Source organism: Lysobacter yananisis (genome assembly GCF_031199375.1).
Taxonomy (GTDB): domain Bacteria; phylum Pseudomonadota; class Gammaproteobacteria; order Xanthomonadales; family Xanthomonadaceae; genus Lysobacter; species Lysobacter yananisis.
Genome location: NZ_CP133568.1, coordinates 2,818,352 through 2,931,692, shown reverse-complemented (window position 1 = coordinate 2,931,692; position 113,341 = coordinate 2,818,352). Strand labels below are relative to the sequence as shown.

Genomic DNA, 113,341 nt, shown 5'->3' with positions numbered 1-113,341 from the left:
ACCACCTCCGCGCACGGCACCGGCCTGGGCCTGTACATCGCGCGCGAGCTGTGCCGCGCCAACCAGGCCTCGCTCGACTACGTGCCGGTACCCGGCGGCGGCGGCTGTTTCCGCATCCGCCTGGCCGGCGCCAGCGCGCTCGCGCCGGCCTGAGCGAACAGTGTGACTGCGCGCACGGCAAGCAGAAAACGTGCCACCAGCGTCTTGGCCGCGACAGGTTCGTTAAGTTATCGTGGGCGGTGGAGGGCGTAATGGCTGAAACCCGTAGTGCATTGGTAGTCGACGACGAACGCGATATCCGCGAGTTGCTCGTCATGACGTTGGGCCGCATGGGCCTGCGTTGCGATACCGCGTCGGGCCTCAACGAGGCCCGCAGCCAGCTGCTGCGCAATCGTTACGATCTGTGCCTGACCGACATGCGCCTGCCCGACGGCTCGGGCATGGACCTGGTCGCCGAGATCAGCCAGAAGCATCCCAACACTCCGGTGGCGATGATCACCGCCTTCGGCAACGTCGAGGCCGCGGTGGAAGCGCTCAAGGCCGGCGCGTTCGACTTCGTCGCCAAGCCGGTCGACTTGTCGGTGCTGCGCGACCTGGTGCGCCACGCGCTGGAGCTGCACGAGACCCGCCGCAGCGCCAGCGAGGCGGTCGGCTCGCGCCTGTACGGCGAATCGCCGGCGATGATCAAGCTGCGCCAGACCATCGGCAAGGTCGCGCGCAGCCAGGCGCCGGTGTACATCGCCGGCGAATCGGGCGTGGGCAAGGAACTGGTCGCGCGCACCATCCACTCCGAGGGCGGCCGCGCCGACGGCCCGTTCGTGCCGGTCAACTGCGGCGCGATCCCGGCCGAGCTGATGGAAAGCGAATTCTTCGGCCACAAGAAGGGCAGCTTCACCGGCGCCCACGCCGACAAGCCGGGCCTGTTCCAGGCCGCCGACGGCGGCACCTTGTTCCTCGACGAAGTCGCCGAGCTGCCGCTGGCGATGCAGGTCAAGCTGCTGCGCGCGATCCAGGAAAAATCGATCCGCCCGGTCGGCGCCCAAGCCGAGGTCACGGTGGACGTGCGCATCCTCTCGGCCACCCACAAGGACCTGGCCGCGCTGGTCGCCGAAGGCCGCTTCCGCCAGGACCTGTACTACCGCATCAACGTCATCGAGTTGCGCGTGCCGCCGCTGCGCGAGCGCCTGGACGACCTGCCCGGCCTGGCCGCGAAGATCCTCCACCGCCTGGCCGGCAACCAGGGCCGGCCGGTGCCGCGACTGGGCGACGACGCGCTCGAGGCGTTGCGCGCCTACAACTTCCCGGGCAACGTGCGCGAACTGGAGAACATCCTCGAACGCGCGCTGGCCCTGGCCGAAGGCGAAGTCCTCAGCGCCGGCGACCTGCGCCTGCCGCGCCTGGCCACCCAGGCCCCGCCGGGCGCCGTCGCCCCCGGCGCCGCCCCGCCGCCCGCCGGCCAGCCCGTGCCCCCGGGCGCGGTCGACCCGCGCACGCTCAACCCGCGCGACACCGCCACCAGCGCCCTGCCGTCCTACATCGAAGAGATCGAACGCGCCGCCATCCAACAGGCGCTGCAGGAGAACCGCTACAACAAGACCCGCACCGCGGCCGCGCTGGGCATTACGTTCCGGGCGCTGCGCTATAAGCTGAAGAAGCTCGGGATCGACTGAGCCGCAGCGTGCGCCGGCGATTACGGCCGGATCGAACTGAAGCAGCGACAAGACGCCGGCCCGCGAGGGCCGGCGTTTTTCGTTAGCGCGTTCCAACGGCAGAGCCGGCACGCCTGAGCGCGAAACCCTCGGCACCACGCAGCTGGACGATGCGGATCGGCCGCAGCGGCCGGGCCGGGCACCGCAGCCACGACCCTGCGCGTGGCCGACGCGGGTTCGAAGGTCGCCGACGGAGCATCGACGGCTGGGCGCGGGCGGGCGCCGCGCGACCAGCCAAGCGAGCCGACGCACGGCAGCAGGCGTCCGAGGCATTCGCTTGCGAGTGCCTTCGGTACGCGCTTATGGCGACAAATACCTCACTTCGCGCGCGCCCGGAAACACAGCGGCGCTTTCGCATCGCATGTCCCCATTCGTTGCTTCGGCAATAGACGTATGAAGTGCGCCCATATAAGTGCAATTTCTACACAGCAATTACACGCAACTTCTAATTGGCACGGAGCCTGCGTAACTCCCTACGCACCAGCAACTCGCACGACCGCCGGATACCCGCGGTTGCTGTACCTGCCGGCGCCCGCAACGTCCGACACCACTTAGGGGATACATATGAACAAGCAACACGGCTTCACCCTGATCGAATTGATGATCGTCATCGCGATCCTCGGCATCCTGATCGCCATCGCCCTGCCGGCTTACCAGGACTACTCGATCCGCACCAAGAATGCCGAGTGCCTGAATCTCGCCGCGGCCGCCAAGCTGGCCGTTTCGGAAACCGCCCAGGACCGCGGCGGCCTGGCCGCGATCACGGCCGACAACCACGGCTACGAGTTCACCGCCAGCAAGTACTGCAACAGCGTGGGAATCGAAGCGGGCACCGGCAAGATCGAGGCGGTCACGGTGGGCGGCGCCACCGGTACCGGCGGTACTTCGGTTACCTTCACCCTGACCCCCTCCGCAGACAGCGGCCGCATCGATTGGGATTGCTCGGTGAAGAGCGGCGCCAAGATGTCGCAGGTCCCGGGCGAGTGCCGGAAGAACACCCCCGCTGCGCCCACGAACTAATCATTCGCCTGCTGGCAACAGCGCGCCTTTGACCTTAAGGTAGTTGCCAGGAAATGCCGGCCCTGTGGGCCGGCATTTCTTTTTCTGCCGGCATTGCTTTCGATGCCGAAGACGTTGGAGCGGCGATAGATAGTCCCAGGCCCGGCGCCGGCCACAGGCGACGCCATAGGCTCACATCCGGCGAATCACCGTCCTCGAAGCCAGAGCCGCGCGCGCCAGCTCAAGGGCGGCTCCCGGCCATAGTCGATCGGCATCAAGCGCCGGCAGCCAGCCGCTTCGCGGCGCCCGAATCCGCCGCGCTGACATGCATCCCGGCAGCTCATCGAACCTCCGTCCAAGCCGCCGCTGCGGCCATTGCACGCCTGCTTCGCCAAGTCAGGTCAGGCCGGCGTACCTGTCCGTTGCCGACCCGTCGTGGCCTGCATCCGCTGACTTGATCGCGCCATACCACTGGCTCGTTACCGGCCAGCCACCATCCATCGGGCATCGCCTACTGTCACGCAGCCAGGCCGCGCATCGGCCGCGAGCCCGGCCGGCATGCCTGGCAACGACCAGCGCTTTTCGACTTCCTTCACATTTTCACTGCCAGGCCGATCAACATGACGCGTTTCGTCACCCCGGCCACCCTCGCACTGACCCAAAACGTCACCTTGCCCGGCCTGGAGACGACCCGATGCGTGACTGCCCTAGCAGTTTCGGAGCAGGTGCCACGGGAAGCCCTACTTGGCACGGGTTGTGCGTAGTCATTCCGTGCACGGACAGATCGCCAGGCACCTTCGATGGACCGAAAGCTGACGCGCTCTGGCACGTGAAAGCAACCACACTCCTAGGGGATACACCATGAAGAAGCAGCAAGGCTTTACCCTCATCGAACTGATGATCGTCATCGCGATCCTCGGCATCCTGATCGCCATCGCTCTGCCGGCCTACCAGGACTACCAGGTCCGCACCAAGGCCACCGAAGGCCTGAACGTCGCCGCCGCCGCCAAGCTGGCCGTCGCCGAAGCCGCCAACGACAATGGGGGCGTCGACAAGATCAAGACCGCCGACGTCTCGTACTCCTTCACCAAGGACAGCACCAAGTACATCGAGACCATCGCCATCGGCGACGCCGGCGTGATCACCGTGACCACCAAGGGCACCGGCGCGACCACCCCGATCGTGTTCACGCTGACCCCGACCGCCAACACCGACAAGACCGCGATCGACTGGGCCTGCAAGGGCACCGGCGGCGACAAGGTCTCGCAGCTGCCGTCCTCCTGCCGTCCGAAGGCCACCTAATCCGTCGATCGTCTGATCGATGCGCTTAGTGTTGGTGCAAGACCCGAAGCCCCGCCGCATGGCGGGGCTTTTTTATGGGCGGCTGCGCGATTTCGCGCTGGGCCTGCTGTTCCTGGCCTGCCTCGCCCCCGCGATCACCTTGCTGCTGTACTCCAACATCGCGTTGAACGCAGGCGAACGCGTCACGGTGATGGGCGCCAGCGCGCTCAGCCTGCTGGTGCTGTACGCCTTGCTGGAGCGCTTCCCGCGCGCGGCCTTGCTGCTGCTGGCCGGAACGAGCGCCATCGCCTTGCTGGAGATCCGCTTCATCACCGACTACGGCTGGCCGATCAACGCCAACAGCCTGTCGCTGATCGCCGAAACCAATACCGCCGAAGCGCGCGACTTGCTCGGATCCTTGCCGTCCGGCCTCATCGCAGGCTGGGCCGCGGTCGCCCTGCTGACGTTGGCCGCATGGCCGGGTGCGCCGCCGGCGATGCCGGTACGGCGACGCGGGCGGATTCTCGCCTACAGCCTCGCCGGCTCGGCCGCGCTGACCGCCCTGGCCTTCGTCAGCACCCCGGCGGCGGACGCCGAGGGCGACGACGCCATCTTTCCTGCGCAGATCTACGGCCAAGGATTAGCCCTGCGCGGCGCCTTCCCCGCGGGACTGCCCTTCGTGGTGACCGACTACTTCCGCGAAAGGCATGCCCTGAAGGTCGCCTACGAACGCAATCAACGCTTCCGCTTCGGCGCGACCGGCGCGAAATCGGACCATCCGCGGGTGTTCGTGCTGGTGATCGGCGAAACCTCGCGCGCCGACCGCTGGGGCCTCAATGGCTATGCGCGCGACACGACCCCGCGGCTGGGCGCGCGCCACGACCTGATCGCCTTCCGACACATGCTGTCGCCGTGGAGCTACAGCCGCCAGGCGGTCCCCACCATCGTCAGCAGAAAGCCGCCGAGCAACACCTCCGCCGTGTTCGACGAGGCGTCGATCGTCACCGCCTTCAAGGAAGCCGGCTTCCATACCACCTGGATCTCGCTGCAGGCGCCGGTCGGCTTCTTCGAATCGCCGATCTCGATCCATGCCTACGAGGCGGACCGGGTCCTGTTTCTCAATCCGGTCGACTACACCAGCCACGGCAAGCCCGACACCGCCGCGATCCCGGAACTGGAAAAGATCCTGCGCGCCCCGCAAGACAGGGACCGCTTCGTGGTCATCCACACCCTCGGCAGCCATTTCCAGTATTCCAACCGCTACCCGGCCGAGTTCGCCCGCTACTTGCCCGACCGCCCGCGCGACCGCCCCGCGCGCCTGTTCGACCCCGGCGATCGCGAAGTGCTGTCCAACGCCTACGACAATTCCATCGCGTTCACCGACCACTTCTTGAACCAGGCGATCCAGTCGCTCGAACGTCATCCGGACGTCGAGTCGTGGCTGTTCTACTCTTCCGACCACGGCGAGGCCCTGTTCGACGATTGCCGCCAATACAGCGGGCACGGGCAGTCGAGCCGGCAGAGCCATTCGGTGGCCTCGCTGTTCTGGGCGTCGCCGCTTTACGCGGCCGGGCATCCGCAGCACCTGCAGAACCTGCGCGGCTACCGCGAGCGCCTGGTGTCCACCGCGATGCTGTTCGAAACCTTGACCGACCTGGGCGGGCTCGCCGTGCCGGGTCGGCGCCAGAACAACAGCCTCGCCGCCGAAAACCTGCGCAAGGCCGAGGAAGTTGTGACCGTGTTCGACGATTCGGGCTGGAAATGCCCCACGCCGCAGGCGCCCTAGGCGATACTGGATGATGCCGGAACCCTTGGGGAGGGTTTGCGGTAGAGTTTGCAGGGGATAGAAGGGGAATCAGCACCATGTCCGTGGCAACGACAGCCAACCTGGTCGGCATCACCGGCATCGCCCGGCGCTTGGTGCTGGACGGCGCCCTGGATGACGCGCGGGCCCGCGAAGCCTTGGCCGCGGCGACCAGCGAGCGCAAGCCGATCGCCGCCTATCTCACCGAACACCGGCTGGTCACGCCGAACCAGCTCGCGGCCGCCCACTCGGTCGAGTTCGGCGTGCCGTTGTTCGATCCCAGCGCGATGGATCCGGGCCAGGCGGCCGTGCGCATGATCGGCGAAGACCTGATCCGCAAGCACAACGCCCTGCCGTTGTTCAAACGCGGCAACAAGATCTTCATCGGCCTGTCCGATCCGACCAACACCTCCGCGCTGGACGAGATCAAGTTCCAGACCAACGCCGCGGTCGAGGCGATCCTGGTCGACGAGGACCTGATCCGGCGCACGCTCGATCGCTGGCTGGAGACCTCCGACTCGCTCGGCGACACGGTCGGCGACGGCGAAGGCCTGGAAACGCTGGAAATCGGCAAGGACGACGACCTGTCGACCAAGGGCGACAGCGGCATCGACGCCAAGGGCGACGACACTCCCGTCGTCAAGTTCGTCAACAAGGTCCTGGTCGACGCGATCCGCCGCGGCGCGTCCGACATCCATTTCGAGCCTTACGAAACCGACTACCGCGTGCGCCTGCGCATCGACGGCCTGCTCAAGCAGGTCGCCAAGGTGCCCAACAAGCTGCACTCGCGCATCGCCGCGCGCCTGAAGGTCATGGCGCAGTTGGACATCGCCGAGAAGCGCGTGCCGCAGGACGGCCGCATCAAGCTCAACCTGTCCAAGACCAAGCAGATCGACTTCCGCATGAGCACCTTGCCGACCCTGTTCGGCGAGAAGATCGTGCTGCGTATCCTCGACGGCTCCGCCGCCCGCCTGGGCATCGAGAAGCTCGGCTACGAGGACGACCAGAAGGAGTTGTTCGTCGGCGCGGTGGTCAAGCCCTACGGCATGGTCCTGGTGACCGGCCCGACCGGCTCGGGCAAGACGGTGTCGCTGTACACCGCGCTCAACATCCTCAACGACGAGCAGCGCAACATCTCAACGGTCGAGGACCCGGTCGAAATCCGCGTGCCGGGCATCAACCAGGTGCAGATGAACGTCAAGCGCGGCATGACCTTCGCCGCCGCGCTGCGCAGCTTCCTGCGCCAGGACCCGGACGTGATCATGGTCGGCGAAATCCGCGACCTCGAGACCGCCGAAATCGCGATCAAGGCCGCGCAGACCGGCCACATGGTGCTGTCCACCCTGCACACCAACGACGCCCCGCAGACCATCGCGCGTCTCATGAACATGGGCGTGGCGCCGTACAACATCACCTCCTCGGTGACCCTGGTGATCGCCCAGCGACTGGCCCGGCGCCTGCACGACTGCAAGCGCGAAGTGCATCTGCCGGAACATGCGCTGCTGGCCGAAGGCTTCACCCACGAGGAAGTCGCCGCCGGCATCACCCTGTTCGAACCGGTCGGCTGCCCCGACTGCACCGAAGGCTACAAGGGACGTACCGGCATCTACCAGGTCATGCCGATGACCGACGAAATCCAGGCGATCGTGCTCGAAGGCGGCAACGCGATGCAGATCGCCGCCGCCGCCACGAGGTCGGGCGTGCGCGACCTGCGCCGTTCGGCGCTGGTCAAGGTGCTCAACGGCGTCACCAGCCTGGCCGAAATCAACCGCGTAACCAAGGACTAACCCATGTCCGCGACCCGTTCCGCCACTCGCGCCGCCAGCAAGACCGCCCCCCAGGTCCGCCGCGAAAATCCCCTGGCCCTGTTCGTCTGGCAGGGCACCGACAAGCGCGGCATCAAGATGAAGGGCGAGCAGGCGGCCAAGAACGCCAACCTGCTGCGCGCCGAGCTGCGCCGCCAGGGCATCACCCCGACCGTGGTCAAGCCCAAGGCCAAGCCGCTGTTCGGCGCCTCCGGCAAGCGCATCACCGCGACCGACATCGCCATCTTCAGCCGCCAGATCGCAACCATGCTGAAGTCCGGCGTGCCGATCGTGACCTCGCTGGAGATCATCGGCGAGGGCCACAAGAACCCGCGCATGAAGACCCTGCTCAACGCGGTGCGCTCCGATCTGGAAAGCGGCTTGTCGCTGTACGAGGCGATGTCCCGGCATCCGGTGCAGTTCGACGAGCTCTACCGCAACCTGGTCAAGGCCGGCGAATCGGCGGGCGTGCTCGAAACCGTGCTGGACACGGTGGCCACGTACAAGGAAAACATCGAAACCCTCAAGGGCAAGATCAAGAAGGCCTTGTACTACCCGGCCACGGTCATCGCGGTGGCGATCCTGGTCAGCGCGATCCTGCTGGTGTTCGTGGTGCCGCAGTTCAAGGCGACGTTCCAGAGCTTCGGCGCGGATCTGCCGGCCTTCACCTTGATGGTGATCGGCATGAGCGAATTCATGATCCAGTGGTGGTGGGCCGTCCTGCTGCTGGTGGTCGGCGCCGGCGTCGCCTTCGTCATGGCCAAGAACCGCTCGCTGGCGTTCTCCCACTTCATCGACCGGATGATGCTCAAGCTGCCGATCGTGGGCCAGATCCTGCACAACGCGGCCATCGCCCGCTTCGCCCGCACCCTGGCCGTCAGCTTCCGCGCCGGCGTGCCGCTGGTGGAAGCGCTCGACACCGTCGCCGGCGCGACCGGCAACGTCGTCTACGAGAAGGCCGTGCTGCGCATCCGCGACGACGTCTCGGTCGGCTACCAGGTCAACATGGCGATGAAACAGGTCAACCTGTTCCCGCACATGGTGATCCAGATGACCGCGATCGGCGAAGAGGCCGGCGCGCTCGACACCATGCTGGTCAAGGTCGCGGAGTTCTACGAGCAGGAGGTCAACAACGCCGTCGACGCGCTGTCGAGCCTGCTCGAACCGCTGATCATGATCATCCTGGGCGTCATCGTCGGCGGCATGGTCATCGCGATGTATCTGCCGATCTTCAAGCTGGCCGCCACGATCTGATCGGCGATATCCTGCGCACATGGCATTCCTAGACCAGAACCCCGGCCTCGGGTACCCGCTCGCGGCCGGCCTCGGGCTGCTGCTCGGCAGTTTCTACAACGTCGTCATCCTGCGCCTGCCCAAGCGGCTGGAATGGCAGTGGAAGAAGGACGCGCGCGAAATCCTGGAGCTGCCGGAGGTCTACGACCCGCCGCCGCCCGGGATCGTGGTCGAGCGCTCGCATTGCCCGCACTGCAAGCACCAGCTGGCCTGGTTCGAGAACATTCCGCTGTTCAGCTATCTCGCGCTGCGCGGTCGCTGCCGGCACTGCAAGACGCCGATCTCGATGCAGTACCCGGCGGTCGAGTTCATCACCATGCTGCTGATGGTGGCTTGCGTCGCCCGCTTCGGCTTCGGCTGGCAGGGCTTCGGGGCGATGGTGTTCACCAGCTTCCTGATCATCCTGTCCGGGATCGACCTGCGCACCCAGTACCTGCCCGACAGCCTCACCCTGCCGTTGATGTGGCTGGGCATCGTCGCCGCCAGCGACAACCTGTATTTCCCGGTGAAACCGGCAGTGCTCGGCGCGATCGCCGGCTTCGGCAGCCTGTGGCTGGTCAACTGGATCTACAAGCAGTACCAGGTGGTGGTCAGACGGGTCAAAGATCCGCGCGACGGCATGGGCGGCGGCGATTTCAAGCTGCTCGCCGCGATCGGCGCCTGGGTCGGGCTCAAGGGCGTGCTGCCGACGATCCTGATGTCCTCGCTGGTCGGCGCTGTGATCGGTTCGATCTGGCTGGCGATCAAGGGCCGCGACATGGGCGTGCCGATCCCGTTCGGGCCGTATCTGGCCATCGCCGGCTGGATCGTGTTCTTCTGGGGCGAGAGTCTGCTGCAGGCCTACCTGTCCTACTCCGGACTGCGCTGAACCCATGGCCGCGTTCTGCGTCGGCGTCACCGGCGGCGTGGCCTCGGGCAAGAGCGAGGTCACCCGGCGTTTCGAGGCGCTGGGCGTAACAGTCGCCGATGCCGACCTCGCCGCGCGCGCCGCGGTCGCGCCCGGCAGCGACGGGCTGGCCGAAGTCGCGGCCGCGTTCGGGCCGCAGGTGCTCGACGCCGACGGCGGCATGGACCGCGCCGCGATGCGGCGCCTGGTGTTCAACGACGACGCCGCGCGCAAGCGCCTGGAAGCCATCGTCCACCCGCGCGTGCGGGCGATGCTGCAGGCGCAGTGCGCGCAGGCGCCGGGCGCTTACGCGATCGCGGCGATTCCGCTGCTCGCCGAGGGCGGCCGCGAGGCCTATCCATGGCTGGAGCGGGTGCTGGTGGTCGACGTGCCGGTCGCCGTGCAGCAGGCGCGGGTCATGCAGCGCGACCGCATCGATGCCGAACTGGCCGCGCGCATGATCGCCGCGCAGGCCACGCGCGAGGCGCGGCTGGCGATCGCCGACGACATCGTGGTCAACGACGGGTCGCTGGACGCGCTGCAGGCGCAGGTCGAGGCGCTCGATCGGCGCTATCGGGCGATGGCGGCCGCGGCGGATTGAGCGCGGCGAGCTGAAACACGAGCGTCGGGCCTGAAGGCCCTCCCACAAAAGCCGCGGGCTCTGTCGCGACGCGGCGACAGGGGTTCGGCTGTTGTGGGAGGGCCTTCAGGCCCGACGCTTTCCGATCCGACCCCAGCGCCGGTCCGGACCTTGCGAACAAACAGCGCTTTCGCCGACGGCCTTGCGCGCACCGCTGGTCCGTCCTTGCCGCTTGATCCTCAACCCGGCCACAAGCTGCGGATCGCCGCCACGCCCTGCGCGCCATGCCGGCGCGCCTCGGCGAGGTCGTCCGGCCCCAGCCCGCCGATCGCATAGATCGGCAACGACACCGACTCGCGCAGCGCCGCGAACGCTTCCCAGCCGATCCCGAGCACGCTCGGATGGCTCGGCGTCGGCTTGACCGAGCCGACCACGGCGAAGTCGCAGCCCAGCGCCTGCGCCGCGCGCAACTCGTCGGCATCGTGGCAGGACGCCGCCAACGGCAGGCCGGCGGCGAGCGGGCGCTCGCCCAGCTCGCGCAGTTGCGCGGCGCGCAAATGCAGGCCCAGGCCCAGCTCAAGCGCCAGTTCGAGATCGGCATTGACCAGCAGCTCGGCCTTGGCCGCGCGGCAGCGCTTGGCCGCGGCAGCGGCGAGCTGCCGCCACCGCGCGCGGTCGCCGGCGGCCAGCGCCGGCGCGCGCAGTTGCACGCGCCTGACGCCGGCGGCCAGGGCCGTGGACAGGCCCGCCAGCCAGACGCCGTCGTCTTCGGGTTCCGGCGTCACCAGATAACGCTCGGGCTGCTCCAGCGCCGCCACCACCGGACGGTCGGCCGGCGGCATCGCATAGCTGGCCAGTTTGTGCGGCGGCACCCAGGCCAGGGCCTGGCCCTCGCGGCCGCGCGCGCTGCCGCGCCAGGCGCGCACGTGGCGCACGTCCAGCACCAGGCGCTTGTCGGGATAGATCTGCGGCACCCGGATCACCTCGGCGCCGATCTCGGCGTCGATGCCGAGCTCTTCGTGCAGCTCGCGGCTCAGCGCCGCCTCGGGCGTCTCGCCCGGCTCGCGCTTGCCGCCCGGGAATTCCCACAGGCCGGCCAGATCGCGGCCTTCGGTGCGGCGGGTCAGCAGGACCCGGCCGCGCGCGTCGCGGATCACGCCGGCGACGACTTCTATCCGGCGGGCCGAGGATCTCGGGGCCGGGGATTCGGCAACAGCGCTCGCGACCGCCGCGGGCGGCTCGGGATCGGCATCGGCGCTCTCGCCGACCCCGAATCCCGAATCCCGGGTCGCGGCCGTATCAGCCCAACTGCCCATGGCAATGCTTGTACTTCTTGCCGCTGCCGCAGGGGCAGGGATCGTTGCGGCCGACATTGGCGAACGCGTCTTCCGCCAGCTGCACCTGCTCGGCTTCCTCGTCGGCGCCGTAGCCGCCGGCGCTGGCGTGCTGGAACTGCATCTGGCGCAGCTGCGACTCGGCCTGGGCGCGTTCCTGCTGTTCCAGCGCGGCGATCTCTTCCTCGCTCTGGATGCGCACGCGCGCCAGGATCGTCACCACCTCGCGCTTGACCTTGTCGAGCATCTCCGAGAACAGCTCGAAGGCTTCCTTCTTGTATTCCTGCTTGGGCTGCTTCTGCGCGTAACCGCGCAGGTGGATGCCCTGGCGCAGGTAGTCCATGCGCGCCAGGTGCTCCTTCCAGTTCTGGTCGAGCACGTTGAGCATGATGTGCTTTTCCAGCATGCGCATGGTCTCGGTGCCGAGCTGCTGCTCGCGCGCGGCGAAATGGCCGTCCACCGCCTCCTGCACCTGGCGCGCGACGCCTTCGGCGTCGAGCTCCTCGGCCTTGGCCGCGGTCTCCACCAGCGGCACCTGCACGCCGAACTCGGACGCCAGCACAGCCTGCAGGCCGGGCAGATCCCACTGCTCGTCGACCGAATCGGCCGGCACGTGGCGCTGCACCAGCTCGGCGACCACGTCGCCGCGGATGCCGTCGACGTTCTCCTGCACGCTCTCGGCTTCCAGCAACTCGTCGCGCTGGCCGTAGATGACCTTGCGCTGGTCGTTGTTGACGTCGTCGAAGTCGAGCAGGTTCTTGCGGATGTCGAAGTTGTGGGCCTCGACCTTGCGCTGCGCGTTGGCGATCTGCTTGGTCACCAGCGGGCTTTCGATGATGTCGTCTTCCTTCAGGCCCATGCGCGCCATCACCTTCTGCACCCAGTCGGCGGCGAAGATGCGCATCAGGTTGTCTTCCAGCGACAGGTAGAAGCGCGAGGAACCCGGGTCGCCCTGGCGGCCGGCGCGGCCGCGCAGCTGGTTGTCGATGCGGCGCGATTCGTGGCGCTCGGTGCCGATGATGTGCAGGCCGCCGGAGGCCTTGACCGCGTCGTGACGCTGCTGCCACTCGCCCTTCAGGCGCTTGTGGGTGACCTCGTCGACCGGCTCGCCGTTGTTCTGCGCGGCCAGGTCGGCCAGCTCGGACTCCAGCGAACCGCCGAGCACGATGTCGGTGCCGCGGCCGGCCATGTTGGTGGCGATGGTGATCGCGCCCGGCCGGCCGGCCTGGGCGATGATGTTGGCCTCGCGCTCGTGCTGCTTGGCGTTGAGCACTTCGTGGTGCACGCCGGCGGCCTTGAGCTGCTGGCTCAGCATTTCCGACACTTCGATCGACGTGGTGCCGACCAGCACCGGCTGGCCGCGCTCGTGCGCCGACTGGATCTCGGCCAGCACCGCGCGGTACTTGCCGTTGCGGTTGAGGAACACCTGGTCGGAGTGGTCCTTGCGCTGGGCCGGACGGTTGGTCGGGATCACGATCACTTCCAGGCCGTAGATGCTCTGGAATTCGTAGGCCTCGGTGTCCGCCGTGCCGGTCATGCCGGCCAGCTTCTTGTACATGCGGAACAGGTTCTGGAAGGTGATGCTCGCCAGGGTCTGGTTCTCGCGCTGGACCGGCACGCCTTCCTTCGCTTCGACCGCCTGGTGCAGGCCGTCGGACCAGCGCCGGCCCGGCAGGGTGCGGCCGGTGAATTCGTCGACGATCACCACCTCGCCGTCGCGCACGATGTAGTCCACGTCGCGCTGGTAGATCGCATGCGCGCGCAGCGCCGCGTTGAGGTGGTGCACGACCGAAATGTTCTGGCCGGCGTACAGCGAGTCTTCGTCGCTAATGATGCCGGCCTTGCGCAGCAGGTCCTCGGCGTGTTCCTGGCCGGCCTCGGACAGGTGCACCTGCTTGCCCTTCTCGTCGACCCAGAAGTCGCCGTCGCCATCTTCCTTCTCCTGACGGCTCAGCGAGGGGACGATGCGGTTGACCTTGATGTACAGCTCCGGCGATTCGTCGGCCGGGCCGGAAATGATCAGCGGCGTGCGCGCCTCGTCGATCAGGATCGAGTCGACTTCGTCGACGATCGCGTAATGCAGGCCGCGCTGGAAGCGGTCGTCCTTCGACAGCGCCATGTTGTCGCGCAGGTAGTCGAAGCCGAATTCGTTGTTGGTGCCGTAGGTGATGTCCGCGGCGTAGGCGGCGTGCTTGTCGGCGTGGTTCATGCCCGGGTAGACCACGCCCACGCTCAGGCCGAGCCAGTTGTAGAGCTTGCCCATCCAGGCCGAGTCGCGCCGGGCCAGGTAGTCGTTGACGGTGACCACGTGGGTGCCCTTGCCTTCCAGGGCGTTGAGGTAGACCGGCAGCGTGCCGACCAGGGTCTTGCCTTCGCCGGTGCGCATCTCGGCGATCTTGCCCAGGTGCAGGACCATGCCGCCGATCATCTGCACGTCGTAGTGGCGCATGCCCAGCACGCGCCGGGACGCTTCGCGGCAAACCGCGAACGCTTCCGGCAGCAGCTTGTCGAGCGGCTCGCCTTCGGCGATGCGCTTCTGGAACTCCGGCGTCTTGGCCTGCAACTGCGCGTCGGAGAGCTTCTCCATCTCCGGCTCGAGCGCGTTGATCTTGACGACGGATCGTTGCAGTTGGCGCAGCAGGCGATCGTTGCGGCTGCCGAAAACGCGGGTAAGCAAGCTGTTGAGCATGACGGGTCCGTGTAAAGCGAAACGGGGTTGCGCGGGCGGGACGTGTTAAGAACGCGTTGCCGCCGGCAAGTTCCCCAGGAATCCAGCAGACCGGCCGATCTCCGCGTCCGAACCCCGCAAAACAGGGGGCGTAAAACGCGATCGGGGGCGCCATGCGCCCCCGATCGGATCGAGCCTGGTCTTTGGCCACACGCATTCTAGCGTGGGGGGCGACCTGAACGGTATCAAGGGGGAAAAGCGACGGCGGAATGTGGGACTTTGCCCAATTCCACGGTTCGCGAGCCCGTCTTCAGCGGCGGCTTGCGTACCCGGCCGGCCGCAGGAGCGGCCGGCGTTCAGCGGACCGCGAGCCAGTGGCTCGCAAGCGGTCCGCTTCACCCGCGCAAAGGCGACTGCTGGTTGAGGAACTTGATCGGGTTGACCACCCGGCCGTTCTCCCACACCTCGAAATGCACGTGGGCGCCGGTGGAACGGCCGCTGGAACCGGCCTTGGCGACTTCCTGGCCGGCCCGGACCAGCTCGCCGACCTTCATCAGCAGACGCGAGTTGTGCGCGTAGCGGGTCACGTAGCCGTTGCCGTGGTCGATCTCGACCACGTTGCCGTAGCCCGAGCGCACGCCCGAGTAGCTGACCACGCCGTCGGCCACCGCCAGCACCGGGTCGCCAACGTCGGCTTCGAAATCGATGCCCTTGTGGAACGCGGCGCCGCCGTTGAACGGGTCGGCGCGGCCGCCGAAGCCGGAGGTGATGTAGCTGTTGGCGATCGGGGCGCGCGAGGGCACCGCGTTCATGTCGATCTGGCGGTTGAACAGCAGCGACTCCAGCACCGTCAGCTGCTCGCCGGAGGCCTTGAACTGCTGCTTGAGCTGGTCCATGCCGGTGTCGAGCTCGGGCTTGGACATGTCGCGGACCGGGCCGGCGCCGCCGACGCCGACCGGCTTGTTGAAGTCGAATTCGCCGTCCTGGAGCTGGCCGATGCGGGTCAGGCGCTCGCCCAGGGCGTTGAGGCGGTTGGCCTCGGCCTGCAGCTCGCCCATGCGCGCGGCCAGGGCGTTGATCTCGCGTTGCGCGTCGCGGCGGGTCGCGACGATCTGGGTCTGCTGCTGCGCCAGTTCGGCGCGTAGCATGCGGTTGTCGGCGATGCCGGCGCCGGCGCCGACGCAAACGCCGGTGCCCAGCAGCAGCGCGATCGCCAGTGCGGGACGGCGGGCGCCGGCCCGGCCGCACTGCTGGAAGAAATGCCCCAGCCGTTCGCGCGTGTGCTCTACGATGGATTGATAGGTCATGAGTCCGATGTCTGATTCCAAGCCCAAAAGGCCGCCCTCGCGCCGCCCTTCCACTCCACGCATCGCTCTGGACGCGTTGATGGAGGACACCGCCGGCAACCCGATCAAGCGAGCCCTGTGGCTCGACGATCTGGACCTTCGGTTACGCCCCTACCTGCCGCCTTCGCTCGCCGCGCACGCGCGGCTGGCCAACTTCGAACGCGGCAGGCTCGTGTATGTCGTCGATGCTCCGGTGTGGCGCGCCAAATTGCGGCTGGCCGCACCGGAAATGCTCGACGCAGCCCGGTCCGTCGGGCTGAAAGCGGCCGAACTCGTCGTCAAGACGACGATCCCGCAGCCGGCGGCAGCACCGGTGCGACAGGCCAAACCCCTGTCGGCCGCGACGCAGAAAGCGCTGCAGGCCGCGTTGGATTCGCTGCGCGGCCCCGATGGTTCCAAGGGCCGCGGCGACGCCAACTGACTGCTCGGTGCGGTTCGCGCGGGGGGGCGTTCCGATAGGGGCCGAGAGCCGGGTCGGGGCATCCTACTGGCCCGATCCCCGGGGGTTGTTAAACGATCGGAAGCATTCCGGAAAAGTTTCGTTAGAAATACGTTAACCCGTCACGTCGCGTTCACGAGTGTGATCTGGTTAACGTTCCTGACTTTTTCGGGTCGGCGTCATGGGCCGAGGGTGACGCGCGTTCAGCTTGGAACGCGGGATGAAGCCGAGAAGTGAGCGTGGAGGAGTGAGGAGTGAGCGGGGCGGCTTTCGCTCACTCCTCACTCCTCTACGCTCACTCTCAGCGAAGCGTCAGGCGAACGCGGCCTCGCCGCCGTACGCGACCGGGCCCGCCTCGGTCTCCGGGTAGCTCACCAGCTCCCACGACGAGCGCTCGGCCAGCAGCGCGCGCACCAGCTTGTTGTTGAGCGCGTGGCCGGACTTGTAGCCCTCGTAGGCGCCGATGATGGCGTGGCCGGCCAGGTACAGGTCTCCGACCGCGTCGAGGATCTTGTGGCGGACGAACTCGTCGGCGTAGCGCAGGCCGTCGTCGTTGAGCACGCGGAATTCGTCGAGCACGATCGCATTGTCCATCGAGCCGCCGAGGCCGAGGTTGCGCTCGCGCATGTATTCCAGGTCGCGCATGAAGCCGAAGGTGCGGGCGCGGCTGACTTCGCGGATGTAGTTCTGGGTCGAGAACTCGACCTGCGCGCGCGACTGCGAGGCCGGGATGGCCGGGTGGTCGAACACCACGGTGAAGCCCAGGCGGAAACCGTCGAACGGTTCGAAACGGGCGATCTTGTCGCCGTCGCGCACTTCCACCGGGTGCTTGATGCGGATGAAACGCTTGGGCGCGTCCTGCTCGGCGATGCCGGCGGACTGCAGCAGGAACACGAACGGACCGGCCGAGCCGTCCATGATCGGCACTTCCGGCGCGGACAGTTCGACATAGCAATTGTCGATGCCCAGCCCGGCCATCGCCGAGAGCAGGTGCTCCACGGTCATGACCTTGCCGGCGCCGTAGGTCAGGCCGGTGCACAGCGTGGTCTCGGTGACCAGATCGGCGCGCGCGGGCATCTCCACCACCGGATCGAGATCGGTGCGGCGGAACACGATGCCGGTGTCGACCGGCGCCGGGCGCAAGGTCAGGAAGACCTTTTCGCCGCTGTGCAGGCCCACGCCGGTGGCGCGGATGACGGTCTTGAGGGTGCGCTGGCGCGACATGGGAATGGGGCTTTCCGCGAAAACGGGTTGGATTCTTATGGCGATCAGCCCGCGCGGCCGGAGCGGCTCGCAGGGGCGGAATAGCTGATTGGGGTCGCTATCAAACCGCGCAAGGTTAGCACGCGGGTTCCTGAACCTGAACGGAAAGGACACACTGTCCCGCCGTTGTCAACAGCGCGATTCAAACTGACCGGTCGGCCCGCTTTCCGGGCCGACCGGCCCAAAGGCCCCGACGCCTGAGCGCCGGGGCAAGGTGCCCTGGGGACCGGGGACGAGTCCGGTCCGGGGATGGAGCAGGAGCGAGCGCGGAGGAGCGAGGAGTGAGCGAAAGCGCCGCTTTACTCTCTTCCCACTCCTCTACGCTCGCTTCTCGCCTTCAGTCCGCCTGGCGGCGCAGGAACGCCGGGATGTCCAGGTAGCTGTTGTCGCTGCCGAAGTCCGCGACCGCCGGGCCGGTCGGCTCCTGGCGGGCGCTGCCGCGCAGGTTGCCGCCGAAGCTCGGCATCGGCGCGTGGCCGACATCGTCCATCGCCGAGAACTCGGGCTGGCCGGTGGTCGCGTTGCGCACCAGCTGGATCGGCGCGCGCTGCGCTTCGCGCTCGAAGCCATGGCTGCTGCCATGGCCGCGCACCGACTGCTTGGCGGCGACGCGGTTGAGGCCGGTGGCGACCACGGTGACCTTGACCTCGTCCTGCATGTCCGGGTCGAGCACGGTGCCGATGACCACGGTCGCGTCTTCGGAAGCGAAGTTCTCGATGGTGCGGCCGACTTCGTCGAACTCGGCCATGGTGAAGTCCGGGCCGGCGGTGATGTTGACCAGGATGCCGTTGGCGCCGGCCAGGTTGACGTCGTCGAGCAGCGGGTTCTGGATCGCCGATTCGGCCGCGGCCTGGGCGCGGTCGTCGCCGCGCGCGGCGCCGGTGCCCATCATCGCCAGACCCATCTCGCTCATGACCGTGCGCACGTCGGCGAAGTCGACGTTGATCAGGCCCGGACGCACGATCAGGTCGGCGATGCCCTGCACGGCGCCGAGCAGCACGTCGTTGGCGGCGCGGAAGGCCTGGATCATGGTCGCGTTGCGGCCGAGCACGGTGATCAGCTTCTCGTTCGGGATGGTGATCAGCGAGTCGCAGTGGTGGCTCAGTTCCTCGATGCCCTTGAGCGCGACCTGCATGCGGCGGCGGCCCTCGAACGGGAACGGCTTGGTGACCACGGCGACGGTCAGGATGCCCATCTCCTTGGCCAGCTGCGCGACCACCGGCGCGGCGCCGGTGCCGGTGCCGCCGCCCATGCCGGCGGTGATGAACACCATGTCGGCGCCGGTCAGCGCGTCCATGATGCGCTCGCGGTCTTCCAGCGCGGCTTGACGGCCGACTTCCGGATTCGCGCCCGCGCCCAGGCCCTTGGTGACGTTGCTGCCGAGCTGCAGCTGCAGCTTGGCGCCGCAGTTCTTGATCGCCTGCGCGTCGGTGTTGGCGGTGATGAACTCCACGCCGTCGACGTTGCCGCTGACCATGTGCGCCACGGCGTTGCCGCCGCCGCCGCCCACACCGACGACCTTGATGACCGCGTTCGGGGCCATTTTTTCAACCAGTTCGAAATGTGCCATGTCCTCGTCCTCTTTGAGCCGGGATCTGGGATGGGGACTGCGGGATTCGCAACATGCGATCCGACCCTTCATCACCTTCCCGGCGTTTATGGTTTTTATGTTGAACAACTAAACGACGTACCGCTTCGTTACGACTTCCCTGTTTGCCCTGTTCCGCGTTGCCCTTTGCTGTAAACGAACTTCAATCCCGGACCGCGGCGATCAGAACTCGCCGCGGTACCAGTTCTTCAACTTGCTCAGGAAGCTGCCGGCGCGTCCGGTCGAAATCACCGGACGGCGCGGGTTCTCGATCTGGCTGCCCATCAGCAGCAGGCCCACGCCGGTGGCGTGGACCGGGTTGCCGACCACTTCGCCCAGGCCGGTGACGTGCTGGGGAATACCGACGCGCACCGGCATCTGCAGCATTTCCTCGGCCAGCTCGACCACGCCTTCCATCTTCGCCGCGCCGCCGGTCAGGACCATGCCGGCGCGCACGTGGTGCTCGAAGCCCGAGCGGCGCAGTTCGGCCTGGATCATTTCGAAGATCTCCTCGTAGCGCGCCTGCACCGCCTGCGCCAGCGAGTGGCGCGGCATGCGCCGCGGCGGCCGGTCGCCGACGCTGGGCACCTGGATCGATTCCTCGGCGGTCGCCATCTGCGCCAGCGCGCAGGCGTAGCGGACCTTGATCTGCTCGGCCTCCGGCGTCGGCGTGCGCAGCATGTGGGCGATGTCCTCGGTGACCTTGTCGCCGGCGATCGGCAGGCTCGCGCTATGGGCGATGGCGCCCTGCACGAACACCGCGATGTCGGTGGTGCCGGCGCCGATGTCGACCAGGATCACGCCGAGCTCGCGCTCGTCGTTGGTCAGCACCGCATTGCTGGACGCCAGCACGCCGAGGATCAGGTCGTCGACCTGCAGGCCGCAGCGCTGCACGCACTTGCTGATGTTGGCCGCGGCCGACTGCGCGCACACCACCAGGTGCGCATGCACCTCCAGGCGCACGCCGGTCATGCCGACCGGGTTGCGGATGCCTTCCTGCGAATCGTCGAGCACGTAGTCGCGCGGGATCGCGTGCAGGATCTTCTGGTCGGCCGGGATCGCCACCGCCTTGGCCGCTTCCAGCACCCGGTCGAGGTCGCCGTAGGTGACCTCGCCGTCGCGGATCGGGGCGATGCCCTGCGAGTTGCGGCACTGGATGTGGTTGCCGGAGATCGAGGCGTAGACCGAGCGGATCTCGCAGCCGGCCATCAGCTCGGCTTCCTCGATCGCGCGCTGGATCGACTGCACGGTGGATTCGATGTCCACCACCACGCCGCGCTTGAGCCCGCGCGATTCGTGCGAACCGATGCCGATCACCTCGATCGGGTTGCCAGGCCGGCCGTCGGAAGGTGTGTACTCGCCGACCAGCGCCACCACCTTGGAGGTGCCGATGTCGAGGCCAACGATGAGCGACTTGTCGCCTTTGCGGTTCATGACTGTCCTTGCTGCTTCGGTGCGGCCGCCGGCGCCTGTTGCGCGGGCGCCCACGTCAGCGAAAAACCATTGGTGTAGCGAAGATCGGCGCGTTCGAGCACCTGCGCCTTCTGCGCGGTGAGCTGCGGCAGCATGTGCACGAAGCGGCTCAGGCGCGAACGCTGCTCGGTACGGCCGATCACGATCCGCGCGCCGTTGCTCAGGCCCATGGTCCAGCTGCCGCGCTGGTCGACTTCGACGTCGCGCACTTCCAGCCCCACCGGCGCGAACAGCTCGCGCGATTCGTTGTAAAGCGCCACCACGTCGGCGACCCGGCTCTCGGGGCCGCCGAACCGCGGCAGCTTGTCGGGCACCTGCAGGTCCTTGCCGATCGGGAACAGGCGGCCCTGCTCCGACAGCAAACGGTCCTCGCCCCAGCGCGCGAACGGCTTGTGCTCGACCACGGTCACTTCCAGCACGTCCGGCCAGCGCTTGCGCACCTCGGCGCGCTCGACCCACGGCAACTTCGACACCGCGTCCTGCGCCTTGGGCAGGTCGACCGCGAAGAAACCGCGCTGGGCGTAGGGCAGCAAGGTCTTGCGCAGCGACGCCGCGTCCACCCGCTCGAACTCGCCGGTCACGCGCAGGCGCTTGAGCGGCCACTGGTTCGCGCCGATCCAGCCGTTCAACACGGCCACGACCGGCAGCGCCACCAGGACCAGCGCCAATGCCCATCCGACGAGTCGCAGCAGGGCGTTCACGCCGCGCCACCTCCCGCGACCACGGTGGCTTCGAGCACCCGCCAGCACAGTTCGTCGTATTCGATGCCGACCTGGCGCGCGGCCTTGGGCACCAGCGAGTGGCTGGTCATGCCCGGCGCGGTGTTGACCTCGATCAAGTAGAACCGGCCGTCGCGGTCGCGCATGAAGTCGACGCGGCCCCAGCCCTTGCAGCCGGCGGCGACGAAGGCCTGCATCGCCAGGCGGCGGATCTCGTCTTCGGCGGCGCCGTCCAGGCCCGGACACAGGTACTGGGTGTCCTCGGCGATGTACTTGGCATGATAGTCGTACCACTCGCCCTTCGGCACGATCCGGATCGACGGCAGCGCGGTGTAGCCCTCGCCGTCGATCAGCACCGCGACGGTGAGCTCGTCGCCGACGATCATCTGCTCCATCAGCATCTCGCCGGGATAGCGCGCGGCCAGGGCCACGGCTTCGTCGATGTCGGCATCGGCGAGCACGCGCGAAACGCCGACGCTGGAGCCTTCGCACGACGGCTTGATGATCACCGGCAGGCCGATCTCGCGCGCCGCCGCATGCACGTCGTCGCCCTTGGCGATGCGCTTGAAGCGCGGGGTCGGCAGGCCCGAGCCGATCCACACCTGCTTGGTGCGGATCTTGTCCATCGCCAGCGCCGAGCCGAGCACGTCCGATCCGGTGTAGGGCACGCCGAGCGCCTCGAGCACGCCCTGCAGCACGCCGTCTTCGCCGCCGCCCTTGTTGCCGTGCAGGATGTTGAACACGCGGTCGACGCCGCCGACGCGGATGCGCTCGATCAACGCCGGGATGCCGTCGACCGCGAACGCGTCCACGCCGCGCGAGCGCAGCGCGTCGAGCACGCCGCGGCCGGAATCCAGCGACACCTCGCGCTCGGCGCTGGTGCCGCCCATGAGCACGGCGACGCGGCCGAACACGGCCGGGTCGGTGACGCGCAGCGCGGCGAACTTCACACTCACTTCGACTCTCCTTGGAAACCGGTGGCGGCCAACTGCTGGGCCGCGGCGCCGATGTCGCCGGCGCCCATCAGCAACAGCAGGTCGCCGTCGTTCAATACGTCCGGCAGCACGCCGGCGAGGTCGCCGGCGGCGCCGACCACGACCGGGTCGATGCGCCCGCGCGCGCGGATCGCGCGCGCCAGCGACTTGGCGTCGGCGCCGGCGATCGGCGCTTCGCCGGCCGGATAGACCTCGGTCAGCACCAGCGCGTCGACCGACGACAGCACCGCGGCGAAGTCGTCGAACAGATCGCGGGTGCGGCTGTAGCGGTGCGGCTGGAACGCCACCACCAGGCGCTTGTCCGGCCAGCCGCCGCGGGCGGCGGCGAACACGGCTTCCAGTTCCTTCGGGTGGTGGCCGTAGTCGTCGACCAGTTGCACGGTCGCGCCCTTGTCGGTCTTGATCTGCGCCAGCAGGTTGAAGCGGCGGCCGATGCCGGCGAATTTCTCCAGCGCGCGCGCGATCGCCTCGGGCTGCACGCCGAGCTGCCACGCCACCGCGGCAGCGGCCAGCGCGTTGAGCACGTTGTGGCGGCCCGGCAGCGCCAGGGTCACCGCGGTGCGGGTGGCGTCGGGCAGGCACAGGGCGAAGCGCATCGCGCCGCCGTCCTGGCTGACGTCCTCGGCGCGCACGTCGGCCTCGGGCGCGAAGCCGTAGGTCATCACGTGGCGCGGCGTCTCCGCGGCCAGCTTGGCGACGTTGGCGTCGTCGATGCACAGCACCGCCAGGCCGTAGAACGGCAGCCGGTGCAGGAATTCCTCGAACGCGGCCTGGACCTTGGCGAAGTCGCCGCCGTAGTTCTCCAGGTGATCGGCGTCGATGTTGGTGACGATGGCGATCTGCGGGTTGAGGCGCAGGAAGCTGCCGTCGCTCTCGTCGGCCTCGGCCACCAGCCACTGGCCGCCGCCGAGGCCGGCGTTGGCGCCGGCGGCGAGCAGCTTGCCGCCGATCACGAAGGTCGGGTCGATGCCGCCCTCGGCCAGCACGCTCGCGGCCAGCGAGGTGGTGGTGGTCTTGCCGTGGGTGCCGGCCACGGCGATGCCGCGGCGGAAGCGCATCAGCTCGGCCAGCATCTCCGCGCGCGGCACCACCGGGATGCGCTGGGCGCGCGCTTCCATCAGTTCGGGGTTGTCGCGCTTGATCGCGCTGGACACCACCACGCAGTCGGCGCCGAGCACGTTGGCGGCGGCGTGGCCGCGGTGCACGGTCGCGCCCATCGACGCCAGCCGGCGGGTCACCGCGTTGTCGGCCATGTCCGAACCGGACACCTGATAGCCCAGCGTGCACATGACTTCGGCGATGCCGCTCATGCCGGTGCCGCCGATGCCGACGAAGTGCACGCGCGGGAACGCCTTGGCCAGGTCGCCGGTGTGCTGCAGGCGGCGGCGCAGGGCGGTGCTCATGGCGTGAGGTCCGAAATCGAGGGATGGGAGTTGCGCAGAAGAGAAGTGGTCATGTCGCGAAGGCCTGAAGGGGCGCGCAGAGTACGCACAGCGCGTGAAGCCGCGAAGAAGGCGCGGCCTTCGATCGCGCGAACGCCCGCGGCGTTTCCGCAATGCGGACGCTTCATCGCGCCACCTCCAGCACCGCATCGGCGACGCGCTCGGCCGCGTCGGGCTTGGCGATGGCGCGCGCCGCCTCGGCCATCTGCAGCAGCACGCCGCGTTCGGCCAGGATCTCGATGGTCGCCGACAGCCGCGCGCCGAGGTCGTCGCCGGCCTGCGGCAGCAGCTGCGCCGCGCCGCGGTCGACCAGATAGCGCGCGTTCTTGGTCTGGTGGTCGTCGACCGCCTGCGGGAACGGCACCAGCACGCTGCCGACGCCGGCCGCGCACAGCTCGGCCAGGGTCAGCGCGCCGGCGCGGCAGACGACCAGGTCGGCCCAGGCGTAAGCGGCCGCCATGTCGGCGATGAACGGCTCCAGCGAAGCGGCGACGCCGGCCTTCGCATAAGCCTCCTGCGCATCGGCCAGCATCTTCTCGCCGCACTGGTGGCGAACCTCGCACGGCACCCGCCCGCGCAAACCGGCGACCGCTTCGGGCACGGCGCGGTTCAAGGCGCGCGCGCCCTGGCTGCCGCCCAGCACCAGCAGCTTGAGCGGGCCGCTGCGCTCGGCGAAACGCTGCGCCGGTGGCGCGATCGCGGCGATCTCGGCGCGCACCGGATTGCCGGCCACCTCGTCGTGGTCGCCGAAGGTGTCCGGGAAACCGGTCAGCACGCGGCGGGCGAAGCGCGACAGCACGCGGTTGGTGAGGCCCGGCGCGCGGTTCTGTTCGTGCACGACCAGCGGCAAGCCGGCCAGGCGCGCGGCCAGGCCGCCTGGGCCGGCGGCGTAACCGCCGAAGCTGACCACCGCGCGCGGCTGGCGCTGGCGCAGCACGCGGCCGGCCGCGCGCACCGAAGCGGCGAGCCGGAACGGCGCGCGCAACAGCGTGGCGACGCCCTTGCCGCGCACACCGCCGATCGCGAGCGTGTCGATCTCGATGCCGTGTTGCGGCACCAGCCGGGTTTCCATGCCGCCGTCGGCGCCGAGCCAGGCGACCGCAACGCCCCTCGCCCGCAGCGCCTTGGCCACGGCCAGGCCCGGGAAGATATGCCCGCCGGTGCCGCCGGCCAGGATCAACACGGGACGCTCGCTCATGCGGTCCTCCCGAGCGAAGGCTCGACCCGGTCGCGCAGGCGGCTGGTGCCGCGCGCGGCGCCCGCAGCGGCCGCGGCCGGCGCCGGGCTCGCCGTCGCCGGCGCGCTGCCGGCGGCTTCGCCGCGCAGGCGCGCGACCTGGCGCTGGGCGCGGTCGAGTTCGTAGGACACGCGCAGCAGCACGCCGAGCGCGGCGCAGCTCATCAGGATGCTGGAGCCGCCGTAGGAAATCATCGGCAGGGTCAGGCCCTTGGTCGGCAGCAGGCCCAGGTTCACGCCGATGGAGACGAAGCTCTGCAGGCTCATCCACAGCGCGATGCCGAACGCGACATAGCCGGAGAAGTGGCGGCGCATCTCCACGCACTTCAACCCGGTCCACAGTGCGCGGCCGGCCAGCAGCGCGTACAGGCCGACCACGGCGCACACGCCGGCGAAGCCGAATTCCTCGGCGATCACCGCCATGATGAAGTCGGTGTGCGCTTCGGGCAGGTACTGCAGCTTCTGCACCGAGGCGCCGAGGCCGACGCCGGTCCATTCGCCGCGGCCGACCGCCATCAACGCGTTGGTCAGCTGGTAGCCGGTGCCGAACGGGTCGCTCCAGGGATTCATGAACGAGGTCAGGCGGATCACCCGGTACGGCTCGGCGATGGCGATCACCGCCAGCACCGGCAGGCCGATCAGCACCGGGCCGAACATGCGCGGCATGTTGACGCCGCCCAGCACCAGCATGCCGGCGGTGATCGCCAGCAGCAGCGAGGACGAGCCGAAGTCCGGCTGCATCAGCAACAGGCCGACCAGCACCACCGCCACGCCGATGGGCTTGAGCATCGCGCCCCAGGTGGCCGAGATGTCTTCGCTGAAACGCTTGAGGTAGCTGGCGAGCCAGACGATGTAGAGCAGCTTCACCGCTTCCACCGCCTGGAAGCCGATCACCGCCAGGTTGATCCAGCGCTTGGCGCCGTTGACCTGGCGGCCGATGCCGGGGATGAACACCGCGACCAGCAGCACCACGCACACCAGCAGCAGCCACTGGTTGTGCTGCTCGATGGTCTTGAGCTCGGTGCGCATCAGCCAGAACGCCAGGCCCAGGCCGATGGCCAGGAACATCAGGTGGCGGGTCAGGAAATAGAACGGATCGACTTCGTGGGTGTTGGCCACGCCCAGCGAGGCCGAGCCGACCATGATCACGCCCACGCACGCCAGCGCCGCGGACGCGGCGAGCAGCCACGGGTCGTAACGACCGTGGATCGCTTCGAGTCGGGTCGCCTGGCGCGCGGTGTTTTCCATCAGCGGACCTTGAGGGTGGCCAGGCCGACCAGCACCAGCACCACCGAGATGATCCAGAAGCGCACGATCACGCGCGGCTCCGGCCAGCCCTTGAGCTCGAAGTGGTGGTGGATCGGCGCCATGCGGAACACGCGCTTGCCGGTCAGCTTGAACGAAGCGACCTGGATCATCACCGACAGCGTCTCGATGACGAAGATGCCGCCCATGATCACCAGCACCAGTTCCTGGCGCACGATGATGGCGATGGTGCCGAGCACCGCGCCCAGCGCCAGCGCGCCGATGTCGCCCATGAACACCATCGCCGGGTAGGTGTTGAACCACAGAAAGCCCAGGCCGGCGCCGGCGATGGCGGCGCAGATGATCACCAGTTCGCCCGCGCCCGGCACCGCCGGGATCTGCAGGTACTTGGAGAACTCGGCATGGCCGGAGGCGTAGGCGAAGATGCCCAGCGCGCAGGCCACCAGCACCGTCGGCATGATCGCCAGGCCGTCGAGGCCGTCGGTGAGGTTGACCGCGTTGGAGAAGCCGACGATCCACAGATACGCCAGCGCCACGAAGCTGACACCGGCCAGCGGCAGCGCCACCGACTTGAACAGCGGCACGTAGAAGGTCGTCGCCGCCGGCACGTCGGCGTACAGCCACAGGTACAGGCCGGCGGCGAGGCCGAAGATCGACTGCAGCAGGTACTTCCAGCGCGACTTCAGGCCGTTGGGATCGCGCTTGACGATCTTGATCCAGTCGTCGTACCAGCCGATCGCGCCGAACGCCAGCATCACCAGCAACACGATCCACACGTACTTGTTGCGCAGGTCGCCCCACAGCAGGACCGAGGCCATCACCGTGAACAGGATCAGCGCGCCGCCCATGGTCGGCGTGCCGGCCTTGGAGAAATGCGACTGCGGGCCGTCCTTGCGGATCGGCTGGCCGCCCTTGAGCTGGCCGAGCTTGCGGATCACCGCCGGGCCCCACCACAGCGACAGCGCCAGCGAGGTCAGCGCGCTGAGGATGCCGCGGAACGTCAGGTACCCGAAGATGTTGAACAGGCTTTGCAGCTGTTCGAGCCATCGAGTCAATTCAAGCAACATGCGTCGTGCCCTCCCCCGGCCGGTGTGCCGACAACAACGCCGTCACGATCTTGTCCATCGCACTGCTGTGCGAACCTTTCACCAACACCCGCACGCCGGCGGCGAGCTCCGCGGCCAGCGCCGCAGCCAGTTCGTCGTGGCTGGCGAACGTGCGCGCGCCGTCGCCGAACGCGGCGGCGGCCGCGGCCGGCAGCTCGCCCAGCGCGTACAGCCGGCGCAGGCCGGCGGCCTTGGCGCGGCGGCCGATCTCGGCGTGCATGGCGATTTCTTCGTCGCCGATCTCGCGCATCGCGCCGAGCACTAACCAGTTTTCGCCGCCCATTTCCGCGAGCGTGTCGATCGCCGCGCCGGTCGAGCCCGGGTTGGCGTTGTAGCTGTCGTCGATCAGCACCGCGCCGCCCGGCAAGCGGTGGGTGATCAGGCGGCCGTCGACCGGCTGCGCAGCGTTGAGGCCGTCGGCGATGTGCTGCAGCGACACGCCCGCGCCGAGCGCCAGCGACGCGGCGGCCAGGGCGTTGCGGACGTTGTGGCGGCCCACCAGCTTCAGCGCGATCTGCGCCTCGCCTTGCGGCGCGACCAAGGTGAAGGTCGAACCTTCCGGCGCCACTCGCACGTCGCGCGCGGTGACCTCGGCGCTGGCGTCCAGACCGAAGCGGATGACGCGGCGACCGGCCGCGCGCTGCTCGAAATAAGGCGCGAACGCGTCGTCGGCATTGATCGCCGCGACGCCGCCGTCCGCCAGCGCGTCGTAGATCGCCGCCTTGGTGTCGGCGATGCCGAGCAGGCTGCCCATGCGCTCCAGGTGCGCCGGCGCGATGTTGTTGACCAGCGACACGTCGGGCCGCGCCACCCGCACCAGATAGGCGATGTCGCCGGGCTTGCCGGCGCCCATCTCGTAGATCGAATAGCGCGCGTCTTCGGGCGCGTCGAGCACCGCCAGCGGCAGGCCGATCTCGTTGTTGCGGTTGCCCGGGGTCGCGTAGGTCTTGCCGGCGCGCTCCAGGATCGCCGCGGTCAGCGCCTTGACGCTGGTCTTGCCGTTGCTGCCGGTAATCGCGACCACGGTGTTGCCGGCGCGCTGCGCCTGCACGCCGGCGGCGAGATCGGCCAGCGCCTGCTGGGTGTCGGCGACGATCACCTGGGCGATCGGCGCGTCGATCTCGCGCGACACCAGCGCCGCGGCGACCGCGGTGTGGGCCAGCCCGGCGACATGGTCGTGGCCGTCGAAGCGCTCGCCCTTGAGCGCGACGAACAGCGCCGCGCCTTGCGCCGGCAGCGCGCGGGTGTCGGTGCATACGACGTCGATCGTGCTCTCTCGACCGCCGTCGTCGCCGCGCAGGCGGCCGCCGGTGAGGCGCGCGATCTCGCTGAGGCTCAAGCGCTTCATGGCCGCTCCTGCCCATCCTGGGCGCGCGGCACTTGCACATCCATGTGCGGCGCCCGCGCCTCCAGCGCGGCGCGCGCGATCAAGGTGTCGTCGAAGGGATGCCGCACGCCGTGGATTTCCTGGTAAGGCTCGTGGCCCTTGCCGGCCACCAGCACGATGTCGTCGGGGCCGGCTTCGGCGATCGCGCGCTCGATCGCGGCGCGGCGGTCGCGCAGCACCAGCGCGCGCTGCGGGTCGCGAAAGCCTTCGAGGATGTCGGCGACGATGACGTCGCCGTCCTCGCCGCGCGGGTTGTCGTCGGTGACGATGGCCAGGTCCGCGCCGTGCTCGGCGATCGCCGCCATCTGCGGGCGCTTGCCGCGGTCGCGCTCGCCGCCGCAGCCGAACACGCAGATCAGCCGCGCCTGCGCGTGCGCGCGCAGCGAGGCCAGCGCCTGCTCCAGCGCGTCGGGAGTGTGGGCGTAGTCGATCACCACCAGCGGCAGGCGGCCGTCGCCGCCGAGACGGTTCATGCGGCCGTGGATCGGTTCGAGCTGCGACAGCACCCGCGCGATGGTCGCCGGCTCCTGCTCCAACGCATACAGCGCGCCGGCCACCGCCAGCAGGTTGTCGACGTTGAAGCGGCCGAGCAGGCGCGAGGCCACCGGGTGGGCCTTGCCGCCGACGACCAGGTCGAAACCGATGCCGCGGCTGTCGAAGCTCAGCCGGTCCGCGCGCACGCTCGCGCCGGCCTGGCCGCGCGAGCTCAGGCCGATGCCGCGCACGCGCTTGGGCAGCTGCGCGAGCAGTTCGCGGCCGAACTCGTCGTCGAGGTTGATCGCAGCCGCCTTCAGCCCGTCCCAGCCGAACAGCCGCGCCTTGGCCGCGCCGTAGCTGGCCATGTCGCCGTGGTAGTCCAGGTGGTCGCGGGTGAGGTTGGTGAACACGCCGACGTCGAAATGCACGCCGGCCACGCGGCCCTGGTCGAGCGCGTGCGAGGACACTTCCATCGCCACCGCCTGCGCACCGGCGTCGCGCATGCCGGCCAGCAGCTCGTGCAACGGCAGCACCAGCGGGGTGGTGAAGCCGTTCGGCACGACCTGTCCGTACAGGCCGGCGCCGAGCGTGCCGATAGTCCCGCAGGACAGGCCGAGCAGGTGCCAGGCCTGCGCGATCAGCTGCACGGTCGAGGTCTTGCCGTTGGTGCCGGTGACGCCGACCACGCGCATCGACGCGCTGGGACGGCCATGGAAGGCATCGCCCATCTCGCCCAGGCGCGAACGCAGCCCGGGCACGGCGATGGCGTCGGCCGGCGCCGGCAGGTCGTCCGGCGCCGGCGGCTCGAACAGGATCGCGGCCGCGCCGGACGCGCGCGCCTGCTCGACGAACTTGAGCCCGTGCGCGCCGAAACCGGCGATGGCGACGAAAGCGTCGCCCGCGCGCACTGCGCGGCTGTCCATCACCAACCCACCGATGCGCAGATCGCCGGGGATACCGGCGACGTCGGGCAGCAGCTCGGACAGGAGCATCGAGCGGCTCATTGCGCGCCTCCGTGCGTGGAGGCCTGGGCCACCGTCGCCGGCAGGCCCGCGGCGATCGGCGCGTTGTCGGGCCTGAGCGGCGGCTTGGCGGCCGAGCGCGTGGACGCCGGCACCACCGGCCCCACCGGCTTGCCGCCGTTTTGCTTCTGCCGCTTGGCCTCGGCCGCGGCCTGCACCGCCATCCAGGTCTCGATGTCGTCCGGCGCCACGTCCATCAGCCGCAGCGCGCCGTCCATGACGTTGCGGAACACCGGGCCGGACACCGAACCGCCGTAGTAGCCCTTCTTGGTCGGATCGGGTTCGCTGACCACCACCACCATCGAGAAACGCGGCTTCTCCACCGGCACCACGCCGGCGAACAGCGACACGTACTTCTTGGAATAGCCGCCGGTGGCGCTGAACTTGCGCGTGGTGCCGGTCTTGCCGGCGACGTGATAGCCCAGGATCGCCGCCTGCTTGGCGGTACCGCCCGGCTCGGTCACGGTCTGCATCATGCGCATGATCTCGCCGGCCACGACCGGTTCGAGCACCTGCTTGCCCTCGTTGCGCTGGCCCTTGACGAAGGTCGGCGCGATCAGCTTGCCGCCGTTGGCCATCGCCGCGTACACCATCGCGATCTGCAGCGGCGTGGCCGACAGGCCGTAGCCGTAGGACATGGTCGCCTTGGTCGTGCCGCTCCAGCGCTGCGGCGGCGCGAGCAGGCCCGAGGACTCGCCCGGGAAGCCGCTGCCCGGCTTGCTGCCGTAACCGAAGTTGTGGATGAAGTTGTAGTAGTAGTCGTTCGGCAGCGGCAGCGCGAGCTTGGCCGCACCCACGTTCGAGCTCTTGGTGATGACGCCGGTGACGGTCAGCACGCCGTTGTTGTGGGTGTCGGTGATGCGGTAGCGGCCGTTGGGCATCCAGCCCGGCGTGGTGTTGACCAGGGTCTGCGGCGTCACCGAGCCCTTGCTCAGCGCGGCGGCGACGGTGACCGGCTTCATCGTCGAACCCGGCTCGACCACGTCGGTGACGGCGCGGTTGCGGTGGGTGTCGCGGTTGCCCGCGCCCGGCAGGTTCGGGTTGTAGGTCGGCAGGTTGGCCATCGCCAGCACTTCGCCGGTCTCGATGTCGAGCACCACCGCCGAGGCGCTGGACGCGCCGGTGTCGTTGAGCGCGCGGCGCAGCTCGCGGTAGGTCAGGTACTGGATGCGGCGGTCCAGGGTCAGGGTCAGGTCCTTGCCCGGCTCGGCGCTGCGCACCAGGTCGACGTTCTCGACGATGCGGCCGGCGCCGTCGCGGATCACCCGCTTGGTCCCGGGCTTGCCGCGCAGCTCGTGGTCGAACGCGAGTTCCAGGCCTTCCTGGCCGCGGTCGTCGATGTTGGTGTAGCCCAGCACGTGCGCCATCGCCTCGCCCTGCGGGTAGAAGCGGCGGAACTCGCGCTGCGAGAACACGCCCGGCACCTTCAGCGCCAGGATCTGCCGCGCCTCGTCGGGGTTGATGCGGCGCTTGAGGTACATGAACTCCTTGCCCGAACGCTGCGCCAGCTTGCGTGCCAGTTCGTCCGGGGCCACGTCCAGCGCCTTGGCCAGCTCCGGCAGGCGCTCGGTGTTCTTCGCCAGTTCCTTCGGGTTCGCCCACACCGACTCCACCGGCGTGGACACCGCCAGCGGCTCGCCGTTGCGGTCGGTGATCATGCCGCGCGAGGTCGGGATCGGGATCTCGCGCAGCGAGCGCGCGTCGCCCTGCTGGCGATAGAAGTCGTTGCTGATCACCTGCAGGTCGAGCGCGCGGGCGACCAGCGCGACCGCGCACAGGCCGAGCGCGCCGCCGACCAGCATCAGCCGGTTGCGCAGGTTGAACTGCAGGTTGCGGCCGCGCGGCTTGTTGCCGCGGCCGCGCTCCTCGCGCAGGCGGGCGAAGCCGTCGCCGAGGTTCTCGACCAGGCGGTCCAGGCCGCCGCGGCCGGCGCGCGCGCCGAGCACGCGGTCGAGCGGTCCGCTGCGGCCGTTGCCGCGATTCTTGCGCGCGCCGCTCATGGCCGGATCACCACGGTTTCGGCGCCCTCGGGGAACCGCATCCCGATGCGCTCGCGCGCGACCTGGTCGATGCGGTTGCTCTCCGCCCAGGTCGCCTGTTCCAGCTGCAGCCGGCCGAATTCGATGTTGAGCTCGTCGCGCTCGCGCTGCAGCTTGTTGAGCTGCACGAACAGCTGGCGGTGCTCGTGGCGCGCGAACACCACCAGCAGCGCCGAGGCGACGTTGGCGACGATCAACAGGATCAGCAGCAGGCGCATCATGCCGCGCCTCCTGCGCTCGGGACCGGGGACCCGGGACCCGGAACCCGCGAATGCCCAGAAACGTCCGCCTCGGCCTTGCCGGGTCCCCGGTCCCCGGTCCCTGGTCCCGCAGCGCCCAGCTTTTCGGCCACGCGCAGCACCGCGCTGCGCGCGCGCGGGTTGGTCGCGAGTTCGTCCTCGTCGGCCTTCTGCGCGCCGCCGACGGCGAGCAGGGTCGGGGTGAACGCGATCTCGACCGGCAGCCGGCGGTTGCTCGGCGGGGCCTTGGAATGGCGCACGATGAACTGCTTGACGATGCGGTCTTCCAGCGAATGGAAGCTGATCACCGCCAGCCGCCCGCCCGGCTTCAGCCGCGCCAGCGCGGCGTCGAGCCCGGCTTCCAGGTCGGCCAGCTCGCGGTTGATGAAGATGCGGATCGCCTGGAAGCTGCGCGTGGCCGGATGGATCTTCTGGTCGCCGCGCGGCATCGCCTGGGCGATCACTTCGGCCAGTTCGGCGGTGCGCGCCAGCGGCTGGGCGGCGCGGCGGGCCAGGATCGCGCGGGCGATGCGGCGGCTCTGGCGCTCCTCGCCGTAGGTCCACAGCACGTCGGCGATGTCCTTCTCGGCGGCGCTGTTGAGCCACTGCGCCGCGCTCTGCCCGCTGTCGGGGTCCATGCGCATGTCCAGCGGGCCGTCCTTGCCGAAGCTGAAGCCGCGCTCGGCCACGTCGAGCTGCGGCGAGGACACGCCCAGGTCGAGCAGCACGCCGTCGAGGCCGCCGGCGGTGGCGTCCCAATGCGCGAGCTCGGCGAAGCTGCCGCGATGGATGGACACGCGCGGATCGGCGCCGAACTCGCGTTCGGCCACGGCGATCGCTTCGGGATCCTTGTCCATCACCAGCAACCGTCCTCCGGCCTGCAATTGGGAGAGCACGCCGCGGGCATGCCCGCCGCGTCCGAACGTGCCGTCCAGATAGGCTCCGTTCCCGTGCACCCGCAGGCCTTCCAGCGCCTGCCGATACATCACGGGAAGGTGGCCGGATCGCGCGTGAGTGCGTTCCATGCCACCGTCCGTCATAGCTGCAGGTCGAGCAGCTCGTCGCTCAGATCGTCGTCGCTGATGGTCTGACGGATCTGCGCGTGATGCGCCTGCTCGCTCCAAAGTTCGAACTTGTCGCCCATGCCCAGCAGCACCGCCTTCTTCTCGATGCCGACCGCGGCGCGGTGGCTGGGGGGCACGGTGATGCGGCCGTTGCCGTCGAGTTCGACGAACGCGGCGGCGCCGACCAGCTTGAGCTGCATCGTGCGGTTGACCGCCTTGGCCTTGGGCAGCTTGTTGACCTGATCGCGCACGCGCTCCCAGATCGACAGCGGATAGAGATAGAGAGAGCCGGACTCGAACGGGTTGTAGGTGATGACCAGGCGGTTGTCGCATTCGCGCGCGACGAGTTCGCGGTAGGCGGTGGGCACCGCCAGCCGGCCCTTGTCGTCGATCGTGATGGCGGTCTCGCCCTGGAACATTGCGCACCTTGTGGGCTCCCGTCTCTACCGGACGGGTCGCCTCGTTCATTCGTCCCTACCGACCGGGACGACTGGCCTCCGAAAACCACAAAAACCCCGGTTTTCCCTCGGATGCCCACATTAGCAGGGCGCAACGGGTTGTCAACAACTTTCCTGGCTGAATTTCGCTAGGCGCATCAATGGCTTGCGAAGAACTTCAGAGTCTTATTCAAGACTTATCCACTAAGCGTTGTTTCGTCTCAGGTTTTGAGACTATTAACGTCACAAAGTGACCCTGGCGCGAGCGCCGTCACATTTTCTTCACCCTGCTGAAATTGCGCCGGTTTGCGCGAATCGGCGCTAAGCATCGGAATGCAAAGGATGATCGGCCTCGGCTATGGGGCTGGACGTGCAGCGTCCAATTCGCCGGCGTAGGGAGGACTCGACATTCATTTGACGTGCCTCGCCCTAGCGTGGCGACGACTTGTCCCGGAGTTATCCACAATGCGCGCGATCGGCCCCTTCCGACCCCTCCCGCGGGGCGCCGCCCTGCCCCTTGTCGTCCTGATCGCCGCGGCCGTCGCGGGCTGCGCGCGCCCGCAGCCGGCCCAGGTTCCGCTGACCGCGGCCCGCGCCGACGCCGCCGTGCTCAAGCGCCTGCAGGCCGAGCAGGCCCAGCAGGACCGCAACCTGCAGACCTTCGACGAACTCGACTTCGTCCACTACAGCGGCCAGCAGTGGGACCACTTCCACCGCAGCCACGCCCTGAACATCCTCGTCCATTACCCCGACGGCAGTACCACGACCGGCCTGGACGCGCACCTCGCCGCGCTCAAGCCGCAGTTCGAATTCGCCCCCGACACCCGGATCAAGCTGCATCCGATCAAGGTCGCCCAAGGCAACCTGACCGCGGTGACCGGCGTGATGGAAGGCACCTTCACCCGCCCGATGGCGCTGGCCGACGGCAAGACCCTGGCGCCGACCAATAAACCGTTCAAGCTCGACATGGCCACCTTCGGCCGCTGGGAAAACGGAGTGATGGTCGAGGAGTGGCTGTTTTGGGACAACCAAGCGTTCCTGAAGCAGATCGGCGCGGCGCAGTGAGGTGCGTCGGGCGCGGGCGACCGGTTCGCCTTGAGGCGTGAGCGGGACGAAGCGCAACCGAGCGGCAGAATCAAAATGGGTTCCGACTTTCGCCGGAATGACGGTGGTGGAGGTTCGGCGCACTCCCCACTCCGTCATTCCGGCGAAAGCCGGAACCCATTTTGATTCTGCATTCAGCCCTCTCTCCAAATCACAACGCCCCTACCTACAGGAGAGCCCCCTTTGGTAAAGGGGGCGCCCCGAAGGGGCGGGGATTTGGAAGCTCATAGCCGGCGCCCGAAGTTTGCGCAGCAAACTTGGGTTTTGGGGCTTCGCCTAAAAAAGCCGCAAAGTGGGCCTGTAAGCCGGGTTCTGTCGTGGACAGTCATTCCTCTAGGCGCAGCGTCGCCGCTACGCTCAAGCAACCTACCCGGAGGCGACGCGGGCCGCGTCATGACCTCCCTATTTGGTTTTGCTCCCGGTGGGGTTTGCCGTGCCGGTCCGTTGCCGGACTCGCGGTGCGCTCTTACCGCACCGTTTCACCCTTACCACGCGCTTCCGAGGAAGCCGTTCGGCGGTCTGCTCTCTGTTGCACTTTCCGTCGGCTCGCGCCGCCCAGGCGTTACCTGGCACCGTGCCCTGTGGAGCCCGGACTTTCCTCGGCACCGGATCTTGCGACCCGATGACGCGACTGCCTGGCCCACTTTGCGGCGCGCATTGTCGCACGAGCGCGCCGGCCCCGCAGCGCTAAAGTGAACGCCGCCCCCGTACCGGCCGCGCGACCGCGATGAGCGACCCCGTCGATCCCGAAGACCACTACCCGCTGTACCCGCGCGGCATGCTGCGTCGGCACGGCCTGCTGGACGCGCACGATCTCGCCGACTATCTGCCCGATTGGAGCGAAACGCAGCTGCGCGAGGATTTCAGGCGCGGCCTGGACGCGATCGGCGGCTCGGCCGAATTCGTCCTGGAGCAGAACCTGGGCCTGGACGGCGGCGAGACCGTGCTGCGCGTGCACGGCCTGCCGCTGCTGCTGTCGGACGACATCTGGAGTTTCCAGGTGCTGGCCCCGCCGGAGCTGCTGCGGCCGCTGGCCGAAGCGATGCGCGCGCTGCGCAAGCGCCGTTCCTGAGCCGGCTCAGTCGCCGCCGCTGCCGTACAAGGCCTTGCGCGGCGCCCCGCTCAATTCCGCGGCGAGCTTGGCCGCGGTCGACGGCGGCAGGTGTTCGCTGAGCTTGGCGTACAGCCGCTTGCCTTCGATCACCTTGGCGTCGGCATCGTCGCCGGCGCCCTCGACGATCACCACGAACTCGCCCTTGCGCTGGTTCGGATCGGCCTTGACCTGCGCCGCCAGCGCTTCCAGCGGCCCGTCGAGCACGGTCTCGAACAGCTTGGTCAGCTCGCGCGCCAGCACCGCCGCGCGCGCGCCGCCGAACGCGGCGGCCATGTCGTCGAGGGCTTCTTCGATCCGGTGCGCCGATTCGTAGAACAACAAGGTGCGCGGCTCGGCCGCGAGCTTGCCCAGGCGCTCGCGGCGGGCGCTGGCCTTGGCCGGCAGGAAGCCCTCGAAGGCGAAGCGGTCGGAGGCCAGGCCGGCCACGCTCAGCGCGGCGATCGCGGCGCAGGCGCCAGGCACCGGCGAGACCTTGATCGCGGCCGCGCGGGCGGCGCGGACCAGGCGGAAACCCGGGTCGCTGACCAGCGGCGTGCCCGCGTCCGACACCAGCGCCAACGAATCGCCCGCCTGCAGCCGCGCCACCAACTGCGCCGCCTGCTGCTCCTCGTTGTGCTGGTGCAGCGCCAGCAGCGGCCGCTCCAGGCCGAAGTGGGACAGCAGCTGGCGGGTGTGGCGGGTGTCCTCGGCACAGACCGCCGCGACCGTGCGCAGGGTCTCCAGCGCGCGCGGCGACAGGTCGCCGAGGTTGCCGATCGGGGTGGCGACGATGTGCAGGGTGCCGGGAGTTTGCATCGTAGGGCGGGACCGACTCGGAAGCGGGCGGGAATCTGACTGAACGGCGCGGCCCCGGCGCGCATCCGCGTCGCCCGGGCCGGGTAGAATCCTACCCGGTCCCACAGGAACGCCGCCCGCGGCGCACGCAAGCCGATGAATCGAAGCAAGAACCGGCCCGCTCTCACATGGATGTTCTGCGCCCTGGCCGCCACCGCCGTGCTCGGCGGCTGCGCCAGCGTCGAGACCCGCCCGGTCGCGACCGTCGCCGCCTCCAATCCCATCGTCGCCCAGGCCCAGCACCTGGCGCGCAACCACGCCTCGCTCAGCGGCGCCGAACGCAGCGAGAACGAGCGCCAGATCGAGCGCCTGCTCGGCCAGCTCGACGACGCCACCCTCAGCCGCGAAGCCAACGCGCTGATCGAAGGCGACCCGCTGTACAACTTCGTCGGCCGTGCGCTGATGAAGCGCGGCCTGCCGCTGCCGCGCCCGTTCGACCGCACCTCCGACTGGAGCTTCCACTCCGCCCAGCGCCCGCCGGCCGAGGCCGACGGCTATCGCCCGCCGGTCAAGCTGGCGGTGCTGCTGCCGAGCACCGGCCCGGCCGCGGCCGCCGCCGCCGCAGTGCGCGACGGCCTGCTCGCCGCCTACTACGGCGAAAGCCGGCGCCGCCCGGAGATCCACTTCTACGACACCGCCGGCACCCCGGCCGGCGCGCTGTCGGCCTACGACAAGGCCGCCGCCGAGGGCAACGACTTCGTGATCGGCCCGCTCGGCCGCGACGAAGTCAGCGCGCTGTTCGGCAAGAACGCGTTGCCTGTGCCGGTGCTGGCGCTCAACCGCGGCAACACGCCGCCGCCGAGCGGCAACGTCAGCTTCTCGCTGACCCCGGAAGACGAAGGCACCGCCGCCGCCGACTACCTGGTCGAGCGCAAGGCCAAGCGCGTGCTGGTCATCGCCGGCGACGACGACAGCCAGCGCCGCGCGGTCGCCGCGTTCAAGGAACGCCTGGGCGGCCGCGGCGCGGCGGTCACCGACGCCATCGGCGAAGGCACCGCCGACCTCACCCCGTTCGTGACCAAGGAAGGCGGCGTCGATGCCGTGTTCCTGGCGGTCAAGGGCAGCGTCGGCCGCACCCTGGTGCCGAAGCTGGCCCTGTCCGGACTGGCCGACAAGCCGCGCGCGGCGACCTCGCAGCTGTTGCTGGGCACCGGCAAGCCGGAACAGGACCGCGTCCTCGACGGCATCGCCTTCCCGTCCGAATCCTGGATCAGCGGCGGCATCCGCGGCCTGCCGCCGGCGGTGGGCACCGCCCAGCAGCTGCCGACCGCGCGCGGCCCGGCCGCGCGCCTGTTCGCCTTCGGCTACGACGCCTGGCAGCTCAGCGCGTATCTGGAACGCCTGGCCGGCCGCTCCGACGCCTACGTCGCCGGCGCCACCGGCGTGCTGCGCATCGACGGCTTCGGCAACGTGCTGCGCACCCCGGCGTGGTCGACCTTCAGCAGCGGCGTCGCGGTGCCGCTGGCGGATGCCTCGCGCCGCTGACCCCGGCACGCGCGGGCGCGGCGCCGCGGTGGAAGCCGCGGCGCGCGACCACCTGCTCGGCTACGGCCTGCGCCCGCTGGCCAGCAACGCCGGCTTCCGCGTCGGCGAGCTGGACCTGGTGATGCTCGACGGCGACACCGTGGTCTTCGTCGAAGTGCGCTATCGCCGCGACGACCGCTACGGCGGCGGCGCGGTCTCGGTGGACGCGCGCAAGCGGCGCAAGCTGGTGCTCGCCGCGCTGGCGTTCCTGCAACGCCATCGCGCGCTTGCCGACCGCGCCTGCCGTTTCGATGTGGTCGAAGCGCAAGGCGATCCGGAGCGGCCGCGACTGAATTGGCTGCGCGACGCCTTCCGCGCCGACGATTGATATCGCCGCGATCCGCTCTCGCGCGCGATCGCCCGCATTCCCGCCGCACCCGCGCTCACACTCGCTCCCGGACCCGACCGCATGCCGACCGTGATGACCCACGCCGTAGTCCCGCTGGCCTTGGGCCTGGCGCTCGGACGCCAGCGCATTTCCCCGCGCCTGCTCGCCGCCGGCGCGCTCGCGGCGATGCTGCCGGACGCCGACGTGGTCGCGTTCAAGCTCGGCATCGCCTACGCCGACGACTTCGGCCATCGCGGCGCCAGCCATTCCTTCGCGTTCGCCGCGGCCCTGGCCGCGCTCGGCGCGCTGGCCGCGCCATGGCTGCGCGCACCGCGCTGGCGCGCGGCGTGGTGGCTGTTCCTGTGCGCGGCCTCGCATCCGCTGCTGGACGCGCTCACCGACGGCGGCCTCGGCGTGGCCCTGTACTGGCCGTGGTCGGACGCGCGCATCTTCGCGCCGTGGCGGCCGATCGAGGTCTCGCCGATCGGCGCGCGCTTCTTCAGCGCGCGCGGATTGGAAGTGTTGTGGTCGGAGGCGCAATGGGTGGTGTTGCCCGCGCTGTCGCTCGGCATCGTCGGCGCGCTGCTGCGCAAGCTGATGCGCGCGCCGGCCGCGACCGCGCCGCGGCGGGGACGTGCTGGACAGGAGCCTGCTGGACAGGATCCGGCGCAGTGAACGCCGGCGCGCCGCTGCCGCCGGCGCTGCACGCCGAACTGGCGCAGCTGCTCGGCGAGGCCTGGCTGACCGATCCGGGCGAGCGTTTGGCCTACGCCTACGACAACTCGCGCCGTCTCGCCCTGCCCGACGCGGTCGCGCTGCCGCGCACGCGCGAGCAGGTGCAGGCGCTGGTGCGCGCGTGCCGGCGCGAACGCGTGCCGGTGATCGCGCGCGGCCGCGGCACCAACACCACCGGCGCCTCGGTGCCGGTCGCCGGCGGCGTGGTGGTCTCATTCGAACGCATGAACCGCATCGTCGACATCCGTCCCGGCGACCGCTGCGCGGTGGTCGAGCCGGGCGTGCTCAACGGCGACCTGCAGGCCGCGCTCAAGCCGCACGGGCTGTTCTGGCCGCCGGATCCGACCAGCGCCGCCTACAGCAGCGTCGGCGGCAACCTCGCCTGCAACGCCGGCGGCCCGCGCGCGGTGAAGTACGGCGCCAGCCGCGACAACGTGCTGGCGCTGACCGCGATCACCGGCGCGGGCGAGTTGATCGTCTGCGGCACCGCGACCACCAAGGGTTCGACCGGCTACGACCTGCATCGTTTGCTGGTCGGCAGCGAAGGCACGCTGGCGCTGATCGTCGAGGCCAGCCTGCGCCTGACCCCGTCGGCACCGGCGCGCGCGGCGCTGCGCGCGGTCTATCGCGACGTGTCCTCGGCGGCGCAGGCGGTGGCGCGGCTGATGGCGCAACCGGTGACGCCGTCGATGCTGGAATTCATGGACGGCCAATGCGTGCGCCTGGCCCGCGACGTCGGCGGCGCCGATCTGCCGCTGGATGCCGGCGCGCTGCTGATGATCGAAGCCGACGGCGACGCCCACACCCTGCACCACGCCATCGACGCGCTCAAGCGCGCGGCCGCGGGCGACGGCCTGCTGTCGCTCGACGACGCCGCCGACGAAGCCGCGCGCGAAAAACTCTGGGCCGCGCGCAAGGCGCTGTCGCCGTCGCTGCGCACGCTGGCGCCGGGCAAGATCAACGAAGACGTGGTGGTGCCGGTCTCGCGCATTCCCGAACTGGTCGACGGCGTGCAGGCGCTGGCGCGCGAGTTCGACCTGCCGATCGTGTGCTTCGGCCACGCCGGCAACGGCAACCTGCACGTCAACCTGTTGTTCGATCCGGCCGACGCGGAGCAGAGCGCGCGCGCCCATGCCGCGATGGGGCGCGTATTCGAACTGGCGCTGGCGCTGGGCGGCACCTTGTCCGGCGAACACGGCATCGGCCTGGCCAAGCGCGATTTCATGCCGCAGGCGGTGGGCGCGCAGACGCTGGCGTTGATGCGCCAACTCAAGACCGTGTTCGATCCCGACGCGATCCTCAATCCGGGCAAGCTGCTGCCCGACGCCTGAGCCGCGCGCGCGTCAGCGCCGCGGATCGGGCAGCAGTTCGATCCCGGGAACCGAACGGAAATAGCGCGCGACCTCGCCGGCGCTGGCGCGCGCGCGGCCGGCCTGCCCGGCCGAACCGTAGCGGCCGTAGTTGCCCGAATTGCCCGAGTTTCCGCTGCCGCCCGAGCCGCCGCTGCCGGAACCGCCGGAACCGCCGCGCCCCGACGAGCCGGCCGTGCCGCCTTCGCCCGGCAGGCCGCCGTCGACATCGAGCAGCAGCTGCCCGGCCAGCTCCGGATAGCGCGCGTCGTAGACCAGCTCGATCGCGCCGCCGTTGCCGCCGACGCCGCCATCGCCGCCGGAACCGCCGTGACCGCCATCGCCGCCGCTGCCGCCCTGGTTGCCGTTGCGGTCGTCGCTGGCGCTGGCGCCGCTACCGCCGCTGCCGCCTTCGCCGCCGGCCCCGCCGCTGCCGCCCCGGCCGCCCTGCCCGCCGCGCGCGACCAACGCCAAGGGACGGTCGGCCGGCGCGAGCACGAAGTCGTTCATATCGCCGCGCACGCGCACCGCGAGTAATTTCGGATGGCGCTTGGTGCGCACATAGGTCGCATAGACCTGCAGTTGCGGGCCGTCGTAACCGTTGCCGCCGGGACCGCCGCTGTCGCCCCAACCGCCTTCGCCGCCGCGCTGGCCGCTGCCGCCGCTGCCGCCAGAAGCGCCGTCGGCCCCATCGGCGCCGGCACGGCCGGGCGCACCGGGCGCGCCCACGCTGACGATGCAGCTGTAGTCGGCGTCGTAGTGCTGGGTCTGGCGCAACGGCGATTCGGGATGCAGCAGCTGCGTGGCGATGGTGAAGCCGCTGTCCACCGTCGCCAGCACATCGGGATTGGGCTCGAACCAGCCCCATTCGTCGAACCGTCCCTGCTCGCTGGCGAACGCGAAATCGGCGAAATCCAGCTTGCCGTTGCGGCGTATGCCCGGCGCGCCGCGCCAGGTGTCGTACGTCGCCGGCGCCGCTTGCCCGGGCCATTGCGCCGACACCGCCACGTGCATCTGCATCGGCTGGCGCGGACAGATGACCCGCGCGCCGCCGCCGATCTCGACTTCCATCGCATCGACCCGCGCATCGTGCAGGCGCAAGGTGTTGACGCCTGCGAGCGTGCGCACCGCGCCGCAGCCGCTCAGTGCGAGCGCCGCGGCGATCGCGAGCGGCCACGCGGGCGCGATCGCGCGCAGGGGAACGCGCGACGACGCGAATGAAGAAACAAACGGCGAACTGACGGCACGGCGCATGAAATCCATCTCGGCGGGTGCGATGGCGACGGTCGGCGATCAGACTCGCATTCTCGCGGTTAAAACGTTCTTAAGCCTGCGGCCGGCGCGGCGGTCGCGGCGGTCGCTTGTGTTTTGCGCAACGCATGCCGCCGTGGCGAGAGCGCTCGCGCAATCGCGAACGCAGCACCGCCTCTGTCCCGCGCGGGCGCACACGTGCCGACGCCGCGTCCGCAACCCGACGGCGCGCGCGCCTCGGTAGCGCTACAACGGCTTCACGCCCGGCAAGCCGCGAAACTGCGCCGACACATCGCCCGCCCGCATCCGCGCCAGGCCCGGGCGTCCGCTGGGACCGACCGGTCCGCTGCTGCCGTAGTCGCCCGAGTGCCCGTCGCGGCCCTTGCCCAGGCCGCCGCGGCCGCCGTCGCCGCCGCTGCCGCCGGAACCGGCGCTGCCGCCGCTGCCGCCGCCCCCACCGGAGACGTCGAAGCGCAGCAGTTCGGCGAGTTCCGGAAAACGCCGGTCGTAGATCAGTTCGATCTCGCCGCCGTCGCCGCCGTGGCCGCCCGGCGCGCCGTACCCGCCATCGCCGCCGTCGCCGCCATCGCCGCCATGGCCCGGGCGGTCCTTGTCGTCGCTGCCGCGACCGCCGTCGCCGCCCGCGCCGCCGCTGCCGCCGTCGCCGCCCGCACCACCGCGGCCGCCGCTAGCGATCACGGTGAAGGCGCGCATGGCCGGCGCCAGCACCAGGTCCTGCAAGTCGCCTTCCACCCGCACCGCGAGCAGTTTCGGGTAGCGGCCGGTGGCGATGTAAGTCGCGTACGCGCGCAGGTGCGGGCCGTCGTAACCGCCGCCGCCGGGCTCGCCGTCGCCGCCGTTGCGGCCATAGCCGCCGCGGCCGCCGTGGCCGCCGTCGTGGCCGTCGTGACCGCTGTCGCCGTAACCGCCGTCGCGGCCCTGCGCGCCGCCGCCGCCGGGCGCGCCGACGGCGGCGATGCAGTCGTAGCTGGGCGGATAGTGCGCGGTCCGGGCGAACTGCGCGCTCGGATGGATCAGATTCGCGCCGATCGCGAAGCCGCTGTCGACGGTCGCCAACACGTCCGGATTGGGCGCGAACCAGCCCAGTTCGTCGAACCGGCCCTGTTCGCTGTTGAACGCGAAGTTGCGGAAATCGAGCATGCCGTTGCGGCGGGTGCCGTTGCTGCCGCGCCAGGTTTCGTAGAGCAACGGCGCGGGCTGCGACGGCAACTGCGCGCCGACGACGACGTGCATCTGCACGCGCTCGCGCGGGCAGACCGTGGCGGCGCCGGAGGCGAGATCGATCTGCATCGAATCGACCCGCGCCTGCTCCAGATGGACGGTGTTGATGCCGACGATGGTGCGCACCGCGCCGCAGCCGCCCAGGCCGAGCGCGAGCGCGGCGCAGGCGCAGGCCGACGCGATCCGGCGCCGACGCGAACGAGGAGAAGTCGGCGCGATCCGGCGCATGCGGGCGATCCGTGGAGAGAGGCGTTCAGGCTTGCATCGGCGCGATGAAAACGGTCTGAACTTTTTCGCCGCGCCGACCCAACTGATGGCAGGGTGCGCGAGCGGAAATCGGTTTCGGCAAAGTAGGCAAGACGGCGTGCGAATCCTCGCGTCGCGCCGAGGTTGCAGCTCCATGGCTCGATGACAGAGTCAGTGCCTTGACTCTCGTGGGAGGGACTTCAGTCCCGACGCTTTCCGCTCAGATCGCCGCAAACGGGCACGAAAGCGTCGGGGCTGAAGCCCCTCCCACAAGAGCCGGACGCGACGCGGCGCGCTTGCGCCCAATCCATCGCCAAGCGACCCGACGACGAGATGTCGTCTCTAAGCTTTCGAGGGAGGGACTCTAGTCCCGACGCTGTCCGCTCAGATCGCTGCGAGCTGATACAAAAGCGTCGGGGCTGAAGCCCCTCCCACAAGAGCCAAACGCGACGCGGCGCGCTTGCGCCCAATCCATCGCCAAGCGACCCAACGACGAGACGTCGTCTCTAAGCTTTCGTGGGAGGGACTTTAGTCCCGACACTGTCCGCTCAGATCGCTGCGAGCTGATACAAAAGCATCGGGGCTGAAGCCCCTCCCACAAGAGCCGGACGCCATGCGGCGCGCTTGCGGCTGCTCTATCGCCAGGCGACCCGACGGCGAGGCGTCGTCTCGAAGCTTTCGTGGGAGGGACTTCAGTCCCGACGCTGTCCGCTCAGATCGCCGCGAACGGGCACAAAAGCGCCAGGGCCGAGGCTTCTCCCGTAAGAGCCGCGCGCGCGGCCCGAAGCCGCTTCCGGGCGTCGCTTCAACCGAAATGCTGATAGCCGCGCTTCGACGGCGTCCACATCGCGCCGTCGGCCAGCCGCACGCGCACGCCGGGCTCGGCCTCGATCCGACCGATCACCGCGGCCGGCGTGTCCGCGGCGGCCAGCGCGCGCGCGATGGAGTCGCGTTGGCGCGCCGGCGCGGTGAAGCACAGTTCGTAATCGTCGCCGCCGCCGAGTTGCAGCGCGCGGCGCGCGTCCTCGGCGCAGGCCGCGAGCAAGGCGGGCGAAGACGGCAACGCCGCCGCATCGAGGCAAGCGCCGACGCCGGACGCGACGCAGACATGCCCCAGGTCGGCGAGCAATCCGTCGGACACATCGATGCCCGCGCGCGCCAGGCCGCGCAGCGCGCGACCGGCGGCGACGCGCGGCTGCGGCCGGCGCAGGCGCTGGTACAGCCACGCGCTGGCGGCGTCCGCTTCGTTGTCGACGCCAGCGCCCGCATCGGCGCCGTCGATGCGGCGCACGGCGAAATCGCGATAGCCCTCGATCCCATCCAACGCCAATGCGGCGCCGGCATCGCCGAGCGTGCCGGTCACCCAGATCTCGTCGCCGACGCCGGCCGCATCGCGGCGCAGCGCCCAGCCGGGTTCGACGAAGCCCATTGCAGTCACGCACACCGACAGCGGCCCGCGCGTGGTGTCGCCGCCGACCAAGGCCACGCGATGCCGCGCGGCCAGTTCCAGGAAGCCGTCGGCGAAGCCCTCGACGAAGGCGGCGCGCGCGCGCGCATCGCCGTCGGGCAGCGACAGCGACAAGGTGCACCACGCAGGCTCGGCGCCCATCGCGGCCAGGTCGGACAGATTGACCGCCAGCGACTTCCAGCCGATGTCGCCGGCCGCCGCGTCGTCGGCGAAATGCACGCCGCGATTGAGGGTATCGGTGGCGACGACCAACTGCCGTCCCGCCGGCGGCGCCAACAGCGCGGCATCGTCGCCGATGCCCAGCGCGACGTCGCCGCGCGCGTCCGCGAGCGCGGCGGCGCGCGCGCGGATCGCAGCGATCAGATCGAATTCGGCCATCAGGCTAGAAGCGAGCGGAGAGGAGTGAGCAGTGAGCAAGAAGCAAACGGGCGCGAATCCAGCAAGAGCGGTTCCGCTTTCGCTCACTCCTCACTTCTCTACGCTCACTTCTACGCCCCCCCAACCGCGTCAGCGTTTCTTGGCCGCGGCGGCCGCTTCGGCCGCGCGCCACTGCGCGGCCGCGCGGTCGAGCACGCCGTTGACGTAGGTGTGGCCGTGCTCGGCGCCGAAGCGCTTGACCGACTCGATGGCCTCGTTGATGACCACGCGGTAGGGCACGTCGAGGCGGTGGCGCAGTTCGTAGGCGGCGATGCGCAGGCCGGCGCGCTCGATCGGGTCGACCTGTTCGATCTCGCGGTCGAGGAACGGGGCCAGCGCCGGGTCGAGGTCGTCCTCCTGGTGGCGGGCGACGCCGCGCACGAGGTCTTCGAAGTAGGCCAGGTCGGCGACTTCGTGGGCCTGTTCGTGGGCGAACTGGGCGATCACCTCGTCGGCGCGGGTGCCGGTCATCTGCCAGGCGTAGATCGCCTGCAGGGCGCGGCGGCGGGCGCGCGAGCGCGCGACGGGGTCGATGCCATCCGGACGGCGGCGATTCATGGCAGTTGCTCCAGCAGATGACTCATTTCCAACGCGGCCAGCGCCGCTTCCTCGCCCTTGTTGCCGTGGCTGCCGCCGGCGCGGTTCTCCGCGTCCTCGTGGCGTTCCACCGCGAGCACGCCGTTGGCGATCGGCAGGCCGTAGTCGAGCGAGACGCGCATCAGGCCGTCGGAACAACCGTCGGCGACCTGTTCGTAGTGGCGGGTGTCGCCGCGCACCACGCAGCCCAGCGCGACCACCGCGGCGTGCTGGCCGGCGGCGGCGAGGCGGCGCGCGAGCACCGGCAATTCCCAGGCGCCGGGGACGCGGACCACGTCGATGGCGTCCTCGGCGATGCCGTGCTCGGCGAAGGTCTTGCGCGCGCCGGCCACCAGGGTATCGGTGATGCGCGGATTCCAGCGGCTGGCGATGATGGCGTAGCGCGCGCCCGGCGGGCTGCGCAGGTCGCCTTCGTAATGGGGCATGGCGGGATTCGCTGTGCGGGGGGCGGACGTAAGGGGGCTTAGTCTACCGGTTGGGGGGCGATGGCGGGCCGCGCCGGGGCCGGGGCGCAGTCCTTGGGGACCGCCACCCGCGCGCCGGGGGCGCGCGGGTGGCGTCGCGGGCCTCAGCCCAGGCGGGCGATGTCCACGTACTCGACTACCTCGAGCCCGAACCCGGCCAGGCCGATCTGCTTGCGCGGGGTGCCGAGCACGCGCAGCTTGCCCAGGCCCAGGTCGGCCAGGATCTGGCCGCCGGCGCCGTTGCGCCGCCATTCGGCCAGGGCGTGGCCGCGGGTCGGCGGCGGCACGGCCGCGGCCGGCGCTTCGTCGTGCTCTCCGGCGTGCGGCTCGTGCGCGCCGGGCTGCTCGCGCACCCGCGCCAGCAGCGCGTCGGGGTCGGCGTGGTCGGACAGCAGCACCAGCGCGCCGCGGCCTTCGCGCGCGATCGCGGCGAGCACGTCGCCCACCGCCGGGCCGAAGTCGGGCCGGCGCCAGTGCAGCGCGTCGGCCAGCGGGTTCTGCACGTGCACGCGCACCAAGGTCGGCGCGTCCGCGTCGGGTTCGCCGCGCTGCAGGGCGAAGTGCACGGCGCGGGTCAGGCGGTCGCGGTAGCTCAGCAAGCGGAACGGGCCGTGCTCGGTCTCGATCTCGCGCGCGTCCACCCGCTCGACCGTGTGCTCGGTGGCGAGGCGATAACGGATCAGTTCCTCGATCGAACCGATCTTCAAGCCGTGCTCGGCGGCGAACTGCTCCAACTCCGGGCGCCGCGCCATGCTGCCGTCGGGATTGAGCACCTCGACCAGCACGCCGGCCGGCTCCAGGCCCGCGAGCATCGCCAGGTCGCTCGCCGCCTCGGTGTGGCCGGCGCGGCTGAGCACGCCGCCGGGCTGCGACATCAGCGGGAAGATGTGGCCGGGCTGGGCGAGATCCGACGGCTTGGCGTCGGGCCGCACCGCGGTGCGCACGGTGTGGGCGCGGTCGTAGGCGGAGATGCCGGTGGTGACGCCCTCGGCCGCCTCGATGCTGACGGTGAAGTTGGTGTGGTGCGGCGAAGTGTTGTCGCGCACCATCGGGCCGAGGCCGAGTTGCAGGCAGCGCTCGCGCATCAGCGACAGGCACACCAGCCCGCGGGCGTGGGTGACCATGAAGTTGATGTCGGCCGGACGCACCAGCTCGGCGGCCATGATCAGGTCGCCTTCGTTCTCGCGGTCTTCGTCGTCGACGATGACGACCATGCGGCCGGCGCGGATTTCCTCGAGCAGTTCGGGGACGGTGGCGAAGCTCATGCCGACACCTCCGCGCCGCCGGCGCCGGGGCGCTCGCCGAGCAGGCGCTCGACGTAACGCGCGACCAGGTCGATCTCCAGGTTCACCGGCGCGCCGACGGCGCTGTCGGAAAACGCGGTGTTGGCCACGGTGTGCGGGATCAGCGCGACCTCGAACCCTTCGCTGTCGACTTCGTTGACGGTCAGGCTGACGCCGTCGACGCAGATCGAGCCTTTCTTGGCGATGTAGCGCAGCAGCGGCGCCGGCGCGCGGAAGCGCCAGCGCTGCGCGCGCGCGTCCTCGCGCATGGATTCGACCGCGCCGACGCCGTCGACGTGGCCGCTGACCAAATGGCCGCCGAGCCGGTCGCTGGGCCGCATCGCGCGTTCCAGGTTGACCTTGGCGCCGGCCTGCAATGCGCCGAGCGTGGTCAGGGCGAGGGTTTCGGTCGACGCGTCGGCGTCGTACCAATCCGCGCCGAACTCGATCACGGTCAGGCAGACGCCGTTGACCGCGATGCTCTCGCCGAGCTTGGGCTCGGAGAAATCCAGGCTGCCGGTAGCGATGCGCAGGCGCACGTCGCCGCCGATGGGCTGGGTGGACACGAGGCGGCCGACGCCTTCGATGATGCCGGTGAACATCAGCGGACCTCCTGGCGGAGCGCCGACGCGGCAGTGCTGTGGAGAGTGATCATGAAACGTTTCCCGCAAGTGGTGAGCGAAAAACGCCTCAAGGCGCGAAGGACAACGCACGACGCGCGGCGCGGGGCCGCGGGAACCGTTCTCGCCCGTCCTCGCGGACGGGCTCGCGCGCAGTCGTCTTCTTTCATCCGGACTGTGACCGTCGGCTCCGGCATTCGACCGGATCTGCTGACCCCGCGCGGCGCGGCTTCCTGACAGGAAACCGGGTCGCTCGGGCGCTCGCGGGCTCGCGCGCAAGGCGCCTACCGCCGGTGGGGAATTTCGCCCCGCCCTGAAGACGTTACTGGTGGTGCCGGCCTGGGCCGGCGGGGCGCAGTTTAGCACCCGGGCGCCGGCCGGCCGGTTGTCCGGGGCGGTCGGATGCTGTGTTCCGCGGGCCGGCCCGCTGTTTTGGCGGGCGCCGGGTTGTTGTGCGAGGGCCTTCAGGCCCGAGGCTTTCCGTTCAGCACGCGGCGAACTGAGACAAAGGCATCGGGCCTGAAGGCCCTCCTACTACAGAAGGCCCTGCCACAAGCGCCGGTCAGACCGGCTTGCGCCGCAGGTGCAGCGTCAGCGGCCAGCGCAACTCGCGCTCGCTGTCCGGCGGGCCCCAGGCGCGGCTCAGCGCGCTGCGGTGGGCGTAGACCGGGTCCTCGCCGGTCGCGAGCTTGCGGCGCTCGCTCGCCGACAGCGAATTCAGATAGCCCAGGAAGCGCGCCAATCCCCAGCGCGCGCCCACCCACAGCGCCGGCGCCGGCAGCGCTTCGAACGGCCAGCCGTAGCCGGCGTACCCTTCGCGCACTTCGGCGTTCTCGCGCTGCCAATAGCCGTCGATGTCGGCGCGAAACGCCGACACCGCCGCGTCCATGCCCTCCGGAATTTCGAAATCGCCGTAGCACCACGCCGCCAGCACCCCGCCGGGCGCGAGGACGCGCTCGCACTGGGCGAAGAAGCGTTCGCGTTCGAACCAGTGCAAGGCCTGCGCCACCGCTACCAAGCCGAGGCTGCCGTCGTCGAGTTCGCAACGCTCGCCCGGCGCCACGCTCAGGCGCACGTTGCCTTCGCCGCGCATCGCCGCGGCGTGCCCCCAATGGCGTTGCAACTGCTGCGCGCTAGGGTCGCTGGCGTGCACCCGCGCCCAGCGCGCGGCGAGCCCGCGCGTGGCCTGGCCGCTGCCGCAGCCGGGTTCCCATACTTCGGAGTGAGCGGGAACGTGCGCGGCGATCGCGTCGAACAAGGCGTCCGGGTATTCCGGGCGCGAAGTCGCGTAGCTGTCGGCGATCGCGGAGAAGTGGTCTTTGAAGTCGTTGCGCTGCATGGGCGGCTCCGCGTTGCGTGCGCGGCCGCGAGGGCGGCGCGTTGCGAACGATGCGGCGAGGATAACCGGAGGGGTGCTGCGGCGTTGGGCCTTGCGCTGCGGCGGCGGGGCGCAGTCGCGGCTTGTGACCGAAGGAAATCCCCGTGGGACGCCGCCCCTACAGGGAGATTGCGGGTTTTCGCGCCGGGGTCAGCGCCAGTTGCGGTTGTGGACGAAGGCGTGGCAGTCGCCGCTGCGGTCTTCGGCCACGCCCCAGCGGCAGCCGACGACGACGCCTTCGGCGGCGCCGAACTTGCGCAGCAGCCAGTGCCGGTGCGCGGCCGCGCCGGCGCCGCGCAAGACGCAAAACGCGCTGACCCAGACGTCGTCTTCGAAGCGCAGCCGCAGCTGCACGCGGCGGCCGCGCTCGCCCGGCGCGTCGTCGCGCCAATCGGCTTCGGCGAACCGGCACGACACGCTGCGGCCGGCGACTTCGACGGTTTGCGCCGCGCCGGGCTCGAACCCGGGCGGCAAGGCGTCGATGGCGATGTCCGCGCCGACCACCATCGCGCCCAGGTGCAGGGCGCCGGTGGCTGCGTCGAACGCGATCGCCGCGCGCGGCGTCTCGCGTTCGCTGCGGCCGGCGGCGGACATGCTCGCGCGGCCCGCGCTCAGACCACCGGCGCGCGCGGCCGCAGCAGCACGCGGGTGTCGTCGCCGAGCCGGCGCACGTCGATCACGTCGAGCTGGAACTTGCGGCTCATCGCATCGATGCCGAGGCCGTCGAACAGCGGTCGCGCGGTTTCGCCGAGCAGCACCGGCGCGACGTACAGCAGCACTTCGTCGACCAGGCCCTGGGCCAGGAACGCGCCGGCCAGGGTCGCGCCGGCTTCGAGCTGGATCTCGTTGACCTCGCGCTGCGCGAGCAGCCGCAGCACCGCTTCCAGGTCGATGCGGCCTTCGCGCACCGGCACCGCCGCGAGCTGGGCGTCGAGGCCGCGCGGCGGCTTGGCGTCGGGCGCGTGCAGGTACAGCGTCGGCGCGTCGCCCTCGCGCACGCGGCCGCGCGCGACCGTCGCCAGGCCCGGATCGAGCACAACCCGCAGCGGCGCCACGAACGGCGTGGCGTCGCCCAGGCGCACGGTCAGCGACGGGTCGTCGGCCAGCACCGTGCCGGCGCCGGTGACGATGGCGCCGGCGCGCGCGCGCCAGTGCTGCACGTCCTGGCGCGAGGCCTCGCCGCTGATCCACTTGGATTCGCCGCTGGCCAGCGCGCTGCGTCCGTCCAGGCTCGCCGCCAGCTTGACCCGCAGCCACGGCCGGCCGCGTTCCACCCGCGACAGGAAGCCGCGGTTGAGCGCGCGCGCCTGCGCCTCCATCAGCCCGCTGCTCACCGCGATGCCGGCGGCCTGCAGCTTGGCGAAGCCGGCGCCGTCGACCTGCGGGAACGGATCGCGCATCGCCGCGACCACCCGCGCCACGCCGGCCGCGATCAAGGCCTCGCTGCACGGCCCGGTGCGGCCGGTGTGCGCGCACGGTTCCAGGGTCACGTAAGCGGTGGCGCCGCGCGCGCGTTCGCCGGCGCCGCGCAACGCGTGCACTTCCGCGTGCGGCTCGCCGGCGCGCTCGTGCCAGCCTTCGCCGACGACGTCCTCGCCATGGGCGATCACGCAGCCGACCAGCGGATTGGGCTTGGTGGTGTAGGCGCCCTTCTCGGCCAGGCGCAGGGCGCGGGCCATGTGGGCGTGGTCGGTGGCGGTGAAGTTCGCGGTCATGGCGTGCGCTTGAAGTGGAGGCGGTCCGGCGGGTCCGCGAGCAGGCTGCCGTCGGCTTGAACGTCGAGGGCCAAAGGACCTCCAGGAATCGCGCCGATCGCCAGCGCGTCGAATCCGATCAGGTACAGCTGTTTGGTCGAATCGGTCGTGGCCACCCAGCGCGTGCGCTGTGGCGGATACGCGAAGCGTACGCCGATGGCGGTCACGGCCGCGGACGCGGGCAAGGACGCGACTTCGAACTCGCCGTCGCCGGTGCCCGGGCTCGCTTCGATCTCGCGGCCATCGGCCAGACGCAGGCTCAGCCTGGTCTCGCCCGCGGCGATGCCGGCCCTGGGATCGAATACTTTCACCCGCAGCGGTTCGTCGGGTTTCCTGGGCTGATGCGCCCACCACCGCGCCGGCGGCAGCAGGCCGGCATCCACCGCCTGCTCTAAGGTCTGGATTCCGTCGCCGCGCACCTTGTCCAGATCGGCCTGGGTCAGCGGATCCGGCAACACCCGTTCGATGCCGTCCTTGTCGCCGTCCGCGCCCGGCGCGAACACCACCCGCGCACCCTCGCGCTGCCAGCAACCGGCGATGTCCGCGAGCGGCGGCGGCAGGTCGTAGATGCGGAAGCGGCCGTCCGCGTCCAGGCGCAGGCTGAGCGGCGTCGGCGCGCCCGAGGCGTACTGCCCCGCGAGCGCGGCGTCGGCGGGTTTGCAGGCGGCAAAGGCAGCGCCCGCCAGGAACGATCCGCAGACGATCGCGAGCGATGCGCAGGCGCTCAACCGCAGACGCCGAAGCCGCGCGTCGCCCGCAGCGCTCATCGCGCCCGTCCGCGAAACTTCACTTGCGTACATAACGACCCCGTATTTGCGGCGAGATCAGATCGCCATCGTCCTGGCTCAGGATCAGTTGTTCGAACGGCGCCGGCATCGCCGCGGCGCTGTCCAGGCGCACCGCGAAGATCCGGCCGCGGCGTTCGTCCAGCGCCAAGGTTTCGCCCGGCCGGTCCGGCGCTTGCAGGACCACCCGTTCCAGTCGCGCGCCCGCGCGCCGCACCGCCAGCGCCCAGCCGCCCGGACTGGTTTCGCTGCGCTCGCTGCGCCCGTCGGAATACACGAACTCGACGCCGATGCCCTCGGCGCGGGCGTGCAGCGCCGGATCGCCGACGACGACGGCATAGCCGCCGGACGGGTCGGCCTGGGCGGCCGGGTCCAGGCAGCGCTCGCGGCCCAAGCGCGGATCGCGCAGCGCCGGCAGCGCGCGGCCGGCGGCGGCGTGCAGCTCCTTGGCCTGTTGCAGGCGCGCCAGATAGGTCTGCGCGGCGCGATCCGCGGTGTCCTGGCCGTCGCGATCCACGCCGGTCGCAGCCGCCTGCGCAGCCGCGGCCGCGGCTTCGATCGCGCTCGGCGGCCGCTGCCAGGGTATCGGCCGGACCACGGCGGCGGCGGTTTCCAGCGCCAGCCGCGCTTGCTCGAGCGCCGCCAGCGCCGGCGCCAACTCGCCTTCGGCGCCGCTGCGTCGGGTCGTCGGGCCGCCCGGATCGGCCGCGGCCGTCGTGGCCGCGCCTAGCTCGCTCTGCTCCAGGCCGACCCGGTAGGTCCGCAGATAGCCGCAGGCGTCCTCGGTCAGCGCCTGGTAGCGCTCCTGGGCGAACTCGTCCAGGCGCTTTTGCGCGCCCGCGTTCCACGGCGCGACCTCGTCGAGCGAGAACAGCGCGCTGGGCTGCGCCGGCGCTTGCGCGGTCAACACGACCATGCCCGCGCCCACGTTCCACCGCCCCGTGGCGGACTGCGCCATCGCGCCGGAGCGCAAGCTCCATTCGAAACGCCCGTCGGGCTTGAGCAGCAGTTCCGAGCCGGGGTCGGGCGAGCCTTGCAAGGCGTAGCGCCCGGCCAACGGCGCGCGCTGCCGCTCTTCGATCGGGTCCGCGGCCTGCGCCGACGCCGATGCCGGCGGCAACGCCAGCAGCAGGCCCAGCAACGCGGATCGGTATGCATTCGACATGCGCGAGCTCCTTTCAGCGCGTGAATCCGACGATTCGATCCGGCGCGCGGGCCGCCCGGCCCGCGCCGGAAATTCAGCGCTTTTTCCGATCCGGGCGCGGATCGTCCCCGCCCAGCAACGGCAACTGCCCGTCGCCGGGCGCATCGCGCTCCAGCCGGTCGAGCTCCTCGCGGAAATCGGCCACGTCCTCGAACGAGCGGTACACCGAGGCGAAACGCACATAACCCACATGATCGAGCTTGCGCAGCTCGGCCATGACGAACTCGCCGACCCGGCGCGAGGCCAGCTCGCGCTCGGCGGTCATGCGCAGCTGGTGCACCACCGCGCGCACCGCCGCCTCGATCTGTTCTTCCGACACCGGCCGCTTCTGCAGCGCGCGGTCGAAGCCGGCGCGCAGCTTGCGCGCGTCGAACGCCTCGCGGCGGCCGTCGCCCTTGATGATGACCGGCAACTTCAACTCGATCGTCTCGATCGTGCTGAAGCGCTCGCCGCACGCCTCGCAGACGCGGCGACGGCGGATGGTGGCGCCGTCGTCGGACACGCGCGAGTCGATCACGCGGGTGTCGTGGTGCTGGCAGAAAGGGCAATGCATCAAGACACCGTAGGTCGATACGCAAGTGGACAGCCGCGGCGTCCGGGACCGGTCATTTGTGCCGCCGGAACCCGTATTGCGGCCCGTCCGGATAAAAACGCATGGACACATTGCCATAGTCGGCGACCGCCCGGCCATCGCGCAGCGCCGGCTTGAACACGACTTTCCTGGCGAACGCGAGCGCGGGCGCGTCGAAGACGGTGTCGTTGCTGCAGATCACCATCGCGTCGCGGGTGCGCCCCTTGGCGTCGATGACGACCTTCACCACGACCTCGCCGACCTTGCCGCCGGCCGCCGCGGGATACACCGCGTCGGGACGATTGTCGGGCTCCGGCGCGCGGCTGCCGGGTCGCGCATACCAGTCTGGCGCCCCATGGCGGTCGAGCTCGGACAACCACGCAACGCCGTTTTTGTCGTGGAAATCCGAAATCTCGCGCCAACTCGCCCGGTACGCGCCGCCCGGCATGCCCATGCGGCAGGCCGGGATGTAGTAGGTCTCGGTCATGCCGATGTCTTGGCTGAAGTCCGGACTGTTCGACGGCGGCGACGGTGGGGCGACCACGCTCGCCGCGTTCGCCCTCGCCTTCGCCGGCGTCAGCGTCCTGGATACGACCGCGGACGGCGCGGCGTCTCCGCCCGGCGGAGCTTCGGCGGCTTGCGCGCTCACGCACGCAAGCCAGCCGGGCGCCGCCGCCCGGAGAACGGCTTTAGCCATACACCGGGAACTGCGCGCACTGCTTGGTCACGTTCTCGCGCACCCCGGCGATGACCTTCTCGTCCTTCGGGTTGTCGAGCACGTCGCAGATCCACTCCGCCAGCGCCACGCAGTCGGCTTCCTTGTAGCCGCGGGTGGTCACCGCCGGGGTGCCGATGCGCAGGCCCGAGGTCACGAACGGCTTCTGCGGGTCGTTCGGCACCGCGTTCTTGTTGACCGTGATGTGGGCGCGGCCGAGCGCGGCTTCCGCGTCCTTGCCGGTGATGCCCTTGCCGATCATGTCGACCAGCATCAGGTGGTTCTCGGTGCCGCCGGACACGATCTTGTAGCCGCGCGCGATGATGGTCTTGGCCATCGCCTGGGCGTTCTTGATCACCTGCGCCTGGTAGGCCTTGAACTCCGGCTCCAGCGCTTCCTTGAACGCCACCGCCTTGGCCGCGATCACGTGCATCAGCGGGCCGCCCTGGATGCCCGGGAAGACGATGCTCTGCAGCTTCTTCTGCATGTCGTCGAAGCCCACCGCGCCCTCGCCCTCGCCGACCGCGCCGTCCCAGCGCTTGGCCACGACGATGCCGCCGCGCGGCCCGCGCAGGGTCTTGTGCGTGGTCGAGGTGACCACGTGCGCGTGCGGCACCGGGCTCGGGTAGACGCCGGCGGCGATCAGGCCGGCGACGTGGGCCATGTCGACGAACAGGAACGCGCCGACCTTGTCGGCGATGGCGCGGAAGCGCGCCCAGTCGACCACCTGCGAGTAGGCGCTGAAGCCGCCGACGATCATCTTCGGCTTGTGCTCCAGCGCCAGGCGCTCGACTTCGTCGTAATCGATCAGGCCCTGGTCGTTGACGCCGTACTGCACCGCGTTGAACAGCTTGCCCGAGGCGTTGACCTTGGCGCCGTGGGTGAGGTGGCCGCCGTGGGCCAGGCTCATGCCGAGGATGGTGTCGCCCGGGTTGAGCAGGGCGAAGTACACCGCCTGGTTGGCCTGCGAGCCCGAATGCGGCTGCACGTTGGCGTAGTCGGCGCCGTAGAGCTGCTTGACCCGGTCGATCGCCAGTTGCTCGGCGATGTCGACGTATTCGCAGCCGCCGTAATAGCGCTTGCCCGGGTAGCCCTCGGCGTACTTGTTGGTCAACACGCTGCCCTGGGCTTCCAGGACGCGCGGGCTGGCGTAGTTCTCCGAGGCGATCAGTTCGACGTGGTCTTCCTGGCGGCGGGCCTCGTCGGCGATGGCCTGGGCGAGTTCGTCGTCGAATCCGGCAATATGGGTGGTGCTGGGGAACATTCGCGGGCCTCGGGAGATTGAGCGGACGGGAGGGGGGAGGACTCGCGCCAGGGCGCCCACGGGCCCGGACAGCGCCGGCGCGGGCCCGCCCGGGCTTGAAATCTCGGGCCGGGCGGCCCCATCTGTGCGGCGCGGCCCGAGGAAACCTGCCCGGGCGGCTTGACGTAAGACTTGAAATGTTAGCCTAGGGGCGTATGGCGGCCAACCGCCAAAGCGCGGCTCCCGCCGGCCCCGCCCGGGGCGGACAATGGCCCCGCCCTTCCCCACCCACGGCCCGCCGCCGCCCGGCCGGCCCGCCCGCACCCTGGATGTCCCGACCGTGAAATGGGTCTTCGTCTTCCTGTTCCTGGCCGCCGCGGTCTACGTGCATTTCCGCGGCCGGGTCCGTCACCGCCTCGGCCGGCAGCTGCTGGACCATTCCACGTTCATGGCCCCCATCAACGTGCTGATGTACGCCTGCTCGAAGGTGCCGACCACCCCGTACCTCAAGCCCGACGAGCACTTCCCCGAGCTCGAGCCGCTGCGCGCGCGCTGGCGCGAGGTCCGCGCCGAGGCCCTGCACCTGCGCGAGATGCAGCAGATCAAGGCCGCCGACCAGTACAACGACGTCGGCTTCAATTCGTTCTTCCGCCGCGGCTGGAAGCGCTTCTACCTGAAGTGGTACGACGAGGCCCATCCCTCGGCCGCCGAGCTGTGCCCGGTCACCACCCAGCTGCTGCGCGAGGTCCCCAGCGTCAAGGCGGCGATGTTCACCGAACTGCCGCCGGGCAGCGAACTGCGCCCGCACCGCGACCCGTACGCCGGCTCGCTGCGCCTGCACCTGGGCCTGGAAACGCCGAACGACGACGCCTGCTTCATCGACGTCGACGGCCAGCGCTACAGCTGGCGCGACGGCGAATGGACCATGTTCGACGAGACCTACATCCACTGGGCGCAGAACGGCTCGCAGCACAACCGCATCATCCTGTTCTGCGACATCGAGCGGCCGATGCGCTTCGCCTGGGCGCGCGGGCTCAACCGCTTCATCGCCAAGCGCCTGATCGCCGCGGGCGCCTCGCCGAACAGCGAAGGCGACAAGACCGGCGCGATCAACAAGATCTTCAAGTACTTCTACGCCCTGCGGCTCAAGTCCAAGGCGCTGAAGGAACGCAGCAAGGGCGCCTACTACTTCTTCAAGTACGCCGCGGTGGCCGCGGTGATCGCCCTGATCGTCTGGCTGTAAGCCCGGCGGCGGGGCCGGCTCTTGTGGGAGGGCCTTCAGGCCCGATGCTCTTGTCTCGGGTCGCGGCGATCTGAGCGAAAGGCATCGGGCCTGAAGGCCCTCCCACAGAAGCCGGCCCCGGCCTGTCCAGGCGGGCCGGCGCCTCCGGATTCACCCCGCCCGGCGCCCCCGCGCTGGAACCCGTCACCCGGCTGCGGGATAATCGGCTGTTCGCAACGCCCCCCGCCCCGCCCCGCGGCCCCTTCCGGGCCCGGCCAGGCGCGCCTCTGCTTCGGAGTCCGCATGCAATACATCTACACCATGAACGGCGTCAGCAAGACCGTGCCGCCGAAGCGTCAGATCATCAAGGACATCTCGCTGTCGTTCTTCCCCGGCGCCAAGATCGGCCTGCTGGGCCTGAACGGCGCGGGCAAGTCGACCGTGCTCAAGATCATGGCCGGCGTCGACACCGACTTCACCGGCGAGGCGCGCCCGGCCACCGGCATCAAGGTCGGCTACCTGCCGCAGGAACCGCAGATCGACCCGGAAAAGACCGTGCGCGAAGCGGTCGAGGAAGGCGTCGGCGAGGTCCTCAACGCCCAGGCCGCGCTCGACGCGATCTACGCCGCCTACGCCGAGGACGGCGCCGATTTCGACGCGCTGGCCAAGGAACAGGAGCGGCTGGAGGCGATCCTCGCCGCCGGCGACGCCCATACCCTGGAAAACCAGCTCGAAGTCGCCGCCGACGCGCTGCGCCTGCCGCCGTGGGACGCGGTGGTCGGCAAGCTGTCCGGCGGCGAGAAGCGCCGCGTCGCGCTGTGCCGCCTGCTGCTGCAGAAGCCCGACATGCTGCTGCTCGACGAACCGACCAACCACCTCGACGCCGAGTCGGTGGAATGGCTGGAGCAGTTCCTGGCCCGCTACACCGGCACCGTGGTGGCGGTCACCCACGATCGCTACTTCCTCGACAACGCCGCCGAGTGGATCCTCGAACTCGACCGCGGCCGCGGCATTCCGTGGAAGGGCAACTACACCGACTGGCTGGTGCAGAAGGACGAGCGCCTGAAGCAGGAAGACAACCAGGAAAAGGCCCGCCAGAAGGCGATTCAGAAGGAACTGGAGTGGGCCCGCCAGAACGCCAAGGGCGGCCGCTCCAAGGGCAAGGCGCGCCTGGCCCGCATCGAAGAGCTGCAGGCGGTGGATTACCAGCGCCGCCAGGAAACCAACGAGATCTTCATCCCGCCGGGCGAGCGCCTGGGCAACAAGGTGATGGAGTTCAAGAACGTCTCCAAGAAGTTCGGCGAGCGCCTGCTGATCGACAACCTGAGCTTCGTCGTGCCGCCGGGCGCGATCGTCGGCATCATCGGCCCGAACGGCGCCGGCAAGTCGACCCTGTTCAAGATGATCATCGGCCAGGAAAAGCCCGACTCGGGCGAGATCGACATGGGCCCGACCGTCAAGCTGGCCTACGTGGACCAGAGCCGCGACAAGCTGGAAGGCAACCACAACGTCTTCCACGAAGTCTCCGGCGGCCTCGACATCCTCAACATCAACGGCATCGAGATCCAGTCGCGCGCCTACATCGGCCGCTTCAACTTCAAGGGCCAGGACCAGCAGAAGATGGTCGGCAGCCTGTCCGGCGGCGAACGCGGCCGTTTGCACCTGGCCAAGACCCTGCTGCAGGGCGGCAACGTGCTGCTGCTCGACGAACCGTCCAACGACCTCGACGTGGAAACCCTGCGCGCGCTCGAAGACGCGCTGCTCGAGTTCCCGGGCAACACCTTCGTGATCTCGCACGACCGCTGGTTCCTGGACCGCATCGCGACCCACATCCTGGCGTTCGAAGGCGACTCGCACGTGGAGTTTTTCCAGGGCAACTACCGCGAGTACGAAGAAGACAAGAAGCGCCGCCTCGGCGAGGAAGGCGCCAAGCCGCACCGCCTGCGCTTCAAGGCGCTGAAGTAAGCCGCTGCGGCGGCTTGCCCGGCTTGCGGTAAAGTAGAACGGCCGGCCGCGCTCCCCTCACGACGGGCGCGGCCGGTTTTTTTTGTAGCGCGCGCCCCCCGCACGAACGCCGGGGCCGCCGCCCGACAAAAGGACTCGACGCATGCGACTGATCATTGCCATCTTCCTGCCGTTCCTGGTGTTCTTCACCATCGGCCGCCCGCTGGCCGGCATCGTCTGCCTGATCCTGCAGATCACCCTGATCGGCTGGCTGCCGGCGGCGATCTGGGCGGTGTACGCCTTGAGCCAGTACAAGACCGACGTCAAGATCCGCAAGGCGCTGGACGAGCGCGGCCAGGCCTGAACCGCGCCGCGGCGAAGACGATTGCGATGGCGATCGCGAACGCCGCTTCGACCGTAGCCCTGAACGCCTGCGTGTCCGCACCGCAGCCCGAGGTGTCGCCATGACCCTGATGCACGCATTCGAACTCGAAGGCCTGCGCCGCGCCGGCGCGCTGGTGTCTTCGATCCTCACCACCATGCGCGAGGCCGCGGTGCCCGGCGCGGTCTCGCGCGATCTCGACGCGATCGGCGCGGCGATGCTGCGCGAGGCCGGCGCGCGTTCGGCACCGCAGCTGACCTACGACTTCCCCGGCGCGACCTGCATCAGCATCAACCAGGTCGCCGCCCACGGCATCCCCGACGGCAGCGTGCTGCGCGCGGGCGACCTGGTCAACATCGACGTGTCGGCCGAACTCGACGGCTACTTCGCCGACACCGGCGGCAGTTTCGTGGTCGGCGAGCCGACCGCGGCGCAGCGCAAGCTGCTCGACGCGACCCTGGAGGCGCGCGACGCCGCCATCGCCCAATTGCGCGCCGGCAACCTGATCAACAGCATCGGCCGCACCGTCGAAGCGGTGGCCGCGCGCCACGGGCTGCGGGTGATCCGCAACCTCGGCAGCCACGGCGTCGGCCGCGCCCTGCACGAAGCGCCCGGCAACATCCCCGGCTACTACGACGCGCGCGACACCCGCCGCCTGCACGAAGGCATGGTGATCACGGTCGAACCGTTCCTGGCCACCCACTGCACCCAGACCCAGGAAGGCGAGGACGGCTGGGCGATGATCTGCCGACGCGGGTTCGCGGCGCAGTTCGAGCACACGGTGGTGGTGACCTCGGGCGAGCCGATCGTGGTGACTTGATCGAGCGGCATAGCCGCACCGTAGCGCCCCAACATCGAATACCTCCCACCCCGTCGTTCCGGCGAAAGATCGAATACTCCCCGCCCCGTCATTCCGGCGAAAGCCGGAACCCATTTTGATTTTGTTCTTGCTCTTTATTTCTGATGCCGCAACGGCAAGATCAAAATGGGTTCCGGCTTTCGCCGGAATGACGGAATCGGAAGTTGCGCTCAGGCACCTCGGCTTTAGCCGCTTCCGCTTCAGACACCTCGGCTTTACGTCCTTGCCGTTCCGCTCTCCCCACCGCACCACGAAGGAATCCCCCATGAGCTTCATGCAGGCATTGCGCCGCCGCTGGCAACAGGCCGACACCCTGGTCTGCGTGGGATTGGACCCGGAGCCGGCCAAGTTCCCGGCGGCGTTCGCCGCCGACGCCGATGCCGTGTTCGCGTTCAACCGCGACATCGTCGACGCGACCGCGCAGTACGCCTGCGCGTTCAAGCCGCAGATCGCCCACTTCGCCGCGCTGCGCGCCGAAGACGCGCTGACGCGCCTGATCGCCCACATCCACGCGAACCACCCCGACGTGCCGGTGATCCTGGACAGCAAGCGCGGCGACATCGGCAGCACCGCCCAGCACTACGTCGGCGAAGCCTTCGAGCGCTACCGCGCCGACGCGGTGACGGTGAATCCGTATCTTGGCCGCGATTCGGTCCAGCCCTTCCTCGACCGCGCCGACCGCGGCGTGGTGATCCTGTGCCGCACCTCCAATCCGGGCGCCGGCGACCTGCAGGATCTCGACGTCGGCGGGCGGCCGCTGTACCAGCTCGTCGCCGAGAAAGTCGCGCGCGACTGGAACGAACACGGCAACTGCGCGCTGGTGGTCGGCGCGACCTGGCCGGAGCAGTTGCGCGAAGTGCGCGCGATCGTCGGCGACGTGCCGTTCCTGGTGCCCGGCGTCGGCGCGCAGGGCGGCGACGCCGGCGCGGTGGTCAGCAACGCCAAGAGCGCCGACGGCACCGGGCTGATGATCAGCAGTTCGCGCGCGATCCTCTACGCGTCCAATGGCACCGATTACGCCGAAGCGGCGGCGAACGCGGCGCGCGAATTGCGCGACGAGATCAACCGGCACCGCTGAAGGCGCCGCGGCGCGGGCGAATGGGGCGAGCGGATCGCGATCTGAAAGAACAGCGTCGGGCCTGAAGGCCCTCCCACGAGAGCGCTCTGGATCGAAGCCGCCGTCAATCCTCGAACGCGCGCAGGCCGCCGTCGCGCCATACGAACAGGCCGGCCGACAGGCCGTAGGCCGAACTGCCGGCGATCTCCTGCGCGATGCCGCGCAGCGAGGCCAGGTTTTCGCCGTCGTCGCTGCCGCACATCAGCAGTTCGTCGCGCGCGGCGATCGCGAACACCGGTTCGCCGCGCAGCGACACCCGCTCGCGCCAGCGCTCGAACAGCAGCGCCATGCCGGCGTCGTAATTGCGGTCCAGGCGAGCGGCGTAACGGCCGTCGCCGCCCTTGATCTCCAGTTCCGGCAGCCGCCGGGCCAGGTTGTCCAGCGCGTGCGCGCGCAGCGCCGGCCCGTGCAGCTCGCGCTGCGCGGCTTGCTCGGGCGAGAGGAAACTCATCGACGCCGGGGTGTCGAGCACGTAGGTCACGACCAGGTCGCCGGCCAGCGGCTCGATCACGAACGGCGAGGCCGCCTGCGGCTGCGACGCGCTCAGTTGGCGCATCGCCACCTCGTGCCAGGCGCGGGTCTTGATCACCGGCAGCACCACGCCCTCGCCGGCCTGCGCGTCCTCGCTCGACAGCTGGCGCTGCACCTCGCGCGCCGAGGCGATCTGGTCGGCGAGCGTCGCCTCCAGGTCCTCGGGCGCGTTCAGATAACGCTGGTAGGCGTTGCCGACCTGCAGGTTGGCGCGGATGCCGTCGGCCAAGGCCAACTCGATGCGCGCTTCGTGCTGCGCGCCAGGATGAATGCGGATGTGGGCGTCGGGGAAGGCGTCGCGCAGGGCGCCGGCGAAGCGCTGGGAGAACGCCTGCAGATCCAGGACCTGCGCCGCCGCGGGCGCGGCCGGCTTGCGGCCGAACAACTTGCTGAAGAAAGACACGACCGGTTCCTTGTGGTCAGGGGTGGCCCGACTATAACGCCGCATCGCAATGCGGCAACGCTGCGGCCGCGCCGGTCGTCCGCGCGCAGCGGCGCGCGCCCCGTGCAGTCCTCCAGCACGCGCAGCGCGCCGTCGCGCCAGACGAACAGCGCCGACGACAGGCCGTAGGCCGAGGTACGCGAAATCTCCGCGGCGGCCTCGCCCAGGCGTTGCACGCCTTCGTCGTCGTCGCGGCCGCACAGCCATAGCTCGTCGCGCGCGGCGATCGCGAACACCGGCTCGCCGCGCACCGGCGCGCGCTCGCGCCAGTGGTCGAACAGCAGCGCCATGCTCGCGTCGTAGTTGCGGTCCAACCGCAGCACATAGCGGCCGTCGCCGCCCTCGATCTCCAGCTCGGGCAGGAACCGCTGCAGGTTGCGCAAGGCGCGCGCGCGCAACGCGTCCGGGTCCAGGCCGCGGCGCTCGGCCTCGGTCGGCGACAGGTAATCCATCGAATCGGGCCGGTCTTCGACGAAGCTCAACACCAGGTCGCCGGCCAACGCTTCGACCACGAACGCGATCCCCGCGCCGCCGCCGATCGCGCGCGCCTGCTGCAACGCCACCTCGTGCCAGCCGCGGGTCTTGAGCACCGGCAGGATCGCGTCGTCGTCGCCGGCTTGCGCGCCGAGCGCGTGGCGCCGCTGCAGCTCGCGCGCGGCCTCGACCTGTTCGGCGAGCACCCGCTCCAGCGCTTCGGGCGCATCGAGATAACGCCGGTAGCCGGAGGCGACGAACTGGGTTGCGGCGAAGCCGTCCGGCAGGCTCCAGTCGATGCGCGTATCGGCCAGCCGCGCGCCGTGGCCGACGCGCAGGCGGGCCTGCGGCCACAGCGCGCGCAAGGCCTGCGCATAGCGTTCGGTGAACGCGTGCAGGTCGAGCGGCGCCGGGCAAACCCCGGCATCGGCGCGCGCCAGGCGGCGTCCGCGGAACAGCTTGCTGAGCAACGACATCGGCATCCCGCCCCCTGCTCCGGGCGCCGGGCCCGTCGCGGCCGACTATACGAACGCGTTCGTGATGGCGCGCCTCACGCCGCCGGCACGCGGCGAACGCGAAGCGCGTCGCTTTCGCGCCGGACCGTCGCGGCGGCCCGGCGGTTAAGCTGGCGCGCATGCATACGCCCGACGATCCCGCCCGCCGCCGCATCCTCGCCGCTTCGCTGGCCGCGCTCGGCGCCGCCGCCCTGCCCGCTCTGGCCGCGGCCGCGCCACCCGCTGCGGCGACACCGGCGGACGCAGGCACGCCGGCGCGAGCCGGCACCCGGCTGATCCTGCTCGGCACCGCCGGCGGCCCCACGCCCAAGGCGTTGCGCGCCGCGCCGGCCAGCGCGGTGGTGGTCGACGGCGCGGTCTACGTGGTCGATTGCGGCAACGGCGTGGCGCGCCAGCTGGCCCTGGCCGGGCTGCGCCTGGGCGCGCTGCGCGGCGTGTTCGTCACCCATCACCATTCCGACCACAACGCCGATTACGGCAACCTGCTGCTGCTCGCCTGGGCCGCGGACTTGCGCACGCCGGTGGACGCGTGGGGGCCGCCGCCGCTCAAGCGCATGACCCGGCAGTTCCTGCGCCTCAACGCCACCGACATCCGCACCCGCATCGCCGACGAGGGCCGGGTCGATCCGGCCACGCTGATCCGCGCGCACGAGCTGCGCGCCGGCGGCGAGGTCGTGCGCGACGAACGCGTGCGGGTGCGCGCGGCGGTGGTCGAGCACCCGCCGCTGACACCGGCGTTCGCCTATCGCTTCGACACCGCCGACCGCTCGATCGTGTTCTCCGGCGACACCCGCCCGAGCGCGGCGCTGATCGAACTGGCGCGCGGCGCCGACGTGCTGGTGCACGAGGTCATGTACCTGCCGGCGCTGGAAAAGCTGATCGCCAGCGAAGCGCAAGCCGCGCGGCTGCGCCAGCACTTGCTCGACAGCCACACCACCGCCGAACAGGTCGGCCGGGTGGCGAGCGAGGCGGGAGTGAAGACGCTGGTGCTCAATCACTTCGTCCCGGGCGGCGATCCGGCGCTGACCGACGACGTGTGGCGCGCGGCGGTGGCGCCGCATTTCAAGGGCGAACTGGTGATCGGGCGGGACCTGATGGAGTTGTAGGCGCGAAAGCCTTTGGGAGGCTGCAGCCCCGATGCTGTTGTGGGAGGGACTTCAGTCCCGACGCTCTTCGGTCAGGTCGTAGCGATCTGGCACAAAAGCATCGGGACTGAAGTCCCTCCCACAAAAAACTCCGCCTACGACATCGTCTTCAGCGCAACGCCGCGCGCAGCGCCGCGATCGGGAACCGCAGCCAGATCGCCGCGAACACGCCCGCGCGCACCAGCGCGCCGCGCCGCGGCGCTTCGAACTTGCGGAAATAGCGCCACAGCCCGCGGTGCTTGTTCCATTCCACGAAGAACGGCCGCGAGCGGCTCGACACGCCGCGCACATGCACCACGCGCACGCCGTTGGCGACTGCGACTGCCCCGCCGGCCTCGCGCACGCGCCGGCACAGGTCGAGGTCTTCGGCATGCAGGCGGTAGCCTTCGTCGAAGCCGCCGATGCGCGCGAACAAGGACCGCGGCATCAGCATCAGCGCGCCCGAGGTGGCCTGCACGTGCTGCAGCGCCAGCGCATCGTCGGGCGCGGCCGCCATCTTCGGCGCCGCCCACGGCCGGGCGATGCCGGCCAGCATCGCGGCGAAGTCCGGATCGCGCCGGCGCACGGCGGCGTCGCGCTCGCCCTGTTCGTTGACCAGGTCGGCGCTGAGCAGGCAATCGCCGAGCCCTGCGCCGAGCGCGTGCAGGCGGCGCAGGGTGTCGGTTTCGACCATGCAGTCGGGATTGACGAAGGCCAGCCAGTCGTCGCCGTCCGCCGCCGGTTCCAGGTCGGCCGCGCCCTGGTTGCAGCCGACCGAGAAGCCGGGATTGTCGGGATTGGCGATGAAGCGCAGGCGCGGGTCCAGCGAGGCCTGGCGCTGGACGATGTCGAGGGTGCCGTCGTCGGACTGGTTGTCGACCACGCGGATCGCGCCGACGCCGTCGCAAGCGCGCAGGCGCTCCAGGCAGTCTTCGATGGTGGCGGCGCTGCGGTAGCTGACCACCACGGCCTTGAACGGCGCGGCGGCGCCGGCGCGCGCGGATGCGCCCGGCGCGGACGCGGCCGGGTCAGAGGAAGAGATCACGTTGCATGTCCGGTGGGCCGACCTCGCTGAGGCGGTCGGCGAGTCGTTGGCGCAGGTCGCGCAGCGGGTCCTGCATGAGGAAATGGGCCAGGCGCGAATGCCAGTCGGGCCAGCGCGCGGCCAGCGCGTCCATGTCGCCGTCGTGCGGCCGGCCCTCGCCGGCGCGCGCGACGAAGGCGGTATCGCACAACACGTTGCGCCAGCCCAGGCCGGACAGGCGCAGCGAAAGATCGGTCAGCGCGGCGTACCACGAGCCGTAGCTTTCCGCGTCGAGGCCGCCGGCGCGGCGGCGCGCGGCGCCGCGCAGCAGCACCGCGTGGCCGACCGCGGCCGGCAGTTCCGGGTGCGCGGCCGGCATCTGCGCCAGCGCGCGCGCCAGCCGCTCGGCGTCGCCGGCGTCGGGCATCGGTTCGATTTCGCCGATGCGCGGCCACGCCGCGGCCTCGCCGGCGTTGCACCACGGCGTGGCCGTGGCGATCGCGCCGTCGGCGGCGAAGCTGGCCTGCAGCCGGCTGAGCCAGCCCGGCGCGGGCACCGCGTCGGCCGCGAGCACGGCCACGTCGCTGTCGCCGCAGGCCTTGAGGATTTCGTCCAGGTGCGCGACTTCGCCGATGCCGCGCTGGCGCCGGCTGTAGTCGGCGCGCAAGCGGGTGCTGCGCAGCCAGCGCTCGACGATCGCGTAGCCGCGCGGCCCGGACTGGGCGTCGTCGGCCAGCCACACCCGCGCGCCGGGCGGGGTGCAGGCGTCGAGCGCGGCCAGGCAGGCGTCGAGCGCGTCGTCGTCGACGCCGACCGGGACCACGACGATCGGCAGGTCGCTCATCGTCCCGGCTCCATGCGGCCGCAACCGGCGGCCGCGCGCATGGCGCCTGCCCGCGCCGGACCGTTGCGCGGCGCCGCCGGGACGCGGCCGGCGCTGGCCGCGAAAGCGGCGGCGCGGCGGTGCGTCGGCGGGAGCGTGCGGCGATCGGCCATCGGGGCGTCGGTATGGGGCGGCCCATAGTGTGCGCGATCGCAGCCGCCCGCGGGTGATGGCGGCGTCAGAGCGCGCGGCGCGCGGTGCGGCGGCGATGCGGCGGCGATCCGGCGCGGCGGCGATGCGGCGCGATGCGCAAGGCGACCTGCCGCGCGCGCCGGTGCGCGATCCGAGCGGCGGCAGCGACCCGCCGGCGCCGTGCGGCAGCGCAAAAAAAACGGGGCCGGCGATGCCGGCCCCGGTTGCGGCGTGCGCGCGCGTGCGCGGCGCTTACTTCTTCTTCGGCTTCGGATTCAGCGGTTCCATCGCGCGGAAACGACGGGTGTACTCGTCGGTCAGGCCGCGCGATTCCTGCGGGTTGCGCACCAGCGTCGGGGTCAACAGGATCACCGTCTCGGTGCGGCGCGTCGCCGAACCCTGCCGGCCGAACAGCGCGCCGACCACCGGAATCCGGCTCAGCCCCGGCAGGCCGCTGCCGGTGCGGTTGCTCTCGTCCTTGATCAGGCCGGCCAGCAGCACGGTCTCGCCGCTCTGCACCGCCGCCTCGGTCTTGAGCTTGCGCGTGTCGATGGAGACGTTGGTCGAGGCGTCGCCGGCCGCGCGCGGCACCGCCGCGCTGACCTCCTGCACGATGTCCATGAACACCATGCCATCGCGGCTCACCCGCGGGCGCACCTTGAGGATCACGCCGGTGTCGAGGTACTGCACCTGGCTGTAGGTGTTGTTGTTGCTGGTGCCGGTGTTGACCGAGACCGACTCGATCGGGATGCGCGTGCCGACGTTGAACGAGGCCTCGGCGTTGTTGCGCACGAACACCGACGGCGTCTGCAGCACGTGCACGTCGGTCACCGAATCCAGCGCGCTGATCACCGCGGCGGCGCCGTTCTTGACCAGCGACCAGGACATGCCCGGGCCCTTCACCCCGCCGATGCTGGCGGCGATCGTGCTCCACTTCAGCGGCACGTTCGGATTGGTGCGGCGGTCGAGGTTGGGGAAGCCGTTGTCGGTGGCGGCCTGCTCCAGGAACCAGTTCACGCCGTAACTCAACTCGCCGGCCAAGTTGACCTCGACCACCTGCGCCTCGATGTGCACCTGCATCGGCATGACGTCGAGCTTGTCGATCACGTTGCGGATCGAGCGCCAGGCCTGCGGGGTGGAGCGCACCAGGATCGAGTTGGTTTCCTCGACCGCGGCCACGCCGACCTTGGCGCCGTCGACTTCCAGCGTGACCGCGCCGTTGCCGGCGCGGCGCTGGCCGAGCGAGGCGCCGCTGCCGAGCCCGCCGCCGCTGCTGCCGCTCGACCCCAGGCCGCTGCCGCTGTCGTCGCTCTTGCCGATGTCGGCGCTGGAGGTGCCGTTGCCGCCGTCGCGCAGTTCGGTGGATTCCAGGCCCGGCATCAGCGAAGGCGCGCCTTCGCCGCCGCCACCGCCGCTGCGGCCGGCGCCGAACACTTCGGCCAGCCGGTCGGCCAGGTCCTTGGCCTTGATGTACTTGAGCTCCTGGGTATAGAGCTGGATGCCGTCGCCGGCGCTGTCGATGCGGTCGAGCCAGTCCTTGATGTCGTCCAGGTACTCGGCCTGCGGGGTGATCACCATCACCGCGTTGGCGCCCTCGATCGGCATGAAGCGGAACATGCCCGACACCGGCGACTTGCCCTGTTCGCCGAACACTTTCTCCAGGTCGGCGACGACCTTGGTGGCCTTGCCGGACTGCAGCGGGAACACGCCCACCGACATGCCCGACAGCCAGTCGACGTCGAACACCTCGACCGTGCGCAGGTAGTGCTCGAGCTCCTGGCGGGTGCCGCCGACGGTGATGACGTTGCGCGCGTTGTCGACGTTGACGATGGCGTTGGGGCGCGCGTACGGCTTGAGGATCTTCTCCATCTCGGTCGCCGAAACGTACTTCAGCGGCACCGTGCGCACCTCGAAGCCGCGCGCGTTCTCGGCGCCGCCGGTGCGCGGCGACACGTTGCCCGGCAGGGCCTGGTCGGCCGGCACGATGTTGTAGCGGCCGCCGCTGTAGATCAGGCGCGCGTTGTTCCAGCTCAGCACCATCTCCAGCAGGTTCATCGCCTCGGCGGCGTTGACCTGCTTGGGCGTGGCCAGGGTCACGGTGCCCTGCACGCCCGGGGCGATCACGTAGTTCTGGCCGAGCATCTCGCCGAGGATGGCCTTGACCACCGCGTGCAGCGATTCGCCCTCGAAGTTGAACGAGGCGGTGCCGGTGGTGCCGGGCAGGCCCGGCGGCGGCTTGGCCGCGACCGAGTTGTTGATGACCCGGCCGGTGCCGCGGCGGATCTGCGCCTTGGGACCGTCCGCGTCCTCGGCCTGGACCGGCAGCGGCTCCTGCTCGACGCCGTTGCGGACCATGCGCACGCCGGCCTGCTCCCCGCCTGTCCCGTTCATGGCCTGCGGATCGCCTTCGCGCTTGATCCTCGGGGAAACCACGCTGGCGCACGACGCCAGTTGCGTGGCGATGATCGCTGCGGCCAGGGCGTGGGTGGCGAATTGCTGGGTTCGTTGCTTCATGCGTTCCACTCTGCGTGCCAGTCTTAAGGCGAATTGGCCGGGGGTTGGGCGGCTTGCTGTTGCTGCTGCCGCAGTTGCTGACGTCGCGCTTCGATGCGCTTTCGGATGGCTTCCATTTGCGCCTGCTCGGTCAGCGGCGCCGAGGCTTCGGCCGGTTGCGGTTGAGGCTGGGGTTGCGGTTGTTGCACCGGCGCGGCGTTGGCCGGCGGCGGGCGGTTCGGCGGCGCGGGCTGCGGCTGCGGCACCGGACGGCCGGCGGTCGGCGGCGCGGCGATCGCCGTCGGCGGCTGCCCGCCCTGGCCGTTGTACACGCGCAGGTCGAGTTCGCGCCGCCCTTCCGGCCCTTCGAACACGGCCCGGCGCGGCTCCAGCGAGGTCAGGCGCCAGGCCGGATGCGACTCGGGCACCTCGCCGAGCTTGACCGGCACCGACTCGCTGCCATCGGCCGGCTGCAGGATCGCCATCGACAATTGCGGCGTGATCAGCACGCTGGTCAGCAGGTAGTCGAACGCGGCCTGCTGGTTCTCGCCTTCGCCCTTGCCCTGCATGAAGAACGGCTTGGGCCGGCGGTCGTCGACGAACAACGGGCGCGCGGCGATTTCGCCGTACTGGGTCAGCGGGCCGAGCGTGTCCGGCGGGCTCTTGCGCGCCTGCGGCAGCGGCTTGACCAGCGACGGGTCGCGCGGCAACGGGTCGACATGGCGGCCCATGCCGGCCAGCGCCAGCACCCAGGTCAGCAGCGCCCAGCCGGCCGCGGTGGCCAGCAGCCAGGTACGCGGGCTGGCGTCGTCAAAGCGCATCGGCGGCTCCGGCGGGGGCGTTGGCGTTGTTGCCGCCGCGCGCGTTGGCCGGCGCGGCGCTGGGGTTGGGACGCAGGTAGCCGTACAGGTCGAAGCTCACGTCGAGGCCGCCGTCGTTGGCCGGGCCGGCGCTGCCGGGCACGAAGTAGCCGCGCGTCGATAGCAGGTTGAGGTTGCCGACGAACAGCCGCGGCGAGCCGCTTTCCAGCGAGTGCAGCACCGCCGCGGTCTCCGGCGCGCCGCAGCGCAGGCGCACCTGCACGACCACGCGCGCGTAGCGGTCGCGGCGCGGCTCGGCCAGCGGCGAGCGGTTGACGATGCCGCAGCTGCGGTTGCCCGGGCTGGCCTGCTGGACCACGGTTTCCAGGCGCTGGACCAGGCCGGCGGTGGCCAGTTCGGCGGTGGCCTCGGGCAGGAAGCCGGGGCGGCTGGACTGTTGCTGGCGCACGCGCTGGAGCAGCTGCGCGACCTGCGGCGCCTGCTGCAGCTCCATGCGCTGGCGCAGTTCGCGCTCCTGCAGGCCGTGCAGGGTGTCGTCGGCCTCCATCATCGGCACCGTCCACCACGGGTGGATCAGCACCGCGTAGGCGATGCCGAGCGCGGCGACCAGCAGGCCCAGGGCGAGCCAGCGTTCGCGGTCGGCGGTGAGTTGGCGCAGGCGGGAGCCGGTAGCGTTAAGGGCCACGCGCGCCCTCCGCGTTCTGCGCCTTGGGCGGGCCGATCTCGGCGGTCAGGGTGAAGCGGTCGCGGCCGGTGGCCGGATCGGGCTGGACCGCGCCGGTCAGCGCCGGCGAACGCCACAGCGGCGTGCCCTGCAGCTTGCCGATCAGCGACGAGGCCTCGCGGCTGAGGCCGATCATCAGCAGGCTCTCGTCCTCGATCGCGAGTTTTTCCAGGTAGGTGCTGTCGGGCATGCGCCGGCTCAGTTCGTCGATGATCTGCACCGTGCTCGGGCGCGCGGCGCGGGTGCGGTCGAGGAAGGCCTGGCCTTCGATCAGGTCGACCACTTCCTGGCGCTGGCTGGCGGCCTGGCGCGCGGCGTTGGCGTTGCGGGCGATGGTCTGCTGCAAGTCCTTGATCGCGGCGCGGCGGTTGTCGAGCACCTGCCACATGCCCGCGGCCAGGGCCAGCAGCGCGACCGCGGCCAGGGCCAGGTTCCAGTAGCGGAACGGGTCGCGACGGGCGCGGCGCTGCGCCGGCGGCAACAGGTTGACGCCGAGCGGGACGCCGTCGGCGCCGGCCACGTCGATGCCGGCCAGGGTCGCGGCCAGCGGGCCGATCGCGTGCAACTGCGGGTCCAGCGCCTGGCGCGGCACCGCGACCAGTTCGGCCTCGATCTGGCCGTCGCCGTCGCGCCGCGCCAGCACGCGCGCGTCGAACGCGACCGCCTCGGCGGTGAACGGGGTCTGCCGGTCGATCTCGAAGCCGACCACGTCGCGCAGCCGGTCGGCGGCGGCGGCGGGCAGGTTCAGGCGCCGGCGCAGGCTGGTCGCCGGCGGCAGCAGCAGCCAGCGCGGCAGCTCGCCGATGCGCGGCGGCAGCAGCGGCGCCAGCGGATCGGCGGCGGCATCGGCCGGCGCGCCGGAATTCCAGGCGGACAGATCGGGCAGCGTGGCCAGTTCCTGGACCTGATCGGCCTGCTGCAGGCGCAAGCGGATCGCGCCGCCCTGGGCGCCGCCGTCGACCTGCAACAGCAGCCGGCCGCGGTCCACCCCCAGGGCCTGGCGCGTGCGCAGCGGCAGCCACGAGGCCAGGGTCCGGCCCCACCAAGAGAAAAAGCCGCCCGCGCCGGGCGCCAGGCGCGCGCTCAGACTTCGCAACCGGTTGGCGGCCAACCGGCCTTCGGCTACTTGCGAGTTCATCGTGTTGAAGCTCCCTCCTCCCAACGCAGCGGGGTATAAGGCATTCCCGGCACCGCTCCCCCTCCCGCTCGCACGACCACCCGCAACACCGATTCGCGGCCATCCGTCAGCCGTGCACGGCTCTCGATACTATAGGTGCCGCTGCGTTCGCCGACGAGACCGCCGCCGACGCCGCCCGCACCGGCACCCTGCAATTGTGACCCCGGCTGGTTTCTTTCTCGTTGACGCACCAGGTCGGCGCCGTTCAACCCCATAGCATCGAGCACTTCCTTCGCCGCGAAGGCCTGCTCGGGACGCGTACGGCCGCTGTAAACCGTGACCAGGGGCTCGATCCGCGCATACAGCTCCGGGCTGATCCCCAGCACCTGCTGGAGTTCGGCCACGCTTTCGAATTCCGCATCCTTGGCGCCATAGGGACGCCCGGCGGACGCGTAATCGGCATCTTCGGCGCCGCCGGCCGGTTGCGTGAGGGTGTCGGCGTCGCGCCAGTCGATGATCGCGCCGGCCAGTCGCGCCGCTTCGGACTGCTCCATCTTTCCGGTCGCCTGCAGCAGGGCGGTGAGCAGTTGCGCGTCGGCCTGGTTGAGGTCGACCTTGCCGTTCTCGTCGACGATCTTGATCTCCAGCTGCGCATCGCCGTAACGCCAGCGATTCGGGCGGCCGTCGGGCAGCCACTGCAGCTTCTGGTCGCTCATCGCCACCCGGGTCAACGCGTACTCGACCCCGGCGCGCGCGGCGTTGTGCGCGACCAGCCCGCGCACCTGCACCCGGCCCTGCAGGTTCTCGGTGCGCGCGGTCAGCGCGAACGCGCCGATCAGCGCGGTCAGCAGGGCGACCAGCCACATCACCAACAGAAGCGCCGCACCGCGGGTTCTCGAAGGTCCGGCAAAAGCGACATCGCGCTCCACGCGCGGCCGCGCAACCATGCCCGCACCGCGCAGCCGCTTCGTCGTCTCCCGATCGCCCATGCCGGTCTCCATCACAACTCCGGCACGAAACCGCCGCCCGCGGCCGAGGCCAGGGGCAGCGACACCACCAGCGGCGGCCAGGCGCGGCCGTCGCGGTCGGTGAGGGTGACTTCCACCAGCAGCGGCAATTGCTCCGGCTGCTGCCATTGTTCCTGCCACTCGCCCAGCTCGCCGCGCTGCGGGTCCAGGGTGCGGTAGCGGAAGCGCGCCGATTTCAGCCCCTCCACCAGCACTTCGGGCTTGCGCGGGCGCTCGTCCTTGATGGTTTCGCCGGCCAGCACCATCGACAGGTTCAGCACGATCCGGGCCTGGTCGCCGTCGCTCTCGATCGCGAAGTCGTGCAGGTACGGCCCGCCCTGGCCGAGGTAATCGGGCAGGTCGGCGACGAAGCGCAGGCGGTCGGGCTCGCCGACGAAGCGCTGCGGCACCGCCGTGCTCTGGTCGAACGCGAACGGGATCGGCCGGGTCGCGGCGATGCGCCGGCGCAGGAAGTTCTCGACCGCGCGCTCGCGCTCGCTGCGCTGGGCCAGGGCCTCGCCGCGCGAGGCGGTCTTGGTCGCCGCCGACAGGGTCGCGAACGCCAGCGCCAGTCCGGCCACCAGCAGCACCATCGCCAGCAGCACTTCGATCAGGGTGAAGCCGCGCGCGGACGCGCGGCGCGCCGGCGCGCGACGGCGCGGCGCGACAGCGCGACCCGCGCCGACGCCGCTCACAGCTGCGCCTCGTTGCCGGCGTTGCCGCTGCGCAAGGTGCGCAGCAGCAAGCGGCGGCCGCCGCCGCCCTCGCCCCACTCCACCGCCAGCTGCACTTCGAACAGGCGCATGGCGTTGGGATCGATCGGCTGGTTCGACGCCGGCAACTGCGAATCGCGCCACGGCGCGATGCCCAGCGTCCAGCGGTAGCGGCCGTTCTCGAACTCGCCGCTGCGCTGGCCCGGACGCACCGGCTGGCCGACGCCGACCTGGTCCATCAACGATTGCGCGTACAGCGCGGCGCGGCCGGCGTCGGACGACCAGCGCACCTGCTTGGCCGCGCCCGACAGCGAGCCCAGCAGCAGGGTCAGCGCCATCGCCAGCAGGGCGAAGGCGACGATCACCTCGAGCAGGGTGTAGCCGCGCTGGCGCGCGCCGCGGACGCAGCCGCGCGCGCGGCGCGGCGAACGCGGAGCGAAGGCGCGCGCGCTCATCGCGGCGCCTCGCCGCGCTTGAGCTTGACCTCGCCCGTCAGCCAGGCGACATCGACGTTCCAGGCCGCCTGCTTGGCGTGCAGCTTGACCCGGCCGCCGGTGGAGGCGCCGTCGGGGAAGAACACGATCGCGCCTTCGCCGCGGCGCGGCTGCACGTCGCGCGCGCCGGTGAAGACGATGCCGACGTCCTTGGGAATCTCACCGCTGCGGCCGTTCGGCGCGCTCCAGGTGTGCGCGGCCGGATCGATGAGGAACTTCTGCGAACGCCCGCTGGCGATGGCCTGGCTGCGGGTGTAGCGCAGCTGCGCGGCGACCTGCTTGGACGCCGAGCGCAGCTGCATGCCGGCGACGCCGCCGTTGAGCGCGGCCACGGTCAGCACGCCGATGGCGCCGATCAAGGCGATCACCAGCAGGATTTCGAGCAGGGACATGCCGCGCTGGCGCGCGCGCGGCGACAGTCCGTCCAGGCGCGCGCGCGGCGGGTGCGCGCCGCGGCGCGGCGCATCCGGCGACGACGGCGCGAGACCGCCCACGGCGCCGCAGGCCGCTGGCGCGGCCGGTCCCCGACGCCCTCCGCGGGCGGAGGGACTGTGCCGCGCGCCGTGCATCTATCGCCGGCTCAGTTGTTCTTGATGTCGCCGTCGACGCTGCTGCCGCCCGGCTTGCCGTCCTTGCCGTAGCTGACCAGGTCGTAGGGACCGTTCTCGCCCGGCTGGCGGTATTCGATCGGATGGCCCCACGGGTCCTTCAGCTCGGTTTCCTTGGCGTACGGACCGAGCCAGCCGCTGGCGTCGGCCGGCTGCTTGACCAGTTCGTCCAGCGTGCCCGGCAGGCGGCCGGTGTCCATCTGGAACGAATCGACCTTGCCGGCCAGGGTCTGGATCTGGCCCTTGGCGAGGTTGTAATCGCCGCGGTCCTTGCCGCCGAGCACGCGGTTGCCGACGAAGGCGAGCACCGCGCCGATCAGCACGATCACGATGATGATCTCGATCAGGCTCATGCCCTGCTGCTGGCGGGCCGGGGACGGGGAGCGGGTCATGGAGCGGAGGTTGCGCATCGTCGTCGTCATCCGTTGTTGGCGGCAGAGGGGTCCTGCCGGGGCTGCGGTCGAATGGGGTGGTGGTGCAAAGGGTCGTGCGGCCGGACAGCGCCGGCGGAGCCGTCGCGTCCAGCTTCGCCTGCGAACGTCTCGCGCACGCGGACGGGGTCGCTAGGATTCTGTTCCGCGCGCATTTGCAAAGTTCGCGGTTTGGACACCGCGGTACAGGCTGCGTTCAATCCGCGCGCATGAACAGGCGTACCGGTGTGACGCAGCGCGGCAAACCGGCGTGCGGGCGTGCCGCGCGGGGCGCGGCGGCGGACGGACGCGGGTATGGCGACCGGAGCGGCGGGCATGCTCAACCGATCGCGTTGGTGAGGTCGTACAGCGGCAACAGCACCGCCATCACCACCGTGCCGACGATGCCGGCCAGGGCCACGGTCACCACCGGCACCAGCGCGGCCAGCATGCGGTCCAGGGCCATGCCGGTGTCCTGCTCGAAGGTCTCGGCGGTCTTCATCAGCATCGCGTCGAGCGCGCCGGATTCCTCGCCGACCTGGATCATCTGCAGGGCCAGGCGCGGGAAGCGCTTGCCCTTGGCCAGCGCGGTCGACAGCGCCACGCCGTTCTTGACCTCTTCGGCGGCGGCGTCGACGTCGGCGGCGAGCACGCGGTTGTTGAGCACGTTGCGGCCGATGCCGATCGCGGTCATCAGCGGCACGCCGTTGCGCACCAGGGTGCCGAGCGTGCGCGCCAGCCGCGCGGTCTCGATCTTGCCGATCAGCGGGCCGACGAACTTGCGCTTGAGCAGCCACTCGTCGAGCGCCTCGCGGAACGCCGGGTCGCGGCGCTTGCGGTCGAACCACAGCAGCGCCAGCGCCGGCACCGCGATCAGCACGATCCACCAGTCGCGCACGAAGGTGCCGGCCCACAGCACCACCTGGGTGAACATCGGCAGCTCGGCGTCGAGGCTTTCGTACATCGCGCCGAACTGCGGCACCACGTAGCCGAGCAGGAACAGCAGGCTCGCGCCGACCATCAGCAGCAGGATCGCCGGATAGATCAGCGCATTGATCACCCGCCCCTGCATCTGCCGGCTGCGTTCGAGGTAGTCGTCGAGCCGCGCCAGCGTGTCGTGCAGGTTGCCGCCGGCCTCGCCGGCGCGGACCATGTTGATGTACAGGCGCGAGAACGTGCCGTGCTGGCGTTCCAGCGCCACCGACAGCGACGTGCCGCCGCGCACCGCGTCGCGGATGTCGGCGACCGTGCTCTTGGCCGCCTCATCCTCGGGCAGGTCGAGCAGGATGGTCAGCGCTCGATCGAGCGGCTGGCCGGCGCCGAGCAAGGTCGACAATTGCTGGGTGAACTGGACCAGGCGCGCGCCGGTGAACGGCTTGGGCTTGAACAGCCCGCGCCAGCTCGAACCGCCGCCGCCCTCGCTGGCCAGCCGGGTGTCCACCGGCAGATGGCCCTGCTCCTGCAGGCGAGCCACCACCTCGGCGACGCCGCCGGCTTCCATCTGCCCATCCAGCAATTCGCCGCGGGCATTGAGCGCTTGGTAACGGTAGAGGGGCATGGAGGGCGGAATCCTTCAGGGCGCGCCGAGCGTTTTCAGCGCATCCTGGTAGTGCGCGAACAGCCGTTCGCGCTGCGAGAGGGTAGCACTGAAGTTCTCCTGCGGCTGGAGCATGCCGGCGCAATCGCCGCTGTCTTCTTCGCAATACGCGACCCACGCGGCGCGCGCCGCCTTGGCCTCGGCGAGCATGGCTTTCGCCTTCGCGCACACGGTGTCCGCGGCGTCGGTGCACCCCATCGCCAGCGCGAGATACACCAGGTAGCCGCTGCCGACGCTGTTGCGCTGCGCCTGCGCATCGCCTAGCGGATGCCCGATCAGGATCGTCTTGGCGAGCAGGTCGCAGCCCTCGCCGTCGATCAACGGTTCCTCGGCGCGGACGAAGCAGGCGGCCGACAGCAAGCGCCAGGCCTCCGCGTTGTCTTTTTTCGCGCCGATGCCGGTCTGGTGCATCCAGCCCAGGTACTTGCACGCATACGGAGCCTGGCCGGGATCGGAGCCCTTGCAGGAGCGGTCCAGGCGCTCGTAGGCCTTGGCGTAATCGCGCAATTGGCGGTTGTGCAGGTACAGCTTGCCGCCGTCGTAGCAGCCGTAGGTGACGAAACCGGCGTCGCAGGATTTGTCGTAATACCCCAGCGCCAGCGCAAGGTCGCCGGCGCGCGCCGCGGACACGCCCAAGCTCCAGCACGTGTCCACGTCGTTCTTGCGCGCGCACGGCGCCGCTTCGGAGAGCGGCCCGGGACGGTCGATGTCGTAGTTGCTCAGCGTGGTGCCGTCGGAGGCGTGCGTGCGCCCGCGCTCGCGCATGCGCTCCAGCAGCAGGTCCGGCGTGCGCACGATGGTTTCCGGCGCGCAGGCCAGTTCGGCGAGCGTGGCGCCCTGGCGCAGCACCTGCACGGTTCCGAATTTGTGCAGCGCGGACGGATCCGGCTTGCGGCCGTCGCGGAATCCGAACGTCACCCGGTAGGAATGGTCGCCGCTGGCGAAGATCGCGGTCTCGTCGACGGTCACGCCGGCGCCGCTCGCGGTCAGGTAGCCCAGTTCCATCAGCGGCACGCGCAGAACCAGCTCTTCCTTGCCCTGCACCGGGCCGTAGCGGTAAGCCACGTCCATCGGCCCGGATTCGTCTTCGTACAGGCAGATCGACACCTGCTTCTGCTGGCCTTCGATGCGGCAGGTCGCCACCGTTTCTTCCGCGGCCGCGCATCCGGCCACGGCATCGGCCGCGGCCAGGCCGCACAGCAGCACGAGGCCATGCAACAGCCGTTTCATGCGTCCTCGGTCACCCGCAGCACTTCCTCGATCGTGGTCAGCCCCGCCAGCGCCTTGGCGATGCCGTCCTCGTACATGGTGCGCATGCTCGCGGTCTCGCGCGCGATCTGCTCGATCTCGCCCATGCCGGCATGGCGCATCACCGCGCGGCGCAGTTCGTCGTTCATGACCAGGAACTCCATGATCGTGGTGCGGCCGTGGTAACCGCTCGGCGCGAGCGCCGATCCGCGCGGGCGGTACAGATAAATCTCGCCTTCGGGCTGGTAGCGGCGCAGCGAGAACTTTTCGATTTCCTCGGGCGAGGCCGGGTATTTCTCGGCATGGGTCGGCTCCAGCCGGCGCACCAGGCGCTGGGCGAGGATGCCGTTGATGGTCGAGGTCAGCAGATAGTCCTCGACGCCCATGTCGAGCAGGCGGGTGATGCCGCCGGCGGCGTTGTTGGTGTGCAGCGTCGACAAGACCAAGTGGCCGGTCAGCGCCGACTGGATCGCGATCCGGCAGGTCTCCAGATCGCGCATTTCGCCGATCATGATGATGTCCGGGTCCTGGCGCACGATCGAGCGCAGGGCGTGGGCGAAGTCCAGGCCGATCTGCGGCTTGGCCTGGATCTGGTTGATGCCCTCGATCTGGTACTCGACCGGGTCCTCGACGGTGATGATCTTGACGTCGCTGGTGTTGAGTTTGCTCAGCGCGGTGTACAGCGTGGTGGTCTTGCCCGAACCGGTCGGGCCGGTCACCAGCATGATCCCGTGCGGCTGGTCGAGCACCTTCTGGAACTGCGGCAGGAATTCGTCGGTGAAGCCGAGCTTGTAGAAGTCGAACACCACCGTTTCGCGGTCGAGCAGACGCATCACCACCGACTCGCCGTGCGCGGTCGGCACCGTGCTCACGCGCAGGTCGAGCTCCTTGCCCTGCACCCGCAGCATGATGCGGCCGTCCTGCGGCAGCCGGCGCTCGGCGATGTTGAGCTTGGCCATGATCTTGATGCGGCTGATCACCGCCGCGGTCAGGTTGGCCGGCGGGCTCTCGCCCTCGGCCAGCACGCCGTCGATGCGATAACGCACCTTGAGCCGGTTCTCGAACGGCTCGATGTGGATGTCGGACGCGCGCAGCTCGACCGCGCGCTGGATCACCAGGTTCACCAGCCGGATCACCGGCGCTTCCGAGGCCAGGTCGCGCAGGTGCTCGACGTCGTCGAGATCGCCGCTGCCCTCGCCTTCGGCGGTCTCCACGATCGCGCCCATGGCGCTGCGGCCCTGGCCGAACCAGCGCTCGACCAGGTCGCCGACCTCGGCGCGCAGCGCCACCGCCGGGCGGATCTGGCGACCGCCGCTGGCCAGGCGCAGCGCGTCGAGCTGGTAGCCGTCCTGCGGATCGGCCATCAGCACATCGACGTGGGTCTCGCTCTCGGCGACCGGGCACACGGCGAACTGCTTCATGAACTTCGGGGTCAGGCTGACGCCCTCGGGCGGCAGCTCCGGCGCGTCCTTGACGCTGACCAGCGGCAGGCCCAGCACCGCCGCGACGGTCTCGGCGTGGTCGCGCTCGGACACCAGGCCCAGGCGGGCCAGCAGCGCCAGCAGGCTGCCGCCGGTTTCCTCCTGCAGGCGGCGCGCGCGGGCCAGGTCGGCGTCCTTGAGCCGGCCCTTGGCCAGCAACGCGTCGACGATGCGCGCGTCGACCGCGGCCTGGCCGTCCGCGGCCACGGCCGCGCCGGGTTCGGCGCCGGCATCCGCATCGGTAGTGTGGGCTACAGCATTCACATCACGCTCCTGCGCATTCACCCAGTCGCGGGTGACTCCTGACTTTAGCAGTTTCGATCGCGCTGTTTGCCAGTTCCGGCAAAGCCGCGAAAAGCCCGTGGCGCGGGCGCCTGCGGACGAATCGGCAACATTAATACGCGGACGTTTCAGTACGCGAGAACCAGAATTACCCCAACCGATTTAAAGCCGCGGTCACATTTCTTTTGGCCGTCGCCACGGGAGCCGGCTTGCCGCAGGCGGGCCGTTATGGCTGCGCTCGGCGGGTCGCATCCGGGCGCCCTGGCCCGCCTTCGTCGTCAACGCTCGGCCGGCGGCCGGACCACGCCGCGCCATTCGCGCAAATCCGCCATCCGGCCGCTGGACAGCGCCGCGCCAACGCGGCGGCGCAGGGCTTCGTCCGTGGTCACGCGGGCCAGCGGCGCGGTCGCCGCCGCGTCCGTCAGGCACAGGAAGCCAGGCGAGTGCGCCTGTTCGATGCAGCGATGCAACAACGCATCCATCTGCACGGCCGTGGCGCGGTCGGCGAACGCCCATCGCGCCGGCCCGACCGCGCCCGGGCGCCCGGCATCGGCTTGCGCCAGCGCGTCGGCGACGCGCTGGAACGTCTCCGGCTCGATCGCCACCACGGCAAACAGGCGGTAATCGTTCCATCGGCTCCAGGCCACGATCTGGAAGTAACAACAGTCCGCGCCGAAGGCCCCGCGGGCGAATCCCTGCAAGGGGCCGTCGTAGTAATCCAGCACGATCATGGCCGCCTCCCGCGCCCTCCCGGCACGACCGATTCCAGCATGGCCGATTCCAGCATGGCCGCGGACGCGGGCCAAGCGCGCTTGCGGGACCACGCAACGCCCGCGACGCCGCCCTCAAAAGAAAACGGGCGCCCTCGCGGGCGCCCGTCGTTTCGTTGCCGGCGCGGCGTCTCAGCCGACCCACACCCGCGCATTGCGGAACATCCGCAGCCACGGCGAATCCCCGGCCCAGTCCTTCGGCGCCCAACTGAAGTTGGCCGCGCGCAGGGTGCGCTCGGGGTGCGGCATCAGGATCGTCGCGCGGCCGTCGCGGCTGCTCAGGCCGGCGATGCCGTCGGGCGAGCCGTTGGGGTTGAGCGGGTAGCGCTCGGCCACGCGGCCGTCGCCGTCGATGTAGCGCAGGGCGATGTCGGCCGCGCTCTGGTCGAGGTTGTCGGCGAAGCTGGCGCGGCCTTCGCCGTGCGCGACCGCGACCGGGATGCGCGAGCCGGCCATGCCGCGCAGGAACAGCGACGGCGATTCGACCACTTCCAGCAGGCCCAGGCGCGCTTCGAACTGTTCGCTGCGGTTGCGCAGGAACACCGGCCAGTGCTCGGCGCCGGGCACGATCGGCTTGAGCTGGGCCAGCATCTGGCAGCCGTTGCACACGCCCAGCGAGAAGCTGTCCTCGCGCGCGAAGAACGCGGCGAAGGCGTCGCGCAGCGCGCTGCGTTCCAGGATGCTGGTGGCCCAGCCGCGGCCCGCGCCGAGCACGTCGCCGTAGCTGAAGCCGCCGCAGGCGGCGAAGCCCTTGAACTCGGCGAGGTCGAAGCGGCCCGAGATCAGGTCGCTCATGTGCACGTCGAAGGCTTCGAAACCGGCCTGGTCGAACGCGGCCGCCATTTCGATCTGGCCGTTGACGCCCTGCTCGCGCAGGATCGCCACCTTCGGCCGCACGCCCGTGTTGACGAACGGCGCGGCGATGTCTTCGTTCGGGTCGAAGTTGAGCTTCGGCTTGAGCCCCGGCGCGGCGAAGTCGCGCGCGAGCGCGCGTTCCTCGTCGGCGCAGTCGGGGTTGTCGCGCAGCTTCTGCAGCGCGTGGCTGGTCGACCACCAGGCGTCGAACAACTCGTCCCAGCGCCATTCGACCAGGATCTTGCCGTCGTCCTTGACCCGCACCGACGGCGCCGTGGTCGGCTTGGCGATGCGCTGGGCGCAGTCGATCAGGCCGTGGCGCGCGACCAGGTCGGCGAACACCGCGCGGTCTTCGTCGTGGATCTGCACGATCGCGCCGAGCTCTTCGTTGAACAGGGTGCGGAACGGGTCCTCGCCCCAGCCGTCGAGGCTGATGTCCAGGCCCAGGCGCGAGCAGAACGCCATTTCGGCCAGCGCGGCGAACGCGCCGCCGTCGCTGCGGTCGTGGTAGGCCAGCAGCAGGCCGGCCTCGCGCGCGTCGCGGATCAGTTCGAAGAAATCGCGCAGGCGCTGCGGGCTGTCGAGATCGGGCACGCCGCTGCCATGCCGCGCGTTCTCGCCCGGCGCGCCGGCGAACGCCGGCAGGCCGCCGCCGTCGGACGCATTGCCGGCGCCGGCGTGCGGATGCACCTGCGCCAGCACCGAACCGCCCAGGCGCTGCTTGCCCGCGCCGAGGCCGATCAGCCACAGCTCGGTCTCGGCTTCGCGCGACAGCAGCGGCGTCAGTTGCTGGCGCACGTCGACCACCGGCGCGAACGCGCTGACGATCAGCGACACCGGCGACACCGATTTGTGCGTCACGGGACCGGGGACCGGGGACCCGGGACCGGTAGAGGCATCGGCATCCGGGTCCCCGGTCCCCGGTCCCCGGTCCCCGCTCCACTGCGCCTGCATCGACAGCGAATCCTTGCCGACCGGAATGCTCAGTTCGAGCTCGGGACACAGTTCCATGCCGACGGCCTTGACCGCGTCGAACAGCAACGCGTCTTCGCCCGGGTGCGATGCGGCCGCCATCCAGTTCGCCGACAGCTTGATCCGGTTCAGCGATTCCACCGGCGCCGCGCACAGGTTGGTGATCGCTTCGCCGACCGCCATGCGCGCGGCCGCGGCCGCGTCGAGCAGGGCCAGCGGGGTGCGTTCGCCGATCGCCATCGCTTCGCCGACGAAACCGTCGAAGCCGCTGAGGGTGATCGCGCAATCGGCCACCGGCACTTGCCACGGGCCGACCATCTGGTCGCGCGCGACCAGGCCGCCGACGGTGCGGTCGCCGATGGTGATGAGGAAGTTCTTCGCCGCCACGGTCGGATGGGCGAGCACGCGCAGACCGGCTTCGCGCAGGTCCAGGCCGCTCCAGTCCAGCTCCGGCCACGGCGCGGGCGCCGGGTGGCGGGTGTCGCGGTGCATCTTCGGCGGCTTGCCGAACAGCACGTCCATCGGCAGGTCGATCGGCCAGTCGCGGCCGCTTTCGCGCGCGTTCTCGACCGTCGCGCCGTAGCCGACGACCAGATGCTCCTCGGCGGTGGCATAGCCGACCACCGCGAACGGGCAGCGCTCGCGTTCGCAGATCGCGGCGAAGTCGGCCACGCGGTCGGCCGGCAGGCCGAGCACGTAGCGCTCCTGCGATTCGTTGCACCACAGCTGCATCGGCGACAGCGAGGGATCGTCGCTGGGCACGCGCGCCAGGTCGATCACGCCGCCGAGGCTGGAGTCGTGCAGCAGTTCGGGGATCGCGTTGGACAAACCGCCGGCGCCGACGTCGTGGGCGCTGTCGATCGGGTTGGCGTCGCCGAGCGCGACGCAGCGGTCGATCACTTCCTGGCAGCGGCGCTCCATCTCCGGGTTGTCGCGCTGCACGCTGGCGAAGTCGAGCGACTCGTCGCTGTCGCCGGACGCGACCGAGCTGGCCGCGCCGCCGCCCAGGCCGATCAGCATCGCCGGGCCGCCGAGCACGATCACCGCATGGCCGGGCTGGAGCCCGCGCTTGGCGACCTGCACGCGGTCGATCGCGCCGAGGCCGCCGGCGAGCATGATCGGCTTGTCGTAGGCGCGGGCGATCTCGCCCTGGCCGAGTTCGAAGCTGCGGAAATAGCCGACCAGGTTGGGCCGGCCGAATTCGTTGTTGAACGCCGCCGCGCCGATCGGGCCGTCGAGCATGATCTCCAGCGCCGGCGCCATGCGCGGGTTCAGCGCGCGCGCGCCTTCCCACGGTTGCGGCAGGGTCGGAATGCGCAGGTGCGAGACGCTGAAACCGCACAGGCCGGCCTTCGGACGGCCGCCGCGGCCGGTCGCGCCTTCGTCGCGGATCTCGCCGCCGTTGCCGGTGCTCGCTCCTGGAAAGGGAGCGATCGCGGTCGGATGGTTGTGGGTCTCGACCTTGATGCAGAACGCCGAATCGACCTGCGCTTCGGCCGCATAGGCCTGGCTGCCCGGCTGCGGGCGGAACCGGCGCGCCGGATAGCCTTCCACCACCGCGGCGTTGTCGCTGTACGCCGAGAGCGTGTTCTCCGGCGTCTGCGCGTGGGTGTACTTGATCATCTTGAACAAGGACTGCGGCTGGTCGCGGCCGTCGAGGGTCCAGGATGCGTTGAAGATCTTGTGCCGGCAGTGCTCGGAGTTGGCCTGGGCGAACATCATCAGTTCGACGTCGGCCGGGGCGCGACCGAGCGCGGTGTAGCGCTCGCGCAGGTAGGCGATCTCGTCCTCGGCCAGGGCCAAGCCGAGGCGGGCGTTGGCGGCTTCCAGTTCGTCCAGGGCGATGCGTTCGAGTTCGCCGCGCGCCGGCGTCGCGAACAACGCGGCCGCGTCGTCGCGCGCTTCCAGCAGCGACTGGGTCATCGGATCGTGCAGGACCTTGGCCAGCGCGCCCTGGGTCGGGGCGTCTTCCGGCCATCCGGCCAGGTCGTAGCGCAGGCCGCGTTCGACCCGCTTGACCGGCTGGCCGGCGCCGCGCAGCAGCTCGGTGGCCTTGCTGGCCCACGGCGACAGCGTGCCCAGGCGCGGGGTCGCGTAGCGCGACACGGCGCCGTCGGCGCGCGCGGCCTGCGCCGCTTCGGCTTGCAGGATGCGGCGCAGGGTGGCGTCGTCGGGCGCGCGGCCGGGCTCGGGCTCGACCCAGTACACGGGCCAGGCATCGAGCAGGCGGACGGAGGGATGGAGGGCGGACAGGCGGGCTTGCAGCCGCTGGCGGCGGAACGAAGACAGGGCCGAGGGGCCCTCGAGGACGATCATGTCCGAAGAACCGTGCAACGCAGGGCCCGTCATTGTACCCGAAGGGCCGGCGGGGCTCGGGGTCGGGGCTCTGGGAACGAACGGCCGGATGGGATCGACGGTTCGGCCGCCCCTGCAGGAGCGGCGCGAGCCGCGACCGCGCGGCCTGGGCGGGCGGCGTTGGCCGGATGTGCGGTGAAATCGCGGCCTGTCGCGGCTTGCGCGGGCGGCTGCGTGGTCGCGGTCGCGGCTTGCGCCGCTCCTGCAGGGGGCCATCGGGATGCCCGCGGGCGGGCCGAAAACGGCGAAAGGCCCGCTCGCGCGGGCCTTTCGGGCAAAGCTGCCGGGGCGGGCCGGGCTTACAGGCCGCCGACCGGGGTCGCCACCGCCGCGGCCGGCTTGGCCGCGGTCTTGGACTCGGCCGCCAGCTTGTCCAGCGCCTCGCGCAGCTGCGCCGGCGGCACGTAGCCGCCGAGCTGGACGCCGTCGACGTTCAGGATCATCGGGGTGCCGGTCAGGCCGGCGCGCTGGCCGACTTCGTACTGCTGCTCGACCGAGTTCTTGCACTGCTTCGACGACACCGCGCCGTGGTCGGACTTGGCGTCGGTCAGGGCCTTGCGGCGGTCGGTCGCGCACCACACCGAGACCATCTTCTTGTAGTCCTCGCTGCCGATGCCCATGCGCGGGAACGCCAGGTACTCCACCGCGATGCCCTGGCGGTTGTACTCGGCGATCTCGCTGTGCAGCTTGCGGCAGTAGCCGCATTCCACGTCGGTGAAGATGGTGACGGTGTGCTTGGGGTTCGGCGGGGCGAACACGATGCGCTCGCTGGCCGGGATGGTCTTGAGCAGGTCGCGGCGCATGCCGGCCAGGGTGTCTTCCATCACGTTGCGCTTGGCCTTGGTGTCGAACAGCGCGCCGCCGGAGCCGGGCAGGAACAGGTAGCGGCCGTCGTCGCTGACGTAGACCACCTGGCCGCCGACCACCGCCTCGCGGAAGCCCGGCATCGGCGCCGGGCCGACCTTGTCGATGTCGACCTTCGGGTTGAGCGTGCGCACGGCTTCGACCGCGCGCGCGTCGGCGCTGCCGGCGGCGACCTTGGGCGCGTTGCCGGTCGGCACCGCCGGCTGGGCGGCGTCGGCCTTGGCCGGATCGGTCTTGGCCGCGGCGGCGGCGCCCTGCGGCGCCTGGGCACAGGCGGACAGGCTGATGGCGCCGAGCACGGCGAAGAGGATGCGCTTCATTTGCTGTGAATCCTTGGCGGGAGCGATGGGGCGTTGGACCGCCCGGGGGACGTTAGGTTCGGCCGATTGTGGCATGGAGGGGGTTTGCAGTTCGTGTTCCGCGACCCGGGTCACGCGGGCTTGGGCGGGCATCGGTCGCGGATTGGAATCGTCGCCGCGCGGCGGGTCCGGCCGGATTAGGGCCCGCCGCGCGCGCCTTGGGCCGCCGGCCGAACGCTGGCGCGGTGCGGGCGGGCACGCCGCCGGCGCGGGCCCGGAGCGGCAGCGGCCGCACGGGCGGAGCCTTGCCCGGCCGGCGTCTTGCCGCCCGCCTGTTGCCGCCCCCTGTGGGCGCGAACCGCATGCGGCGAGCGCGATGCGGCGATGCCCGGGCGGCGATACCCGGGCCTCGGGACGGGAGCGCCGGGACGTGTGCGCCGGGACTCGATCGCCGGGATTCAGCCTCCGCGACTCACGCGCCGCCAGCCGCCGACGCCGGCCCAGCGCCGCCCGCGGGCGGCGCCTTCGCCGCCCCCTTGGCCTCGGCCGCCAGGCGGTCCAGCGCCTCGCGCAGCCGCGCCGGCGGGACATAGCCACCGAGTTGGACGCCGTCGGCGGTCAGCACCGTCGGCGTGCCGGTTTCGCCGACGCCGGCCTGCAGCCCGATCCGGTACTGCTGCTCGACCGTGTTCGGACACTGCCGGGCCTGCAGGTCGCGGCCGGCCTTGACCTCGGTCAGGGCCTTGCGCCGGTCGGCCGCGCACCACACCGACACCATCTTCTTGTAGTCCTCGGTGCCCAGGCCCATGCGCGGGAACGCCAGGTACTCCACCGCGATGCCCTGGCGGTTGTACTCGGCGATCTCGCTGTGCAGCTTGCGGCAGTAGCCGCATTCGGCGTCGGTGAACACGGTGACCGTGTACTTCGGGCTGGCCGGGGCGAACACGATGCGCTCGCTGGCGGGGATCGCCTTGAGCAGGTCGCGGCGCAGGCCGGCCACGGTGTCCTGGGTCAGGTTGCGCTTGGCCCGCAGGTTGAACAGCGCCCCGCCGGGCCCGGGCAGGAACAGGTAGTCGCCGTCGTCGCTGACATAGACCACCTGGGTGCCGGCGACCACCTCGCGGAAGCCCGGCATCGGCGCCGGGCCGACCTTGTCGATGGCGACCGCGGCGTTGAGCGAGCGCACCGCCGCGACCGCGCGCGCCTCGGCGCTGCCGGCGGCGACCTTCGGCGTAGCGGGCGTGGCGGGCATCGCGGCCGCGACGGCCGGCTTGGCGGCCTCCGCCGGGTTCGCGACCGCGCCCTGCGGCGCCTGCGCGCAGGCGGACAGACTGGCGACGCCGAGCATGGCGAGCAGGATGCGTTTCATGGCCTGGATTCCTTGGCGGGTGGGCGAATCGACCGCCCGCGGCGGATCGGAGTTCAACCGCCGGTCGCGGGCCGCGCGCTCATTCCGACGTTCCGTGAGTCCGATCACGGCGGGTGCGCCAGCGTCGCCGTTCGCCGCCCCGCCCCGCCCCGCGCAGGCGATCGCGCGCACGCCGCCGACAGACGCCGCGACGCCGGATCAGCCGCGCGGATGGTGTTTCGCGTGCAGGCGCTTGAGCTGCTCGCGCGCGACCAGGGTGTAGATCTGGGTGGTCGACAGCGAGCTGTGCCCGAGCAGCAACTGCAGCGCGCGCAGGTCGGCGCCGCGGTTGAGCAAATGGGTGGCGAAACTGTGGCGCAGGCCGTGCGGGCTGATCCGCGCGGGGTCGATGCCGGCCGCGGCGGCGTAGCGCTTGACCAGGTGCCAGAACGCCTGCCGGCTCGGCGCTTCGCCGCTGGGCTCGATAAACAACGGCGCCAGCGCGCGCTTGCCGGCCAGCGTCGGCCGCGCCTGCGCGAGGTAGCGCTCCAGCCAGTGCTGGGCCTCCTCGCCCAGCGGCACCAGCCGCTCCTTGCTGCCCTTGCCCATCACCCGCAGCACGCCCTGGCGCAGGTTGATCGCGGTCGCCGGCAACTGCACCAGCTCGCTGACGCGCAGGCCGCAGGCGTACATCAGTTCGAGCATGGCGCGGTCGCGCAGGCCCAGCGGTTGTTCGACCTCGGGCGCGGCCAGCAGCGCGTCGATCTGGCTCTCGGCCAGCGCCTTGGGCAGCGAGCGCGGCAGTTTCGGCGGCGCCAGCAACGCGGTCGGGTCGTCGCGGCGCAGGCCGCGGCGCAGCCGGTAGGCGTAGAACGCGCGCAGCGCCGACAACAGCCGCGCATTGCTGCGCGGCGAATAGCCCTCGCGGGTGCGCCAGGCCAGGTAATCGAACAAGGCCGCGCGGTCGGCGCCGGCCAGCCCGCGCCCCTCGCGCCAGCGCGCCAGCCCCTCCAGGTCGCGGCGGTAACTGTGCAGGGTCTGCTGGGCGAGGCCGCTTTCGGCCCAGATCGCATCCAGGAACGAGGCGATCGCATCGGCATCGGCTTGCTCGAGCGGCGGCAAGGCCATGGCGAGAGTGCGGCGGTCGGCGGGGGTGGAGGTCATGGGGCGAGCTTAGGGCACAGGAGCGAGCGTGGAGGAGCGAGCAGTGAGCGAAAGCGGAAAGCAGGCGTTTGCGGCTTTCGCTCACTCCTCACTCCTCCACGCTCACTCCTGCCTTTATCCTGCCGCGATGACTCAACCCGCCGCCGCCACAGCCCCCGACCGCCCCGCCGCCCTGATCGGCTGGCGCCTGCTCTCGCTGTTCTACGACTTCTGGCCGGTGCTGGCGCTGTGGATGCTGATCGGCGCGGTGATGGTGGCGGCCTTCACCGTCGCCGGGCACGACACCCACGAAAACATCCGGCCGCTGACCGCTTGGTGGTTCCTGGAATGGGCGCTGTGCTGGCTCGCCGCCGGCGGCTACGCCACGTTGAGCTGGCGCCGCGGCGGCCAGACACTGGGGATGCGGCCGTGGCGGCTGCGGGTCGGCGCCGCCGAGGGCGGCGTGCCGGGCTGGAAGGCGCTGTGGCTGCGCTACGCGGTCGGCACGCTGTCGCTGGCGCTGGGCGGACTGGGATTCTGGTGGGCCTGGTTCGACCGCGACCGGCTCACCTGGCACGACCGCGCCAGCGGCACGCGCACTTCGCGCCTGCCCAAGCGCCCGCGCTGATCGGCCGCCCCTTGTAGGAGCGACGCGAGTCGCGACCGCGCAACTGCGAACGACTGCGAACGACTGCGAAACTCAGGTTCCCGCGAAGCGACGGACCTCGCCGCTTTCGTCGCGGCCGCGGCATCGCGGTCGCGGCTCGCGCCGCTCCTACAAAAAGCAGCGGCTAGCCCGACCGTCGTCGGAACAAGAACGCCGACACCGACAGCATCACCACGGTCGGCATCAGATAGGCCAGGCGGAAGTCGAAGCGGAACACCTTGGCCAGTTCGACGAACTGGTTCTGCAGCAGCCAGAACATCAACGCGAACACGATGCCGATGAACAAGCGCTTGCTCATGCCGCCGCTGCGCAGGCTGCCGAAGGCGAACGGCACCGCCGCCAGGCACAGCGCCAGCACGTTGAGCGGGTAGAACCAGCGGCCCCAGTAGTGGGCCTCGAACTCGCCGGCGTCGAGCTGGTTGCGCTGGCGATCCTCGATCGCCTTGTGCAGGGCGGTGGCGCTGAGGTAGCGCGGCCGGTTGGTGCCGCTCATCAGCGCCGAGCTGTCGAGCTTGGACTCCCAGCGTTCCTCGGCGATGTGCTTCTTCTCCGCCGATTTCTCGTGGAAGGTGGTGCGGGTGACGTCGCGCAGCAGCCAGCCGCCGGGGCGGTGCTCGGCCACGCCGGCCACCGCGATCGACACCAGCCGCCCGTCCGCGCCGAACTGGTACAGGTTGACGTTGCGCAGTTCCAGCCAGCGGTCGGCGCCCTGGCTGCGCTCCTGGCCCTGGCTGGCGGCCAGGATCACGTCGCCCTCGCGCGCCCACAGGCCGGAGTACTCGGCGACCACCTGGTTGTTGGACTTGGCCGCGGCCTTGAGGCTCTCGGCGCGGCGCTGCGCGGCCGGCGCCAGGGTCTCGCCGTTGAACACCATCAGCAGGGTCAGCAGCGCCAGCGCGCCGGCCACCGCGATGCTGAGCCGGCGCCGCGACAGGCCGACCGCGCGCAGCACGGTCAGCTCCGAGGTCGAGGCCAGCTGGCCCAGCGCCATCAGCGAACCGACCACCGAGGCGTAGGGGAACAGCGCGTAGGCGCGGCGCGGCACGGTCAGGGCCATGTAGGCCAGCGCCTGCATGATCCCGTAGCGGCCCTTGCCGATGTCGCCGAATTCGCCGACGAAGCTGAGCATGAAGTCCAGGCCCAGCAGCACCGCCCAGGTCAGCAGCACGGTGCTGAGCACCACCCGGCCGACATAGATGTCGTGGATCTTCGGGAAGGGCTTCATGCCGCCGCCCTCCGCCGGCCGACCCGGCCGTCGCGCAGGTACATCCACGACGCCACCGCCAGCAGCGGCACGCTCAGCCACCACAGGCCGAGCGGGCCGGGGATCTTGCCGTCCTCGAGCCAGCCGGTGCCCATCATCATGAAATTGAAGCCGATCAGGTACGCCAGGAAGCCGATCAGCATGCTGCCGTAGCGGGCTTGGCGCGGCGTGCTGCGCGCCAGCGGGATCGCCAGCAGGGCGAACGCCAGCGCCATCAGCGGCGGGGTCAGGCGGTAGTGCAGCTGGGCGTTGGCCTCGCGGCGCGGATCGCCGATCAGCTGCAGCGTGGTCAGCATTTCCGGCGACTTGGGATCGTAGCGGTCCTCGTTGGCCGGCAGCAGCACGTCGTTGCGCTTGTAGCGCATCAGCCGGTAGTTGAGGTCGCCGTTGTCGGGCCCTTCGACCTCGAAGCCGTCGTCCAGGGTCAGGTAGCGCTCGCCGTTGGCGTCGACGGTGAGGCGGCCGGTCTTGGAGGTGGTGACGTCGCGGCGGTCGGGCTTGGCGCGGTAGATGAAGACCCGGTCGAAGCTCTTGCCGTCGTTGGACATGCCGCCGACGTAGATCACCCCGTTGCCGTTGGGCAGGCCGGTGAAGGCGCCCGGCTCCAGCCCGGCCACCACCAGGCTGCGATTGGCCTCGTTGATCATCGCCCGCGAGGAGCGGTCGGCCCAGGGGCCCAGCCACATCGAGCAGGCGCCGACCAGCAGCACGATCGGCCCGGCTACCAGCAGCAGCGGCCTGAGCAGCCGGCGCGGGCCGACGCCGACCGAGGCGATCACCGGCATCTCCGAATCGCGGTACAGCCGGCCCATGCCCAGCATCAGCCCCAGCAGCAGCGCCAGCGGCAGGATCAGCGGCAGCCACTTGATCAGGACCAGGCCCAGCTGGACCAGCATCAACCCGGCCGGGACCTTGCCCTTGGCGATGTCCTCGAGCACGTCGGTGAAGGCGCCGCCGACGCAGACGATCAGCAGCACCACCAGGGTGGCGAAGATCGCCTGGGCGAATTCGCCGGTCAGGTAACGGTCAAGCTTCTGCATGAGGCGTGGGGGCGCGCTTCGGAATGGGCTTCGGCATCGGGCGGGCTTGCTTTAAACTCGGGGGTTCGTTCGACGGCTGGCCTGCCCTCGCCGCCCGGCGACCGGTCCGATTCCGGTCCCGGAACGCCATGGCGGGCCTGGCCCCGGTCGCGAATCCTTCCGCGCCCCGCGTCGCCGGCCTTCCGCCGGTTCCGCGGTCCGCCCCGCAAGGCATGCCGCAGGGCATGCGTTCTCAGGATCGGCCTCGGCATAGCCGGACGATTGTACGTACTCACCTTCCTATCTGCTCGGGAATCTGTTGGATGACCCTCGAATTCGACCTGAACCGCGACGCTGCGGCCGCCGCCCAAACCGATTGCGTCGTGGTAGGCGCCTTCGCCGACAAGACCCTGACCGCTGCGGCGCGAACGCTGGATGAAGCCAGCGGCGGCCGCCTGACCGTGCTGCTGGAACGCGGCGACATCAGCGGCAAGACCGGCAAGACCGCGCTGCTGCACGACGTGCCCGGCGTGGCCTCGCCGCGCGTGCTGGTGGTGGGCCTGGGCGAGCCGGGCAAGTTCGGCGTGGCCCAATACCTCAAGGCGGTCGGCGACGCGGCGCGCGCGCTCAAGGCCGGCCCGGTCGCGCACGCGCTGCTGACCCTCAGCGAAGAACCCGTGGCCGGCCGCGACGCCGCCTGGGCGATCCGCCAGGCCGCCATCGCCGCCGACCACGCCTGCTACCGCTACACCGCCACGCTCGGCAAGAAGAAGGACGAGCCGGGCCTGCGCAAGCTCTCCATCAGCGGCGGCGACACCGCCGCGCTCGCCCACGGCCAGGCCATCGCCGCCGGCGTGCAGTTCGCGCGCGAGCTCGGCAACCTGCCGCCGAACGTCTGCAACCCGGCCTACCTGGCGCAGCAGGCCAGCGAGTTCGCCGACCGCTTCGCCAACACCGAGTGCGAAGTGCTCGACCGCGCGCAGATGCAGGAACTGGGCATGGGCTCGCTGCTCGCGGTGGCGCGCGGCTCGGCCAATCCGCCGAAGCTCATCGTGCTCAAGTACAGCAACGGCGGCGACGCCAAGCCGTACGTGCTGGTCGGCAAGGGCATCACCTTCGACACCGGCGGCATCAACCTCAAGGTCCAGGGCGGCATCGAGGAGATGAAGTTCGACATGTGCGGCGCGGCCTCGGTGATGGGCGCGTTCGTCGCGGCCGTGGGCATGCAGCTGCCGATCAACCTGGTGGTGATCGTGCCGGCGGTGGAGAACATGCCCGACGCCGACGCCTACCGCCCGTCCGACGTGCTGACCAGCATGTCCGGCAAGACCATCGAGGTCGGCAACACCGACGCCGAGGGCCGCCTGATCCTGTGCGACGCGCTGACCTACGCCCAGCGCTTCGAACCGCAGGCGCTGCTCGACGTGGCGACCCTGACCGGCGCCTGCGTGGTCGCCCTGGGCAAGTTCGCGACCGGCCTGATGAGCAAGCACGACGACCTGTCGGCCGAGCTGATCGGCGCCGGCGAGCAGGTGTTCGACCGCGCCTGGCGCCTGCCGCTGTGGGACGAATACCAGACCCAGCTCGAATCCAGCTTCGCCGACGTCTACAACATCGGCGGCCGCTGGGCCGGCGCGATCACCGCCGGCTGCTTCCTGGCCCGTTTCGCCGAAGGCCAGCGCTGGGCGCACCTGGACATCGCCGGCGTCGCCAGCGAAGAAGGCAAGCGCGGCCTGTCGACCGGCCGGCCGGTCGGCATGCTGTCGCAGTGGCTGCTGGAGCGCGGCGGCGCCTGAGCGCCGCGCACGGGCATGTGGCTGGCCGAACGCCGTCTGCGCAGGGTCGCGGCCGATGGTTCGGTAGCGACGGTGCGGGTCCGCATCGGCCAGCCGCGGACCCACCGCGACGACTGCGTCTGCGCGGTCGAGCTCGACAGCGGCTCCGGCCCGGCTTCGCGCCATGAGATCCATGGCGTGGACGCCTGGCAGGCGATCGTCCTGGCGATGGGCTTCGCCCGCGGCATGCTGCAGGCGCAGCTGCGGCAGGGACACCGCCTGCTGTGGCCCGACGACGACGAACCCTACGCGCTCGACGACCTCTTTCCCTCCGCAAAGTAGGCACCCATGCCCCGCGCCGACTTCTACCTGATCCAATCGCCGCGCTTCAAAGAAGAGCCGATGCGCCTGGTGTGCGAACTGGCGCGCAAGGCCCACGCCGCCAGCCTGCCGACCCTGATCCTGGCGCGCAGCGCCGAGCAGGCCGAGCAGCTCGACGACATGCTGTGGGACATGGGCGAGGACGCCTACATCCCGCACCAGATCGCCGGCATGGACGAGGACGAGGACGAAGCCGACGTGCTGATCGCCGCGCCCGACCACGACCCCGCGCTGCGCGCGCTGGTGATCAACCTGCGCGACGCCGCGGTCGCCGACGGCTTCGAGCGCGTGCTCGAGGTGGTCCCCGCCGACGACGGCGCGCGCGGCCCGCTGCGCGAGCGCTGGAAGCAGTACCAGGCGCGCGGCTTGCAATTGAACAAGCACGACATGTAGCCGCACGGCGAGGCGCGACGGCGATGGGAGCTAACCGCAATGGTTGTTCGCCACGGCCTTCGCCCTCACCTTCGACGTAACGATTTCACCGCTCGCGCTGTCCCCGCCTTTCCCATTCCTTTCATTGCCTGCCCTGACCCTATGTCCCTCGAGTCCAGCTACGATCCCAAACAGTTCGAAGCCCGCCTGTACGAACAGTGGGAAAGCAGCGGCGTATTCAAGCCGCGCGGCGAGGGGCCGGCCTACACCATCCTGCTGCCGCCGCCGAACGTCACCGGCACCCTGCACATGGGCCATGCGTTCCAGCACACCCTGCAGGACGCGCTGATCCGCTACCACCGCATGCTCGGCTGCGACACCTTGTGGCAGATGGGCACCGACCACGCCGGCATCGCCACCGAGATGGTGGTCGCGCGCAATCTCGGCCAGGAAGGGCTGACCCGCGACGGCCTCGGCCGCGACGGCTTCATCGAGAAGGTGTGGGAGTGGAAGCAGCACTCCGGCGGCACCATCGAGCGGCAGATGCGCCGCCTCGGCGCGTCCGGCGACTGGTCGCGCTCGATGTTCACGATGGACCCGATCGCGTCCAACGCGGTGGTCGAGGCGTTCGTGCGCATGCACGAGCAGGGCCTGATCTACCGCGGCCAGCGCCTGGTCAATTGGGACCCGGTGCTGAAGACCGCGATCTCCGACCTGGAAGTCGTCAACGAGGAAGAGAACGGCTTCCTGTGGTCGATCTCCTATCCGCTCAGCGACGGCAGCGCGACGCTGGTGGTCGCCACCACGCGTCCGGAAACCATGCTCGGCGACACCGCGGTCATGGTCCATCCCGACGACGAGCGCTACGCGCACCTGATCGGCAAGACCGTGAAGCTGCCGCTGAGCGAGCGCGAGATTCCGGTCATCGCCGACGCCTACGTCGACCGCGAGTTCGGCACCGGCGTGGTCAAGGTCACCCCGGCGCACGACTTCAACGACTACGCGGTCGGCCAGCGCCACAACCTGCCGCTGATCAACATTTTCACCCTCGACGCGAAGGTCAACGGCAACGCGCCGGCGAAGTACGTCGGCCTGGACCGTTTCGACGCGCGCAAGGCGGTGCTCGCCGACCTGGAAGCGCTGGGCCTGCTGGTCGAGACCAAGGACCACAAGCTGCAAGTGCCGCGCGGCGACCGCACCAACCAGGTGATCGAGCCCTACCTGACCGACCAGTGGTTCGTGAAGATGGACGGCCTGGCCGCGCGCGGCCTGGAAATCGTGGAAAAGGGCGAGGTGCGCTTCGTTCCGGGCAACTGGATCAACACCTACCGCCACTGGATGGAGAACATCCAGGACTGGTGCATCAGCCGCCAGTTGTGGTGGGGCCACCGCATTCCGGCGTGGTACGACGACGCCGGCGCGATCTACGTCGGCCGCGACGAAGCCGACGCGCGCGCGCGCGCCGGACTCGGCGCGGACGTCGCGCTGCGCCAGGACAACGACGTGCTGGAGACCTGGTTCTCCTCGGGCCTGTGGCCGTTCAGCACCCAGGGCTGGCCGGACGAGGCGGCGATGGGCGCGCGCGGTTTCGAGCGCTACCTGCCGACCAGCGTGCTGGTCACCGGGTTCGACATCATCTTCTTCTGGGTCGCGCGCATGATCATGCTGACCGACCATTTCGTCGGCGTGGTGCCGTTCAAGGACGTGTACATGCACGGCCTGGTGCGCGACAAGGACGGGCAGAAGATGTCCAAGTCCAAGGGCAACGTGCTCGATCCGCTCGACCTGATCGACGGCATCCCGCTCGAGGACCTGGTCGCCAAGCGCGTCTCGGGCCTGATGCAGCCGAAGATGGCCGAGAAGATCGAAAAGGCCACGCGCCGCGAATTCCCCGAAGGCATCCCGGCGTTCGGCGCCGACGCGCTGCGCTTCACCATCGCCGCGCTGGCCACCCACGGCCGCGACATCAAGTTCGACCTCGGCCGCGCCGAGGGCTACAAGAACTTCTGCAACAAGCTGTGGAACGCCACCCGCTTCGTGCTGATGAACACCGAGGGCGCGAGCTTCTCCGGCGCGCCGCAGCCCAGGACCGACGCCGAGCGCTGGATCCTGGCGCAGCTGGCCAAGACCGCGGACGAGGCGCAGGCCCACTTCGCCGCCTACCGCTTCGACCTGCTCGCCCAGAGCCTGTACGAATTCGCCTGGAACGCCTACTGCGACTGGTTCGTCGAACTGTCCAAGCCGGCGCTGCAGGGCGAGGACCGCGCCGCCGCCGACAGCACCCGCCACACCCTGCTGTACGTGCTCGAACGGCTGCTGTCGCTGCTGCACCCGCTGATTCCGTTCGTGACCGACGAACTGTGGCAGCAGATCGCGCCCAAGCTCGGCCTGGACGAGGCGACGGTGATGCTGCGGCCGTACCCGCGCGCCGCCGACATCGCCGGCGGCGATGCCCAGGCCGAGGCCGACGTGGAGTGGCTCAAGGCGATGGTGTCGGCGCTGCGCAAGGTGCGCAGCGAACTCAACGTCAAGCCGTCCGACGCGGTCTCGCTGCTGCTGGCCAAGGGCGACGCCAGCGACCGCGAGCGCAGCGAGCGCTTCGCCTCGCAGCTGCGCTTCCTCAACAAGCTCGACCGGATCGAGTTCGTCGAGGACGCGGCGTCCGCGCCGCCGGCCGCGGCGGCGGTGGTCGGCGAACTGATCCTGCTGGTGCCGCTGCCGGCGGAGAAGCTCGACGCCGAGCGCGTGCGCCTGGACAAGGAAAGCAAGCGCGTGGCCGGCGAGATCGACAAGTGCAAGGCCAAGCTCGCCAGCGACACCTTCGTGCAGAACGCGCCGCCGGCGGTGGTGGAACAGGAGCGCAAGCGCCTGGTCGACTGGACCGCGATGCTGGAAGAACTGGCGGCGCAGCGGCGCAAGCTGGACTGAATCCGGGCGTTTGGGATCGGCGAAAAAGCCGCGACTTGGTCGCGGCTTTTTCGTATGCGTCCGGCGGTCGGCCTTCGGCCTTGTGCAGCGACCGGACACAAGAGCGTCGGGCCTGAAGGCCCTCCCACGATCACCCGGCTGCCCCGAAGCCCGGGGCTCGCCCTTGTGGGAGGGGCTTCAGCCCCGACGCCTTCCGATCAGCGCCCGGCGATCCGACACAAGAGCATCGGGCCTGAAGGCCCTCCCACGAAACATCGAGTCCGCAGGCCCTCCCCCAACGGCCGCTCACTCCTGCGCGAGCAATTCGATCGCCATCACCAGCGCGTCCTCGCGCCCGCCGCGGGCCGGGTAGTAACGCGGGCGGCGGCCGATCTCGTTGAAACCTTCGCTGTGGTACAGCGCGATCGCGCCGGGGTTGGACGGGCGCACTTCCAGGAACACCCGCTCGGCGCCGCGGCCGCGGGCGATGCGCAGCAGCGCGCGCAGCAGCCGGCGGCCGTGGCCGCGGCCGTGCGCTTCCGGCGCGACGCAGACGTTGAGCACGTGCGCCTCGCCGGCGGCCACGCTCATCAGGAAATAGCCGGTCACGCGACCGGCGTCGGTCAGCACCCAGGACGGGTAGTCCGCGCGCAGGCAGTCGCGGAAGATGCCCGGGGTCCAGGGGAATTCGTAGGCGCGGATCTCGATGGCGTGGACCGCGTCGAGGTCGTCCTCGCGCATCGGCCGCAGTCCGGCCGGCGCGGCGCTGGCGTCCTCCAGGTCCGGCGCCAGCGCGCTCATCCGCGCGCGCCCCGGCGCAGCGCACGCAGGCGCGGCCACAGCGCGCGCTTGGCGGCGGGCGCGCGCAGGGCGTCCGGATCGAACAGCGCCTGCACCTCGGGGTCGCCCGATGCGCGCCGGGCGGCACGCAGCAGGTTGCGCAGCAGCGCGCTCTCGGCGCCCTGGTTGCGCTGTCCCTGTGCGCCGGCGTTCGCGCGTCCGCCATCGCCGCGCACCGGTTCGCTGCGTTCGTCCGCACGCCGGTCGGCGCGGGGCGCGCCGCGGTTCGGCGTCTCGTTCGGGGCGCGGGCCCCGACGCGATCGCGCTCGCTTGCGCGCGCGTCCTCGTCTGCGTCGCGGGACGGCGCGGCCGCGGCTGGCTCGTCGCCGGCCAGGGCCAGCACCGAGTAGCCCATCGCCTGCAGCCACTCGCGCTGCTGCGCGTCCCACAGCCCGCTCATGCCGCCCCCGCTCCGCCGGCCGGCGGCGACGGCGTTTCCGGCGTGCGCCGCAGCCGGCGCCAGAGCGCCTGCACCGGCCCGGACAAGGCATACGGCGCGAAGATCGCCAGCAGCACCCGCGGCGGGTCGATGGCGATCGCCACCAGCACCGCCACCACCACCAGGATCGCCAGGAACGGCACCCGGTCGTTGCGCGGGCCGCTGCCCTTGAAGCTGACGTAGCGCACCCGGCTGACCATCAGCAGACCGGCGAGCACGGTCACCGCCAGCGCGGCGTAGCGCAGTTCCTCGCCGGACAGGTCGAAGCTGTGGCAGGTCCACACGAAGCTCGCCACCAGTCCGGCCGCGGCCGGGCTGGCCAGGCCGATGAACCAGCGCTTGTCGACCTGGCCGACCTGGGAATTGAACCGGGCCAGGCGCAGCGCCGCGCAGGCGGCGTAGAGGAAGGCGCCGACCCAGCCGATCTTGCCGGGGATGCCCCCGTCGAGCTTGGTCGCCTCCAGCGCCCAGTGGTACATCACCAGCGCCGGCGCCAGGCCGAAGCTGATGAGGTCGGCGAGCGAGTCGTACTGCACGCCGAATTCGCTCTGGGTGTTGGTCAGCCGGGCGACCCGGCCGTCCACGCCGTCGAGGATGGCGGCGACGAAGATCGCCACGCAGGCCTCGTCGAAGCGGCCCTGGGTCGCGGCGATGATCGCGTAGAAACCGGCGAACATGCCGCCGGTGGTGAACAGATTGGGCAGCAGGTAGATGCCGCGTCCGCGCGGGCGGGGCGTGGGTTGGGGTTCCATAACTGGGAAGTGTAGCGCTTGCCGTCGTCATGGCAGGATGCTGCAATTCCGTTTCCCCCCGCCGTACCGCGGCCTGGTCCGCGTTTTCCGACGTTCCGCTGCCCCGCTTCCGGAGCCATCCATGTCCCGCACGTCCCGCATTTCCGCCCGTCGCGCCCTGCCGGCGCTGGGCCTGGGCGCCATCCTGGCCGCCCTGACGGCCTTCCCGGCCGCCGCCACCGACCTGTACCAGTGGAAGGACGCCCAGGGCGTCACCCACTATTCCGACTCGCCCCCGCCGGCCCAATCCGGCAGCGGCCAGGTCAAGAACCGGGTGATCCGCAACAAGAGCGGCACCCCGAGCCAGACCGCCGCCGCCAGCGCGCCGGCCGAGAACAGCCAGTGCACGTCCGCGCGCGCCAACCTCAAGCAGTTGCAGAGCTCGGCCCAGGTCGGCGTGGACAACGACGGCGACGGCAAGCCCGACAGCGCGCTCGACGCGCAGCAGCGCGCCGCCCAGGTGCAGTTGGCCGAGGCCTCGATCCGCGCCTACTGCACGCCGGCGCCGGCCGCCGCCGGGCAAACGGGCGAACCCAAGGCCTGACCCGGGCCGCGGGGCGCGCCCGGCGCGCGCCTCGCCGCCGCAGACCGCCGCCTCGCGCGGCGGTTTTTTTTCGCCCGCCGCCGGCCGCGGCCCCGCGCACGGCCCCGAGCCCCGGCGACGCGGTGTTGCGCCGCGCGCCGCGCATGCCGACCGCGCCCGCACGGGCAGCCGCGGCAGCCCGCGCCGCGCGCATGGCACACTGTCGCCCTTTCCCAGCCCACGAATCCCGACCGATGCGCCTGTCGCAGTTCCACCTCCACACCAGCAAGGAAACGCCCGCCGAAGCCGAGATCGTCAGCCACAAGCTGATGCTCAAGGCCGGCATGATCCGCAAGCTCGCCGCCGGCTTGTACACCTGGTCGCCGCTGGGCCTGCGCGTGCTGCGCAAGGTCGAGCGCGCGGTGCGCGAGGAGATGGCGGCGGCCGGCGCGATCGAGGTGCTGATGCCGGCGGTGCAGCCGCGCGAGCTGTGGGAGGAAACCGGCCGCTGGGAGAAATTCGGCGGCCAGCTGCTCAAGGTCAAGGACCGCAAGGAGGCGTGGTATTGCGTCGGGCCGACCCACGAAGAGGTCATCACCGATTTCGCCCGCAACGAACTGGCCAGCTACAAGCAGCTGCCGGTGAACTTCTTCCAGATCCAGACCAAGTTCCGCGACGAGATCCGCCCGCGCTTCGGGGTGATGCGCGCGCGCGAGTTCCTGATGAAGGACGCCTACTCCTTCCATCTCAGCGATGAGGACCTGGGCCGCGAGTACCGCAACATGTACGACACCTACGGCCGCATCTTCACCCGCCTGGGGCTGAAGTTCCGCGCCGTGTTCGCCGACACCGGCGCGATCGGCGGCAGCGCTTCGCACGAGTTCCACGTGCTGGCCGATTCGGGCGAGGACGCGATCGCCTTCTCCGACGGCTCCGACTACGCCGCCAACGTCGAACTGGCCGAGGCGGTCTCGCCGGGCCCGCGCGCGGCCGCGGCCGAGGACCTGCGCAAGGTCGAGACGCCGGTGCAGAAGACCTGCGAGGACGTCGCCGCGCTGCTCGGCATCGACCTGCAGCGCACGGTCAAGTCGGTGGCGATCGTGGGCGTCGACGCCGACGGCGCGGCGCAGTTCGCGCTGGCGCTGGTGCGCGGCGACCACGTGGTCAACGAGATCAAGCTGTCCAAGCTCGCCGGCCTGGCCGAGTATCGCCTCGCCACGGAAGCGGAAATCCTCGAACACCTCGGCGCGCAGCCGGGTTTCCTGGGGCCGGTCAAGCCGGTGCGCGCGATCCGTATCGTCGCCGACCGCAGCGTTGCGGCGATGGCCGACTTCGTGGTCGGCGCGAACGACAACGGCTACCACCTCGCCGGGGTCAACTGGGGCCGCGATCTGGCCGAGCCGGACGAGATCGCCGACATCCGCAACGCGGTCGCCGGCGATCCCTCGCCCGACGGCCGCGGCACGCTCGGCATCGCCCGCGGCATCGAGGTCGGCCACGTGTTCCAGTTGGGCCGCAAGTACGCCGAGGCGATGAAACTGACCGTGCTCGACGAAACCGGCAAGGCCGCGACGCCGGCGATGGGCTGCTACGGCATCGGCGTGTCGCGCATCGTCGCCGCGGCGATCGAGCAGAACTTCGACGACGCCGGCATCGCCTGGCCCGAGGCGATGGCGCCGTGGCAGGCGGTGGTGTGCGTGATCAATCCCAAGAACGATGCGGGCGTGGCCGAGGCGGCGCAGGCGCTGTACCAGGACCTGCTCAAGGCCGGCGTCGACGCCGCCCTGGACGACCGCGGCCTGCGCCCCGGCGCGATGTTCGCCGACATGGAGCTGATCGGCGTTCCGCACCGCGTGGTGGTGTCCGAGCGCGGCCTGGCCGCCGGCAGTTTCGAATACCGCCACCGCCGCAGCGATGCGGCGGAGAATCTCGACCGCGCCGCGGTGCTGGCGCGGATCGGCGCCGGCGCCTGAGTCCGCCGCGGCGCCGGGGATTTTCCCGGCGCCCGCCGGACGCGACCGGGTTCGGCTGCGACCGAACCCGGCCCGGCTTGCCCAAGCAGGTTTCGTGCCCGATTTAGATAACCGCGGTCGCGTTGTGCGAAATCCAACCGCCATAACCGCGGCATACCGCGCCGCAGCAATGCCGCCGCCGAGGATTCGGCCCGCCTCGCCTCGCCCCAAGCCGCCGCCCGCCCACTGGTGCGCTGCGTTTCCAGCACCCTCGCGCTCTCGCGCCCATCGCAGCCGGCGCCTCGATTTACCCCCATGCCGGCGCCGAGGAATACCGCGCGCCACCTGTTAAATATGCCGGGCAATATCCCGTTCGGCATTTACGCCGCCCCGGCCCTGCCTTTACTATGCTGCCGCGCGCCAGGGACTGGCCGTTATTCCGACCATACTCCCGGAGGCTCCATGACGATCGACATCTCTGCGTTGTCCGCGAAAGAACTGGAAAATCTGATCAGCCAGGCCAAGAAGCGCAAGACCACCCTCAACAAGCGCAAACCGCTGGCCGCGGTGCGCAAGAAAGTCGTCGCCCTGCTCAAGGCCGAAGGCTACGCCCTGGAAGAACTGTTCGGCGGCGCCGCTCCCGCCGCGCGCGCCGGCCGTCCGGCCAAGGCCGCCAAGAGCGCCGCCCCGGCCGCGCGCAAGGCGCGCAAGCCGCTGGGCAAGGTCGCGCCGAAGTACCGCAACCCGGCCAATACCGGCGAAACCTGGACCGGCCGCGGCAAGCAACCGCGCTGGCTGGCGGCGTACACCGCCCAGGGCAAGAAGCTGGAAGACTTCCTGATCAAGTAATCGGGACGAAAAAGCAAAATCCCCCGAAACCGCCGGCCTCGAGCCGGCGTTTTCATTTGCTCCCGTCTTTTTCGAACACGCCGCCCGAGCCGCGACGAATCAACGCGCCCGATCCCCCATCGCGCGCTACAGATTCCGCCGCGACGGCAACAACAGATTCCCGAATATCAATCCCGCGATCAGCGCCAGCAGGATATTCACCACCGCCAGCACCGCGTCCTGCCCGACCTGCACGTCCTGCTGCTGCAGCATGTTCAGCAGCCCGCGCAGGCTCACGCTGCCGGGCACCAGCAAGATGATGCCGGGCACGCGCAGGATCGCGCCGGGCCGGTTGCCCCAGCGCGCGTAGGCGTTGCCCAGCGCGGTCATGACCAGCGCGGCCAGGAAGATTCCCGCCGGACTGCCCCAGGCCAGGCCGACGAAACGCGAGATCAGATAACCGCCGGCGGCCGCGGCCATGACCTTGGGATAATCGGCGCGATGGGCGCGGAACAACACCGCGAACGCGTACGAGGCCACCGCCAGCCCGGCCCATTCGACCCAGCCGTCCTGCGGCCGCCACGCGCGCACCACCGGTTCCAGGCCGACCAGGTCGGCCAGGTACAGGCCGATCACCGTGCCCACCGCGAGTTTCACCACCGTCGTCACCGCACCGGCGAAACGCGCGGTGCCCGACACCAGGTGCTGGCTGGTCAGTTCGTTGACCGCGTTGGTCAGCGCCATACCCGGCAACAGCACGATCAGCGACGCGATGATCACCGTGTTCTGGTTCAGCGGGGCGACGAAGTTGGCCACCAGCACCACCGCCGCCGCCGCGAACATGCCGGCGATGGCCTCCAGCGCCTCGCGCAGTCGCGGGCGCTGGCCGGACACGTCGACCAGCAGGCCGATCATCAGGCCGTTGACCGCGGCCACGCCGATGTCCAGCCACGGCAGCCGCAGCAGCGCCGCCACCGCGCCGGCGGCCAGGCCGTAGCCGAACACCTGCATCGCCCGCCAGCGGCGCGTGCGCGGGCGGTCCAGCGCTTCCAGCGCGGCGTGGCCGGCGGCCAGGTCCAGGCGCCCGGCCATCACGTCCTCGGCGATGCGGTCGGTCTCGCTGAGCCGGTACAGATCGTTCTCGCCCGGCGGCAGGCGGATGACCCGGGTGGTGTCGCTGTCGCCCATCGGCCGCTGCGGGTCGCTGAAGGTCAGGATCAGCCCGGTCGGATTGGACCAGGGCTCGCACTCCAGCCGCAGCTTCTGCGCCACCGAGGTGACCGCCCCCTCCAGCCGCTGCGCGGTGGTGCCGTAGCTGTGCAGGCGTTCGGCCAGCTCGACCACGAAGGCGATGCGGGCGGCGTAGCTGGTGGCGCTGAGCGGATGCGGGACGGACATATCGGCAAAGCATGGCACGCGCGCGCGCGCTTGGGCAGCGGCGGCGCGCTCGCCATCTGCGCAGCGACAGGGCATGCTGGGCCGTCGCTCGCGCATCGCGGCGCGGCGCATTCCGCCCCTTCCACCGACCACCGGCCCATGGACGACGCAGCGGTCAGCCACAGCCCACGCAAGCCGGCGCGCGCAGCGCCGCCGCGGCGCGTGCTGATCGTCGAGGACGACGCCGACGTCGCCCAGGCGCTGCGCCTGCTGCTGGTGTCCGACGATTACCAGGCCGACATCGCGGCCTCGCCGGACGAGGCCGCGGCCCGGATCGAAAGCGCGCAGTACGCCGCCGCGATCGTCGACATGAACTACCGCCGCGACACCACCTCCGGCGGCGAGGGCCTGCAGCTGATCGCGCGCCTGCGCGCGGCGGCGCCGCAGCTGCCGGTGCTGGCGATGACCGCCTGGGCCAGCGTCGGCCTGGCGGTGGAGGCGATGCGCGTGGGCGCGGCCGACTTCATCGAGAAACCGTGGAGCAACGTGCGCCTGCTGCAGGTGCTGGCGACCCAGATCGCGCTGCACCGCAGCCATCTCAACGAACAGCGCCTGAGCGCGGCGCAGACGCTGCTGCTGGCGCACGACGGCGAGTTCGTGGCCGAATCGCCGAGCATGCGCGCGGCGGTCGAATCGCTGCGGCGCATCGCCGGCACCGACGCCAACGTGCTGCTGCTGGGCGAGAACGGCACCGGCAAGACCCTGATCGCGCAGAAGCTGCACGAGTGGTCGCCGCGCGCGGCGCGCGCGTTCGTCAAGGTCAACGTCGGCGCGCTGGCGCCGGGCGTGTTCGAATCGGAACTGTTCGGCCACGTCCGCGGCGCCTACACCGACGCCAAATCCGAGCGCGCCGGCCGCTTCGAGCTGGCCGACGGCGGCAGCCTGTTCCTCGACGAGATCGGCACCGTGCCGGCGGCGCAGCAGGCGGCGCTGCTGCGCGTGGTCGAGGACGGCGAGTTCGAGCGCGTGGGTTCCTCGCGCACCCAGCGCGCCGATGTCCGCCTGATCGCCGCGACCAACCTCGACCTGGCCCAGGAGGTGCGCGAGAGCCGCTTCCGCCAGGACCTGCTGTACCGCCTGAACACCTTCGAGATCACCCTGCCGCCGCTGCGCGAGCGCGACGCCGACATCGTGCCGCTGGCGCGCCTGTACCTGGCCCAGGCCGCGGCCCGTTACCGACGCGAGCCGCCGGTGCTGACCGCGGCGGCGGAACGCGCGCTGCTGCGCTACCCGTGGCCCGGCAACGTGCGCGAGCTGGCCCACGCGATGGAACGCGCCGCGCTGCTGGCGCGCGGCGCGCAGTTGGACGCGGCCGAGCTGCAGTTGCGCGGCGGCATCGCCGACGGCGACGAGCCGGATTGGAGCCGGACCACCCTGGAACAGGCCGAAGCGCGCCTGATCCGGCAAGCGCTGGAGCGCCACGGCGGCAACCTGCAGCGCGCCGCCGACCAGCTCGGCATCACCCGCCAGAGCCTGTACCGGCGGCTGGAAAAGCACGGCCTGAGCGCGCCGGAAGAGCGCTGACCCGATGCGTTCGCGCGCCCTGCTCGCCGCCGCCGCGATCGCCTCGCCCGCGCTGGCGGCGCTGGGCCTGGTGCTGATCGCCGGGCGCCCCGACGGGTTCGTCGGCGCGGCGCTGATGGCGCTGGTGCTGGCGCTCACCGCGACGATCGCGTTGAGCCTGCGCCCGCGCGAACCGCACCGCCTGCGCACGCTCGGCACCCTCGCCGACGCGCTGCGCGACGGCGACTACGGCGTGCGCGTGCGGCCGCCCGCCGGCCCCGGCGGCTACGCCGAGCTCGCCGCCACCCTCAACGCCCTGGCCGACCACCTGCAGCGCGAACGCCACGACCTGCACGAAACCCTGCAATTGCTCAGCAAGACCCTGGCCGGCCTGGACGGCGCGGTGCTGACCTTCGAGGCCGACGGCCGGCTGAAGCTGATCAATCCGGCCGGCGCGCGCCTGCTCGGCGCCGACGCGACCGCGCTGGTCGGCCGCACCTGGAGCGAACTGGGCCTGGGCGAGCTCATGCGCGCCGACCCCGAGGCCCCGGCCAGCCGGGTGCGCGCGTACGAGTTCCCGGCCCGCGGCGGGCGCTGGCAGATCACCCACAGCCCGCTGCGCAGCCGCAGCCTGGCCGGCCACCTGCTGGTGGTGCAGCCGATCGAGCAGGCCCTGCGCGAGGAAGAAACGCAGGCGTTCGAACGCCTGCTGCGGGTGCTCGGCCACGAGATCAACAATTCGATGACCCCGATCATCTCGCTGGCCGACACCCTGCAACGGCTGATCGAACGCGGCGACGCCGGCGACGACGTCCGCGCCGGCCTGCGCCTGATCGGCGAGCGCGCGCAGTCGCTGCAGCGCTTCATCGCCGGCTACGCCGCGCTGGCGCGGCTGCCGCGCCCGCAGCCGCACGCGGTGTCGCTGCGCGCGGCCTGCACCGATGCGGCCGCGCTGCTGGACCGCTGCGGCGCGCGCATCGTCCTGGACGAGGGCGACGACCTGCGCGTGCGCGCCGACCGCGACCAGTTGCAGCAGGCGCTGATCAACCTGTTGCGCAACGCCGCCGAGGCCGGCGGCGAGGACGAGATCCGGGTGCGCTGGAGCGCCGAGGACGGACGCGCGCTGGTGCGCATCCTCGACCGCGGCCACGGCCTGCCGGCCAGCGACAATCTGTTCGTGCCCTTCTTCACCACCAAGCCCGAGGGCTCCGGCATCGGCCTGGTGCTGTCGCGGCAGATCGTGGAAGCGCAGGGCGGCCGGCTGAGCCTGCGCAACCGCGACGACGGCCACGACGGCGCGGTGGCCGAACTGGAACTGCCGCTGTGGGCGGCATGAGCGGCGCGGCGCCGGCCCGGCGGCGGCCGCGACCGTAGCGGCCGCGACCGTAGCGGGCGCGACCGCAAACGGACGGTGCGATGTCCGATTCCGGACGGTCGCGGTATCGCTCCGACGCAGGATCAGGCACTTAGACGCTCATCGGCGCTGGCACGCTCCTTGCGGGGAACCCCGCATGGACATCGCCAAGTCGCCCGCCGCCCGCCGCCCGTTCTGGAAACGCCACCGCCTCGCGCTGGCCGCCGCCGCGGGGCTGGCGCTGTGCGCCGTGGCGGCGCTGTGGAACCTCGGCCAGGCCATGCCGAGCGTGGCCCGCACCCAGGTGTGGATCGACGACGCCCGGCGCGGGCCGATGCAGGTCGAGATCCGCGCCAGCGGCACCCTGGTGCCCAAGGACATCCGCTGGATCACCGCCGGCACCACCGCCACCGTGCAACAGGTGGTGGTGCTGCCCGGCGCGCGGGTGGAACCCGACACCGTGGTGCTGCGCCTGTTCAATCCGGCCGCCGCCGCCAACCTGGGCAAGGCCGAGGCGGCGCTGGCCGGCGCCGAGGCCGACGTCGCCGCCAAGCGCACCGCGCTGACCTCCGAACTGCTCGACCACGAGTCGACCCTGGCCGAGGCCGAGTCGACCTTCCGGATCAACCAGATGAAGGCCGACGCCTCGGTGCTCGGCGAACAGAAGGGCGTGATCTCGCGGCTGGAAGCGCGACAGGCCACGATCACCGCCGACCAGAACCGGCAGTTGCTGGAGATCCAGCGCAAGCGCTTCGCCGCGTTCCGGCAAAACGTGCAGGCGCAGATCCGCGCGTCCGAGGCCCAGCGCGACGGCGCCCGCAGCGCGCTGGAGATCGCCCGCCAGGAGGCCGCCTCGCTGGTGGTCGTCGCCGGCATCTCCGGCATCCTGCAACAGGTGGTCGCCGAACCCGGCCAACAGGTCGCCGCCGGCGCCAACCTGGCGCGGGTGGCGCGGCCGGAAGCGCTGCTGGCCCGGCTCAGCGTGCCGGAGGTCCAGGCCAAGGACCTGGTGCTCGGCCTGCCGGTCAACATCGATACCCACAACGGCGTGGTCGAAGGCCGCATCGGCCGGATCGACCCGGCGGTGCGCGACGGCAGCGTCGCCATCGACGTGGAGTTGACCGCCAAGCTGCCGCCCGGCGCGCGCCCGGACCTGTCGGTGGACGGCCGCATCGTGCTCGGGCTGCAGAAGGACGTGGTCAGCATCGGCCGGCCGCCGCTGGCCGCGCCCAACAGCGTGTCCAGCCTGTTCGTGCTGCCCGCCGGCGCGGACGTGGCGCGGCGCACCAGCGTGACCTACGGCGCGGCGTCGAGCGACCGCATCGCGGTGCTCGCCGGCCTGCGCAACGGCGACCGCGTGATCCTGTCCGACACCAGCCAGTGGAACCAGTTCGAAGCCCTTCGCATCCGCTAACCGGAGTTGTCCCCGTGGCCCAATCGCACGACCGCCCGTCCGAGCCGCTGATCCGCCTGCAGGCGCTGCAGAAGGTGTTCCACACCGACGAACTGGAGACCCACGCCCTGTCGCAGGTCTCGCTGGAGATCGCGCGCGGCGATTTCGTCGCCATCACCGGCCCGTCCGGCTGCGGCAAGTCGACCCTGCTGTCGTTGCTGGGCCTGCTCGACGGCGCCGACGGCGGCCAGTACTGGCTGCAGGGACGCGATGTGACCGAACTGGGCAACGCCGAGCGCGCGCGCATCCGCAACCGCCAGATCGGCTTCATCTTCCAGTCGTTCAACCTGATCGCCGATCTGAGCGTCGAGGAGAACGTCGAGCTGCCGCTGACCTACCGCGACGACATCGACAAGGCCCAGCGCAAGCGCCAGGTGCGCGAGGCGCTGGACCTGGTCGGCATGAGCCACCGCCTGCAGCACTACCCCGGCCAGCTGTCCGGCGGCCAGCAACAGCGCGTGGCGGTGGCGCGCGCGCTGGCGGGACAGCCGGCGATCCTGCTCGCCGACGAACCCACCGGCAACCTCGACAGCCGCAACGGCGAGGCGGTGGTGCAATTGCTGGAGCAACTGCACCGCGCCGGCGCCACCTTGTGCATGGTCACCCACGACGCGTCCTTCGCCCAGCGCGCGCAGCGCATCGTGCACATGCTCGACGGCAAGATCGTCGACGAAGACGCCTTCGAACGCCTGCGCCATCACTACGACGCCATGCCGGCGTTGGCCGAAGCTTGAGGCGCGCGCGATGAGAGCCGACGTGGCGATCGCCGAAGCCTGGCAGACCTGGCGCGCGCTGCTGCGCCGCCCCGCTTACCTGACCCTGGCCGCGGCGACGCTCGCGCTGGGCGTGGCCACCACCGCCGCGGTGTTCTCGCTGATCGACCAGGCCTTGCTGCGGCCGTTGCCGTTCCCGCAATCGCAGCAGTTGGTCACCCTCGGCGCGGCCCAGGGTGACGGCACCAACGTCGCCTCGCCACTGCTGTTCGCGCGCCTGCGCGAGCTGCCGCAGTTGCGTTCGGCCGGGTTGATCACCGGCTACCGCTCCACCACCAACCTCTCCAGCGGACAGGCGCCGGTGGTGGCCGCGACGGTCAGCGCCGACCGCGGCTTTCTCGACACCCTCGGCCAACCGCTGGCGATGGGCCGCAACTTCAGCGCCGAAGAAGACCGCAAGAACGGGCCGGCCGCGGTCATCGTCAGCCACGCGTTCTGGGTCGGCCACTTCGGCGGCGATCCGGGCCTGCTCAACCGCACCCTGCGCCTGGAGGGCCGGCCGGCGACCGTGGTCGGCATCCTGCCCGCCGATTTCCAGTGGCCGATCGCGTTCGACCTGATGCTGCCGATGCAGCTGCCGTCGAATCCCGAGTCGGCGGCGACCAACGAGTTCCTGGTCGCGCGCATGCGCGAGGGCGTCGACGCCGGCGCGCTCAGCGCCCAGGCCGACGCCTCGATCAAGGCCGCGCTGAACGAACGCCGCGCGGCGATCGGCGAGAACGCCTACCGCAATTTCGCCGACCAGCGCTTCGACGCGCAGCCGCTCAAGCACAGTTTCACCAGCACGTCCGGCGCGACCCTGCTGCTGTTCGCGGGCGCCGCCGCCTGCGTGCTGCTGATCGTGGCGATCAACCTGACCAACCTGATGGCGCTGCGCGCGATCGCCCGCAGCCACGCGACCGCGGTGCGCGCGGCGATGGGCGCGCCGACTTCGCGCTTGGTCCTGCCGGCGCTGATGGAGGGCGCGCTGATCGGCGCGCTCGGCGCGCTGATCGGCGTGGCCCTGGCCTGGGTCGCGCTGACCCTGATGGCGGCGCTGGTGCCGCCGGAATGGCTGCGCGGCGCGCAGGTCCGCTTCACCGCGCTGTCGTGGCTGTTCGCGGCGGTCACCGCGCTGTCGGTCGCTTCGCTGGCGGCGTTGTTCGGCGTCTGGCGCGGACGCGGCGCCAACCTCGCCCAGGAGCTGGTCGGCGGCGGCCGCGGCGGCTGGAGCCGCGCGGCCGGTCGCCTGGGCCGCGCGCTGGTGGTCGCGCAGATCGCCATCGCGGTGGTGCTGCTGACCGCGGCCGCGCTGTTCTCGCGCAATCTCTATTCGCTGGCGACCACGCCGATGGGTTTCGACGCGGCGCCGGTGCTGACCTTCAGCCTGTCGCCGGTGAAGACGCTGTATCCCGACACCGCCGCGGTCGAGCGGCAGACCCGGCGCTTCCTCGAACGGCTGGCGCGGCTGCCCGGGGTGCAGGCGGTCGGCGCCTCGACCAACCTGCCGACCGGCTCGCAGCTCAACATGCCGGTGGGCCTCGCCGACGGCCGCCAGATCGGGCCGCAGTACCGGCCGGTCAGCGCCGGCTTCCTCGACGCGCTGCGCGTCCCGCTGCGCGCCGGACGCGGCCTGGACGATCGCGACCGCGCCGGCGGCGAGCCGGTGTGCCTGGTCAGCGAGTCCTTCGCCCAGCGCTATCTCAGCGGCAATCCGCTCGGCCAGATCCTGCACGGACCCGACCGCGGCGAACGCACGGTGGCGATGCGCATCGTCGGCGTGGTCGGCGACGTGCGCCAGTACGGCCCCGGCGAAGCGCCGCCGCCGGTGGTGTACGTGCCGCTGGCGCAGATTTCCGACGAGGTGTGGACCACCCTGCGCGATTTCGCCCCGCTCAACTACGCGCTGCGCGTGGCCGGCGCGCCGCAGACCTACGAGCCGCAGCTGCGCGCGGCCATGGCCGAGATCGACGCGGACCAGCCCATCGCCAACGTGCGCGGCATGGACGCGGTGGTTGCCGGCACGACCGACCAGCAACGCCTCGCGCTGCTGCTGGTCGGCGTGTTCGCGGCGATCGCGCTGCTGCTCGCGTCGATCGGCCTGTACGCGGTGACCTCGGTCGTGGTCGGCGCGCGCCAGCACGAGTTCGGCGTGCGCGCCGCGCTCGGCGCGCAACCGGCGAGCCTGCTGCGGCTGGTATTGAAGGACGCGGCGCTGCAGGTCGGCCTGGGCCTGTTGATCGGCCTGATCGCGGCGCTGGCGCTGTCGCGATTGATCCAGGGCTTCTTGTACGGCGTCAGCGCGGCCGACCCGCTGGCCATCGCCGCGGTGCTCGCGGCGTTGGCGTCGGCCGGCTTGCTCGCCAGCATCGCGCCGGCGCTGCGCGCATCGCGGGTGCACCCGATGCAAGTGTTGCGCGCGCCTTGATCCACTGCGAGCCATGATGTTTCGCGCGCGCAACATGCTGGAAAACACGTACGGTCGTGTTGCGCAGCGCGATTTCGCACATTGCTTGATTCGCGATGAAAATCACGAAAAAACATCATAAAAGACACGGCGCTACGATTGACAGCGATACACGCGCAAACGATTCTGAGTTCATCAAGGACACAACAGACAGGACGTCGAAACCACTGCGCACCAGGCACCGCGTTCGCGAGAACGCATCCTTGCATCGATAGCGGCGAAAGATTCCGCCTCTGCCGATCGCGGCCGAACTCCCCTTCGGCGATAAGCCCTCGCGCGCAGCGCAACACACACAATCGGACCGGATCGCTTCGTCCGCGGAACGCGGACGCGCCGCTGCGTCGAGCCGCGGCGGGATCCGCTGCGCAACGGAAGTCCTCAGGGGAGAGGCATGCATTTGCAGAACATGATGGTGAAGTCGCGATTCTTCGAATCGATCGACTCCTACCCGCATCTGTCCGACTGGCACGACGTCGTCGCCGCACGCCTCGGTCCGGGCTGGAGCCTGCACCGCTGGTCGTTCTGGCTGCAGGCCATGCCCGACGGCGAAACGCTGCCGGCGCAGGGCTTCAAGCTGCACGTCTCGCCGGATCTGACCCGGCTCGGACAGCAGGTCGCCGCCGTCGTCGAGGTGCTGGCGCGCGAGCGCGCCGGGTTCAAGTTCGTCGCCGACCGGCACTTGCTGGAGATGATGAACTCCAAGAATTTCGCCCGCACCGCCTCGGCCAAATTCTTCACCGTCTACCCGCGCGACCACGATCACTTCCTCGCGCTCGCCGCCGGCCTGCGCGAGGCCATGGCCGGTTACGACGGCCCCTACATCCTCACCGACCGGCGCGTGCCGCGCTCGCGCGTGGTGTTCTACCGCTACGGCGGCCTGACCAGCGTCAAAAGCCAGGGCGCGGACGGCGAAGTCGCGCACATGATCCAAAGCCCCGACGGCGAAGCGGTCGAAGACAAGCGCGAGCCGATGTTCCAGCTGCCCGAGTGGGTGGCCGATCCGTTCGAGCGCGAGCACGAACCCGAGCCGCAAGACGATTCGCCCTACCTGGGCGGCCGTTTCGAAGTTAAAGAAGCGATCTACTTCTCCAACAGCGGCGGGATCTACACCGCCGTCGACCGCGAAACCGGCGATACCGTCGTGCTCAAGGAAGCGCGCCCGCACGCCGGCTGGCGCGGCGCGGAAGGCAGCTACATCGCCGCGCCGGAAGCGGTGAGCCACGAATACTCGATCCTCAGCCTGCTCGAACCGCTGAACATCGCGCCCAGGCCGTATGCGCTGTTCAAGGAATGGGAGCACACCTTCCTGGCCGAGGAATACCTGGATTGGCCGACGTGGATGCAGTACTTCGTCCGCGAAGAGATCTTCCTCGGCCCGTTCGTGCGCGGCACCTGCCCGGTGTTGCCGTTCCTGCGGGCGCTGGTGCCGGTGACGCGCAACGCCATCGCGCTGATCCGCAGCGGCCACGAACACGGGGTCATGTTCGGCGACGTCTCGCCCAACAACTTCCTGATCGAAGTCGAGACCCACCAGGTGAAGGTCATCGACGTCGAGTCGGTGGTCGCCGTCGACGAACGCTCGTCGTGGCAGACGCTGTGGGCGACCCAGGGCTTCGAGAACCCCGAACGCAAGCGCCGCGGCGCGCTGGCGCCGGAAGACGATTGGTACGCGCTCGGCAAATGCGTGCTCTCGGCGATCATGCCGCTGCAGGGCCTGACCGCGATGGGCATCCTGTCCGATCGCGAACTGGCGCAGCGGCTGGTCTACGAAAGCGGGCTGCCCGGCGACGTCTACGACCTCATCGACGCCTTGCTGCGCGCCGACCCGGACGCCGCCACGGCGATCTGCGAACGCCTGGCCGAACAGCTCGAAGGCCCGCCGCAGGAACTCAAGCTGCAGCGCGCGCCGCTGGCCGCGCCGCGTCCGCAGCCGCTGCGCCTGGCCGACGATCCGCAGGCGCCGCAGCGCATCGCCGATTTCATTCTCGCGTCCTACCGCGGCCTGTCGGCCAACGAAGTGTGGCCGGGCGATCCGAGCCTGTACGAAACCGGCAAATGGAACCTGGCGTACGGCGCGACCGGCGTGGCCCTGTTCCTGGAAGCGGCCGGGCGCGAATTGCCGGCGGAACTGACCGCCGCGCTCGCCGACGAACGCCTGCTCGGCGAGCAGGTGCGCGAGATCGGCCTGTACAGCGGCCTGGCCGGGATCGCCGCGTACCACGGCCTGCATGGCCGCACCGGCA

General features: G+C 70.6%; 101 protein-coding genes, 1 other RNA gene, 2 pseudogenes and 1 riboswitch (2 of these 105 cut by a window edge). Of the genes and pseudogenes, 40 read left to right on the top strand and 64 right to left on the bottom strand.

The annotated features are described in order from the left end of the window. From RDV84_RS12425 to coaE, 9 genes are all read left to right on the top strand, one after another. On the top strand, window positions 1-153 hold the final stretch of the coding sequence (locus RDV84_RS12425; protein WP_057948793.1) for a sensor histidine kinase. 1,473 nt of this gene lie to the left of the window's left edge; only the last 153 of its 1,626 coding nucleotides appear in the window; its start codon lies beyond the left edge, outside the window; the stop codon is at window positions 151-153. Window positions 154-251: 98 nt separating this feature from the next. Then, entirely contained in the window at window positions 252-1,670 is a 1,419-nt protein-coding gene (locus RDV84_RS12420) for a sigma-54-dependent transcriptional regulator (protein ID WP_250449292.1), read from the top strand. Between the two features lie 603 nt (window positions 1,671-2,273). Beyond that, window positions 2,274-2,729, top strand: coding sequence for a pilin (locus RDV84_RS12415; RefSeq protein WP_078998156.1), 456 nt, complete (start codon window positions 2,274-2,276; stop codon window positions 2,727-2,729). An 840-nt stretch (window positions 2,730-3,569) separates the two neighbouring features. After that, window positions 3,570-4,010, top strand: coding sequence for a pilin (locus RDV84_RS12410; protein WP_078998157.1), 441 nt, complete (start codon window positions 3,570-3,572; stop codon window positions 4,008-4,010). A 58-nt stretch (window positions 4,011-4,068) separates the two neighbouring features. Beyond that, window positions 4,069-5,775, top strand: a complete 1,707-nt coding sequence (locus tag RDV84_RS12405) for a phosphoethanolamine transferase (RefSeq protein ID WP_309153567.1) — start codon at window positions 4,069-4,071, stop codon at window positions 5,773-5,775. Between the two features lie 77 nt (window positions 5,776-5,852). After that, a complete protein-coding gene (gene pilB, locus RDV84_RS12400; protein ID WP_078998159.1) occupies window positions 5,853-7,580 on the top strand; it encodes a type IV-A pilus assembly ATPase PilB in 1,728 nt (575 codons plus the stop codon). Window positions 7,581-7,583: 3 nt separating this feature from the next. Then, window positions 7,584-8,852, top strand: coding sequence for a type II secretion system F family protein (locus RDV84_RS12395; RefSeq protein ID WP_078998160.1), 1,269 nt, complete (start codon window positions 7,584-7,586; stop codon window positions 8,850-8,852). A gap of 19 nt (window positions 8,853-8,871) precedes the next feature. After that, complete coding sequence (locus RDV84_RS12390) at window positions 8,872-9,759, top strand: prepilin peptidase (protein ID WP_057948799.1); 888 nt, start codon at window positions 8,872-8,874, stop codon at window positions 9,757-9,759. 4 nt (window positions 9,760-9,763) lie between these two features. Next, complete coding sequence (gene coaE / locus RDV84_RS12385; RefSeq protein WP_309153566.1) at window positions 9,764-10,378, top strand: dephospho-CoA kinase; 615 nt, start codon at window positions 9,764-9,766, stop codon at window positions 10,376-10,378. A gap of 218 nt (window positions 10,379-10,596) precedes the next feature. Here the strand turns inward: coaE and RDV84_RS12380 are convergent, their stop codons facing one another. The 3 genes from RDV84_RS12380 to RDV84_RS12370 form a co-directional block, all read right to left on the bottom strand. After that, entirely contained in the window at window positions 10,597-11,514 is a 918-nt protein-coding gene (locus RDV84_RS12380; protein ID WP_309153565.1) for a Nudix family hydrolase, read from the bottom strand. Window positions 11,515-11,656: 142 nt separating this feature from the next. Further along, window positions 11,657-14,380, bottom strand: a complete 2,724-nt coding sequence (gene secA / locus RDV84_RS12375) for a preprotein translocase subunit SecA (RefSeq protein WP_057948802.1) — start codon at window positions 14,378-14,380, stop codon at window positions 11,657-11,659. A gap of 374 nt (window positions 14,381-14,754) precedes the next feature. Beyond that, entirely contained in the window at window positions 14,755-15,666 is a 912-nt protein-coding gene (locus tag RDV84_RS12370; protein WP_057948803.1) for a M23 family metallopeptidase, read from the bottom strand. 7 nt (window positions 15,667-15,673) lie between these two features. On the opposite strand from RDV84_RS12370, the gene RDV84_RS12365 reads away from it, so the two are divergent. Beyond that, window positions 15,674-16,126, top strand: coding sequence for a DciA family protein (locus RDV84_RS12365; protein ID WP_425606270.1), 453 nt, complete (start codon window positions 15,674-15,676; stop codon window positions 16,124-16,126). Window positions 16,127-16,456: 330 nt separating this feature from the next. Here RDV84_RS12365 and lpxC read toward each other — a convergent pair whose 3' ends face one another. From lpxC to mraZ, 15 genes are all read right to left on the bottom strand, one after another. Further along, window positions 16,457-17,368 (bottom strand): UDP-3-O-acyl-N-acetylglucosamine deacetylase, encoded by a 912-nt coding sequence (gene lpxC / locus RDV84_RS12360; RefSeq protein ID WP_057948805.1) that lies wholly within the window; start codon window positions 17,366-17,368, stop codon window positions 16,457-16,459. A 376-nt stretch (window positions 17,369-17,744) separates the two neighbouring features. Beyond that, complete coding sequence (gene ftsZ, locus RDV84_RS12355) at window positions 17,745-18,977, bottom strand: cell division protein FtsZ (protein ID WP_057948806.1); 1,233 nt, start codon at window positions 18,975-18,977, stop codon at window positions 17,745-17,747. A 201-nt stretch (window positions 18,978-19,178) separates the two neighbouring features. Next, window positions 19,179-20,429, bottom strand: a complete 1,251-nt coding sequence (ftsA, locus tag RDV84_RS12350; RefSeq protein WP_057948807.1) for a cell division protein FtsA — start codon at window positions 20,427-20,429, stop codon at window positions 19,179-19,181. Continuing rightward, complete coding sequence (locus RDV84_RS12345; RefSeq protein WP_057948808.1) at window positions 20,426-21,169, bottom strand: cell division protein FtsQ/DivIB; 744 nt, start codon at window positions 21,167-21,169, stop codon at window positions 20,426-20,428. The genes ftsA and RDV84_RS12345 overlap by 4 nt, the downstream gene beginning before the upstream one ends. Continuing rightward, complete coding sequence (locus tag RDV84_RS12340) at window positions 21,166-22,143, bottom strand: D-alanine--D-alanine ligase (protein ID WP_057948809.1); 978 nt, start codon at window positions 22,141-22,143, stop codon at window positions 21,166-21,168. Before RDV84_RS12340 ends, RDV84_RS12345 begins: the two co-directional genes overlap by 4 nt. Beyond that, window positions 22,140-23,573 (bottom strand): UDP-N-acetylmuramate--L-alanine ligase, encoded by a 1,434-nt coding sequence (gene murC / locus RDV84_RS12335; protein WP_309153723.1) that lies wholly within the window; start codon window positions 23,571-23,573, stop codon window positions 22,140-22,142. Before murC ends, RDV84_RS12340 begins: the two co-directional genes overlap by 4 nt. A 175-nt stretch (window positions 23,574-23,748) precedes the next feature. Beyond that, window positions 23,749-24,822: an undecaprenyldiphospho-muramoylpentapeptide beta-N-acetylglucosaminyltransferase gene (gene murG / locus RDV84_RS12330; protein WP_309153564.1), complete on the bottom strand. Its 1,074-nt coding sequence runs from the start codon at window positions 24,820-24,822 to the stop codon at window positions 23,749-23,751. Beyond that, window positions 24,819-26,108, bottom strand: a complete 1,290-nt coding sequence (gene ftsW / locus RDV84_RS12325) for a putative lipid II flippase FtsW (RefSeq protein WP_057948811.1) — start codon at window positions 26,106-26,108, stop codon at window positions 24,819-24,821. Before ftsW ends, murG begins: the two co-directional genes overlap by 4 nt. Continuing rightward, the gene (gene mraY, locus RDV84_RS12320; protein WP_057948812.1) at window positions 26,108-27,193 is read right to left on the bottom strand and encodes a phospho-N-acetylmuramoyl-pentapeptide-transferase; all 1,086 of its coding nucleotides are present in this window, start codon (window positions 27,191-27,193) and stop codon (window positions 26,108-26,110) included. Before mraY ends, ftsW begins: the two co-directional genes overlap by 1 nt. Further along, window positions 27,183-28,580 carry a UDP-N-acetylmuramoyl-tripeptide--D-alanyl-D-alanine ligase gene (locus tag RDV84_RS12315; RefSeq protein ID WP_309153563.1) on the bottom strand — a complete coding sequence of 466 codons (1,398 nt, stop codon included), beginning with the start codon at window positions 28,578-28,580 and terminating at the stop codon, window positions 27,183-27,185. Before RDV84_RS12315 ends, mraY begins: the two co-directional genes overlap by 11 nt. Next, window positions 28,577-30,088 carry a UDP-N-acetylmuramoyl-L-alanyl-D-glutamate--2,6-diaminopimelate ligase gene (locus RDV84_RS12310; protein WP_250449282.1) on the bottom strand — a complete coding sequence of 504 codons (1,512 nt, stop codon included), beginning with the start codon at window positions 30,086-30,088 and terminating at the stop codon, window positions 28,577-28,579. Before RDV84_RS12310 ends, RDV84_RS12315 begins: the two co-directional genes overlap by 4 nt. An 8-nt stretch (window positions 30,089-30,096) precedes the next feature. Beyond that, window positions 30,097-31,920, bottom strand: coding sequence for a peptidoglycan D,D-transpeptidase FtsI family protein (locus tag RDV84_RS12305; RefSeq protein ID WP_241833679.1), 1,824 nt, complete (start codon window positions 31,918-31,920; stop codon window positions 30,097-30,099). A gap of 194 nt (window positions 31,921-32,114) precedes the next feature. Beyond that, complete coding sequence (ftsL, locus tag RDV84_RS12300; protein WP_057948815.1) at window positions 32,115-32,378, bottom strand: cell division protein FtsL; 264 nt, start codon at window positions 32,376-32,378, stop codon at window positions 32,115-32,117. Continuing rightward, the gene (gene rsmH, locus RDV84_RS12295; protein ID WP_231736194.1) at window positions 32,375-33,421 is read right to left on the bottom strand and encodes a 16S rRNA (cytosine(1402)-N(4))-methyltransferase RsmH; all 1,047 of its coding nucleotides are present in this window, start codon (window positions 33,419-33,421) and stop codon (window positions 32,375-32,377) included. Before rsmH ends, ftsL begins: the two co-directional genes overlap by 4 nt. 11 nt (window positions 33,422-33,432) lie before the next feature. After that, window positions 33,433-33,879 carry a division/cell wall cluster transcriptional repressor MraZ gene (gene mraZ, locus RDV84_RS12290; protein WP_309153562.1) on the bottom strand — a complete coding sequence of 149 codons (447 nt, stop codon included), beginning with the start codon at window positions 33,877-33,879 and terminating at the stop codon, window positions 33,433-33,435. Window positions 33,880-34,503: 624 nt separating this feature from the next. Between mraZ and RDV84_RS12285 the strand changes: the two genes are divergently transcribed. Further along, window positions 34,504-34,962, top strand: a complete 459-nt coding sequence (locus tag RDV84_RS12285; protein WP_309153561.1) for an ester cyclase — start codon at window positions 34,504-34,506, stop codon at window positions 34,960-34,962. Window positions 34,963-35,286: 324 nt separating this feature from the next. Here RDV84_RS12285 and rnpB read toward each other — a convergent pair. After that, an RNA gene (gene rnpB / locus RDV84_RS12280) (RNase P RNA component class A) lies at window positions 35,287-35,648 on the bottom strand. Window positions 35,649-35,728: 80 nt separating this feature from the next. On the opposite strand from rnpB, the gene RDV84_RS12275 reads away from it, so the two are divergent. After that, window positions 35,729-36,073 (top strand): hypothetical protein, encoded by a 345-nt coding sequence (locus RDV84_RS12275; protein ID WP_309153560.1) that lies wholly within the window; start codon window positions 35,729-35,731, stop codon window positions 36,071-36,073. Window positions 36,074-36,079: 6 nt separating this feature from the next. Here RDV84_RS12275 and rsmI read toward each other — a convergent pair whose 3' ends face one another. Next, window positions 36,080-36,910 (bottom strand): 16S rRNA (cytidine(1402)-2'-O)-methyltransferase, encoded by an 831-nt coding sequence (gene rsmI / locus RDV84_RS12270; RefSeq protein WP_057948820.1) that lies wholly within the window; start codon window positions 36,908-36,910, stop codon window positions 36,080-36,082. Window positions 36,911-37,081: 171 nt separating this feature from the next. Between rsmI and RDV84_RS12265 the strand changes: the two genes are divergently transcribed. The 4 genes from RDV84_RS12265 (at window position 37,082) to RDV84_RS12250 (ending at window position 40,867) form a co-directional block, all read left to right on the top strand. Beyond that, window positions 37,082-38,434: a penicillin-binding protein activator gene (locus RDV84_RS12265; RefSeq protein ID WP_309153559.1), complete on the top strand. Its 1,353-nt coding sequence runs from the start codon at window positions 37,082-37,084 to the stop codon at window positions 38,432-38,434. Continuing rightward, the gene (locus RDV84_RS12260; RefSeq protein ID WP_250449276.1) at window positions 38,418-38,801 is read left to right on the top strand and encodes a YraN family protein; all 384 of its coding nucleotides are present in this window, start codon (window positions 38,418-38,420) and stop codon (window positions 38,799-38,801) included. Before RDV84_RS12265 ends, RDV84_RS12260 begins: the two co-directional genes overlap by 17 nt. Before the next feature lie 81 nt (window positions 38,802-38,882). Next, window positions 38,883-39,476 carry a metal-dependent hydrolase gene (locus RDV84_RS12255; protein ID WP_309153558.1) on the top strand — a complete coding sequence of 198 codons (594 nt, stop codon included), beginning with the start codon at window positions 38,883-38,885 and terminating at the stop codon, window positions 39,474-39,476. Then, window positions 39,473-40,867: an FAD-binding oxidoreductase gene (locus tag RDV84_RS12250; RefSeq protein ID WP_309153557.1), complete on the top strand. Its 1,395-nt coding sequence runs from the start codon at window positions 39,473-39,475 to the stop codon at window positions 40,865-40,867. The genes RDV84_RS12255 and RDV84_RS12250 overlap by 4 nt, the downstream gene beginning before the upstream one ends. A gap of 12 nt (window positions 40,868-40,879) precedes the next feature. On the opposite strand, the gene RDV84_RS12245 is transcribed toward RDV84_RS12250, so the two are convergent. Continuing rightward, window positions 40,880-42,013 (bottom strand): hypothetical protein, encoded by a 1,134-nt coding sequence (locus tag RDV84_RS12245; protein WP_309153556.1) that lies wholly within the window; start codon window positions 42,011-42,013, stop codon window positions 40,880-40,882. 369 nt (window positions 42,014-42,382) lie between these two features. Then, on the bottom strand, window positions 42,383-43,780 hold the full coding sequence (locus RDV84_RS12240; protein ID WP_309153555.1) for a hypothetical protein: 1,398 nt from the start codon (window positions 43,778-43,780) through the stop codon (window positions 42,383-42,385). Window positions 43,781-43,812: 32 nt separating this feature from the next. Between RDV84_RS12240 and RDV84_RS26345 the strand changes: the two genes are divergently transcribed. Then, complete coding sequence (locus tag RDV84_RS26345; protein WP_425606402.1) at window positions 43,813-43,992, top strand: DUF6053 domain-containing protein; 180 nt, start codon at window positions 43,813-43,815, stop codon at window positions 43,990-43,992. A gap of 312 nt (window positions 43,993-44,304) precedes the next feature. Further along, window positions 44,305-44,445: a DUF6053 domain-containing protein gene (locus tag RDV84_RS26340; RefSeq protein ID WP_425606271.1), complete on the top strand. Its 141-nt coding sequence runs from the start codon at window positions 44,305-44,307 to the stop codon at window positions 44,443-44,445. On the opposite strand, the gene thiL is transcribed toward RDV84_RS26340, so the two are convergent. From thiL to glyA, 14 genes are all read right to left on the bottom strand, one after another. Continuing rightward, the gene (gene thiL / locus RDV84_RS12235) at window positions 44,430-45,470 is read right to left on the bottom strand and encodes a thiamine-phosphate kinase (RefSeq protein ID WP_309153722.1); all 1,041 of its coding nucleotides are present in this window, start codon (window positions 45,468-45,470) and stop codon (window positions 44,430-44,432) included. The genes RDV84_RS26340 and thiL overlap by 16 nt on opposite strands. 129 nt (window positions 45,471-45,599) lie before the next feature. Next, window positions 45,600-46,067: a transcription antitermination factor NusB gene (gene nusB / locus RDV84_RS12230; protein ID WP_057948826.1), complete on the bottom strand. Its 468-nt coding sequence runs from the start codon at window positions 46,065-46,067 to the stop codon at window positions 45,600-45,602. Next, window positions 46,064-46,531 carry a 6,7-dimethyl-8-ribityllumazine synthase gene (gene ribH, locus RDV84_RS12225; RefSeq protein ID WP_057948827.1) on the bottom strand — a complete coding sequence of 156 codons (468 nt, stop codon included), beginning with the start codon at window positions 46,529-46,531 and terminating at the stop codon, window positions 46,064-46,066. The genes nusB and ribH overlap by 4 nt, the downstream gene beginning before the upstream one ends. Window positions 46,532-46,674: 143 nt before the next feature. Beyond that, window positions 46,675-47,835, bottom strand: coding sequence for a 3,4-dihydroxy-2-butanone-4-phosphate synthase (gene ribB, locus RDV84_RS12220; protein ID WP_309153554.1), 1,161 nt, complete (start codon window positions 47,833-47,835; stop codon window positions 46,675-46,677). Continuing rightward, window positions 47,832-48,455: a riboflavin synthase gene (locus tag RDV84_RS12215; RefSeq protein WP_309153553.1), complete on the bottom strand. Its 624-nt coding sequence runs from the start codon at window positions 48,453-48,455 to the stop codon at window positions 47,832-47,834. The genes ribB and RDV84_RS12215 overlap by 4 nt, the downstream gene beginning before the upstream one ends. 172 nt (window positions 48,456-48,627) lie before the next feature. Next, window positions 48,628-48,798: riboswitch (FMN riboswitch) on the bottom strand. A gap of 159 nt (window positions 48,799-48,957) precedes the next feature. Further along, window positions 48,958-49,026, bottom strand: coding sequence for a DUF6053 domain-containing protein (locus RDV84_RS26335; RefSeq protein ID WP_425606403.1), 69 nt, complete (start codon window positions 49,024-49,026; stop codon window positions 48,958-48,960). 9 nt (window positions 49,027-49,035) lie between these two features. Beyond that, window positions 49,036-49,812 carry a class I SAM-dependent methyltransferase gene (locus RDV84_RS12210; RefSeq protein WP_309153552.1) on the bottom strand — a complete coding sequence of 259 codons (777 nt, stop codon included), beginning with the start codon at window positions 49,810-49,812 and terminating at the stop codon, window positions 49,036-49,038. A gap of 189 nt (window positions 49,813-50,001) precedes the next feature. After that, a complete protein-coding gene (locus tag RDV84_RS12205; RefSeq protein ID WP_309153551.1) occupies window positions 50,002-50,445 on the bottom strand; it encodes a hypothetical protein in 444 nt (147 codons plus the stop codon). Between the two features lie 17 nt (window positions 50,446-50,462). Continuing rightward, window positions 50,463-51,566, bottom strand: coding sequence for a bifunctional diaminohydroxyphosphoribosylaminopyrimidine deaminase/5-amino-6-(5-phosphoribosylamino)uracil reductase RibD (gene ribD, locus RDV84_RS12200; RefSeq protein ID WP_057948832.1), 1,104 nt, complete (start codon window positions 51,564-51,566; stop codon window positions 50,463-50,465). Further along, window positions 51,563-52,372, bottom strand: coding sequence for a hypothetical protein (locus RDV84_RS12195; RefSeq protein WP_138885288.1), 810 nt, complete (start codon window positions 52,370-52,372; stop codon window positions 51,563-51,565). Before RDV84_RS12195 ends, ribD begins: the two co-directional genes overlap by 4 nt. A 19-nt stretch (window positions 52,373-52,391) precedes the next feature. Beyond that, window positions 52,392-53,555 carry a hypothetical protein gene (locus RDV84_RS12190; RefSeq protein WP_309153550.1) on the bottom strand — a complete coding sequence of 388 codons (1,164 nt, stop codon included), beginning with the start codon at window positions 53,553-53,555 and terminating at the stop codon, window positions 52,392-52,394. A gap of 73 nt (window positions 53,556-53,628) precedes the next feature. Next, on the bottom strand, window positions 53,629-54,147 hold the full coding sequence (gene nrdR, locus RDV84_RS12185; RefSeq protein ID WP_057948835.1) for a transcriptional regulator NrdR: 519 nt from the start codon (window positions 54,145-54,147) through the stop codon (window positions 53,629-53,631). Between the two features lie 52 nt (window positions 54,148-54,199). Then, entirely contained in the window at window positions 54,200-54,814 is a 615-nt protein-coding gene (locus RDV84_RS12180; RefSeq protein ID WP_309153549.1) for a TonB family protein, read from the bottom strand. A 40-nt stretch (window positions 54,815-54,854) separates the two neighbouring features. Then, window positions 54,855-56,144: a serine hydroxymethyltransferase gene (glyA, locus tag RDV84_RS12175; protein ID WP_309153548.1), complete on the bottom strand. Its 1,290-nt coding sequence runs from the start codon at window positions 56,142-56,144 to the stop codon at window positions 54,855-54,857. 319 nt (window positions 56,145-56,463) lie between these two features. On the opposite strand from glyA, the gene lpxO reads away from it, so the two are divergent. Beyond that, window positions 56,464-57,366 (top strand): lipid A hydroxylase LpxO, encoded by a 903-nt coding sequence (lpxO, locus tag RDV84_RS12170; protein WP_057948838.1) that lies wholly within the window; start codon window positions 56,464-56,466, stop codon window positions 57,364-57,366. On the opposite strand, the gene RDV84_RS26330 is transcribed toward lpxO, so the two are convergent. Continuing rightward, the gene (locus tag RDV84_RS26330; protein WP_425608210.1) at window positions 57,317-57,472 is read right to left on the bottom strand and encodes a DUF6053 domain-containing protein; all 156 of its coding nucleotides are present in this window, start codon (window positions 57,470-57,472) and stop codon (window positions 57,317-57,319) included. The genes lpxO and RDV84_RS26330 overlap by 50 nt on opposite strands. Before the next feature lie 176 nt (window positions 57,473-57,648). Here RDV84_RS26330 and ettA point away from each other — a divergent pair, with 176 nt between their 5' ends. The 4 genes from ettA to pyrF all read left to right on the top strand — a co-directional run bounded on the left by ettA (window position 57,649) and on the right by pyrF (window position 61,608). Beyond that, a complete protein-coding gene (gene ettA, locus RDV84_RS12165) occupies window positions 57,649-59,310 on the top strand; it encodes an energy-dependent translational throttle protein EttA (RefSeq protein WP_057948839.1) in 1,662 nt (553 codons plus the stop codon). A 142-nt stretch (window positions 59,311-59,452) separates the two neighbouring features. Next, window positions 59,453-59,653 carry a YqaE/Pmp3 family membrane protein gene (locus RDV84_RS12160; protein ID WP_057948840.1) on the top strand — a complete coding sequence of 67 codons (201 nt, stop codon included), beginning with the start codon at window positions 59,453-59,455 and terminating at the stop codon, window positions 59,651-59,653. Window positions 59,654-59,753: 100 nt separating this feature from the next. Then, window positions 59,754-60,491 carry a type I methionyl aminopeptidase gene (gene map / locus RDV84_RS12155; protein ID WP_309153547.1) on the top strand — a complete coding sequence of 246 codons (738 nt, stop codon included), beginning with the start codon at window positions 59,754-59,756 and terminating at the stop codon, window positions 60,489-60,491. Between the two features lie 304 nt (window positions 60,492-60,795). Beyond that, window positions 60,796-61,608 (top strand): orotidine-5'-phosphate decarboxylase, encoded by an 813-nt coding sequence (gene pyrF, locus RDV84_RS12150; protein WP_057948842.1) that lies wholly within the window; start codon window positions 60,796-60,798, stop codon window positions 61,606-61,608. A 103-nt stretch (window positions 61,609-61,711) separates the two neighbouring features. Here the strand turns inward: pyrF and RDV84_RS12145 are convergent, their stop codons facing one another. Further along, on the bottom strand, window positions 61,712-62,407 hold the full coding sequence (locus RDV84_RS12145) for a DUF1444 domain-containing protein (RefSeq protein ID WP_309153546.1): 696 nt from the start codon (window positions 62,405-62,407) through the stop codon (window positions 61,712-61,714). Continuing rightward, a complete protein-coding gene (locus RDV84_RS12140; RefSeq protein WP_309153545.1) occupies window positions 62,350-63,570 on the bottom strand; it encodes a DUF1444 domain-containing protein in 1,221 nt (406 codons plus the stop codon). The genes RDV84_RS12145 and RDV84_RS12140 overlap by 58 nt, the downstream gene beginning before the upstream one ends. A 158-nt stretch (window positions 63,571-63,728) precedes the next feature. On the opposite strand from RDV84_RS12140, the gene RDV84_RS12135 reads away from it, so the two are divergent. Together RDV84_RS12135 and RDV84_RS26325 are read left to right on the top strand one after the other, a co-directional pair. Further along, window positions 63,729-64,715: an MBL fold metallo-hydrolase gene (locus RDV84_RS12135; protein WP_309153544.1), complete on the top strand. Its 987-nt coding sequence runs from the start codon at window positions 63,729-63,731 to the stop codon at window positions 64,713-64,715. A gap of 39 nt (window positions 64,716-64,754) precedes the next feature. Beyond that, a pseudogene (locus RDV84_RS26325) lies at window positions 64,755-64,829 on the top strand (DUF6053 domain-containing protein); the annotation flags it as partial. A gap of 34 nt (window positions 64,830-64,863) precedes the next feature. On the opposite strand, the gene RDV84_RS12130 reads toward RDV84_RS26325, so the two are convergent. From RDV84_RS12130 to xerD, 19 genes are all read right to left on the bottom strand, one after another. Beyond that, window positions 64,864-65,700, bottom strand: coding sequence for a glycosyltransferase family 2 protein (locus RDV84_RS12130; RefSeq protein WP_309153721.1), 837 nt, complete (start codon window positions 65,698-65,700; stop codon window positions 64,864-64,866). A 61-nt stretch (window positions 65,701-65,761) separates the two neighbouring features. Beyond that, window positions 65,762-66,601 (bottom strand): glycosyltransferase family 2 protein, encoded by an 840-nt coding sequence (locus tag RDV84_RS12125; RefSeq protein WP_078996531.1) that lies wholly within the window; start codon window positions 66,599-66,601, stop codon window positions 65,762-65,764. Between the two features lie 423 nt (window positions 66,602-67,024). Continuing rightward, the gene (gene gspD / locus RDV84_RS12120; protein ID WP_057948847.1) at window positions 67,025-69,286 is read right to left on the bottom strand and encodes a type II secretion system secretin GspD; all 2,262 of its coding nucleotides are present in this window, start codon (window positions 69,284-69,286) and stop codon (window positions 67,025-67,027) included. A gap of 23 nt (window positions 69,287-69,309) precedes the next feature. Next, on the bottom strand, window positions 69,310-70,086 hold the full coding sequence (locus tag RDV84_RS12115; RefSeq protein WP_309153543.1) for a hypothetical protein: 777 nt from the start codon (window positions 70,084-70,086) through the stop codon (window positions 69,310-69,312). Then, the gene (gene gspM, locus RDV84_RS12110) at window positions 70,076-70,771 is read right to left on the bottom strand and encodes a type II secretion system protein GspM (protein ID WP_231736197.1); all 696 of its coding nucleotides are present in this window, start codon (window positions 70,769-70,771) and stop codon (window positions 70,076-70,078) included. Before gspM ends, RDV84_RS12115 begins: the two co-directional genes overlap by 11 nt. Beyond that, window positions 70,761-71,948 (bottom strand): PilN domain-containing protein, encoded by a 1,188-nt coding sequence (locus RDV84_RS12105; RefSeq protein WP_078996532.1) that lies wholly within the window; start codon window positions 71,946-71,948, stop codon window positions 70,761-70,763. Before RDV84_RS12105 ends, gspM begins: the two co-directional genes overlap by 11 nt. Beyond that, the gene (locus tag RDV84_RS12100) at window positions 71,945-72,874 is read right to left on the bottom strand and encodes a type II secretion system minor pseudopilin (RefSeq protein ID WP_309153720.1); all 930 of its coding nucleotides are present in this window, start codon (window positions 72,872-72,874) and stop codon (window positions 71,945-71,947) included. The genes RDV84_RS12105 and RDV84_RS12100 overlap by 4 nt, the downstream gene beginning before the upstream one ends. A gap of 53 nt (window positions 72,875-72,927) precedes the next feature. Next, on the bottom strand, window positions 72,928-73,629 hold the full coding sequence (locus RDV84_RS12095; protein ID WP_309153542.1) for a prepilin-type N-terminal cleavage/methylation domain-containing protein: 702 nt from the start codon (window positions 73,627-73,629) through the stop codon (window positions 72,928-72,930). Continuing rightward, on the bottom strand, window positions 73,626-74,102 hold the full coding sequence (gene xpsI / locus RDV84_RS12090; RefSeq protein WP_082644644.1) for a type II secretion system protein XpsI: 477 nt from the start codon (window positions 74,100-74,102) through the stop codon (window positions 73,626-73,628). The genes RDV84_RS12095 and xpsI overlap by 4 nt, the downstream gene beginning before the upstream one ends. Continuing rightward, window positions 74,099-74,569 (bottom strand): type II secretion system protein XpsH, encoded by a 471-nt coding sequence (xpsH, locus tag RDV84_RS12085; RefSeq protein WP_309153719.1) that lies wholly within the window; start codon window positions 74,567-74,569, stop codon window positions 74,099-74,101. Before xpsH ends, xpsI begins: the two co-directional genes overlap by 4 nt. 152 nt (window positions 74,570-74,721) lie before the next feature. Continuing rightward, complete coding sequence (gspG, locus tag RDV84_RS12080; protein ID WP_057948849.1) at window positions 74,722-75,159, bottom strand: type II secretion system major pseudopilin GspG; 438 nt, start codon at window positions 75,157-75,159, stop codon at window positions 74,722-74,724. Window positions 75,160-75,499: 340 nt separating this feature from the next. After that, a complete protein-coding gene (gene xpsF, locus RDV84_RS12075; RefSeq protein ID WP_057948850.1) occupies window positions 75,500-76,717 on the bottom strand; it encodes a type II secretion system protein XpsF in 1,218 nt (405 codons plus the stop codon). Between the two features lie 15 nt (window positions 76,718-76,732). Then, on the bottom strand, window positions 76,733-77,986 hold the full coding sequence (locus tag RDV84_RS12070; RefSeq protein ID WP_309153541.1) for a tetratricopeptide repeat protein: 1,254 nt from the start codon (window positions 77,984-77,986) through the stop codon (window positions 76,733-76,735). After that, window positions 77,983-79,692 (bottom strand): type II secretion system ATPase GspE, encoded by a 1,710-nt coding sequence (gene gspE, locus RDV84_RS12065; protein WP_057948852.1) that lies wholly within the window; start codon window positions 79,690-79,692, stop codon window positions 77,983-77,985. Before gspE ends, RDV84_RS12070 begins: the two co-directional genes overlap by 4 nt. Window positions 79,693-80,045: 353 nt before the next feature. After that, entirely contained in the window at window positions 80,046-80,573 is a 528-nt protein-coding gene (locus tag RDV84_RS12060) for a hypothetical protein (protein ID WP_309153540.1), read from the bottom strand. A 96-nt stretch (window positions 80,574-80,669) separates the two neighbouring features. Beyond that, window positions 80,670-84,713, bottom strand: coding sequence for a phosphoribosylformylglycinamidine synthase (purL, locus tag RDV84_RS12055; RefSeq protein WP_309153539.1), 4,044 nt, complete (start codon window positions 84,711-84,713; stop codon window positions 80,670-80,672). A 305-nt stretch (window positions 84,714-85,018) separates the two neighbouring features. After that, complete coding sequence (locus RDV84_RS12050) at window positions 85,019-85,903, bottom strand: DsbC family protein (protein ID WP_057948855.1); 885 nt, start codon at window positions 85,901-85,903, stop codon at window positions 85,019-85,021. A 451-nt stretch (window positions 85,904-86,354) separates the two neighbouring features. Next, a complete protein-coding gene (locus RDV84_RS12045) occupies window positions 86,355-87,251 on the bottom strand; it encodes a DsbC family protein (protein WP_309153538.1) in 897 nt (298 codons plus the stop codon). Window positions 87,252-87,449: 198 nt separating this feature from the next. Beyond that, on the bottom strand, window positions 87,450-88,394 hold the full coding sequence (gene xerD / locus RDV84_RS12040; protein ID WP_309153537.1) for a site-specific tyrosine recombinase XerD: 945 nt from the start codon (window positions 88,392-88,394) through the stop codon (window positions 87,450-87,452). A 127-nt stretch (window positions 88,395-88,521) separates the two neighbouring features. Between xerD and RDV84_RS12035 the strand changes: the two genes are divergently transcribed. After that, window positions 88,522-89,001 (top strand): RDD family protein, encoded by a 480-nt coding sequence (locus RDV84_RS12035; protein ID WP_078996012.1) that lies wholly within the window; start codon window positions 88,522-88,524, stop codon window positions 88,999-89,001. Between the two features lie 163 nt (window positions 89,002-89,164). Here RDV84_RS12035 and lptG read toward each other — a convergent pair whose 3' ends face one another. Together lptG and lptF are read right to left on the bottom strand one after the other, a co-directional pair. After that, window positions 89,165-90,265 (bottom strand): LPS export ABC transporter permease LptG, encoded by a 1,101-nt coding sequence (lptG, locus tag RDV84_RS12030; protein ID WP_057948858.1) that lies wholly within the window; start codon window positions 90,263-90,265, stop codon window positions 89,165-89,167. Continuing rightward, window positions 90,262-91,344, bottom strand: coding sequence for an LPS export ABC transporter permease LptF (lptF, locus tag RDV84_RS12025; RefSeq protein WP_057948859.1), 1,083 nt, complete (start codon window positions 91,342-91,344; stop codon window positions 90,262-90,264). Before lptF ends, lptG begins: the two co-directional genes overlap by 4 nt. Window positions 91,345-91,646: 302 nt before the next feature. Between lptF and RDV84_RS12020 the strand changes: the two genes are divergently transcribed. The 5 genes and pseudogenes from RDV84_RS12020 to RDV84_RS26320 all read left to right on the top strand — a co-directional run. Beyond that, window positions 91,647-93,119: a leucyl aminopeptidase gene (locus RDV84_RS12020; protein ID WP_309153536.1), complete on the top strand. Its 1,473-nt coding sequence runs from the start codon at window positions 91,647-91,649 to the stop codon at window positions 93,117-93,119. A gap of 15 nt (window positions 93,120-93,134) precedes the next feature. Beyond that, window positions 93,135-93,440 carry a DUF6968 family protein gene (locus tag RDV84_RS12015; RefSeq protein ID WP_309153535.1) on the top strand — a complete coding sequence of 102 codons (306 nt, stop codon included), beginning with the start codon at window positions 93,135-93,137 and terminating at the stop codon, window positions 93,438-93,440. A gap of 6 nt (window positions 93,441-93,446) precedes the next feature. Continuing rightward, window positions 93,447-93,872 (top strand): DNA polymerase III subunit chi, encoded by a 426-nt coding sequence (locus RDV84_RS12010; RefSeq protein ID WP_057948862.1) that lies wholly within the window; start codon window positions 93,447-93,449, stop codon window positions 93,870-93,872. Between the two features lie 141 nt (window positions 93,873-94,013). Next, window positions 94,014-96,779, top strand: a complete 2,766-nt coding sequence (locus RDV84_RS12005) for a valine--tRNA ligase (RefSeq protein ID WP_309153534.1) — start codon at window positions 94,014-94,016, stop codon at window positions 96,777-96,779. Window positions 96,780-96,833: 54 nt separating this feature from the next. Continuing rightward, window positions 96,834-97,019, top strand: a pseudogene (locus RDV84_RS26320) (DUF6053 domain-containing protein); the annotation flags it as partial. Between the two features lie 45 nt (window positions 97,020-97,064). Here RDV84_RS26320 and rimI read toward each other — a convergent pair. The 3 genes from rimI to pssA are packed head-to-tail and all read right to left on the bottom strand — an operon-like array spanning window position 97,065 to window position 98,790. Next, window positions 97,065-97,559 carry a ribosomal protein S18-alanine N-acetyltransferase gene (rimI, locus tag RDV84_RS12000; RefSeq protein WP_309153533.1) on the bottom strand — a complete coding sequence of 165 codons (495 nt, stop codon included), beginning with the start codon at window positions 97,557-97,559 and terminating at the stop codon, window positions 97,065-97,067. Then, a complete protein-coding gene (locus RDV84_RS11995; RefSeq protein WP_309153532.1) occupies window positions 97,556-97,954 on the bottom strand; it encodes a hypothetical protein in 399 nt (132 codons plus the stop codon). The genes rimI and RDV84_RS11995 overlap by 4 nt, the downstream gene beginning before the upstream one ends. A 41-nt stretch (window positions 97,955-97,995) precedes the next feature. Next, on the bottom strand, window positions 97,996-98,790 hold the full coding sequence (gene pssA, locus RDV84_RS11990; protein WP_309153531.1) for a CDP-diacylglycerol--serine O-phosphatidyltransferase: 795 nt from the start codon (window positions 98,788-98,790) through the stop codon (window positions 97,996-97,998). Between the two features lie 121 nt (window positions 98,791-98,911). Here pssA and RDV84_RS11985 point away from each other — a divergent pair, with 121 nt between their 5' ends. The 3 genes from RDV84_RS11985 to RDV84_RS11975 all read left to right on the top strand — a co-directional run bounded on the left by RDV84_RS11985 (window position 98,912) and on the right by RDV84_RS11975 (window position 102,153). Then, entirely contained in the window at window positions 98,912-99,373 is a 462-nt protein-coding gene (locus RDV84_RS11985) for a DUF4124 domain-containing protein (RefSeq protein WP_078996018.1), read from the top strand. 233 nt (window positions 99,374-99,606) lie between these two features. After that, window positions 99,607-101,325, top strand: a complete 1,719-nt coding sequence (locus tag RDV84_RS11980) for a proline--tRNA ligase (protein WP_250449250.1) — start codon at window positions 99,607-99,609, stop codon at window positions 101,323-101,325. Window positions 101,326-101,766: 441 nt separating this feature from the next. After that, complete coding sequence (locus RDV84_RS11975) at window positions 101,767-102,153, top strand: H-NS histone family protein (protein ID WP_057948867.1); 387 nt, start codon at window positions 101,767-101,769, stop codon at window positions 102,151-102,153. A 126-nt stretch (window positions 102,154-102,279) separates the two neighbouring features. On the opposite strand, the gene RDV84_RS11970 is transcribed toward RDV84_RS11975, so the two are convergent. Beyond that, on the bottom strand, window positions 102,280-103,530 hold the full coding sequence (locus tag RDV84_RS11970) for a threonine/serine exporter family protein (RefSeq protein ID WP_057948868.1): 1,251 nt from the start codon (window positions 103,528-103,530) through the stop codon (window positions 102,280-102,282). Window positions 103,531-103,668: 138 nt separating this feature from the next. Here RDV84_RS11970 and RDV84_RS11965 point away from each other — a divergent pair, with 138 nt between their 5' ends. From RDV84_RS11965 to lanKC, 6 genes are all read left to right on the top strand, one after another. Next, window positions 103,669-105,093 (top strand): sigma-54-dependent transcriptional regulator, encoded by a 1,425-nt coding sequence (locus tag RDV84_RS11965; protein ID WP_309153530.1) that lies wholly within the window; start codon window positions 103,669-103,671, stop codon window positions 105,091-105,093. Window positions 105,094-105,097: 4 nt separating this feature from the next. Continuing rightward, window positions 105,098-106,408 (top strand): sensor histidine kinase, encoded by a 1,311-nt coding sequence (locus RDV84_RS11960; RefSeq protein ID WP_309153529.1) that lies wholly within the window; start codon window positions 105,098-105,100, stop codon window positions 106,406-106,408. A gap of 175 nt (window positions 106,409-106,583) precedes the next feature. Then, on the top strand, window positions 106,584-107,840 hold the full coding sequence (locus RDV84_RS11955) for an efflux RND transporter periplasmic adaptor subunit (RefSeq protein WP_309153528.1): 1,257 nt from the start codon (window positions 106,584-106,586) through the stop codon (window positions 107,838-107,840). A 47-nt stretch (window positions 107,841-107,887) separates the two neighbouring features. Continuing rightward, on the top strand, window positions 107,888-108,613 hold the full coding sequence (locus RDV84_RS11950) for an ABC transporter ATP-binding protein (protein WP_425606404.1): 726 nt from the start codon (window positions 107,888-107,890) through the stop codon (window positions 108,611-108,613). A 10-nt stretch (window positions 108,614-108,623) separates the two neighbouring features. Further along, window positions 108,624-111,059 carry an ADOP family duplicated permease gene (locus tag RDV84_RS11945; RefSeq protein ID WP_309153527.1) on the top strand — a complete coding sequence of 812 codons (2,436 nt, stop codon included), beginning with the start codon at window positions 108,624-108,626 and terminating at the stop codon, window positions 111,057-111,059. 430 nt (window positions 111,060-111,489) lie between these two features. Continuing rightward, on the top strand, window positions 111,490-113,341 hold the 5' portion of the coding sequence (gene lanKC, locus RDV84_RS11940; protein ID WP_309153526.1) for a class III lanthionine synthetase LanKC. The gene runs 926 nt beyond the window's last position; only the first 1,852 of its 2,778 coding nucleotides appear in the window; it begins with the start codon at window positions 111,490-111,492; its stop codon lies beyond the right edge, outside the window.

Excerpts from the sequence above, each read along its gene's own strand:
- RDV84_RS12420 (WP_250449292.1), top strand. The coding sequence starts at position 252 with ATGGCTGAAACCCGTAGTGCATTGGTAGTCGACGACGAACGCGATATC.
- RDV84_RS12415 (WP_078998156.1), top strand. The coding sequence starts at position 2,274 with ATGAACAAGCAACACGGCTTCACCCTGATCGAATTGATGATCGTCATC.
- RDV84_RS12410 (WP_078998157.1), top strand. The coding sequence starts at position 3,570 with ATGAAGAAGCAGCAAGGCTTTACCCTCATCGAACTGATGATCGTCATC.
- RDV84_RS12405 (WP_309153567.1), top strand. The coding sequence starts at position 4,069 with ATGGCGGGGCTTTTTTATGGGCGGCTGCGCGATTTCGCGCTGGGCCTG.
- pilB (WP_078998159.1), top strand. The coding sequence starts at position 5,853 with ATGTCCGTGGCAACGACAGCCAACCTGGTCGGCATCACCGGCATCGCC.
- RDV84_RS12395 (WP_078998160.1), top strand. The coding sequence starts at position 7,584 with ATGTCCGCGACCCGTTCCGCCACTCGCGCCGCCAGCAAGACCGCCCCC.
- RDV84_RS12390 (WP_057948799.1), top strand. The coding sequence starts at position 8,872 with ATGGCATTCCTAGACCAGAACCCCGGCCTCGGGTACCCGCTCGCGGCC.
- coaE (WP_309153566.1), top strand. The coding sequence starts at position 9,764 with ATGGCCGCGTTCTGCGTCGGCGTCACCGGCGGCGTGGCCTCGGGCAAG.
- secA (WP_057948802.1), bottom strand. The coding sequence starts at position 14,380 with ATGCTCAACAGCTTGCTTACCCGCGTTTTCGGCAGCCGCAACGATCGC.
- RDV84_RS12370 (WP_057948803.1), bottom strand. The coding sequence starts at position 15,666 with ATGACCTATCAATCCATCGTAGAGCACACGCGCGAACGGCTGGGGCAT.
- RDV84_RS12365 (WP_425606270.1), top strand. The coding sequence starts at position 15,674 with ATGTCTGATTCCAAGCCCAAAAGGCCGCCCTCGCGCCGCCCTTCCACT.
- lpxC (WP_057948805.1), bottom strand. The coding sequence starts at position 17,368 with ATGTCGCGCCAGCGCACCCTCAAGACCGTCATCCGCGCCACCGGCGTG.
- ftsZ (WP_057948806.1), bottom strand. The coding sequence starts at position 18,977 with ATGGCACATTTCGAACTGGTTGAAAAAATGGCCCCGAACGCGGTCATC.
- ftsA (WP_057948807.1), bottom strand. The coding sequence starts at position 20,429 with ATGAACCGCAAAGGCGACAAGTCGCTCATCGTTGGCCTCGACATCGGC.
- murG (WP_309153564.1), bottom strand. The coding sequence starts at position 24,822 with ATGAGCGAGCGTCCCGTGTTGATCCTGGCCGGCGGCACCGGCGGGCAT.
- ftsW (WP_057948811.1), bottom strand. The coding sequence starts at position 26,108 with ATGGAAAACACCGCGCGCCAGGCGACCCGACTCGAAGCGATCCACGGT.
- mraY (WP_057948812.1), bottom strand. The coding sequence starts at position 27,193 with ATGTTGCTTGAATTGACTCGATGGCTCGAACAGCTGCAAAGCCTGTTC.
- RDV84_RS12315 (WP_309153563.1), bottom strand. The coding sequence starts at position 28,580 with ATGAAGCGCTTGAGCCTCAGCGAGATCGCGCGCCTCACCGGCGGCCGC.
- RDV84_RS12310 (WP_250449282.1), bottom strand. The coding sequence starts at position 30,088 with ATGCTCCTGTCCGAGCTGCTGCCCGACGTCGCCGGTATCCCCGGCGAT.
- RDV84_RS12305 (WP_241833679.1), bottom strand. The coding sequence starts at position 31,920 with ATGCTGGTCGGCGGCGCGCTCGGCCTGTGCGCGGTCGCGCTGGTCGCC.
- ftsL (WP_057948815.1), bottom strand. The coding sequence starts at position 32,378 with ATGATGCGCCTGCTGCTGATCCTGTTGATCGTCGCCAACGTCGCCTCG.
- rsmH (WP_231736194.1), bottom strand. The coding sequence starts at position 33,421 with ATGGAACGCACTCACGCGCGATCCGGCCACCTTCCCGTGATGTATCGG.
- mraZ (WP_309153562.1), bottom strand. The coding sequence starts at position 33,879 with ATGTTCCAGGGCGAGACCGCCATCACGATCGACGACAAGGGCCGGCTG.
- RDV84_RS12275 (WP_309153560.1), top strand. The coding sequence starts at position 35,729 with ATGAGCGACCCCGTCGATCCCGAAGACCACTACCCGCTGTACCCGCGC.
- rsmI (WP_057948820.1), bottom strand. The coding sequence starts at position 36,910 with ATGCAAACTCCCGGCACCCTGCACATCGTCGCCACCCCGATCGGCAAC.
- RDV84_RS12265 (WP_309153559.1), top strand. The coding sequence starts at position 37,082 with ATGTTCTGCGCCCTGGCCGCCACCGCCGTGCTCGGCGGCTGCGCCAGC.
- RDV84_RS12260 (WP_250449276.1), top strand. The coding sequence starts at position 38,418 with ATGCCTCGCGCCGCTGACCCCGGCACGCGCGGGCGCGGCGCCGCGGTG.
- RDV84_RS12255 (WP_309153558.1), top strand. The coding sequence starts at position 38,883 with ATGCCGACCGTGATGACCCACGCCGTAGTCCCGCTGGCCTTGGGCCTG.
- RDV84_RS12240 (WP_309153555.1), bottom strand. The coding sequence starts at position 43,780 with ATGGAGCTGCAACCTCGGCGCGACGCGAGGATTCGCACGCCGTCTTGC.
- thiL (WP_309153722.1), bottom strand. The coding sequence starts at position 45,470 with ATGGCCGAATTCGATCTGATCGCTGCGATCCGCGCGCGCGCCGCCGCG.
- nusB (WP_057948826.1), bottom strand. The coding sequence starts at position 46,067 with ATGAATCGCCGCCGTCCGGATGGCATCGACCCCGTCGCGCGCTCGCGC.
- ribH (WP_057948827.1), bottom strand. The coding sequence starts at position 46,531 with ATGCCCCATTACGAAGGCGACCTGCGCAGCCCGCCGGGCGCGCGCTAC.
- ribB (WP_309153554.1), bottom strand. The coding sequence starts at position 47,835 with ATGAGCTTCGCCACCGTCCCCGAACTGCTCGAGGAAATCCGCGCCGGC.
- RDV84_RS12215 (WP_309153553.1), bottom strand. The coding sequence starts at position 48,455 with ATGTTCACCGGCATCATCGAAGGCGTCGGCCGCCTCGTGTCCACCCAG.
- RDV84_RS12210 (WP_309153552.1), bottom strand. The coding sequence starts at position 49,812 with ATGCAGCGCAACGACTTCAAAGACCACTTCTCCGCGATCGCCGACAGC.
- RDV84_RS12205 (WP_309153551.1), bottom strand. The coding sequence starts at position 50,445 with ATGTCCGCCGCCGGCCGCAGCGAACGCGAGACGCCGCGCGCGGCGATC.
- ribD (WP_057948832.1), bottom strand. The coding sequence starts at position 51,566 with ATGACCGCGAACTTCACCGCCACCGACCACGCCCACATGGCCCGCGCC.
- RDV84_RS12195 (WP_138885288.1), bottom strand. The coding sequence starts at position 52,372 with ATGAGCGCTGCGGGCGACGCGCGGCTTCGGCGTCTGCGGTTGAGCGCC.
- RDV84_RS12190 (WP_309153550.1), bottom strand. The coding sequence starts at position 53,555 with ATGTCGAATGCATACCGATCCGCGTTGCTGGGCCTGCTGCTGGCGTTG.
- nrdR (WP_057948835.1), bottom strand. The coding sequence starts at position 54,147 with ATGCATTGCCCTTTCTGCCAGCACCACGACACCCGCGTGATCGACTCG.
- glyA (WP_309153548.1), bottom strand. The coding sequence starts at position 56,144 with ATGTTCCCCAGCACCACCCATATTGCCGGATTCGACGACGAACTCGCC.
- ettA (WP_057948839.1), top strand. The coding sequence starts at position 57,649 with ATGCAATACATCTACACCATGAACGGCGTCAGCAAGACCGTGCCGCCG.
- RDV84_RS12160 (WP_057948840.1), top strand. The coding sequence starts at position 59,453 with ATGCGACTGATCATTGCCATCTTCCTGCCGTTCCTGGTGTTCTTCACC.
- map (WP_309153547.1), top strand. The coding sequence starts at position 59,754 with ATGACCCTGATGCACGCATTCGAACTCGAAGGCCTGCGCCGCGCCGGC.
- pyrF (WP_057948842.1), top strand. The coding sequence starts at position 60,796 with ATGAGCTTCATGCAGGCATTGCGCCGCCGCTGGCAACAGGCCGACACC.
- RDV84_RS12140 (WP_309153545.1), bottom strand. The coding sequence starts at position 63,570 with ATGTCGTTGCTCAGCAAGCTGTTCCGCGGACGCCGCCTGGCGCGCGCC.
- RDV84_RS12135 (WP_309153544.1), top strand. The coding sequence starts at position 63,729 with ATGCATACGCCCGACGATCCCGCCCGCCGCCGCATCCTCGCCGCTTCG.
- RDV84_RS12125 (WP_078996531.1), bottom strand. The coding sequence starts at position 66,601 with ATGAGCGACCTGCCGATCGTCGTGGTCCCGGTCGGCGTCGACGACGAC.
- gspD (WP_057948847.1), bottom strand. The coding sequence starts at position 69,286 with ATGAAGCAACGAACCCAGCAATTCGCCACCCACGCCCTGGCCGCAGCG.
- RDV84_RS12115 (WP_309153543.1), bottom strand. The coding sequence starts at position 70,086 with ATGCGCTTTGACGACGCCAGCCCGCGTACCTGGCTGCTGGCCACCGCG.
- RDV84_RS12105 (WP_078996532.1), bottom strand. The coding sequence starts at position 71,948 with ATGAACTCGCAAGTAGCCGAAGGCCGGTTGGCCGCCAACCGGTTGCGA.
- RDV84_RS12100 (WP_309153720.1), bottom strand. The coding sequence starts at position 72,874 with ATGGTTGCGCGGCCGCGCGTGGAGCGCGATGTCGCTTTTGCCGGACCT.
- xpsI (WP_082644644.1), bottom strand. The coding sequence starts at position 74,102 with ATGAGCGCGCGCGCCTTCGCTCCGCGTTCGCCGCGCCGCGCGCGCGGC.
- gspG (WP_057948849.1), bottom strand. The coding sequence starts at position 75,159 with ATGCGCAACCTCCGCTCCATGACCCGCTCCCCGTCCCCGGCCCGCCAG.
- xpsF (WP_057948850.1), bottom strand. The coding sequence starts at position 76,717 with ATGCCCCTCTACCGTTACCAAGCGCTCAATGCCCGCGGCGAATTGCTG.
- RDV84_RS12070 (WP_309153541.1), bottom strand. The coding sequence starts at position 77,986 with ATGAAACGGCTGTTGCATGGCCTCGTGCTGCTGTGCGGCCTGGCCGCG.
- purL (WP_309153539.1), bottom strand. The coding sequence starts at position 84,713 with ATGACGGGCCCTGCGTTGCACGGTTCTTCGGACATGATCGTCCTCGAG.
- RDV84_RS12050 (WP_057948855.1), bottom strand. The coding sequence starts at position 85,903 with ATGAAGCGCATCCTCTTCGCCGTGCTCGGCGCCATCAGCCTGTCCGCC.
- RDV84_RS12045 (WP_309153538.1), bottom strand. The coding sequence starts at position 87,251 with ATGAAACGCATCCTGCTCGCCATGCTCGGCGTCGCCAGTCTGTCCGCC.
- xerD (WP_309153537.1), bottom strand. The coding sequence starts at position 88,394 with ATGACCTCCACCCCCGCCGACCGCCGCACTCTCGCCATGGCCTTGCCG.
- RDV84_RS12035 (WP_078996012.1), top strand. The coding sequence starts at position 88,522 with ATGACTCAACCCGCCGCCGCCACAGCCCCCGACCGCCCCGCCGCCCTG.
- lptG (WP_057948858.1), bottom strand. The coding sequence starts at position 90,265 with ATGAAGCCCTTCCCGAAGATCCACGACATCTATGTCGGCCGGGTGGTG.
- lptF (WP_057948859.1), bottom strand. The coding sequence starts at position 91,344 with ATGCAGAAGCTTGACCGTTACCTGACCGGCGAATTCGCCCAGGCGATC.
- RDV84_RS12020 (WP_309153536.1), top strand. The coding sequence starts at position 91,647 with ATGACCCTCGAATTCGACCTGAACCGCGACGCTGCGGCCGCCGCCCAA.
- RDV84_RS12015 (WP_309153535.1), top strand. The coding sequence starts at position 93,135 with ATGTGGCTGGCCGAACGCCGTCTGCGCAGGGTCGCGGCCGATGGTTCG.
- RDV84_RS12010 (WP_057948862.1), top strand. The coding sequence starts at position 93,447 with ATGCCCCGCGCCGACTTCTACCTGATCCAATCGCCGCGCTTCAAAGAA.
- RDV84_RS12005 (WP_309153534.1), top strand. The coding sequence starts at position 94,014 with ATGTCCCTCGAGTCCAGCTACGATCCCAAACAGTTCGAAGCCCGCCTG.
- rimI (WP_309153533.1), bottom strand. The coding sequence starts at position 97,559 with ATGAGCGCGCTGGCGCCGGACCTGGAGGACGCCAGCGCCGCGCCGGCC.
- RDV84_RS11995 (WP_309153532.1), bottom strand. The coding sequence starts at position 97,954 with ATGGGCTACTCGGTGCTGGCCCTGGCCGGCGACGAGCCAGCCGCGGCC.
- pssA (WP_309153531.1), bottom strand. The coding sequence starts at position 98,790 with ATGGAACCCCAACCCACGCCCCGCCCGCGCGGACGCGGCATCTACCTG.
- RDV84_RS11985 (WP_078996018.1), top strand. The coding sequence starts at position 98,912 with ATGTCCCGCACGTCCCGCATTTCCGCCCGTCGCGCCCTGCCGGCGCTG.
- RDV84_RS11980 (WP_250449250.1), top strand. The coding sequence starts at position 99,607 with ATGCGCCTGTCGCAGTTCCACCTCCACACCAGCAAGGAAACGCCCGCC.
- RDV84_RS11975 (WP_057948867.1), top strand. The coding sequence starts at position 101,767 with ATGACGATCGACATCTCTGCGTTGTCCGCGAAAGAACTGGAAAATCTG.
- RDV84_RS11970 (WP_057948868.1), bottom strand. The coding sequence starts at position 103,530 with ATGTCCGTCCCGCATCCGCTCAGCGCCACCAGCTACGCCGCCCGCATC.
- RDV84_RS11965 (WP_309153530.1), top strand. The coding sequence starts at position 103,669 with ATGGACGACGCAGCGGTCAGCCACAGCCCACGCAAGCCGGCGCGCGCA.
- RDV84_RS11960 (WP_309153529.1), top strand. The coding sequence starts at position 105,098 with ATGCGTTCGCGCGCCCTGCTCGCCGCCGCCGCGATCGCCTCGCCCGCG.
- RDV84_RS11955 (WP_309153528.1), top strand. The coding sequence starts at position 106,584 with ATGGACATCGCCAAGTCGCCCGCCGCCCGCCGCCCGTTCTGGAAACGC.
- RDV84_RS11945 (WP_309153527.1), top strand. The coding sequence starts at position 108,624 with ATGAGAGCCGACGTGGCGATCGCCGAAGCCTGGCAGACCTGGCGCGCG.